We start from the raw sequence: 115,343 nt of genomic DNA on the forward strand, positions 1-115,343 counted from the left end.
CGGCCAACCCGACGATGGACTTGCCGGCCGAGCGGGATCAGAACAGCGTCGAAGACGGCAAGTCCATGGATCATGGCTGCTGCAAGCACTGATTCGGCGATGCACGTGCGCCGCGCGAGCACCACAGGCCTGGCGTGTGCACTGCTCGCAGGCGGCGCCGCGACGCTGGTGGTGCTAGCCGGCTTCGGTCAACCCACCAGCGCACTCTGGCTGAGCGCGTTGACGCTCGCGACGATGATCGGCGTGCCTTTGCTGATGGCACGTCCAGCAGGTACGCACAACGCGCTGGCGACGGCGGCGACACTGATCGTGACGATGACCGCAATGAGCGCGGTGCCGCCGTATCTGCGCGGATTGGCGCACGGTACGCTGGTTGCGACCCTCGTGCTGATGGTGGGTGCGGGAGCGTGTGTCTATCGGTTGCGTCTTGCCGCCGTGGGTGCCGATGCCGAGCCGCATCACGGCGACGCAGGCGGCGTGACCAACGCATACCGGACCACCGCCTCGACCTCACGCATCGCATCGCTGAACACGGACGGGGCAGTCAACACCGGCCGTCAAACCACGGCGCGCCTTGCCTCGCTCGCCTTGTTTGCCGGCCTGTCGAGCGGCAGCCTCGCCCGCTTCCAGCTATCCGCGCTCTGCGGCGCTAGCGGGGCGCAATCGTTCTGGCAGATCGCCCTCACCCTGACAGCCGTCTGCGCACTGGCCTACCTCGCGGACCGATCGCGCGGCAATGCCACGTTAACCGCGTTATACCTGGCCCGCGCGGCGCTGGTCGGCACGCTCGCGCTGACCGACAGCCCCGCACTCGCTCCGCTCGCAGCCAGGATTTTCCTGGTGCTCGATTGCCTGACGATCCCCGCACTGCTGAACCTGCGCGGCAACGCGTCCAATGCAGCCAACGCGTCCAGCGCGCCCGCCATCTTGAGCACCACCTGCCCCGGCATCGCGCATCACGTCGGCATGGTGGTGGGCGCTGCGCTATCGACCACCTCGTATTTTTTCGGCGACGGTTTCGTCGTGCTGTACGCATTCAGTGCCGTAGCGAACGTGATTTGCGCCGCGTCGCTGGTGAGCCATCAGCGCGATAGAAGCACACGTCACCGCCATTCAACGGCCTACCACCCGACCACCCCTTCCGCCTGACGCAACAACACATTCACGGAGACGACCCATCATGATCGAACAACACCTCGCAGCCGGTCTGCCATGCACCATGTTCATCAACGGCGAAAAGACCCGCAGCGCAGCAGGCAACACCTTTCCCGTGTTCAACCCGGCCACGGCGGAAGAACTTGCGCAGATTCCGGACGCGTCGGACGCGGATATCGATCACGCGGTGCGAACCTCGAAAGCCGCCTTCGAATCCGACGCGTGGCGCAACATGCCGCCCGCCGCGCGCGAACGTCTGCTGCTGAAGCTCGCCGACCTCGTCGAACAGCACACCGACGAACTCGCCACACTGGAAACCCTGAACCAGGGCAAGCTGATCGGCTTCTCGAAGATGCTGGAAGTGTCGGGCAGCGTGCAATGGTTGCGCTACATGGCCGGCTGGGCCACCAAGATCGAAGGCACGACGTTCGATCTGTCGATTCCTTTCCCGCCCGGCACGCGCTACAACGGGTCGACGAAACGCGTACCGGCCGGCGTCGTCGCCGCGATCGTGCCGTGGAATTTCCCGCTGCTGATGGCGGTCTGGAAGATCGCACCGGCGCTCGCCTGCGGCTGCACGGTGGTGCTGAAACCCGCCGAAGAAACGCCGCTGACGGCCATTCGCCTCGCCGAACTCGCGTATGAAGCGGGTTTCCCGGCCGGCGTGTTCAACGTCGTCACCGGCCGTGGCGAAACCGCCGGCGCGGCGCTGGTCCGGCATCCGCTGGTGAACAAGGTCACGTTCACGGGCTCGACGGAGGTGGGCCGCATCATCGGGCGTCAATGCGCGGGCGATCTGAAGCGGGCATCGCTCGAGTTGGGCGGCAAGAGCCCGGTGATCGTGCTCGACGACTGCGATCCGCGCAAAGCGATCGAAGGCGCCGCCGGTGCGATCTTCTTCAACCACGGCCAGGTGTGTACGGCGGGTTCGCGTCTGTATGTTGCCCGCTCGATTTACGACGAGGTCGTGCAAGGTATCGCCGCAGTGGCCGACGGCATCGCGCTAGGTTCGGGCTTCGACGCCGCGACGCAGATGGGACCGATGGTTTCCGCGCGTCATCGCGACAAGGTGGTCGGCATGATCGCGCAAGGCCACGAGGAAGGCGGCGAAATCCTCTCGCGCGATGCGCGGGTGGTCGGCAATGGCTACTTTGTCCGCCCGACGGTGATCGCCAATCGCGCGAGCAAACCGCTCACCGTCATGAAGGAAGAAGTGTTCGGCCCCGTGCTGGTCGCCATGCCCTACGACGATCTCGACGAAGTGCTCGCCGCCGCGAACGCGTCCGAGTACGGGCTCGGCGCGAGCGTGTGGACCAATCAGCTCGACAAGGCGCTGCGCCTCGTTGATGGCATCGAGGCCGGCACCGTGTGGGTCAACACGCACAATATGGTCGATCCCGCCATGCCGTTCGGCGGGTTCAAGGCATCCGGCATCGGCCGTGAGCATGGCAAGGCGATCATCGATTCCTATACGGAGAGCAAGTCCGTCTGTATCGCCTATTGACGGTGCGTCGCCTGCGCAACGCTTTCTTCGCGCCAACCGAAGTGCGATGCAGGTAAGCAGCTAAAATACCGGGGCACCGCGCCGTCGCGCGTCACGTCCCCGGTCGAATACCTTGAAACGCAAAATGCCCGCGCTCAACGCGCTCAAAGCCTTCGAAGTCGCCGGCCGGACGGGCAGCTTCACCCGCGCCGCGGAATTGCTCAACGTAACGCAAAGCGCAGTCAGCCGGCAGGTCCGGCAACTGGAGACGCAACTGGGCGAGACGTTATTGCAACGTCACCATCACCATCTGGAACTCTCCGCCGCCGGCCGTATCTTGCTGCAAGCCCTGCAACACTCGTTCGACCGCATCGAACTCACGGTGCGCAGCCTGCAGGATAAAACCCACCGCAACCGTCTGCGCATCAATGCCCCACCCACTTTCACGAGCCGCTGGCTGATGCCGCGCCTGGGTCGCCTGCGCGACGCCTATCCGCATCTCGAACTCAGCCTGTCGACCCGCGTCGACGACAACCTCGCGGAGTCCGGCGTGCTCGACTGCGCAATCCGCTTCGGCAACGGCGAATGGGAAGGTTTCGACAATCGTCTGCTGATGAACGAGCGGCACATCGCCGTCTGTGCACCAGGTTTGCTCGCGCGTCAGGCGGGCCGCGCGGCGCTCGACCTGAATCAGTTCACCCTGCTGCATGTGCTCGCCAGCGCCGATCAGCGCTACCTCACGTGGCAGCATTGGCTGAAGGCGGCGGGCATCGACAACGTCGACACCAGCGGTGGCTATGAATTCGATCTGCTCGACCACGCGATTCGCGCAGCGATCGACGGGCTCGGCGTAACGATCGCCGATCGTCACATGATTGGCCGCGAACTCGCGGAAGGCCTGCTCGTCCCCGTGCTGAACGTGCATGTGGATGGCCACCAGTCCTACTGGTTCGTCACGCGCGAGGGACAAGACGATCTGCCCCACGTGGCGCTGTTTCGCGACTGGCTGCAACAGGAAATCTGGCTGAGCGGCATGACGCTCGATTCGTCGGAGTCGGCGCCGCTGGGCGACACGCTTTGATCCGCTCGATAGTGCCGCGCGAGCGGACATAGAAAAACCGCGCCGATACACGCGTATCGGCGCGGTTTTTTATTGCATTGAAGAACTCAAACCATCAACGATCAAGCCGCCGCGGCCAACTCCGCTGCCTTCGGTTGATGCGCGGCTTCGCGCGCGGCATCTTCGAGAATCATCTCGGCGCCCTTTTCCGCGACCATCATGGTCGGCGCATTGATATTGCCGGACGTGATATTCGGAAAGATCGACGCATCCACCACCCGCAAGCCGGCCATGCCATGCACACGCAAACGCGCATCGACCACCGAGGTGCGCGGATCGTCGCCCATCGCGCAAGAACCGCACAGGTGATAGATCGAACCCGACTGCTCGCGGAAGTACTGCAGGAAGCCTTCGCGGGTATTCACCTGCGGCCCCGGCGAGATTTCCTCGACCGTGATCGCCTTCAGTGCCGGCGCCGCCATCACCTGACGAACCAGCTCGCAGCCCTGGATCACCTCGTCGATATCCTTCTCCGTGGTCAGTGCGTTGATGCGAATCTTCGCGGCGTCTTCAGCGCGGTTCGACGCGATCTCAATCGAACCACGGCTGGTCGGACGGCACGGATTGAAGGCCAGCAGGAAACCCGAATACGGTTCCGGTTCGAGACTCGCCTTGCTGCTCTTCGGAATGCGATACGACAACGGATTGAAATAGAGCTGCAGATTCGGCTGCGTCTCGTGCTCGTTGCCTTTGAAGAAGCCGCCCGACTGGTTCACGCTCATCGCAAGCGGCCCCTTACGCGTCAGCAGATACTGCAAGCCGAGCTTCAGCTTGCCGAGCAGCGGCCGCATCTCGTCGTTCAGCGTCTTCATATTCGCGCGGTAGTAGAAGCTCACGCACAGATGATCCTGCAGGTTCTGACCCACGGCGGGCAGTTCCTTGACCATCGCGATGCGATGCTGCGCGAGCAACGCGCTGTCGCCCACGCCCGAGAGTTGCAGCAGCTTCGGCGAATCGACCGCGCCCGCCGACAGAATCACTTCACGGTTCGCCGTGAATTGCCGCGCCGCGCCGTTCTGCGTGACGCTCACGCCGATCGCGCGCTGATTGCCGTCGAATAGCACGCGGCTCACGAGCACCTCGCGCTCGACCGTCAGGTTCTTGCGCGACAGCACCGGATGCAGATACTCGAAACTGCTCGACGAACGCTGACCGTTACGCGTATTCACGTCGTAAATGCCCGCGCCTTCGAAGTTCGCGCCATTGAAGTCGTCGCTGCGCTGATAACCGGCCTGGTCGCATCCTTTGAGGAACACGTGGCAAATCGGGTGCACGTCGTCTTTCATCGGCGAAATACGGATCGGGCCGTCCGCGCCGTGATAGTCCGTGTTGCCGAGCGGATGCGATTCGAGCTTGCGAAAATACGGCAGCACGTCGCGAAACGCCCAACCTGGGTTGCCCGCCGCGGCCCAATCGTCGAAATCATGCGGCTGGCCGCGCACATAGATCATCGCGTTGATCGAACCCGAGCCGCCCTGCACCTTGCCGCGCGGACAATAGATCGGCCGGTTGTCGAGTTCCTTTTCGGGCTCGCTGTAGTACATCCAGTTGTAGGTTTCGTTGTAATACGTCTTGGTGAAACCCACCGGAATCTTGAACCAGAACGAGCTGTCCTTGCCGCCCGCTTCCAGCAGCAGCACCGAATATTGGCCCGACGCCGACAGGCGATTAGCGAGAATGCAGCCCGCCGAACCCGCGCCGACGATGATGTAATCGTAGTTCATGCTCTATGTCGCCAGACGGCGCCCAATCCATTGAATACTGATGCCACGTTCAACCGAGGCCGATCTACTTCAACCGCTTCAACCCTTGGCCGGCGCGAGGTCTTTCACGTCGACCGGTTGTGCGGCCATTTGCAGATGCAGACGCTCGCCGGTGTACGGCGTGTGCTGCCTGACGACGTCCATGTTCAACTCGACGCCCAAGCCCGGTTCCTGCGACGGAATGATGTAGCCGTCTTCCCATTGAATCGGCTTCTTCAGCACTGCCGCATGGAAACCGTCCCACGTGCCGATGCTTTCCTGAATCAGGAAATTCGGCGTGCAGGTCGCGAGCTGAATACTGGCCGCCGCGCCGATCGGCCCGTTGTACAGATGCGGTGCGATCTGCGCGTAATACACCTCGGCCAGCGTCGCGACTTTCTTCGCTTCGAGCAGACCGCCCACGCGCGCCACGTTCAATTGCAGAATCGACGCGGCGCCCGCTTCGAGCAGCTTGAAGAACTCGTACTTGGTGGTCAGACGTTCGCCCGCCGCGATCGGAATGCTGGTGTGTCGCGCGACTTGCGCCATTGCGCCTTCCTGGCCCGGCGGCACCGGTTCTTCGAACCACAACGGGTCGTATTTTTCGAGCCGCCTGGCAAGACGAATCGCCGACGACGGCACCATCTGCCCATGCGTGCCGAACAGCAGATCGGCCTTGCTGCCCACGGCTTCGCGCACGCGCCGGCAGAAAGTCTCACAACGGTCCAGCACTTCCATCGACAGTTGATGGCCCGAATACGCGGTGTACGGACCGGCGGGGTCGAACTTGACCGCGGTGAAGCCGCGCTTCACGTTCTCGAGCGCGCATTCGGCCGCGAGATCGGGATCGTCGTAGTCGTACTCGCCACGGCTGTTCTTCGGATACAGATACGTGTACGAGCGCAGACGCTGGTTGACCATGCCGCCCATCAGCTCATACACCGGCTTGTTGGCCGCCTTGCCGATAATGTCCCAACACGCCATTTCGAGGCCGCTGACCACACCCATCATCGTCAGATCGGGGCGTTGCGTGAAACCGCTCGAATACGCTTCGCGCCAGAGCCGCTCGATATGATGCGGGTCCTTATCGAGCAGATAACGGCCGAATACATCGTCGATGATGGCGGTCATCGCCTTCGGATGAAACGTCGCCGAATAGATTTCGCCGACGCCTTCAATACCGCAATCGGTCTTGAGCTTGACGAAGATCCAGTACATGCCGCCCACATGCGGCGGCGGGACGGCGACGATATGCGTTTCGAGCGAGACAACTTTCATTTACGCACCCTCTTTTCTGTTAAGCATGTTTCTCAGCGCGAGCCCGGCAAACCCACCGAGCGCCGCCATGGCGGCCACATAGCCGAAATACAGTTGATAGCCGAAGACGCCCGGGAAGTTCTGCGTCAGATAGCCGTTGATCAGCGGCAGGAACACGTCCGGCGAATAACCGAGCACGGAGATCAGGCCGATTGCGAGACCCATCGTGGTGACCGGAATATTGCAGCGGTCCAGCAGCGACCAGTAAAGGCCGCGAATCGCGTACGTCAGAATGCCGATAAACAGCACGAGGAACACCAGCAGCACGTGGCTCGAAATACGCGGCGCCGCCATCAGACCGAGCAGCGACAAGGCGGCGAGAAACAGCGCGATCACCAGCACCGACACCTTCGAATAACGGTCGCCGAGAAAGCCGCCGCCAATGCCGCCGATCGGCCGCATCCACAGCTTGAGCGTGGTGATCGTGCCGGCCATCACCACGGTCAAACCGATCTCGCCTTCGTGCAGATAAGCGGAGAAACTGTACGTGGCCCAGAACACCTGATAGCCGCAAAACACGATCGCGGCGACCAGCCACAGCTCGGGAATCTTCGCGAGCGTTTTCAGATCGACCAGCACGTTGCTGCGTTGACGCGATGCGCGATTGGCCGCGGCATCTTCCGCGCCTCGCGGATCTTTGACCAACGCCAGAATCACACCGAGCGCGATACACAGAATCGCGTACATATAAACAACCAGCTTGAAACCGGCTGCAACCGTTTCGCCCTTGGTCTGCGTCACCCACGCGAACAGCGAGATCGCGATGGTCGCGAGCATCGCTTCGATCAGGCCGCGGCCACCGTCGAGCAAACCGAAGAAGCGGCCCTGCTCCTGCGCGCCGGCAATCATCGTCACGCGTTTAATGACGGCGGCCCAGAACGTCAACCCGGTCGACAGGCCCCAGCCGCCGAAGATCAGCATCAGCATCGGGAACGACGGCGCGGTCGAATACCACAAGCCCAGCACGCCGGTTGCGATCAGCGAAAAGCAGATCAACAGACGCGGTGCGATACGGTCTGCCAGCCAGCCGCTCGGCAGATAGCTCAGCAGAAAAATCGTGCCCAGCGACGAATACAGATAGCCCAGTTGGCTATCGGTGATGTGGAACACTTCGAGCATCGTCGGCTGATACACCTGCCGCAGATAGAGAATCGGATAGATCGCGCCGGCGGCGATCACCAGCAGCATGAGCTGGATATAGCGTTGAGCCTTGTTGGCTTGCAGTGCGGCTTCGGCGTCGCTTAAAGCGACCGAGGCGGCGTGACGAACGGGTTGCGATGACACGTGAGCGCTCCTCAGAGACACCGTGCCGGCGTGAACGGCCGCCGGGTCTCCAATATGTTTTGTTATGGATTTAACTGCGGATGAATAAAACGCGCGCCGTGCCTTGAAGCGTGCGGCGCGCGCCGGTTCTGCTTCAGTACTTCATGACCACGAGGCGGGTCTGCGTGAATTCGAGCATGCCGTGCTTGCCGTCGTCGCCGCCGAGGCCCGAGCGTTTCCAGCCCGCGTGGAAGCCTTGATACGGATCGGCCGGCGTGCGGTTCACATACAGCTCGCCCGCTTCGATGTCGTTGGCGATCTTCATCGCGGCGCGATAGTTCTCCGTGTACAGCACCGACGACAAACCGAACTGGTGGTCGTTGGCCATCTCCAGCGCTTCGTCGAGCGTGCGGTATTTGACGACCGGCATGATCGGACCAAAGGTCTCTTCCTGGATGATTTCCATGTCCTGACGGCAGTTCGTCAGCAATGTGGCCGGATAGAAGAAGCCTTGCCCTTGCGGCAGCTTGCCGCCGGTTTCGAGCGTGGCGCCCGCCGCGACCGCACGTTCCACCATGGCGTGAATCGACTGGCGCGAGGCCTCGTTGACGAGCGGACCCATCAGCGCAGGCTGTTCGCTGCGGTCGCCGCTTTCCACCGCGCTCATATGCTTCTTCAGCAGCGCGACGAAGCGGTCATGCACGCTTTCCTGCACGTAGACACGTTCGATCGCCGTGCACAACTGACCGCAGTGCGTGGTCTTGGACGCCACCAGATCGCGGGCGGCTTTCTCCAGATCGGCGTCAGCTTCGATGATGGCCGGCGTCTTGCCGCCCAGTTCGAGCGACGGCTTGGCGATGTTCGCCTTGCAGTACTCGAGTACCTTGCGACCCGCGCCGACGCTGCCGGTCAGCGTGATCATGCCGACCTTCGGATGCGTGCAGAGCGCTTCGGCGGTCGCGTGATTCATCGCGAGAATGTTCACGACGCCGGCGGGCAAGCCGGCCTTCTCGACCGCTCGCGCGATTTCGAACGCGGACGTCGGCGTGTTGTTGCTCGGGCGCACCACCACCGTGTTACCGGCGATCAACGCGGGCGCCACCTTGCGCATGAACGTGTAGACCGGGTAGTTGAACGGAATCAGGCAGGCCACCACGCCGATCGGCTCGCGATGCAGCACGAGGTTTTCGTCGGGCGTATCGCTCGGAATCACTTCGCCTTCGATACGGCGTGCCCATTCCGCGTGATAGCGGGTGATCTGGCCGGCGTAGATGGCTTCGTTGGTGGCGTCGGCGACACTCTTGCCCGACTCCAGCGCGAGCGCCGCGCCAATGGCGGGCGCGCATTCGGTCAGCGCGTCGGCGAGCTTGTGCAGATAAGCGCCGCGTTCGGCGGAAGGCAGCTTGCGCCAGCCCTTCTGCGCGGCAGCGGCGGCGTCGACCGCGGCAAGGGTCTCGGCCGGCGTGGCGGCCGTGACATGGGCGATCACGGCGCCGGTGGCCGGGTTGTGGACGGCGATGAGTTCGTCGCTCGCGGATCCGATGGCAGGCTCGTTAAACCGGCCGTTAGAAAAATTCCGCTCGATTCGCATGGTCGTCTCCTGAATGGCGTGGTGCAAAACGCATGGCTTCCGGCTATCGCCTTCATGCCTAAGTTGCATGAACGGAATTTTTCTCCTCGTCAGGGCGACCCACAAGCGAATAATTTGCGGGACAAACATTCGAAAAAATCATGTTTATCCAGGGATCGACCTTATACGCCGATCCCCATTCCGAATTGCAGAATCCGGGCTTCGCCAAAAAAAGCAGCGGCCTCGCGGGCGGCGTTCCAGCCGTCCCGAACCGAAGACCGCTCATTACCAACGTCTGGAGCTCGACCATGAAAAAGAACCGCCTCACCGCCACTCTCGCCGGCTTCGCGGCGCTCGCCTCGCTGGCGGTGACGCCTGCTTTCGCGCAAAGCAGCGTGACCCTGTACGGCGTACTCGACGAGGGGATCGACTACACCAACAACGCCGGCCGCGGCGCGGTCTGGGAAATGGCGAGCGGTTATGCGCAAGGCAGCCGCTGGGGCATGAAGGGTTCGGAAGACCTGGGCGGCGGCATGAAGGCGGTTTTCCAGCTGGAAAACGGCTTCGACGTGAGCTCCGGGCGTCTGGGCCAGGGTGGCCGCATGTTCGGCCGCCAGGCCTATGTGGGGCTGAGCGACGACCGTTTCGGCACGGTCACGCTGGGGCGCCAGTACGATTCGGTGGTCGATTACCTCGCGCAGACCACGGCCAACGGCAACTGGGCCGGCTATCTGTTCGCGCATCCGTACGACAACGACAACACCGACAACTCGTTCCGGCTCGGCAATAGCGTGAAATACGCGAGCCCGAACATCGCGGGCTTCCAGTTCGGCGGCGTGTATAGCTTCAGCAACGACACCAACTTCGCCAACAACCGCGCGTACAGCTTCGGCGGCCAGTACGCGAACGGCGGGCTCCTGATCGCAGCGGCCTACCTGCAGGCGGACAATCCTGGCGTGGGCGCCACCGGCGCGATCACCGCGAACGACGCAAGCTTTATCGCCGGCCGCATGCGGGTGTTCGGCGGCGGCATCAACTACACGTTCGGCTCCGCGACTGCGGGGTTTGCATACACCAACTCGAACTATCAGAACCCGACCGGCAACGGCTATATCGGCATTCCGCTGGCCGCGGCCGGCGTCACGTTGAATACGCTGAAGTACCAGAACTTCGAAGTGAACGGCAAATACCAGTTCACGCCGGCGTTCTTCGTCGGTGCACAGTATGTCTACACGATGGAGAACTACGATGCGTCGTCGGGCAGCGTGAAGCCGAAGATTCACTCGGTCGGTCTGATGGCGGACTACAACATCTCCAAACGCACGGACGTCTACGTGCAGGGCGAATATCAGAAGGTGGCCGGCAGTTCGACCCAATCGATTCTCGACGACGCATTCATTCCGGGCGTGCAGGCGCCGTCGTCGACGGGCACGCAGGTGGCCGTGCGGGTCGCGTTGCGGCATAAGTTCTAAACGATTGAAGCCGGCGGGGCGCATTGCCCCGCTGTGTTCAACTTTTTCCGATGTTCACGTTCCGTATACATCGAATTTTTTTGAACACGACGGCGGCACGCAGTCCGCGTTCAACTTTTGCAAGCTGTTCACGTTACGTATACACTCGAAAAAAATTGAACAGAGGTGGACCATGCCACGCGCACCCGCGCAGCCGTTCGTGCCCGACCCGACAGTCCAGGCCGCCGCCGAGGCCTTCACCGCCGCGACCGGCGTGTCCACCAGAATCCTCCGGCCGCCGGCTCGCACGCATTACACGGCAAAAATCGAATTCCGCGCCGCACCGGGCAAGAGCTGGTCCCGGCCGGTGCTGCTGGTCGACAACGTCGACCGTTTCGCCACGCTGGCCGCCATCAAGGCCACCGCGCGCATTCGCGACGACCAGCCATTCGTGGTGATCGCCCCGCATCTGTCGTCGAACATGCTTCGGCATTGCCGGGAATTGGGACTGGATGCGCTGGACACGTCCGGCAACGCCATCCTGCACGCCGACGGCAACCTGATCATGATTTCCGGCGAAAAGCGCACCGGACTCGCGAGCCGCACCAAAGACCGCGCGTGGACAGCCAAAGGCATGAAGGTCGTCCTCGCGCTGCTGTGCGAGCGCGAACTCGTCAATGCGGGTCAACGCCTCATCGCGCAACGGGCAGGTGTCAGCCTCGGCACCGCGCAGTCCACGTTTCGCGACCTGTTCGAGCGAGGCGATATCGTCCAGCGCAAAGGGAGTTATGTGCTGGCCGATACCGACCGCCTGCTCGACGAATGGGCGGCCCTGTACCCGTCCAGACTGCGCAATCAATTGCTCGTCAACCGCTACCGGGCCGCGGATCCGGCATGGTGGCGCGACATCGATCCGCAAAGCGGGCAATGCCAGTTCGGCGGCGAAGTAGCCGCCGCGCTGCTCACCGGCTACCTCAAACCGGCCACCGTGACGCTGTACTGTCAGCACGACATGCCGCGCAAATGGCTGATCGACGCCCGTCTGCGCGTCGATCAGCACGGCGACGTGGAACTGCTGAGCGCCCCGCTGCCCCTGACCGGCACGGTTGCTTCATTGCAAGTGGCCGCCATGCCGAAAGTGCCGGCATCGGTCGTGCATCCCGCGCTGATTTACGCCGATCTGGTCGCCACCGGCGACTCCCGCAACCTCGAAACCGCCCGGATGCTCCGTGAGCAATACCTTGCCGCTTGATCTGCGCGACGACCGCCCGCTACCGGCGATCGTCGTCGAGCTGCTGCGGCATGTCGCGGCGACGGCGCACGCGGCGAAGCTCGACTGGTTCGTGGGCGGCGCGAGCGCTCGCGACATCGTGCTGACCCACGTGCATGGCATTGTCGCGACGCGCGCCACCGCCGACGTCGATATCGGCGTCAACGTGGAAAGCTGGACGGGGCCATGCCGAGCTCAAGGCCGCGTTGATCGCCGGTGGCGCATTCGAGCAATATGATGGCCCTCAGCGCCAGGCTCTTCGAACCCACGCCCGAGCTGACCGAGTTGGTATTCAACGCGTTCCGGGACGGTTTTCACGGCGCAGAGTAAGCAGCGGAGACCGCGCGGAACGACGCGGCCCAGCCGCTTTCAACAGCGGCCCGGCCGCCCTGCCTCAACCACCCACGCTCACCACCACTTTCCCGAACGCGCCCCGCTCCAGATGCGCGAGCGCGGCCGGCAGTTGGTCGAACGCATAGACCGTATCGACCACCGGTTTGAGTTCGAGCGTATCGACCGCGCGCACCAGGTCTTCAAGCGCGCGCCGATGGCCGACGCCGATGCCCTGGATCGTCGGCCGTCCGAGGAAACTCGGAATGCTCGGCAGCGACATGCTGTAGCCGTCCAGCGTGCCGATCAGCGAAATACGGCCGCCTTGCCGCAACGCGCGCAACGAAGCGCCGAGATTCTCACCACCCGCCAGTTCGAACACATGATCGACGCCGCGGCCGCCGGTCAGCTCACGCGCGACGCGCTCCCAGTCAGGCGTGGCGTGACGGTCGATGCCATGCGTCGCGCCCAGTTCCAGCACGCGCTGCAACTTGGCGGCGCTACTCGTGGTGGCAATCACCTGCGCACCATGCGCACGCGCCAGTTGCACACCGAACAACGCGACGCCGCCGGTGCCTTGCATCACCACCGTTTGCCCCGCATGGACCGCGCCCTTTTCCACCAGCGCGAACCACGCGGTCAGGCCGGCGCACGGCAGCGTGCTCGCTTCGACCGCGCTCAGCGTGCGGGGCGCGCGCACGGCCCACGATTCGTGCAGCACCACGTAGTGCGCCAGCACGCCCGGCAACGAGCCGCCGAGCACGCCCGCATCAGGCGGACATTCACCGTCGACCCAACCCGCCCAGAACGTGCCGAGCACGTCGTCGCCCTCGCTAAAACGCGTCACACCCGCGCCGGTCGCGACCACCGTGCCGGCCATGTCCGAACCAGGAGTAGCCGGCAGCGTCGCCGACGTGTCCGTCTGCTCGTCGGCGATAAACCACAAGTCGCGATAGTTCAGCGACACCGCCGCGACCCGCACCACGATTTCACCCGCGCCGGGCGTCGGCATTGGCTTTTCTTCCAGCCGCAGATTGTGCGCACCGGCTTCCCGTAAGACCCATTGACCCATCGTTTGCATATCGGCTCCCGCCTGATCGTTTTCGATGAAAAGAGTCTACGGTTTCTATAAACGCTACAGTGGCGGTATCTGATCGTCAGTTTGTAGCGTTTTTGGCACCAGTTAGTCCGCTATCGTCGCGTATCGGCCAAGGGAGCGTGTTCCATGAGAGACCGTCTGAGCGGCATCGCCGCGTTCGTCAACGCCGCCGAAGCCGGCAGTTTCGCGCTGGCCGCCGAGCGCATGCATCTGTCGCGCTCGGCGGTGGGCAAGACCATCGCGCGTCTGGAAGAGCAACTCGGCACGCGGCTGTTTCATCGCACCACGCGCAGTCAGAGCCTCACCGAAGACGGTCACGCGTTTTACGAACGCTGCGTGCGCGCGCTCGCCGAACTCGACGCGGGCGAAGCGACCTTGACCGCAGGCCGCCAGGATCCGCAAGGAAGGCTGCATGTCAGCATGCCGGTGCTGTTCGGGCGACGTTGCGTCGCGCCGATCCTGCTGGAACTGGCGCAGCGTTATCCGAAGCTGGAGTTACAGATCAGTTTCACCGATCGTGTGATGGACCTGGTCGAAGAAGGTATCGACCTGGTGGTGCGCGGCGGGCCATTGAATCGCGCGCCGGCGGGACTGGTTGCGCGCAGGCTCGGCGAACAGATCATGGCGCTCTGCGCGGCGCCCACCTATCTGGCCAAAAACGGCACGCCAGGCACGGTGGCGGATTTGCAGCGCCATCAAGGCATTTTCTATGCGCGTGGACGGCGTGAAGCAGCATGGCAGTTGCCGGATGAACAGGATGTCTTGCAGAACATCGTGATTCCGCACCGGCTACGTTTCGACGATCTCGAAACCATTCTTGCCGCGACGGTGGCGGGCGCGGGCATCGCCTGCCTGCCGTGCTGGCTGATCGCCGACGCCATGGCGAGCGGCGTGCTGGCGAAGGTGCTGCCAGCGTTGCCCGGGCAACGTATCGATCTGCATCTCGCCTGGCAGCAGACGCGCCATTTGCCATCGCGAATGCGCGTCGTGATCGACGAACTCGCGGCACGCGTGCCCGCTGTGCTCGCTGAGGGCATCGTCGATAAGAGTTGAAGGTTCGCACGGGACGTCATGCGCCAACCGGTCAAAGCGGCGCGCACGCGATGACTCTCACGCGCTGCAGCGAGGACCTCAACCGCCCGAGGTCTTCTTCACGAACGCGCTGACCACCGCCTCCAGTTCCTTCGTAATCGACGTCATCACACCGGCCACGACCGCGAATTCGCGACCCGTCACATCCGTGCGGCTCGCGACGATCTGACCGTTGAAGGAGACGATATGCGCCTCTTTCGCGATCGCCTTGATCCGTTCGATCAGATTCTGCTGCTCTTTCTTCTGCGCTCGCGCAATCCGCCGGCTCTCCTCTTCGTACACCGCCGTGACGCCATGCAGTTGCGCGAGCAACGGATCGACCGAACCGATCAAGGCGGCGAGTGCGTCCGCCGACTGCGGCGCGGCGCGCCCAATCGCATCGAGCGCCGTTGTGGCCAGCGCGATAAAGCCGGCGATCCTCTGCGCCACCTGGCCGTTGCCATGAAACGCGTCGCGCAGCGCCGGCGAAAATAGTCCGGGTAAGCCGTCGCGACCTTGCACCAGCGCCGCGTGACTGTCGGCGAATGTGCGCAAGGTGTCGCGCGCAATCGCGAGCGCGCCGTCGAATTGCTGGAATGCCAGCATCGCCTTCAACGCAATGCGCTGCGACAGCATCCGTTGACGTCCGGCCATGTTGATCAACGAGCTCATCACCTCGCTAGAGACGTCCGTGTCGACCGGGATGGCGTGTATGGCGTGAAGCCTTTGTGCGGGAATGCTCATGTTCACTTCTTAACGATGTCGAGAGTCCCCGCCGCACGCGCGCTCGTTGCGTGAAACCGCCGCAACGAACGCGCCGCTATGGCCGAGTTGATGCGTCACTCCGTGGCGTGCGCGTGCAATCCGCCGGTTTGCATCGACCACGCCATCCACGGACGGCGCAGCGCGACGATCGCCACGAACGCGCAGGCGGCCAGCGCGCCGAAGGTCGCGAAGCCCATCTGATAGCTGCCGGTGCTTTCTTTCGCGATGCCCATCACGACCGGCAGATAGAAGCCGCCGATGCCGCCCGCCGCGCCGACAATGCCCGACATCAAACCGGTACGCCCCGCCCAGCGATGCGGCACCAGCTGGAAGGTCGCGCCGTTGCCGAGACCGAAGGCCACGTACAGGCACAACAGCAACGCGATGCCGCCCGCCATCGAAGGCATCGCGGCAGCGAACACGAAGTCGCACAGCGAGATGATCGCCAGCAGGAAGGTCAGCGCGCGCACGCCGGACACCTTGTCGGCGATCAGACCGCCGAGCGGGCGCACCATCGCGCCGGTCGCGGCGAGCAGCGCCATGAACAGGCCGGCATCGATCTTCGACAGTTGATAGAGATTGGTCAGCAGCAGCGACACATACGAGGACATGCCGACGAAACCGCCGAACGTGATGCTGTACACCAGCATGATCGCCCACGTATCGCGCTCACCGAGCACCGCGCGATAACGCTTCGGCAACACAGCGATAGCCAGCAGCGCGCCGATCACCGGCAACAGCAGCACGCCGGTCTTACCCGAGCCGAACAGACCGGCTTCGACGAGCAGCACCAGCACGATCAACCCCACCAGCGTCACCGCAAAACTGCTGAATGCGCGCAGCACGCTGCCCGACTTGATGCCCGCGTCATTGGCCCAGAAATACAGCGTGATCGCGGCAATCGCGAGCAAGGGCAGCGCGCCGCCGGCGGCCATCTGCCAGCCGTAGTGCGTGGCCAGTTGCGGGAACAGGAAACCGTCGAGCACCGCGCCGATATTGCCGGCCGCGGCCAGACCCAGCACCAGCCCCTGCACCTTCGGCGGATAGTTGCTGCCCGCCATCGGCAGCGCCACTGCGAAACTCGCACCGCCGACCCCGAGGAACACGCCGAGCACCAGCAGCTCCGTGTACGACGGCACCGACGCCATGAGCGGCAGCACGATCGTCGGCACCGCCGACAACAGCACACCCATCAAGGCAATGCGTTTGCCGTGCGCGGACTGATACAGATTGCCCAGCGTCACGCGCAGAATCGCCGCCGACAACACCGGCACCGCCACCAGAAAACCTTGCTGCGCGGGAGTCATCGCAATGCTTTTGCTGATGAACGGCGCGAGCGGCCCGTACAGCACCCAGACCGTGAAACCGGTGTCGAAATAGAGGAAGCACGCCACCAGCGCGCGCCAGTCCCCGCTCTTGAGGGAGCTCATCACGTTTTTCATCAGACATCCTCATAAAACTGATTGTTCGTCTATCCGGCCGCAACGTATGACGCTGCGAGGTGCGGTGCTTTCTGTCATGCACCGGAATGGTCGACAAGGTTGAAAACCGGCCTGAACATGCAACCTCCATGCCATCCGGGTCCGTCGTTTGAAGCTCGCTTGCGTACTCTTTGAAACCTGAAACCGTGACCTCGGCGGGCCGCTTTTCACACCGTCTCGATCTTCAGTAGACGTCGCGTGCATAGCGCTTTTCTCGCGCGAGGCGGCTCACGTAGTCGAGCGCTTTTTCGTCGCTCATGCCGCCGTGTCGCGCGACGATGTCCTTCAACGCCGCGTCGACGTCTTTCGCCATGCGATTGGCGTCGCCGCAGACGTAGAAATACGCACCGTCTTCGAGCCATGACCACAGTTGCGCACCCTGCTCGCGCATGCGGTCCTGCACATAGATCTTGTCCGCCTGATCGCGCGAGAACGCGACGTCGAGCCGGTTGAGCAGACCGTCGTCGCGCATGGCTTCGAGTTCGTCGCGATAGTAGAAATCGGACGACGCATGTTGCTCGCCGAAGAAGAGCCAGTTGCGCCCGGTGTCGCCACGTGCACGCCGCTCGTGCAGAAAGCCGCGGAACGGTGCGACGCCGGTGCCGGGGCCGACCATGATCATCGGCGTGTCCCCGCCGTGCGGCGGCCGGAAGTGCGCGGACTTCTGCACGAACACCGGCACGTCGACGTCGCCGGCGCGATCGGCGAGAAACGTCGACGACACGCCTTTGCGATGACGCCGGCCGTTGCTGTAACGCACGGCGGAAACCGTCAGATGCACTTCACCGGAATGCGCTTTTGGACTTGACGCGATCGAATACAGGCGCGGTTGCAGACGTTTGAGCATGCCGGTCAATTCGGTGGCGGTGAGCTTCACCGGAAACTCGTGCAGTACGTCGGCCAGTTGTTGGCCCCACAACCATTGCTTTAGATCGGCCTTGCGCTCGGGCGTCAGCAGATCGCGCAGCGCGCCTTTACCGTTGCCCTTGCCGTTATCGCTGCGCGCGGCGATCAACGCGAGCGCATCCGGATTCGGCCGTGCGATCTCGTAGTGCCGGTGCAGCGCATCGGCCAGACGCATCTCGCCCACGCCCGCCACCTGCACCAACGCGTCGGCGTTGGTGCAGGTGAGGCCGACCAATTCATCGACCAGCTCCGGGCAATTGCTCGGCCAGACGCCCAGCGCGTCGCCCGTTTCGTATTCGAGGCCGGATTCGTTTGTGCTGAGTGAAAAGTAGCGCGTGTCTTTCGCCGCGCCCTGCTTGTTCAGACGCAGATTCGCGACGAGCCGCGACGCGGCCGGCTGCGCTTTGCTCGGCACGGCGCCGGGGATCACCGCGTTGATCATGCCGCCGGGCGGCACCGCGTGCAGCGCGGCATCTTCTTCTTTAATGCGCACGATGATGCGTTCGAGCCACGCGTCGGCGCTCTGCTGATAGTCGCTGTCGCAATCGACACGCTCCATCAGTCGCCGTGCGCCTTTGGCCGCGAGTCGTTCGTCGAGGCGGCGGCCGTGGCCGCAGAATTGATCGTAGTTGCGGTCGCCGAGCGCGAGGACAGCGAAGCGCACGCCGTCGAAGCGGGGCGCGGCGGCTGCGTCCTTCATTGCGTCCGTGCTCAATTCCGTCCAGAGACTTTGCGCGTTGTCGGGGGGATCGCCATCGCCGAACGTGCTGGTCATCAGCAACACGTATTGCGCCTTGGCCAGCGCCGACACGTCGTAGTCCGCCATGCACGAGGTGCGGATTTCAAAACCCGACTCCATCAGACGCGTGGCGTAGCGTTCGGTGAGCGATTCGGTATTGCCGGTTTGCGAGGCCCACAGCAGCGTGACCTTGGGCCGTGCGCGTGCGATCCGCACGCCGGATGTTTGCGCGGTGTCTTGCAGCGTATGAGCGAGCGAGGTGGGCATGGCCACTGACGCGGCGAGCGGCGCGCTGCGGCTAAATAGCCCCCCGAGCAAACCGTCCACGTAGAGGCGTTTCGTTGCATCGAACGGCGCGCTGATCGGCAGAACCGGCACAGCGCTGCTGTCTCCACTAACACCCTGCTCCCGCGCCGAGCGCAAGCCACTGACGAAACCCGCGAGATAAGTCCGCTCGGCATCGGAGAACGAGGGCGCGGGCGTTGGTGGCAACTGCAACAAACGGGTGAGTGCTTCGATATGCGGCATAGACAGATCCTCGGCACTGGCCGTTGCAACACTCACTGACGTGGCGGTCACGCCCACCGCCAACGCGGATGCAGATGCAGATGCATCGGCAAACTTAACCGTGTCATCGTTCGAAATCGGCTCGGCAATGTCGACGCGCACCGCACTCAGCGCGACCGCGCAAAACTTGAGTTCGGGTTGCTGCGAGACCGGATCGATTGCATCGCTCGTCACGGCGTTGATGCACAGGTCGTCGCCGAACACGTCGTTCCAGTGCATCGGCGCGAAGCAGTTGCCCGCGCTCACGCGTTCGGTCACGACTGCCGGCAACACAGCCCGGCCGCGGCGCGAACGAATCTCCACCGGGTCTTTGGCCTTGATACCGAGCGCGGCCGCGTCTTCGGGATGAATCTCGACGAACGGCCCCGGGTTCAGCTTGTTGAGCATCGCGACCTTGCCGGTCTTGGTCATGGTGTGCCATTGATGCTGCAACCGGCCGGTGTTCAGCACGATCGGAAATTCGCGATCGGGCAATTCGGCCGGCGCCGCATAAGCGCGCGCGAAAAACATCGCGCGCCCGCTGGCGGTCGGAAACACGAGCCGCGGATGGCTGCCGTCCGGCAACGCTTTCAGCGTCTGGCTAACGCCGTCGTTGAGGTAGCGCACAGGATTGCGTCCGCTCGAATCGTCCGCCGCCAGCGGCCATTGCAACGGCGTTTCCTTCAAACGCCGATGGCTCGCGCCACGCAGGTCGTAGCCGGTTTTTGGATTCGATGCCCGCGTGATTTCCGCGAAAACTTCGTCGGCGCTCTCATAGCTGAAGGCTTCGGCAAAGCCCATTTCACACGCCACGCGCGCGATGATCTGCCAGTCCGGCAACGCCGCGCCCGGCGGTTCGATGCCCTTTTGCATCAGCGTAAGATTGCGCTCCGAGTTGATCATCACGCCTTCCGCTTCGGCCCATAACGCGCCGGGCAGCAGCACGTCGGCGTAGCGATTCGTCTCGGTGTCGAGAAACGCGTCCTGCGAAATCACCAGCTCCGCGGCGCGCAAACCGGCAATCGCGCTCTGCCGGTTCGCGACGCTCGCCACCGGATTCGTGCAGATGATCCAGCAGGCCTTGATCTCGCCCGCGGCCATGCGCGTGAACATATCGATCGTGCCGTTGCCGACTTCGGCCTTCAACGTGCCCGGCGGAATCGCCCAAAGCGCCTCGATAAACGCGCGGTCTTCCTCCGCCAGCACCGACCGCTGCCCCGGCAATCCCGGACCCATGTAGCCCATTTCGCGGCCGCCCATCGCATTCGGCTGGCCGGTCAGCGAAAACGGCCCGCTGCCGCGGCGGCAGATCTTGCCGGTCGCCAGATGCAGGTTGCAGATCGCGTTGGTGTGCCACGTACCGTGCGTGCTCTGATTCAGGCCCATGGTCCAGCAACTGATCCACTCTTTTGCGGTGCCGATCATCTGAGCCGCGCGGCGAATCGCTTCGGCAGGCAAGCCCGTGATCCGCGCAACGTTCTCGGGTGTGTAGTCCGCCAGAAACGCGGGCATCGCGTCCCAGCCTTCGGTGGCCTCGGCGATAAAAGCGGCATCCGTCTGGCCGTTTTCGTGCAAAAGGTGCAGCAGGCCGTTGAGCAGCGCGAGATCGGTGCCCGGTTTGATCTGCATGAACAGATCGGCTTTCTCGGCGGTCGTGTTGCGGCGCGGATCGACGACGATCAGCTTCGCGCCGGCCTTCACGCGATCCATCATCCGCAGGAACAGAATCGGATGACAGTCGGCCATGTTCGCGCCGATCACGAAGAACACGTCGGCGTGATCGAGGTCGTCATACGAGCCCGGCGGGCCGTCCGCGCCGAGCGACAGCTTGTAGCCGCTGCCCGCGCTCGCCATGCACAGACGCGAGTTCGATTCGATATTGTTGGTGCCGACGAAACCCTTGGCGAGCTTGTTGACGAGGTACTGCGCTTCGATCGACATCTGCCCGGACACGTAGAACGACAGCGCGTCCGGTCCATGTTCGTCGAGCAAACCGCGCAATCGCGCTGCCGTGCTGCTGATCGCCTGCGCCATCGGCAGCGGCGCCGGGTCCTGGTCGCGCGCGTGACGCACGAACGCGCCTTCCAGACGCCCCGATTTGCGCAACGCGACGTGTGCCGATTGCCCCTTCGTGCAGAGCCGTCCGAAGTTGGCCGGATGTTCCTTGTCGCCGGAAATCTTCACGACCTGCCCGTCCTCGACGTGCAGCACCATGCCGCAGCCGACGCCGCAGTAGGGGCACACCGTTTTGACGTTAGAGGAAGACATGGCGGGCAATGTGGCTCAGCAAAGTTAGCGGGCGATCAAACCGCGACCCACACCTGACCGTTTTCCACGCGCGTATCGAACGCGCTGACGGAATACGCGGGCGTTTCCAGACACTCGCCGGTACGCAGATCGAAGTGATGCTTGTAGATCGGCGATGCGACCACGACGCGTTCGCCGAGACTGCCGATCAGGCCACGCGACAGCACCGCCGCCTGCGAGCCCGGATCGAAGTTCTCGATCGCATAGACGGCGGCGTGTGCGTGACCGTCGTTCACGTGAAATACGGCTACCTGTTCGCCGTCGACGAGCGCGCAGACGCCCGTGTTGGGGACGATTTCATCGAGCGGGCAAACGGCCTGCCAGGCGCGCGGCACGCGGTCTTGGTTCATGGCGAAGTCCTCGGTAAATAGCGCAATGCGCGTGGATCAGATCAGACGGTTTCGACGACGACCGGAATCGCCGCCAGCCGGGTTTGCCGTTCGGTGGGCGTGGCCGGTCGGATCTGGCCGCGCTCTTCGACGAACGTCACGTTGCGGTCCGGCTCGCTGCTGTTGACGAAGTGACGGAAGCGCTTGCGCGTTTCCGGATCGGTCACGGCCTTCTTCCACTCGCATTCGTACGTATCGACCACGTGCTGCAGATCAGCTTCGAGTTCTGCGGCTACGCCGAGACGATCGTTGACGACCACGTCGATCAGATATGCGAGTCCGCCTTCGAGGTTCTCGCGCCACACGCTGGTGCGTTGCAGACGATCGGCCGTGCGCACGTAGAACATCAGAAAGCGGTCGATGTAACGCACCAACGTGTCTTTATCCAGATCCGACGCGAGCAGTTCGGCATGGCGAGGCTTCATGCCGCCGTTGCCGCACACGTAGAGATTCCAGCCCTTTTCGGTGGCGATGATGCCGACGTCCTTACCCTGCGCTTCCGCGCATTCGCGCGTGCAGCCCGACACGCCGAACTTGATCTTGTGCGGCGTGCGCAGACCCTTGTAGCGGTTCTCGATTTCGACCGCGAGCCCGACCGAATCGCCGACACCGTAGCGGCACCACGTCGAACCGACGCACGACTTCACCGTGCGCAGCGACTTGCCGTACGCATGACCGGATTCGAAACCGGCGGCGATCAGTTCTTCCCAGATGAACGGCAGTTGCTCGACGCGCGCGCCGAACAGATCGACCCGCTGACCGCCGGTGATCTTCGTGTACAGCCCGTATTTCTTCGCGACCTGACCAACGGCGATCAAACCGTCGGGCGTCACTTCGCCGCCCGCCATGCGCGGCACGACCGAGTACGTGCCGTCGCGCTGGATATTGGCGAGGTAGTAGTCGTTGGTGTCCTGCAGCGACGCGTGTTCTTTCTTCAGCACGAACTCGTTCCAGCACGACGCGAGAATGCTCGCCACCGCCGGTTTGCAGATATCGCAGCCGAGGCCATGACCGTGCCTCGCGAGCAATTCGCCGAAGCTGCGCACTTCACCCACCCGCACGAGGTGATACAACTCCTGGCGGGAAAACGGAAAGTGTTCGCAGAGATGGTTGTTGACCGCGAGCCCCTGCTTTTTCATTTCGGCCTTCATCACCTGCGTGACGAGCGGCACGCAGCCGCCGCACGAGGTGCCCGCGCCGGTCGCGCACTTGAGCGCGCCGATATCGGTTGCGCCCGCACCCACCGCCGCGCACAACGCTCCCTTCGACACGTTGTTGCACGAGCAGATCTGCGCGGCGTCGGGCAGCGCGTCGACGCCGAGCGCCGGTTTCGCGTTGCCGTCGGCTTGCGGCAGGATCAGGAATTCAGGCGCTTCCGGCAGCTCGATGCGGTTCAACATCATCTGCAACAGCGTGCCGTATTCGCTCGCGTCGCCGACCATCACGCCGCCCAGCAGATACTTGCCGCATTCGGAGACCACCAGCTTCTTGTAGACCTGCTTGCGTTCGTCGCTGAACTGATAGGCACGGCTGCCCGGCGTGTTGCCGTGCGCGTCGCCGATACTCGCCACGTCGACGCCCATTAGCTTCAGCTTGGTGCTCATGTCGGCGCCGGCGAATTCGGCGCCGGTCGTTTCACCCAGCAACTGCTTTGCCACCGCGCGCGCCATCTCGTAGCCGGGCGCAACAAGGCCGAACAACTGGCCGTTCCATAGCGCGCACTCGCCGATCGCGTAGATGTGCGGGTCGCTGGTGCGGCACGCGTTGTCGATCACGATGCCACCGCGTGGGCCGAGCGTCAGGCCGCTTTCGCGCGCCAGGTCGTCGCGCGGACGGATGCCCGCGGAGAACACGATCATGTCGGTGTCGAGATGGCTGCCGTCCGCGAACTGCATGCGGTGCGTGCCGGTTTCGCCGTCCACGATCGCCGTGGTGCTCTTTTGTGTGTGCACCGTCACGCCGAGTTCTTCGATTTTGGTGCGCAGCAGGCGGCCGCCGCCGTCGTCGACCTGCACCGCCATCAGACGCGGCGCGAATTCGACCACATGGGTTTGCAGGCCCATATCGCGCAGCGCTTTCGCGCATTCGAGACCGAGCAGCCCGCCGCCCACCACGGTACCGGTGGTCGAGCGCGTGCCGCATTCCTGCATCGCTTCGAGATCGTCGATGGTGCGGTACACGAAGCAATCGACGCGCTCGCGGCCCGACACCGGCGGCACGAACGGATAGGAGCCGGTGGCGAACACGAGCTTGTCGTAGGGCAAGGTCTCGCCCGTCGAGACCGTCACGCTGCGTGCGTCGCGATCGATCGCGACCGCTTTCGCATTCAGCTTGAGCAGCACGTTCTGTCGTTCGAAGAAGCCCGGTTCGACCAGCGACAAATCGTCCGCGCTCTTGCCCGCGAAGAACGCCGACAGATGCACGCGGTCGTAGGCCGGCCGCGACTCTTCGCACAGCACGGTGATGTCGAGACCGTGCGCGGCATCTTGCGCCAGGCATTCAACCAGTTTGTGGCCGACCATCCCGTGACCGATAACGATGATTTTCATGACCGCGGTGTCCTCAATGTGCTGGGCTTGCTGGATCTCATGCGCCGCCGCGCGACAGCAGCGAAAACGCTTCCGGAAACGAAAACGGCGTCCCGCGAATCCAGTCGATGACTGAATCCGGGGGACGCCGTTGTCCTGATCTGTGCTGCGGCGGGCGCTTTGTATTGCGCTCGCGACGGATCCACGTTGATCCGATGGCACGGCTTTACGCAAAGGCCGTGCCAATGCGATGAAATGGGCGTGGCGAGGCCATGGCGCGGGGCTTGAACGGGAATGGCACGCGCGTGCGGCAAATCATCGGCGCGATGCGTTTTGATGCAGCAAAGCACAGGGATGGTGCGACGCAGCACTGTGCGCGTGCGGCGTCCGGCTAACGGAGTGGAACGTCAACGCTGCCCGATACGCTTAAACGCCGGTCGGCAAGCGCGCCACGAAACACGTGCCCTCTTGCGCCGACGACCGGACTTCCAGCGTGCCACCGTGTGCGGAGACGATCTGCTTGCAGATATACAAGCCCAGCCCCAAGCCGCCGCCGGGCTTGCTGGTGGGTGGCCGCCAATAAGGCTCGAACACTTTGCTCAACACGTCCGCGGCGATTTCGTTGCCGCCGTTGATCACCGTCAGCACCAGCTCGGCGCGCTCGATACGCGCCTGCACCCGCACCGGAAACTCCGCGTCGCCATGTGTCACCGCATTGCCGAGCAGATTCGACAGCAACTGCTGCACGCGCGTGCGGTCGCAGCGCACCGGCGTGGTAATCGCGATGTCGTCGGCGAGCAGGCGCTGCGGATTGGCCTCGCGCACTTCCGCGACCACCGCCCGCAGCGCGCCGGCCAGATCGTCGACTTCGTCGATCGACACGCCGATACCCGAACCGAGCCGGCCACGCGCGAAGTCCATCACGTCGTCAATCAAACGCGCCATGCGCAAGGTGGAGGACTTCAGGCGCTGGCCAATTTTCACGAGATCGGGCTCGTTCTTGCGCAGCGACAGCAGTTCGGCGGTCGCGCTGACCGCCGACAGTGGATTGCGCAGATCGTGGCCGAGCACGGCGATGAACTGCTCACGCAGGCTGGCGGTTTCCCGCTCGCGAATCAGGGCCGTTTGAGCGGCTTCGTGACGCCCTTCGGTCACGAGCTGCATCGCGATCAGGTCCGCAAATCCTTCGAACATGCTCAGCGTGCGCGGGTTCGAGACCTCGGCCGGATTCGGGTCGATCGCGCAGAGATTACCGAAATAGCTGCCGTCGGGAAGAATGATCGGCACGGAAATATAACTGCCCAGCTTGTAGATTCGCGCCGTGTGGTGGCCGTGATAAACCGGGTCCTTGCCGAAATTGTCGATCACGATGGTGGCCCGCGCCGCGCGCGACTCGAAGCACAGCGTGGTCTGCAGTTCGAGCTGACCGCCCGCCATCAGGCCGAAGTTCACTTCGTCCTGCACCGCGCAGGCGGTCCAGCTGCGCTCAGAGACCCGGGCCACGGCGGCGAAGCCCATCCCCGTGTTTTTGCAGATCAGGCGCAGGATCGCCGGCACAGCGCCGATACGCTGGACCGCCTCGATATCGCGCGCGATCTGCGCGTCTTCGCTATTGCCGAGCGGTAGATTCGTCATAGAGAAACAGTGCTGGAAGTTTTGCGCGGAGGGCCTGAGAGCGGGCCGGAAAACGAAAAAGCGTCGAGTAACAATTCTATTGGGACTTCAAATTGCTCACTACCAGGAATACACATACCAGGAATACTCATAGGGGAAGCCGATGTTTACTCAGGAAACGGCTCGCCTGCTGATCGCCGACGACGACCCCGATCTGCTGGCTGCCTACACGCTCTATTTCAGCGCCCAGGGGTTCGACATCCGCACTGCCCGCAACGGGCTCGACGCGCTGGCGCAGTATTGCGCCTGGCATCCGGGCGCCGCGCTGCTCGACGTCGAGATGCCACGCCTCGACGGGCGCGCGGTGGCGCGCCGGATCCGCTCCGTCGGCGATGTGCCGGCGCCGACGCTGGTCGCGGTCAGCGGACTCCAGCGCGCCGAGGAACGCAGCGAATCGCTGCGCTCGGGCTTCAATCATCATTTCGTGAAACCCGTGCCGATGCCGGTGATTCTCGCCGCGTTGAACGGATCGAGGCGGCATTGAGCGGGGGTTAGGCGCGGATCAAGCGGCGTTTCAATCGCCGAAGCCCAACTCCGCTTCGACCGTCTGCCCCACCCGCAACCACGCCCCGGCGCCGCTGGCCACAAGCGCGTTATTGCCGAACGTCAGCGCGCCGTTGCGCTGCGAATTCGCCCGGTACGTGCTCATCGTGTCGGTCGGCTCGTCCGGCCAGTCCGGATCGGGTGCGCCCGTCGCCTGGTCGACGGTCGGCATTGGACAGCGCGCGCAGGTCTTGACGAGCTGCAGTTGCACCGCGGTTATCCCATCAGCCGTGTCGCCGGCATCGACGCTCAACGTCTCCACGTAGTCTTCTTCGTACGCGTCGAGCCCCGTCAGCACGACGTTCGGGCGGAACCGGTCGATCGGAATCGACGGCGCGCCCTTGCGTTGCAGCCGCGTGTTCAGATCGTCGAGCGACGCCTGACCTACAACCAGCAACGGAAAACCGTCGGCGAAATACGTGGTGGCGCCACCGGTGCTCGCGGTGTAATCCGGATCGACAATGCGCTCGTGCTCGGGATCGAAACGCAGCAGCCGCGCCGGCACGCCGAGAAACGTGGAGAACCAGGCCGCGCTGGCGTCGCCGGTGTCGAGACCATAGGCCGCGTCCCGCCAGACCTGGGTCTGCACTTTACGCGGCGCATCGAGCCGCGCGGCGTCGAGCGGCGTGCGAAATTCGCTCATGCCGGGCGCGCGAATTACGAGCTCCGTGTCGCCGAGTTCGACCTTGATCAGCGCCATGCGCGGATACGCACGCTGCGTGAGCATCGCGCCGGCCGGGTCGGTGACGATCCAGCACCGATCGTATTCGAGCCCGGTGGCAAGCAGGCGTGCTTCGCTCAATGCGATGCCCGCGCAGGATTTGATCGGATAGACGAAAAGCTCGCTGATGGTCGGCATGGTGTGGGTCGGCGCGTGGGGCGGCGCTCAGGTGGTTGGTGTTTGAAGCCCGGCTTTGAAGCTCGGCTTTGAAGCTCGGCTTTGAAGCTCCGCTTTGAAGCTCGATTGTAAGGCCCGGCAGGACGATGAGTCCGCTTCGAACCGCGTCCGCCGGATCGCCGATAGCCGGCATGCGTCATGCAACGGTTTGTTCGAGCCGCGCTTGGACGTAAAATCACCGGGCTGCGCGACGGCCCTCGCTTAGCGTCAAAGCGTCACTGGATTGAATTTATAGAAGCATCCTTACCATAACCCGAGACAGGAAATTCATTATGCTGAGCAAACCCGTGTTGACCGTCGCCGAAACGACCCGAATCCTCGAGGCCGCTCGCGCCGAGGCCGAGAAGCACCAGTGGGCCGTCGCTATCGTGGTGGTCGACGATGGTGGCCACCAGTTGGGCATGCTGCGGCTGGACGGCAGCGCGCCGGCCAGTTCGTACATCGCGACGGAAAAGGCCCGCACTTCGGCGATCGGCCGCCGTGAAACCAAGGTATACGAAGACATGATCAACAACGGCCGCACCGCGTTCCTCAGCGCGCCGTTGCTGGGCACGCTGGAAGGCGGCGTGCCGGTGATCGTCGAAGGCCACGTGATCGGCGCGGTCGGCGTGTCGGGCGTCAAGTCGGATCAGGATGCACAGATCGCCAAAGCCGGCATTCAGGCGCTGGCCGTTTAAACCGCAGTTGTAGCTCAACGCGGGCCGATGCCCCCTCATCGGCCCCATTCAGACAGATGGAGCAGTCGATGACTCAGATGAACCCGCGCGGCGGACTGCAGGTCGCCGCCAACCTCGACCAGTTCGTCGAAACCGAAGCCCTGCCCGGCACCGGAATCGACAGCGCAGCTTTCTGGTCGGGTTTCGACGCCCTCGTGCACGAGCTGGCGCCCAAAAACCGTGCGCTGCTGGCCGAGCGCGACCGCCTGCAAACCGAACTCGACGGCTGGCATCGCGCCAATCCGGGCCCGGTGCGCGATCTGCGTGCGTATCGCGCGTTTCTCGAGGGCATCGGCTATATCGTGCCCGTGCCCGCCAGCGTCAAAGCCACGACCGACCACGTGGACACCGAAATCGCCGAACAGGCCGGCCCGCAACTGGTCGTGCCGCTGTCGAATCAGCGCTACGCGCTGAACGCGGCGAACGCGCGCTGGGGCAGCCTGTACGACGCGCTGTACGGCACCGACGCGATTCCCGAGACCGGCGGCGCCGAAAAACAGAAAGCCTTCAACCCGGTGCGTGGCGCCGCGGTGATCGCCTACGCTCGCCAATTCCTCGACCAGGCCGCGCCGCTCGCGAACGGCTCGCATGTCGACGCGACGCGCTATAGCGTCGAAGGCGGCAAGCTGGTCGTCGCGCTGAAGAACGGCACGAGCGAGCTGAAAACGCCGGCGCAGTTCATCGGCTATCAGGGCGAAGAGAGCGCGCCGTCGGCGGTGCTGCTCAAGCACAACGGCCTGCACTTCGAAATCCAGATCGACGCGAACGACTCGATCGGCAAAACCGATGCCGCGCATGTGAAGGACGTGGTGGTCGAAGCGGCGGTGAGCACGATCATCGACTGCGAAGACTCGGTCGCGGCGGTGGATGCGGACGACAAGGTCCTGCTTTATCGCAACTGGCTCGGCCTGATGAACGGCGAGCTGACCGAAGAGGTCACGAAGAACGGCAAGACCTTCATTCGCCGTCTGAACGCGGATCGCGTGTACGTTGCCGCGAATGGTACGGCGCCGGTGGTGCTGCATGGCCGCTCGCTGCTGTTCATCCGCAACGTCGGTCATTTGATGACCAATCCCGCGGTGCTCACGCAAGACGGCGCGGAGATTCCGGAAGGCATTCTCGACGCCGTGATCACCACGTTGTGCGCGTTGCACGACCGCAAGCATCAACTGAATTCGCGCACCGGTTCGATTTATATCGTCAAGCCGAAGATGCACGGGCCGGCCGAAGTCGCGTTCGCGAGCGAGCTGTTCGCGCGCGTGGAAGACCTGCTGAAGCTGCCGCGCAATACGATCAAGATGGGCATTATGGACGAGGAGCGCCGCACCAGCGTCAACCTGCTCGCCTGTATCGCCGAAGCGTCGGAGCGTGTCGCGTTCATCAACACGGGCTTCCTCGACCGTACCGGCGACGAGATGCATAGCGCGATGGAAGCGGGTCCGATGATGCGCAAGGGCGACATGAAGTCGAGCGCATGGATCGCCGCGTATGAGCGCAGCAACGTGCTGGTCGGTTTGAGCGCGGGCCTGCGTGGCCGCTCGCAGATCGGCAAGGGCATGTGGGCCATGCCCGATCTGATGCACGCCATGCTCGAACAGAAGATCGCGCATCCGAAGGCCGGCGCCAACACCGCCTGGGTGCCCTCGCCGACCGCCGCCACGCTGCATGCGTTGCACTATCACCAGGTCGACGTGCAAGCGGTCCAGCAGCAACTGGAACGCACGGAATACGCACAGGTGCGCGACGAACTGCTTGACGGCCTGCTGACGGTTCCGGTCGTCGCAACGGCGCAATGGAGCGACGACGAAATCCGCAGCGAGATCGACAACAACGCGCAAGGCATTCTCGGTTACGTGGTGCGCTGGATCGATCAGGGCGTGGGCTGCTCGAAGGTGCCGGATATTCACAACGTCGGCCTGATGGAAGACCGCGCGACGCTGCGCATTTCCAGCCAGCATATCGCCAACTGGCTGTATCACGGCGTGGTGAAGCGTGAGCTGGTCGAAGAGACGTTCAGGCGCATGGCGAAGGTGGTCGACGAGCAGAATGCCGGCGACCCGCATTACCAGCCGATGGCGCCGGGCTTCGACACGATCGCGTTCAAGGCCGCGCAAGCGCTGGTGTTCGAAGGACGTCAGCAGCCGAGCGGCTATACGGAACCGTTGCTGCATAAGTTCCGGCTGGAAGTGAAGAAGCTGGGGTGAGTTTTTGCGGCAACCCACGTCTGAATTGAGGCGAGGGACGGCTGAAGAGAAGAAGGGGCGCCGCATGGTTTGCGGCGCCTTTTTTCCTGGTGCCTGTATAGATCAATCTTCAAGAGGATCGGACAGCCAGGTCCCATCGCCTTTGAGCGTATGGACCCGCTTCGTCCCATAGTCGTAGAGTAGCCACTGCTCCTCGCGTCGATCTCGCTCTTCCTGGTATGGCCAGGTCACAAGTTCTCCGCCAGGATCAAATCGAAAGATCGTCCTGAAGTCATCTGGCGAGACCTCGACCGACAGCAATATTTGTCCATCGAGGTATTGTGTTGCTTCATTGATCGTGTCGCTCGAAGCGTCGTTGTCAGCGAGTCTCGCCAGGTCCGAACTGATCGTCCAATTGCACATATATATCCAGAGATGCCATCGACCAGACACGACTACTTGACGGCGATCAGCGGATCTACGTGCTTCCAGCGACTTTGATCGAGACAAACGCGGTTCCCGAATCATCAGAAAGGGGTGACCGTACTCCAGCGTAAGGAACGACCCGACGCCCTTTCGCACATGCCAGGCAGGTAGGCCACAGATGTCCGAAAAGGCGTCTTTGACGTCATCGTGCAACATACTTTCGCCTGGTTATTGGTTGGGCAAAACATATCTATCGCTATCGCTTTGATCTCGTGGTAACCAAAGTCTTGACCAGTTATCGCGTCATGCAATGAACGACGTTGGCCTTTGGTCAAGCGAAGCTCCCTGACGATATCGCTAACCTGTTTATTTTGAGCCTGATTGTTGCCCGGCGTACCTGTCGATCCGAGACCAGTAAGCGGTGCCGCCGCCGGCTGTCGCCGAAACAAGCCGGCCGAGCGCGTCGTAGCCGTATGCGATTTCTTCAGCGCGGGCGGACGTCGTGGACATCATCACCGCCAGCAGACAAATCGCCGCACAACAACTCACGCCATGTCCCACAGTCGCACGTCCACGTACGCGAATCAAACCGGTACCGTAGCGGCTGCATTCAGAGTCCCCGATCATCGACATCTTCTTCCAATAACCTGTAGGTTGACTAACCATTTACAAGTTACTGAAAAAAGGATCCGATTCATATCAGACGGGTCTGCTTTTGCGTAGTAATTCCCCTACACGTCGACCGCTATGCTCTGGAACCCGTCGCACCCATAGTCCCCGACGGCGAACACGGCGCGCACAAAAAAAGACGGGCGCCACGTAAAGCGGTGCCCGTTTTAATGTGCGCGGTGCTGCTGCGCGTTGCTTCTGCGTGATGCGTTTGCAGCGGCCGCCGTATCCCAATCGACACGAGTCGCGCCTGGTTCAGCTCGCGTCGACCGCCGGCACCGCCTTGGGGCTCATCGAAGCCCTCAACCGTTCAAATCCTCAGGCCGCCTCAGCCGTGTATTGCGTCGCCGTGCCGGCCGCGCCATTGACCTGCCCTTTCCCCTGCATATAAGCCTGCAGATACGCCTCGAATTCCGCTTTCACTTCCGGATGGCGCAGCGCGAATTCCACCGTCGCCTTCAGATAACCCAGCTTGCTGCCGCAATCGAAACGCGTGCCGAAGTAACGATACGCAAGCACCTGCTCTTCGGTCAGCAGCGACTGCACCGCATCGGTCAATTGCAGCTCACCGCCCGCGCCCGGCTTCAGCGCGCGGATATGCTTGAAGATGGTCGGCATCAGCACGTAGCGTCCCACCACGCCGAGGTTCGACGGCGCCTTGTCCGGCGCCGGCTTTTCGACGATGCCCGACATCTTGATCACGTTGTCTTCCCACTCGCGGCCATCCACCACGCCATACGAGCGGCTGTCTTCGCGCGCGATGGTTTCGACGCCGATCACCGAGCTGTGATAGTGATTGAAGGTGTCGACCAGTTGGCTCATCACCGGCTTCGAGCTGTGCAGCAGGTCGTCGGCCAGAATCACGGCGAACGGGCTCTCGCCCACCAGCTTCTCGGCGCACAGCACCGCGTGGCCCAGCCCGAGCGCCTCGGCCTGACGCACATAGAAACAGTCGACGTTGGCCGGCTTGATGCTGCGCACGAGATCCAGCAGCTTCTGCTTGTTGCGCGCTTCGAGTTCGGCTTCGATCTCGTACGACTTGTCGAAATGGTCTTCGATAGCGCGCTTGCTGCGGCCGGTCACGAAAATCATCTCGGTGATGCCGGCGGCAACCGCTTCTTCCACCGCGTACTGAATCAGCGGCTTGTCGACGACCGGCAGCATTTCTTTAGGACTTGCCTTGGTAGCCGGCAGGAATCGTGTCCCGAGGCCCGCTACGGGAAACACGGCTTTGGTGACTTTCAGCATGGTAGGCATTCCATCGGTTAGAAATTAGAGTGTTCGCGGGCCTGGCGGCCAATCGATGTCGCCGGCAAGACTAGCAAAAAAATCAAACGGGTTCATACGTGAAAATTTTCTCGCCTCGAATAAATAATTGGATTGGATTTCGATATGTCGCATCGTGATAAACGGCCAGCAACAATTACGTATAACAATCGAATTATTTTTCAGAAATTCTGAAAATCTTACTTGTCAGGCTCAGTTGCGTGGCGCAGCGGCATGCGTAGGGTCACGCGACGCCCGGCGCCGCGGATGCCCGCCAGATCGGGTGGCTCATTCGTTCTCGTCGTGCTGGGGCAGCTTGCCCGAATTCACCCGATAACGGCGGATCGGCTCGTTGCGCAACGCTTCCCGGTAAGCGGAGGCGGCGACAAGGAGCAACAGCACGGCAATGCCGGCGAGTAAATGCAGGTTCATGACTTCACCTCGGGTCAAGAGAATCCGTCACTTAAATTAGCATGACAAAAGCAGTAAATAATTCAGTGCCGCATCTGCTTATGCTCAATTACAATTCGTCACAAAATAGCCGCCTGATTCAATTCATTCCGCAATTTTTTAGCGATTTTTTTGCCGCCGCACTGCAATAGGATGTAACGCACCGCAGGCGTGCACGGCATGCGTCCATCCGTCCGCATTCACCCGTCTATGCCTTTTACCTCTCACCTCCTTCAGACCAAGGACCGCGCATGAGCGACCCAGCACTGGATGCCGCCGGCTCATCCCTGCCGCATCTGCCGCCTTCTTCGCCACGAGCCGCCCGCGTGCCGCGCGCGCAGGACGAAGCACGCGCCGCGAGCGCCGGCAAGGAGCATGTGATCGACGCAATGCGGGGTTTCGCCGCGTTGCTGGTCGCTTATTTTCATTGCCGGCAGATCGAGTGGGTCGGCATGCAGGCGTTTCATCAGAGCGTGGGCCATTCGTTCAGCCTGAACAAGCTGGCCGCGTATCTGACCTTCCCGATTGCATGGGGCTCGGCGGGTGTGCCGATTTTCTTCGTGATTAGCGGTTACTGCATTCATCGCAGCGGCGCGTTGCGGCTCGCCGCCAATCCCGCTTACCGGCTCGACGTGGGCAACTTCTGGGTGCGCCGGTTCGCGCGTATTTATCCGGTGCTGCTCGCCGCGCTACTGCTGACCTTCGCGCTCGACTGGGTCAGCCTGCAGTTGCCGCCCGTCAGCCACAAGATCCGCGAGATCGGCCTGCAGGCATTCCTCGTCAATCTGTTCTCGCTGCAAGGCGTGGCCGGCAAGACGTATGGCTCGAACGGCGCACTGTGGACGCTGTCGCTCGAAGTGCAGTTCTACGCGATCTATCCGCTGCTGTTCGCGCTGCGCCGCCGGATCGGCATGACCAACGTGCTGGCGCTGGTCGCGGTCGTCAATGTGGTGTCGGCCTATGTGCTCGAACGGCACGATATCCAGTTCTTCACGTCGTACTGGTTTTCGTGGACACTCGGCGCGTGGATCGCCGACGCCAAAGCGTCCGGCGCGCAGCAGAACAAGCGCTCGCCGGTGTGGCTCTACGCGCTGGCCGCCGGCTTTATCGCCTTGGGCTGCGCGGCGTTCCATTTCGGTCAATACGGCGCGTTCCAGTTCTGGGCGATCGGCTTCGCGTTCTATCTGTACCGGGCGTTGGACCGCGGCAACGCAACCCAGGGCAATGCGTGGGGCACGCGCGTGCTGTCGCGCTTAGGCGATTTCAGCTTCTCGCTGTATCTGATTCATCTGCCGATCTTCGTGCTGCTGTCGTCGCTGCTGTTCCGCTCGTCGCTGCAAATGACGATCTGGCCGTCGTTCGGCTACATGCTGGTGGCCATTCCGGTTGCGTACGTGTTCTACCGGCTGGTCGAGTTGCCGGCCATGAAATGGTCGGCGAGTTTCAAACCCAAAAAAGCCACTGGGAAGCCGGCCTGAATCCCACGCGATCCCACGCGAAAAAAACGGAGCGAAAGTCCCGAGACTTTCGCTCCGCTGCGCCAACGACAGGAACCGGCCAAGCCCCTGCCTACACCCCCGCGTCAAAACCGCTTTAAAGCCCGCTTCACAGACTTGCTCCCGGAACCGTCACTGCCGGCGGCGGCATGAAAGTCCCAAGCCCCAGGAAACACTGAGGCCAGAACTTAAAGCCGCCGCCGGACCGCTTTACCGCCCCGCCACGCCCTTCAGAATCCGCGCGACACCATCCACATAGGTTGTCGTGCCGAAGCGGCTCAGCGCCGTTTGATAGCCGTTTCTGACCAGCCGGTTGCGCAGTTCGTCGTTCGAGCGCAGTTCGGCGAGCGTATCGGCGAGACCGTGCGCGTCGCCGGGCGTGCATAGCACGCCGTTCTCGTAGTCGTCGACGATCTCCAGCACGCCGCCCGCGCGCGCCGCCACCACCGGCCGCTGCGCGAGCATGCCTTCGACGATCACGCGGCCGAACGGCTCCGGCGTGATCGACGTATGAACGACAGCGTCGACCGCGCACATGCAGGCCGCGATATCGTGCTGGAAGCCGAGAAAATGCACCCGCTCGCCCAGATTGTGGGCAGCGACGAAAGCGTGCAATTCGATCTCGTACTGGTCTTCGCCGAACAGCGGTGCGCCGACCAGCACCGCGTGCATCTGCGGATTCAAGACCATCGCTTCGAGCAGCACGTGCTGCCCTTTCCAGCGCGCGAGGCGGCTGAACGAGCCGACCAGAAACGCGTCCTGCGGCAGATTCAGGCGCTGGCGCAGCGTGGCCTGCGGCACCGTGCGCAGCGCGTCGAACGGTGCGGCCGAGATGCCGTTGAACACCACGTCGACACGCTTTTCGTCGAACTGCGTGAGTTCGGTGAACGCGCGCGCCGACGCCGCCGAATTGGCGATCACATGCGCGAGACCGAACCGCGCGCACCACTTGATGATGGCCAGTTGCTTGCCGCCGAAATGCTCGGGGCTGACGATATCGCGCAGATGCCACACCACCGGGCGTCGCGCGAGCTTGCCGGCGAACGCGCCGATCACCATCGCGCGCTGGGTGTTCGCGTAGATCACGTCGGCCTTACGCGCGCGTTTCGCGGTAGCACGCACGAGCGAGACCAGGCCCTTCAGCGCCTGGCCCTTCGGTAGCGAACCGCCCTGTTTGCGCACGTGGCGCAACGCGCCCGCCTCCAGCACCTCGACGCTCGCGCCGGCTTTGGCGAGCGCCGTGCGGAACGGGCCGTCATCGAACAGTACGACCTCGATCCGCGAACGCAGCGCCTTGACGATTTCCAGCAGCGATAACTCGGCGCCGCCGAGCACGCCGCTTTGATCGACGGCCAGAATGCGCGGCGCGCCGGCCGCGGCTTCCGCCTTGTACGGCACATAGGGCGGCAGCGTCGCGGTGCGCAACGCCGGCACCGCAGCGCGTACGTGCGAGAAGAAGCGCTCGCGGAAATGCGCCGCCGAGAATTGCTCGGCGTTATGACGGCAGTCCACCGGCGAAAAACGCTTCACGTGTTCGTCGAAACGCTCCAGCGCTGCAATGATCGACTCGGCGTTCTGCTCGTCGAAGAACAGGCCGGTAGGCCGCGACTCGGACACGTCGCGCACGGTTTCGAGCGCACCGCCCTTGCCGTAGGCGATCACCGGCGTGCCGCACGCTTGCGCTTCGACCACGGAGATACCGAAGTCCTCCTCGGCGGCGAACACGAACGCCTTGGCGCGGCTCATGCGGTCCTTCAGCACCTTGAACGGCTGGTAGCCCATGATCTCCACGTTCGGCCCCGCTTTCGCACGGATTTTCTGCATGTCGGGGCCGTCGCCGATCACGACCAGCTTGCGCTCGGGCATGCGCGCGAACGCTTCGACGATCAGGTCGATCTTCTTGTACGGCACCATTCGCGAGGCAGTCAGATAGAAATCTTCCTTGTCGGTGCAGAGCGAAAAAGCCTCTACGTCCACCGGCGGAAAGATCACCTGCGCGTCGCGCTGATAAAGCTTCTTGATGCGTCGCGCGATGAATTCCGAGTTGGCGACAAAGCCATCCACCGAATTCGACGTGCGGATATCCCAGTTACGGATGTAATGCAGAATCAGCCGCGCCATGGCCGACTTCGGCCCGTTGGTCAGCTTCGACTGCTGCAGATACTGATGCTGCAAATCCCACGCGTAACGGATTGGCGAATGCACGTAACTGATATGCACCTGGTCGGGCCCGGTCAGAATGCCCTTGGCCACCGCGTGGCTGCTCGAAATCACCACGTCGTACGCGGACACGTCGAGCTGTTCGATCGCGAGCGGCATCAGCGGCAGATAGGTGCGGTATTTGGTGCGCGCGAGCGGCAGTTTCTGGATGAACGAGGTCGTGACCCGCTTGCCGCGCAGAAAGCTGCGGTCGTCGAGAAAATCGACCAGGCTGAACAGATCCGCATCCGGAAAGCACGCGACGATCTGCTCCAGCACCTTCTCGGCGCCGGCATAAGTCACGAGCCAGTCGTGCACGATCGCCACGCGTACGGTTTTATCGGCGCGCAACGCGGCGCGACGCGGCGGCGCCTGCACACCGGGTACGCTGGTGAGTTCGGCCAGTGCGCTACGCGTCGCGGGTCGCAGCACGGCTTCTTCTTCAAGGACTTCGTGGTTCATGCGCTTTTCCTCGGATTCAGTCGCAACAGCAGTGAACGCGCAAGATCGCGCAAAGCGGGGGTCATCGTGAACGACCAGGCGAGATTCGCGCCGACCATCAGCAGGCCGGCCACGATCGCCAGCGCGAGACCCGGCAGAAAACTGGCGAGCCACAGGCTGGCCAGCAGAAACGCGAGGTGGGCGAGCATGTCGAGCGCGATCTGGCGCGCGCGAATCGCGGCGAAATGCAGCAGCACCGCGTAGTCGAACAGCGCGCGGCCGGCTACCGCAACCGCCGCGCCGGTCAGACCGAAGTGCGAGATGCCGAACCACAATGCCGCCGCAAACAAGGGCAATTCGAACAAACCGACTCGCGCGGCAGTCGCCGGATGAATCTGCGACTGGATCAGAATCCGCGTCACGTTCGCCTGCCCCACGAGCCACACGGCAATGATCATGATCCGGCCCACCGGCGCGGCGACGTTAGCGATCTCATTGCCGACCCACAGATGCAGGAACGGATCGAGCACCAGCATCGCGACCAGCGCGACCGGCGTGAACACGCCGTTGAGAAATTCGAGCGACTGCTGCGTGATGGTGTCGGCGTCGGCGCGACCCACGGCGGACAAACGCGGAAACAGCGTGCGCACCAGCGCGGTCGGCACGATATTGAGCCGCGTCACGAGGTTCTGCGGCACCGTGTAATACGTGACGAAGCGCGCGCCGAGACTCGTGCCGAGCATCACGCGGTCGAGCGAGTCGGCGACCATCGTGGTGACGCTCGCAATCAGCATCCAGCCGCCGAAGTTGAACAGCCCCTTCGCGACACCGAATTGCGGCGCCCGAATACTGCGGATCTCCAGCACCTTCAGCGCGGAACGACCCAGCATCAGCGCCGCCAGAATCCGCGCGAAAACGGCGGCTGCCAGCACGTTCTGCAAGGTCGCACCGAGCCACAGCGCGGCGCCCAGCGGCAGCAACTGAAACAGGAACGTGCCGATAGTCTGATTGGTGTTGTACACACCGAAGCGCTCCGCGCCGTTGATCGCGCCGGCAAACACCCACGAGACATTGGCAATTGGAATCGCCACCGCGAGCCACGGCAGCGCCATATACACCTCGTGCTGCAACTCGGGCGACACCTTGGTGAAATACGCGGTGTACAGAAACGCGCCGAAATAGATGATCAAGCCGCCGATCACGCCGGTCGCCAGATTGAGCCACGTCGCGCTCCAGAACACGCGCACGCACTCGTCCTTGTCGCCGGACGCCCGCGCCTTCGAGATGTGATTCTGCGCGGCCATGCTCATGCCGAGATCGAGAATCCCGAAATAGCCGATCAGCGTCCACACGAGACTGATCACGCCGTAGCGCTCGACGCCGAGCAGCTTGATATACGACGGCACGGTCACGAGCGAGACGAAAGTCGGCAGCACCAGCCCGAAGAAATTGATCGCTACGTTCTTGAGAATGCCTTTGTCCATCGGATGCCCTGGTTTTGACTGCGGTTGCTGAAGCGCGCCTGAAACGGCGTGTGTTTCAAGGTTTCCACCGATACATCATGACTTTGCCGCGCGCGTCTTCTTCGACGAACACGAGGTATTCGCCATCGGCGCGCTTCGCGGCGCTGATGCCGTTGGGCACGTCGACCCAGCCGGACGCGCGGCCCACTTCGGGACCCGGCCGGATCACGCCGACTTCCTTGCCGCTGTCCTTGTCCCACACGTGCACCGCGCCGACCGGTTCGACGCCGAACAGGTATTGCCCTTCGACGGTCAGCCCGATGATCGTGGCGATGGGTTTGCTCTGCGTCTGCCACGGCAGCGTGATCGAATAACGCTGCACCGGATTGCCGCTCGACCATTTGTCGTAGCGCACCAGCACGCGGCCCACTTCCTTCCAGAAGCCGCGATCGACCGGCGTGTCCGGCGTGTAACCGGTCACGTACATGGTGTCGGTGGCCGGTTCGTAAATCGCGCGATGCAGTTCCGTGAACGGCGGCGGCACCGGGTACTGCGTCAGGTTCGAATACGAGTAGACCGGGTTGCCCTTCGCATCGAGACCGCCGAAACGGAAGCGATAAATGCCCTTGCTGTCGCGCGTGCGCCAGATATCGCCGGCGCTATCCACCCACCAACCCCAACCGCCCGCGAGCTTCGTGCCGCTCGTGTTGAGCGTGAATTCGTCGGTGTTGAACTTGCCGTCGCCGTTCGCATCGCGCCAGATCCAGTCGCCGCCCGGCGGCGCATTCGGCACCTTCGCGACCGCGCGTTCACGTCCGGCGATGAAGCCCGACGGAATCGCCGTCTCGCCGTCGTGCTGCGGATCGAAGCGATAGATCTTCAGATGGTCCGCGTACATGTCCGTCAGATACAGGAACGTGCGGCCCTTCAACTGACGGGCGATCGGCAGGCCCGGATACTGATCGGTGTGAAACACCGGATCGTCTGGATACTTGAAACGGTTCGACAGAAAGCCTGCATATTTCCAGTCCTGCCCGGCGGGCTTCGACAGATCGAGTTCGAAACGCTTGTTGCCGGTATAGACGCTGTCGGGGCGCGCCGGATCGATCCACGCACCGTCGACGAACAGTAGCCCTTGCACCTGCCAGTTGCGCTTGCCGTCCGCTGCGTAGCTTTCGAGCGTCGCGCCGAGGCCGGCCCCGATCGGGTCGTAGCGCGGCCCGATGCCGTTGGTCGATACATAGACGTTGCCGCGCGCATCCACGCCCACGCCGGTCAGTCCGTTGAAGCGCTGCGGCCCGGGTTTGCCGGCGACGCCGCTGAAGATCCCGCCGCGCTCGCCGAGCGAGCCCGACTCCGCATAGCGGCCATTGCTTTTGCTGAAGAACAGCACCTGCTGACGCGGGCCGTTGTCGGCGATCAGCAGGCGGCCTTGCGCGTCGACGGCAATGTCGACGGCCACCGTGTCGGCCGGCAACGTCAGCGTCTCGTCGATGCGCTTGCCCGCGGACGTGTAGTGCTCGACGTGCGGCGCGCGATCGTTGCGCGTGCCGCTCAAGACCCACAGCGTGCCGTCGGGCGCGAGTGCAATGCGGCCCGGTTCGTGCACGCTCCAGGTGGTTTTCTGTTGCATCGATTCGGCGTCGTACACCTCGATGCGATCGCGCGCGGTGTTGGCCGCGTAGAGCGTGCTGTCGTTCGCCGCCAGGCCGCCGATCTCCGCGCTCGTGCCGGTCGGCACTTCGTTCATCATCAGGAAACCGGCCGCCAGTTGCGCGTGCGGATCCGCGGCCTTCGCGGCGGGCTGGAACGGCGCGGCGAGCTTCGGGTCGGCAATCTGCCGCCGCGAAATGCCGAACCACTGCTTGCCCTTCTCCGGCCAGACGCCCTGCTCGACCAGCCGCCCTTTTTCATTGCCGACGCCGATCGCGACGAACGCATACTTGCGGTTCACCGCGATCGCGCTGCCGCCGCTATTGCCCCAGCCGTGCGTGCCGCCCGCGAAGCCGAGCATCTTGCCGTTCTGATAAACGCTCGCTTCAGCGCCGCTTTCGTCCCACGGTGCGTTCGTATAGACCTTGCCGTCGGGCGCGACCGCGATCGCGGTGATGTTGATCTGCGCCCAGGTGCCGTCGCCGAAACCGAAGGTATTGCCGATCCATGAGGTCTTCGCGTTCAACGCGGTTTCCGCGCCGGCCGTGACGCTGAGCGATGCCGCGGCGAATCCGGTGGCACAGGCGAGCACAGCGAACCAGCTTTTGAACGTGAAACGGCGCAAGGTATTTCCTCCAGTCAGCGCGGCGCCGCGCGCGGACCTACGCCCGCGCGGGCAACGAAAGAAGCAGAACAAGAACGTGAGACCGGGTCGTGCCATCCGGCACGCAAGCGAAACAGCAGGACAACGTGAGCAGAGCAACGCGGTGGATTGCCGTGAACGGTCTGCGCGTGCGGCGCACGCGTCTTCCTTCGCCACCCAATCCGCACGGCTCACATTACGCGGAAAAAACCTCGCGACGAAAATCGAAAATAATTCAAAAATATTCGACGCTTCAAGCATCCTGAAAGAAATCGATTTAAAAATCGATTAACCGGAAATTAACCGCACCGCACCTCTTCATCCGCACGTTGCGATTCATCTTTACCGATGCCATGGCACGGCAGGCTGCACTTATTACGCGCTGCTTCATCGGCGCGACAAGCCTGAACACAAGCATAAAAATCCATTGCGAATGGATAACGAAACACCCTGTTGCAAACTGATTCATTTATCCAATTCATTCCCGTTTTTTCGCGATTTTCTTTTCCCTAGAATCAATTGCACTTTCGTTGCGACGCGAAGCGGGCGTGCCTGCGCTGTGCCGACCCTCGCGCGGCTTCCCCGCTTCACACCATGGACGGTTCATGACTGCTAGCGCACTGCCCTCAGCACCCTCTCACTCTCGCCGCATCGTGCAGCTCGATGGCCTGCGCGCCATCGCGGTGCTCGCCGTGTTCGCGCAGCACGCCTTAAAAGCGCCGCTGTGGATGGGCGTCGATCTGTTTTTCGTTCTAAGCGGTTTTCTGATCACCGGCATCCTGCTCGAGCGCAAGGCGCGCCAGCAGTCGTATTTCGGCTATTTCTACGCACGCCGGGCGCGCCGCATCCTGCCGCCTTATGTGCTGCTGATGGTGGTGTCGTCGGTCCTGTTCGGCTTCGGCTGGGCGCAGCACTGGCAGTGGTATGCATTCTTCGCGACCAATATCGGCGACGCGCTCAATCAGAGCGGTCACGACAGCCTGAATGTGCTGTGGTCGCTGGCGGTCGAAGAGCAGTTCTATATCTTCTGGCCGTTCGTGATCCTGCTGCTGCCCGAGCGTGTGCTCGGCTACGTGGCGGCCGCACTGATCGTGCTGGTGCCGCTGCTGCGCGGGTTCGCCACGCCGTGGTTCGATTCGTTCTGGCCGATCTATTACCTGACGCCGTTCCGCATGGACCTGCTCGCGGCCGGCGCGTTGCTGGCGGTCGCCGTGCGACGCGATCGCGATGCGCTCGAACCGTACAAGGGTCTCGCCGTGCTTGGGTTTTTCGCGGCGCTCGCCGTGCTGGCCTGGCTGCACTTGCACTACCCGCGGTTTCGCGCGGCGAATACGCCGCTGTCGAACGCCGGGCTCTATAGCGTTTCGCTGGTGCTGTGCACGTCGGTCGTGGTGATCGCGTTGCAGAGCAAGGGCATCGTCAAGCGGCTGTTGTGTAATCCCGTGCTGGTCTATATCGGCACGATCAGCTACACGATCTATCTGATTCATCTGAGCGTGCTGTACATGCTGTGGCCGCTGCAGCTCAACCGTTTTCTGACCGCCGCACTGGCGCTCGCGATCACGCTCGTCTACGCCAGCATCACGTGGTTCGCGTTCGAGAAGCGGCTGATTTTCGGCGCGGCGAACGGCCACGCGCCGGCGCCGGCAGGTGGCGCGTCCGGTGTCGGTTCCGGCGTGACCGGGGCCGCGCCGGGTGCGCCGCAAAGCCGCGCATGAGTCGCCGCGCAGGGTTTGCCGCGATCGCGTGGACGTGGATGCGGATGCAGCCGTGGTCCGCTGTGGCGACGCTGGCCTGCGTGACCTTGATGGCTCACGCTAACCGCGCCGATGCAGCGCAAGCCTCATCCGCGACGCTGCCCGCCAAGGCCGCGCAGACGCAGGTACTGATCGAAGCCTACGGCGATTCGACCACGCTCGGCATCACCTGCAGCGACGGCCACTGCGGTCCGCAGTCGCGCAACGCCGTCTCGTATCTGCAGGACGATTTGCAGGCGCGCGTCGGCGAGCGGGTCCTCGTCACGAACTACGGCGTGGGCGGCACGATGGCCACCCAGTTGCGCGACGGCACCGGCAATCGCCGCGCCGGTCCGACTGCCGGTCTGCCGTGGCAGACGCGTTTGGCCACGTCGCCCGCGCAGATCGTGCTGATCAATTACGGCATCAACGAAGTCATGCAGAACCAGACGCCCGAGCAGTTCTACGCGGCCGAAACGGCGCTCGTGACAAGCGCCCGCGCGCTCGGCAAGCAACCGGTTCTGCAGACCTCGAACCCGATGCCCGACAACCGTCTCAATGCACGGCTCGCCGCGATGGTCGCGATGACGCGCCGGGTGGCCGCCGAACAGCAGGTGCCGCTGGTCGACCAGTTCGCGTACGTGAGCAGCTTGCCGGACTGGAAGACGCTGATGTCCGACGGCGCGCACCCGAAGCCGGACCTGTACCGCCTGAAGGCGGAACAGGATTGCCGCGTCGTCGAACCGATGGTGCGGCGACTGCTGGACGGCACACGTTGAGGCATTTTTTCAGGTCGATGCGCCTTACCGGGCGCGAGTGTTGATTGTTTTTTCTCTTTTACCAATATTGAAGGCGAGCTATGAGCCAACCACGCAAAGCGATCATCACGGGCGTATCCGGACAGGACGGCGCCTATCTCACCAAGCTGCTGCTCGACAAGGGCTACCAGGTGACCGGCACCTACCGGCGCACGAGCTCGGTCAACTTCTGGCGCATTCGTGAGCTCGGCGTGCTTGCTCATCCGAATCTGCGTCTGGTCGAACACGATCTGACGGACCTGGGTTCGACGCTGCGCCTGCTCGAAGGCGCGCAGGCCGACGAGTTGTATAACCTCGCGGCACAGAGCTTCGTGGGCGTGTCGTTCGATCAGCCGGTGACCACCGCGGAAGTGACGGGCGTCGGCGCGCTGAATCTGCTGGAAGGCATCCGCATTCTGAATCCGAAGACCCGCTTCTACCAGGCGTCGACATCGGAAATGTTCGGCCTCGTGCAAGCCGTGCCGCAACGCGAGGACACGCCGTTCTATCCGCGTAGCCCGTATGGCGTCGCCAAGCTGTTCGCGCACTGGTCGACCATTAATTATCGCGAGTCGTACGGTCTGTTCGCGAGCAGCGGGATTCTGTTCAATCACGAATCGCCGCTGCGTGGCCGCGAATTCGTCACGCGCAAGATCACCGACACCGTCGCCAAGATCAAGCTCGGCAAGCAGGACGTGCTGGAACTCGGCAACCTGAGCGCGAAGCGCGACTGGGGTTTCGCGCTCGAATACGTGGAAGGCATGTGGCGCATGCTGCAGGCCGATCAGCCGGATACCTTCGTGCTCGCCACCGGCCGCACCGAGACGGTTCGCGATTTCGTGCGGATGGCCTTCGCCGGGGCGGGCTATCAGTTGGAATGGTCGGGCAAGGATGAGCGCGAAACCGGTATCGATGTCGCCACCGGCAAGACGCTGGTGCGCGTGAATCCGAAGTTCTATCGTCCGGCCGAAGTGGATCTGCTGATCGGCTGCGCCGACAAGGCCCGCGACACGCTCGGCTGGAAGCCGGAAACGACGCTGGAACAGTTGTGCCACATGATGGTTCATGCGGACCTGACGCGTAACGAACAGCACGAGACGTTCTGAGTTGATGCGAAGGCGGGCTCACTGCATCAGCAGGGAGCCCGCCTGGATGCGGCAGCCGGGCCGCCTAAGCGCCCCGCCATCGCTTCACGTCCCCCTCAATGCACCCCACCCGCCGCGATCGCTTCGGCATACACCGCGGCGACCCGCTTCGCGATCACCGAGTTATCGAAGTTCTCCCGCGCATAACGGCGGCAAGCATCCGCATCCGGCAGCTTCAACGTGCCGTTCAACGCGCCAGTCAGTCCCGCCGCGATCGCCTTCGCGCCGGTCTCCGGCAGCACCAGATCCGGCGACAAACCCGCCACGGCTTCAGGTAAGCCGCCCACCGGCGTCACCAGCACCGGCGTGCCCGACGCCAGCGACTCGACCGTGATCAGCCCGAAGCCTTCCAGCGCCACGGTCGGCACCACGCTGATATTCGCCGCGCGGTACAACGCCGCCAGATGCTGATCGGGCACGAAGCCCAGCAGCTTGACGTTATCTTCCAACCCCGCCGCGCTGATCCGCGCCTGCAATTCGCCTTCGAGCCGCCCCTTGCCCGCGATCAGCAACAGCACGTCCGGCGCGCTCTGCTTGAGCAACTGGATCGCGTCGATCAGATCTTCGAGACCCATGCGCCGCACCAGCCGTCGCACCGCCAGCACGATCGGCCGGTCTTGCGGCAATTGCAGTTTCAAACGCGCTTCGGCGGGCGTGATCGGCAGATTGAACTGCTCGACGTCGACGCAACCCGGCACCACGCGCACACGCTCCGGCGCGATGCCGTAGCGCGACGTGAGGATCTTGCCGAACGCCTCGGACAACACGATCAGCCGCGACGAGCGCGCATACACCGACTGCTCCAGGTAACGCTTGGCGCGCTGGCCGAGCGAGTCGGCGCCTTCCACGTGGCTCTCGTCGGCCCACGGTCCCTGAAAATGCGAGACCTGCGGAATCCCGCGCGTCACGTCGAGCCCCGGAAAGGTATACAGCGCGAAGTGCGACGAGATCACGTCGGGCCGCGACCGGCCGATTTCCTCGCGCAATGCGCGGCGCGCCGCCATCAAGCGGAACGGCAACGATTGCGCGGCGGAGCCGAACCCGTTGATCGCGCCGCCGGTGTCTGCGGCGACTTTCGCCGAGCCGGCCACCACGCCGCGCACCGCGACGCCCGCACCCGGCAGCGCACCGACCAGCGAGTAATACATGCGGTCGAGGCCGCCCGCGCGCTCGGGAAACCAGTGCATCCCGATTTGCAGCGATTTGATTGAACTCGTCGTCATGATTGATGCCCCTGTGCGTTCTGTGAGTTGTGATGGTCAAGCGACGCCTTCTGTCCCGCCAGCGTGTTCAGCGTCAGCGCATCGGTCTTCGCGACCGCCGCCGCTTCCGCCTCGCTGCGCCGGCGATTCTGCTGCTGCCCCGCGAGTTGCCGGTACAGCGCGATGTACTGCTCGGCCATCCGCGCCCAGCCGAAGCCGGTGGCGAGTTCGTTGGCGGCGACACCCATCGCGCGACGCGCGTCATGATGCTCGGCGAGACGCGCGACCGCGCGCGCCAACGCCGTGGGATCGTCCGGGTCGTCGAGCACGATCCCGCATTCCGGCGTGATGATTTCGGCGCCGCCCGCAGTGCGTGCCGTGACCACCGGCAAGCCCGCCGCCATCGCCTCGAGCAGCGACAGGCTCATCGCTTCATAGCGCGACGGAAACACGAACGCGTCGACCGAATGCATCAGCACCGGCATGTCCTTCACCAGCCCGAGAAAATGCACGCGATGCGCAATACCCAGCGCCTTCGCCTCGTCCGGATACGGGCTGCCCGGCAGAAAACCGGCCACCGCGATCTGCACGTAGTCGGGCAGATGCTTGAGCGCGGCGAGCACGGTGCCGAGATTCTTGCGCGGCGTGCGCAGATCGCCGACGAACAGCAGCAGGAACGCGTCCTTCGGCAAACCGAACTTCTCGCGGTCGCCGGTCGCAGCGGCGAAGCTTTGCGTGTCCACGCCGTTGTAGATCACATCGACGCGGTTGTCGGGCGTCAGGCCGATCGCGCGGATTTCGTCGGCGACTTTCTGCGACACCGCGGTGATCACTTTCGAGCGCCGGTACGCCCAGCGTTCGAGCAGCGCGTTGCAGCGCGTGTAGACCGACTGATACGCGGACCACACGCCCTTGGTCAGCCCGAACGGGTAGTACTTGCTGCCGAACCAGCCGCTATGCACGAAGTGCGAGGTATTGACGTCGGCGGGCACCCACGTGATGAAGCCGTTCACGTGCAGCACGTCGTATTCGCGGCGATGCGCGCGCAGCCACAGCGTGCTTTTGAGGGCGAACACCTGCTGGCGCAGCAGATTGGTGGGCCACCAGCGGCCCACTTTGATCTGCGCCCAGCGAACGTTCGGATGCGCGAGCAGATCCGGCGCGACGTGCGAGGCCACCAGCGTGACGCCGATGTTCTCGTCGAGTGCGGCCCGCGCAATCTCGTGGTTGACGCGCCCCTGGCCGTCGTTATGGCGCACGACGTGCGTGACAATGGCAACTCTCAATCAGTGCCTCCATGGAAAAGTAGCGTGCGTCTGCGGTTGATTTTTTCGTAGTGCACCGCGGATAGGATCGAAAAAACACTCATGAACAGCAGCAGCCCGCCCGTACCGACCAGCGAATTGGTGAACACCAGCATCGCGAAGGTCGCGAGACTCAGGCTCAGGCAGGCCGAGACGAACTTGTCGTTGCGCAGCTTGAACGAGGCCAGCACCGCACGCACCACCAGCCAGACGATGCCGGACATGTAGAGCAGCGTGCCGGGCCAGCCGAGCACGAACGGGATATTCATCACGCCGCTGTCGAAGTTGCCGTACTGGCCGAGCTGGCCGCCGTCGTTCGAGAGCTTGGTCGAGGTGCCGGTCGCGCCCATGCCTTCGCCGGAGACGTCGGTAAACGCGGTTTTCGCGAAGGTCGCGTAGAACTCGTTACGCGCGGCGTAGCTCTGGTCGTCGTTCAGATTGACGATGGTGGTGAGCCGCGCCTGCATCCGCTCGGCAACCGGGCCGACCGCCAGCAGCGGCACGCACAGTCCCGCCAGCAACACCGCGCTCGCAACGATACGCACCCGCACCTTGTTGTTCGACTTGACGAGTTGGACCAGCAGCGCGATCACCCAGCCGCCCCACGTGGAGCGCACGAGGCTCAGCGCGAACGCGAAGAAGCCGAGCGCCGCGGCGATCCAGCGCACCCGGTGGTTTGCCGCCATCACGTAGACCATCGCGCCCATCATCGCGAACGCGAACGGGCCCGACGAATTCATCGTGCTGAACACGCGCACGCCCATCGGCACCGGGTCGCCTTGCGAGTTCATCTGCGAGCCGAGCATCCACAGTGCGTCCCACGGCGGCATGATGAAAAACTGCACGAGGCCGTAGCCGCCCATCACCAGCATGCCCCAGATGAACGTGTTGACGATGGTGTCGCGGTACTGCGGATACTGACGCGTGTGCGCCATGATGTGAAAGCCGATCAGGATCGGATACAGCCAGTTCGCGAGGTCGTAGGTGGCCGCCAGCGGCCCGCTCGACATCACGCCGACCATGAACGCGTAGATCAGGCCGAGCAGGATCAGCAGCACCGGCAGGCCGCGCCGTTGCGCGAGCAGCCGGTAGTAGCGCAGCAGGGAAAGCGCGCTGATCATCGTCACCGCGAGCGGCGCGACCTGGATCAGGCTGGTAGGCGTGAATGCGCCTTTGGACCAGTCGGCGAGACGCCGTACTTCGGGGCTCAGAAACCACAGCCACCACATGAAGCCGATGTAGCGCGCCGGGCTCTTGAAATACAGCCACAAGCCGGTGAGGATCGCCAGCACCGGAAACGCGAGCGTCAGCACCGTGCCCTGATGCGCGATGATCAGCACCGCCGTGATCAGCCACAGCAAGGCCGGCGGACCCCACTCCTGCGCCCCGCCGGACCTGCTGCGTCCCGCGCGGTTCGCGCCGGCCGGGGCGGTGTGCGTGATGGTCGACATCGCTTAGAGACCTCCGCGTGATTCGCGCGCGGCGGGACGCGAGGTTTGCGCCCTCGCCTGCGGCTGCGTGCGAGCGGCGCGCGCGCGCAGCATCTCCTGCGTGATCCGCACGTGCTGCATCGCGTAGTGCTGAGTGGTCAGGTCGCGCGCCAGCAAACCGGCCGCCGCCGCTTGCGCCTGACGCAAGCCGTCTAGCGGCGATGCGGCGAGCTGGTCGACCGCTTCGCGCAGCGCCTGCGGATTGAACGGCGGAATATAAAGCGCCTCGCCGGCCGGAAAATAATCCTGCAACGCGCCAACGTTGGTGACCACCATCGGCTTGCCGACGGCCGCCGCTTCGAGCATCACCGTGATCCCCGAGGCGTGCGAATTCGGCCGCAGCGGCACCACGATCAGATCGGCCCAGTCGTACAACTCGTGCTGCTTTTTAATGCCCGAAAACAGCGCGATCTCGACGTTCGGCGCGCGCAGCGACGCGGGAATCCGCCGCCGCGTCGCGAGCTTGACGGTGTAGCGCGGATCGTTGCCGAAGGCCTTGATCAGCGTTTCCCAATCGCGGTCGCGATCGTTGCCGATGGCGGCAATGCGGATCGGCGCATGCGGCAGCCACTCGGTCGGCGTCTTCACCGGGAAGTCCTGCGTGTTCAGCCCGTACAGCAGTGGGGTCGCGTCCCGATCGAAATAACGCTGGCACAGCGCGGCGTTTTCAGTGGCGAGCGTGGTTAGTTGATCGGCGCGGCCCATCAGCTTGCGATACAGCCAGCTACGCAGAATCCCGTACGAAGGCCATTTATCGAGCAGCCACACGCTTTGCGCGAGCAGCAAGGGGGAAGCCTCGGCCCCGGCCTTGCGGCCGCTCAGCAGCAGCATCAGCGCGGCGGACAGCCATTCCTGCTCGGTATGCGTCCAGATCACGTCCGAGCGCAGCATCTCGGCGCGGTTGCGCCACGTATGGATGAAATCGAACCCCAGCACCGCCTTCAACGCACGCCGCAACAGCCGCACCGGCTTACTCTCGGGCGCGTCCTGCGAATAGCTCAGCGCGAAGCCGTCTGACTGCGCGTGGTGATAACCGTACAGACAGCCGATGTTGTCGCCCGGCCGGTAAAAGCGCGGGTCGGCGCCGTAAAACAGGTGAACGTGAACGTTTGTACTCATGCGGCCACTCCGCTTCGCGCCCGGCGCGCCTCGTGCGCGCCGCCGCGCACCGCGCGCCAGCGCGACAGCTTCACCCCGGCCTGGTTCGACAGCAGCGCAAGCGCCGCATGCGTGAGTCCCGGATAGGCCCGCGTGCCGACCAGCGTCCACCACCACCACGCGGTTTCGCGGTGCAGCGGCGGCAACTGGTCGCGCAGGATCAGATGGAAGTTGAACGCGGCATTGCGCAACGCCGCCATGGTTTGCGCGTTGCGCCCGTCTTCGTCGAAACGCTCGGCGGGAAAGTGGTCGACCGCGACGCGCGGGTCGTACACCAGCTTCCAGCCGGCGCGCTTCACCGCGAGGCTGAAGCCCATGTCGTTGTGAGCCTGCGCGCCCGCGCCGCGCAAGCGCGCGTCGAAGCGGATCGTGCGGATCGCGTCGCGGCGGTAGCTCATGTTGGCGCCCTTCAGAATGTCCACTTCGCGCGCACCGCCGGCGCCGAGATGATGATTGCCGATGATCTTGCCGGACGCCGTGACCTTGCCCACCCGTTGCCGCTCGCCATCCAGCACGCGGCCTCTTTCGTGCACCCAGTCGCGCCCGCCGAGCGCGCCGAGGCGCGCATCGCTTTCGAACGCGGCGGCGATCCGGGCGACCCAGTCGACGTGCGGAGCGGCATCGTCGTCGGTGATCGCGATCACGTCGCCGCTGGCCGCGTCGAGTCCGCGGTTGAGCGCCGCGACCTGGCCGGGCGCCTCGACCAGCGCCACCGACAGCGGCAGCGCACCCGGCACCGCCGGATCGCGCAGACAGGTGTGGGTCGCCTCGTCGTCGGCGCGCGCCACCACGACCACCTGGTCGGGCGCGCGCGACTGCCGTTGCAGCGCCGCGAGGCAGCGCGCCAGATCGGCCGGGCGGCGATAAGTCGGAACCAGTACCGTCACTTTCATCGTGATGTCCTTTTGTATCGTCATTGCGCGAGGGTCGGAAAAACCCGGGAAACGCGTTCCGCTCAGGCGCTCAGGTATTCCTGCACCGCCGCGTAGCCACGGTCGTAGCCGCCGCGCGAACGCGGCATGCCGTTGAAAATGCCGCCCTGCACATGCACGCCGGCCGCGCGCAGACGCTTCAGCGCGTCCTGGATCTCGCCTTCGCTGTGCACGCCCGAGCGCATCACGAAGAAGGTCGAACCGGCATACGCGCCGATAATCGACGCATCGGTCACCGCCAGCACCGGCGGCGTGTCGATCAGGATCACGTCGTAGCGTTTGGCGAGACCGTCGAGGTATTGCGGCAGCCGCGGCGACATCAGCAGTTCCGACGGATTCGGCGGACGGCGGCCGCACGAGATGAAGCTCAAGCCTTCCACGTTCGAACTGCGGATCGCTTCTTCCAGCGAGATCTGGCCGCTCAGCAACTCGGACAAACCGTTGTCCTGCACGCCGCCCAGATAACGTTCGAGCGCGCCGCGCCGCATATCGCCGTCGATCATCAGCACGCGCTTACCCGAATGCGCGAGCAGCACCGCGAGGTTGACCGTCAGGAAACTCTTGCCGACGCCGGCCATCGGGCCGGTCAGCATGATGATGCGATTGCGCGCGTCCATCATCGTGAACTGCATGGAGGTGCGCAGGCTGCGCAGACTTTCGACCGTGATGTCCTTGGGCCGCGCATTCGCCAGCACCGAACGCAGACGTTCGCCGCCGCGTTCGAACGCGCTTTCCAGCACCGCCTGTTCGGCGCTCAACGGCACGAGGCCGAACACCGGCAGATGGAACGCACGCTCGATATGATCCGGATCGTCGATCCCCTTGAACATATTGCGGCGCAGGAACACGAAGCCGGTGCCCGCGATCAGGCCGAGAATCACCGCCGCCGACAGAATCAGCACCTTCTTCGGCTTGACCGGCGCGCCGGGGCGCAACGCGGCGTCGACGATATGCACGTTGCCGCCCGTGCCCGCTTTCTGCACCGACAATTCCTGCACGCGGTTCAGCAGCAGCACGTAGATGTCTTCCGCCACTTTCGCATCGCGCTGCAACTGCACGGCCTTCACTTCGGTGGCCGGCAGATCGCGGAAACGGTCCGCGTATTTGGCGCGCTGCGCTTCCAGTTCGGCCATCTGTTGACGCGCGGCCACCAGCATCGGATGGTCGTCGCCGTAACGCTCGCTGAGCTGCGTCATCTGCAGACGCAAACCGGCGATCTGCTGCTCGTACTGCACGCTGCCTTCCAGGTACACCTTGGCTTCGTCGCTCGCGTTGATCGAGCCGGACTGGCGCTGATACGCGGTCAAGGCGGCTTCCGCGCGCTCCAGATCGGCCTTCAGACGCGGCTCTTCGCTTTGCAGGAAGTCGAGCATCTTGATCGCGTCGGCCTGCTTGTTCGATACGTGCTGGCGCACATACGACTGCGCCAGCGCATTGGCGACCAGCGCCGCGTGTTCCGGGCTCTTGTCTTCGAGCGAGATCTGGATCACGCCGGTCTGCTTGCCCTGCTCCTGCACGGTGATCGCCGACTGGAACGCGGTGATCGCGTCGAGGTCGTTGGCGCGCACCACGGTGAACTGCTCGCCCGGACGCGCGACCAGTTTATTGACCTGCATCGTCACGCCGCCGCCCTGCGCCTGCTGGCCGACCTGGCCGCGCAGCAGCAGCGCGCCGTTCCCGGCGAACAGCTCATAGTGCTGGTCGTCGACCACCTTCAGCGCGAGCTTCTGGCCTTCGAGCGCGGGCACAACGTCGATCGAATCGACGTCGGCCACATCGCCGCCCCATCCATACGACGACAGACCCAGCCACGGCTTCGCCAGTTGACCCGGCGCGGCCAGCTTGGCCGAAATACTGCCGAGCAGCGGAAACGTCTTCGGCGTGACGCTGAAGTTCAGCTTCAGGTCCTGCACGACCGGGCCGACCACGCCACGGCTCTTGATGATTTCGATTTCGGCGTCGGTCGGCAGCGAGGTCGAGCCGGTGGTGATCGCCGCGCCCGTTTGCGTCTGCGTGAGCGCCTGCGACGTGTTGTCGGATTGCTCGACGCGCACGTGCGCGTCGGCCGAATAGATCGGCTTGGCGAGCAGGCAGTAAGCACCGGCAATCGCGACGATCACCGCGGCGATCGCGATCAGCCACCAGATGTCGTCGAGGATCACCTGGATCAGTTGCCCGAGGACGATGTCCTCTTCTTCGGTCCGGACCGGACCGCCCATGTGTGGAGAGAGTTGATTGCTCACAATTCGCTTCCCGTATCGGTTACATCCACGTTTGCTTCGGTCCCGCGTCACCCCGCCGGTTGACGGGGTGACGCGGGCCTGGCGACGGCGCTTAGCGCGTCAGTTGTTTCAGGTAGAACAAGGTCTGCACGCTCGGCAGGACCTGCTGCAACACACGGTTAAAGGTGGTCGAAGCGGCGGTGCCCACGTACACGACGTCCAGCGGCTGCAACTGGAACTGCGAGGACAGCATGATCGAGTCCGGCTGCGTCATGTCGAGGCGGTAGACGTCCGGCGTGGTCGGATGGTCTTTCATGCCGCGCATCACGTAGATCTGACGCGGATTGGCGTCCGTGTCGAGAATCCCGCCCGACTGCGTAAGCGCATCGGCGATCGTCATGCGGCCGCGAATGATCGGCACCTGAATCGGCGTCTTCACTTCGCCCATCACGAAGATGCGGCTGTCGGTGCGGTCCGGCACGTTGATCACGTCGCCGTTCTGCAGCATCACGTTCTGCGTGGTGTCGCCTTTGTCGAGCATGCGATCGGCGTCGAGCACGTAGAGCTTGTTGTTGCGCGTGAGGCGCACGCGCTGAATGTCGGCGTCCGAATTCGTGCCGCCCGAACGCGTGATCGCGTCGACCAGCGTGAGCGGCACGTCGCTGACCGCGAGCGGGCCTGGCGTCTTCACTTCGCCGGTCACCTGCACCTTCTGGCCGCGATACGACAGCACGCGCACGTCGACCTGCGGATTGCGGATATAGCGCACGAGGCCGCTGCTCAACTGGTCGCGCAATTCGCCGACGGTTTTACCCGCGGCGCGAATCCGGCCGACGAACGGGAAGAAGATCGTGCCGTCGGCGGCGATGGTCTGGCCGTACGGATCGGCCTGGCCCGGCAGCGCGGCCGTGTACGGCTGCTGCAACGCGCCGCCCACCGACTGCGTGGTGTTGCCGCCCGCCGACAGCGTGCTGCCCTGCGGCGTGGTCAATTCCGGGTGATCCCACACGGTGATGCCGAGAATGTCCTGCGGCGAGAGCCGGTACACGTACTGCGACGGATCGCTGATGGTCGAGGTCGGCAGCACCTGAGTCTTCGCGGCGGCCTGTTGCGCCTGAGTGGCGACGAGCTGCGAATCGATCAGATGCACCGGATAGGTTTCGGCGGGCTGCGACTGATGCTGGCCGTCGTCTTTCAGACGCGACGTGTCGAGATAATTGCCCGGTGCGGTGGCGCAGGCCGACAGAAAGGACGTCAGCAAAAGTGAGGCGGCGAGTTTCGACTTGAAGTTCGCCGCTGAATGCGGTGCGAGTTTTTTCATCAGCATATTTTTTTCAGCCATCCCATGACCAGATGTTCGATGAGCACGAGACTCTCCCTATAAGCGGTTTCCGCGCAGCCGTGCGGGTCGGCGACGTCGGAGTCGGCTTCCCACTTGCCGAGCGGATAGACCTTGCCGCGCGCGGCCGGGTCGAGCGCTTCGACCGCGCCCACCTGGGCGCGCTCGGTGACCAGCACGAGGTCCGCTGAGCGCACCAGGTTGCGGTTCAGACGCCGCGAGTAATGGATCCCGGAGGCCACGCCCTGCTCGGCGAGCAGGCGGCGCATGACCGGGTCCATGCCGTGGCCGTCCATTGCGCGCAGGCCCGCCGAATGAAACGCGATCGGCGCCGAAGACGGCCGCGACACCGCGCGTTGCCGGGACTTGAACAGCATCTCGGCGGCCGGTGAACGGCACACGTTGGCATGGCAGACGATCAGTACATTGGCGAACATGGCAGGCTCCTTGAAGCGCGAGGTGATTCGGTGGGCCGCTTGCGGGGCGGCTGCATGCAGCCCGGGTGCGGCCCGCTTACGGCCCGCATGCAGCCCGCTTGCGCGTTAAGCGACGGCGCGGCGGACTGACTCGGCCACGTCCGCCGACGTGAGCGGCAAGCCGTTCGCGCCGACCTTGCCCGGCGCATTGCGCAGCGCGTGCTGACGGCCGATCGCGTGATACTCGATGCCGAGTTCGAGCAGCGCGTCCGGTTCGTACAGATTGCGGCCGTCGAAAATCAGCGGCGTCTTGAGGATCCGTTTCAGCGAATCGAAGTCCGGGCTCTTGAAGACCTTCCATTCGGTGAGGATCACCAGCGCGTCGGCGCCCTCCGCCGCTTCCATCTCTTCCTTCACGAACTCGAGGCGCGCATGCTGCTGCGGCACGTCTTTCAGATCGAGCGCGAACACGCGTTTCGATTCGTCGATCGCGACCGGGTCGTACGCTTTCACGCGCGCGCCACGGCGCAGCAGTTCGGCGATCAGCGGACGGCTCGGCGCTTCGCGCATGTCGTCGGTATTCGGCTTGAACGCGAGGCCCCAGACGCCGAACGTGCGGTCCGACAGGTCTTCGCCGAGACGCGCGACGATCTTGTGCGCCAGCACCTGCTTCTGCGTGTCGTTGACGGCTTCCACCGCTTCGAGAATGCGTAGATTCGCCTTATGGTCAGCGGCGATGCGGATCAGCGCCTGCACGTCTTTCGGGAAGCACGAACCGCCGTAGCCGCAACCGGCGTACAGGAAGTCGTAGCCGATGCGCGGATCGGAGCCGATCCCACGGCGCACCGCTTCGATATCCGCACCTACGCGGTCGGCCAGATTGGCCAGCTCGTTCATGTACGAAATGCGCGTGGCGAGCATCGCGTTGGCCGCGTACTTGGTGAATTCGGCGGAACGTACATCCATGTACAGCGTGCGTTCGCGATTGCGGTTGAACGGCGCGTAGAGGCGCTTCATCAGCTCGCGGGCTTTTTCGCCGGGCACGTCTTCGTCGCAACCGAGCACGATGCGGTCGGGCCGCGTGAAGTCGTCTACGGCCGCGCCTTCCTTCAGGAACTCGGGGTTCGACACCACCGAGAACATGTGATTGAGGTTGCGTGCGGCCAGCTCGGCGGCGATCACGTCGCGCACGCGCGAAGCCGTGCCGACCGGCACCGTCGATTTGTCGACGATCACCTTGAAGCCCGTCATATGGCGGCCGATGTTGCGTGCGGCGGCCAGCACGTATTGCAGGTCGGCGGAACCGTCTTCGTCCGACGGCGTGCCCACCGCGATGAACTGGATGTCGCCGTGCGCGACCGCCGCTTCGACGTTGGTCGAGAACGTCAGACGGCCGGCCTTGCGATTGCGCGCGATGATTTCCTGCAGACCCGGTTCATGGATCGGCACGCCGCCGTTGTTGAGCACGTCGATCTTGCGCTGATCGACGTCGAGACAGAACACGTCGTGGCCGATGTCGGCCAGACAGGCGCCCGTCACGAGGCCTACGTAGCCACTACCGATGATCGTCAGGTTCATGTATTACACCTCGCGAAATAAGGTTGATTCAGGAATGCGGTGAAGGACTCAGTACGCGTTGCTGCCTGCGAATCCTTTCCACAGTGTCAGCACGACGATCTTGATGTCGAGCCAGAAGGTCCAGTGCTGCATGTAGTACAGATCGAGCTTGACGCGACCCATCATCTTTTCGATGCGGTCGGTCTCGCCGCGATAGCCGTTGATCTGCGCCCAGCCGGTAATGCCCGGCTTGATCCGGTAGCGGTGCATGTAGCCCTTCACCAGATCCTTGTAGATGTCGTCGTGTTCGAGCGCGTGCGGACGCGGACCGACCACCGACATCTCGCCGCGCAGCACGTTGATGAACTGCGGCAGCTCGTCGAGACTGGTGCGCCGCAGGAACGCGCCGACCGCCGTGATGCGCGGATCGCGCCGCGTGGCCTGGGTGATCTTGCCGGCCTCTTCCTGGTGCAGCTTCATCGAGCGGAACTTGTAGATCTCGAACTGATTGCCGTCGATGCCCTTGCGCTTCTGGCGGAAGAACACCGGTCCCGGCGAACTCACCTTCACCATCACCGCGATCACGAGCATGACCGGCGCGAGCGCGGTCAACGCCGTGAGCGCGAACAGGCGATCGAACACGCGCTTGGGCAGCACCCGCAGATCGGTGATCGGCGACGCGGCCAGGTTGATCGCGGGCACGCCGAGCAGGTCGACCATCGGCTGATTGAACAGCGTCAGGCTGCGCACGTCCGGAATGAAGCGGATGTTCACGAAGTCGTTCTTCAGGTCCATCACGAAGCGGTGAATCGCCTTTTCCTTCGAGATCGGCAAGGCCAGCCACAGCTCGCGGATCGCACGCTGACGCACCAGTTGCAACATGCGCTGATAGTCGCGTTCCACCGGCACACCGTCGATCGCATTGACCGCGTCCGGGTCTTCGTACGGATTGATCGAGCCTTCCTCGTCGAACACCACGATCGGCGTGAAGCCCGCTTCCGGACGGCCGCGCATCTGTTCGATCAGAAAGCGCCCATACGGCGCGCCGCCGACGATCGCCACCGCGCGCTGATTGAAGCCTTCGCGGCGCAGACTGCGCAGCACCGAATAGACGATCACCTTGGTGACCCCCAGCAGCACGATCGTGGCCACCGCCCAGTAGACGAGCCACAAGCGCGACAGACTGTCCGAACGGTGCAGGCTGAAGCTGATCAGCACGCCGGTGACCTCCACCATCACCCAGCCGCCGGCAACCCGGCACAGCAGGTCGTAGAGCGGCTTGCCGCGCCAGGACTGATAGATGCCCAGCGCGGGGAAAAACACCACCACCAGCAGACAGTCGAACGCGAGCGACACGCGCTGCATGTCGTCCAGCCACACGAATTTCCCGCTGTGCACGGCCGTCGCCAGCGTCGCGCCGAGCACGACCATGGCGATGTCGATGATTCTCGATAGAACGCTCAGCATGCGCTGCCCCTCAGTTCGTCAGTCAAGTGCCATCCGTTGGTTAATTGAAAATCCGTCGCGCGTTTTTTTCTTCAGCGTGCTCCGGCGCCCGAACACGACGCCGGTCTCCGCGTTCGGCGGATCGATGCGCGACGCAGTAAAAAATTGAAGCCCTGCTAATTGCCCCGCCATTCCCAATTCAGAAAACCGGCTGAACAGCCGAACCGGGAAAGGCGAGTCGAAATGAGTGAATACCCTCGTACAGGTATAGATAAAGCTTTATTAAAATTCGCGCTGCAAGACAGCAAAATATCTCAAATTGTATCGGTCAAAGTTTCAGCATTTTTTTTGACTTTTGCTCGGCAATTGTTACCGGATTGCCGGTTCGATAGGCAACCTGAAGGCCTTTATGCAGGCCATTTCGATGCTTTCTGGTCGTTCGGAGACGGAAGCTTACGGGACGCCTGTTGCGTCACGTTTGTGCAAGGATCGCGCTAAAAAAATCGCCGGTTATTTTTTTCGGGTAATTTTTCTTTTTAAAAAATCCATCGGACATTTTTCCTTCACGAAATTCGCTATTTTTATCGGCCGTTTTATATAGTTTTCTATTTAACGCGCTTTTATTGATTCCGCTCTTCATGATAAAACTCGACGCATTCACCCAGCCTCGAGGAGTCCATCATGACAGCTCCGGTTACGGCCACGCCCGCCGACACCCGGTCCACGCAAGCTACGCCCCTGAACGTCAAGCTCAAGGTTCATCCCGTGATTCTGGCGGGGGGATCCGGCACGCGTCTGTGGCCGATGTCGCGCGAACAACACCCCAAACAGTTGATCGGCCTGCTCGGCGACGATTCGCTGCTGCAGTCCACCACGCGGCGGCTCGAAGGACTCGAAGCCGGCTATCCGCTCACCGATCAACTGGTCGTGGTCGCGAACGAAGAGCAGCGCTTCACCACTGCCGAGCAATTGCGCACGAGCGGCAAACCGACCCGTCTGATTCTCGAACCCACCGGCCGCGATACCGCACCGGCGCTGACCGTGGCCGCGCTGTCGATCGCCGCGCAGGACGACGACGGCATCATGGTCGTGATGCCCGCCGATCATGCGGTCACCGACCTCGACGGCTTCCACGCGGCCGTGACGGCCGGCGTGGAGCAGGCGGTCGCCGGTCATATCGTGACGATGGGTATCGTGCCGACACGGGCGGAAACCGGTTTTGGTTATATCCGGATCGGCGCGGCGCTGGGTGAACCGGAGGCAACGGGACCATCGCCTGGCATCCCTGACGATGGTGAAAACCCCGTCAGAGAAGGCACAATCCGCGCGCGCAAGCTCGATCGCTTCGTCGAGAAACCGCATCTCGAACTGGCGCAGCGCTATATCGAGTCGAAAGAATACTGGTGGAACAGCGGCATTTTCATCATGCGCGCGTCGACATGGTTGAAGGCGATTCGCCACTTCCAGCCGGCCATCTACGAAGCCTGCCACGCGGCCTACGCGGGCGGCAAAGCGGACGGCGACTTCTTCCGCCTGCAGCGCGACGCGTTCAGCGCGTCGCCGTCGAACTCGATCGATTACGCGGTGATGGAACAGCTCGGTAGCGATCAAAGCGCCGCCTCGGGCGTGGTCGTGCCGTTGCAGGCGGGCTGGTCGGACGTGGGCTCGTGGGACGCAATCTGGGACATCTCCGAGAAAGACGCCGATCAGAACGTGGGGCGCGGTCGCGTGATGTTCGAAGGCGCGACGTCGACCTTCGCGCATTCGGAAGGACGGCTGATTGCCTGCGTGGGCACGCAGGATCTGGTGGTGGTCGAAACGGCCGACGCAATTCTCGTGGCCGATAAATCGCGCGTGCAGGACGTCAAGAAGATCGTCGGGCGGATTCGCAGCGACGGCGGCCTCGAAGCGGCCAACCATCGCAAGGTGCATCGCCCGTGGGGCAATTACGATTCCGTCGACACCGGCGAGCGCTTCCAGGTTAAACGCATTGTCGTGAAACCGGGTGCGCGGCTCTCGCTGCAAATGCATCATCACCGCGCCGAACACTGGATCGTGGTGCGCGGCACGGCGCTCGTCACGCGCGGCGAGGAACGCTTTATCGTCTCCGAAAACGAGTCGGCTTATATTCCGCTCGGCGTCACGCATCGACTCGAGAATCCGGGCAAGATGCCGCTCGAAATGATCGAGGTGCAGTCCGGCTCGTATCTCGGCGAAGACGATATCGTGCGGTTCGACGATACGTACGGCCGACAGTAACGCCATCAGGCATCTGCAAACCAACCATCAAGCCAACCTGACCTGGGCCGTCGCCGAACGGCGGTCCGCCTCGGGTCGATCTGGGGTGCGTCTGGGTGCGTCAGGGGTCCATCAGGGACTGCGAATACAAGGCTTGAATCACACAGAATGAAGCGGGAACCTGCGGCGGTTGCTCCTACCGGCCGCGGGGTAATGCCAGACTTTTTTCTGTCGCCGCGCTTATCAACGCGCCAGTCGCCAAACTTGCCAATCCGTGTTTCAACCGCGTTCTAACTGCCAGCCGCCGCGCTCATCCTGCGTGAGAGATGAACTCCGGATAGGACGGATACCGTTCCGCCGACGTGCTTTCCGTCGTCGCGCTGACGACCGTGGTCACGACCTGCTCGCTGGGATAACGGCGCAACGGTCCGCGAAACGCGTGCAGCGGACCGTGCAACGGTGCGCCGTGATTGATCGTGACGGGCTCCGGCACATGACGCCTGGCGGGCAGTGGACGCGCCGGCGCAACAGCGTGCGATGGCGTATGCGAATGCACCGGCGAGGCCGCGCGTTCTTCCAGCAGCACGACTTCCTCAGCCGAAGGCGCAGCTTCCGCGGCGGCCAATGTCAGGCATTCGCGATCGATCCATTGCAACGCCCAGTCGAGCGCGTACTGCTGCGCTTCGTCTGCATCGGCGAAGCGCGGGCCGACCAGACCGGAACGCTCGACGCGTCGGCCGTCTTTCATGATCTCCGCCCACGCGCGATACATCACGTTGGGCACCTGCTCCGCCGCGACGAAAATCGTATAGCCACGCGGATCGTCGATCTGCGTGCCGCGCGGCGCGAGGCTCATCGACAGCGGACTGCGCAGGTCGTCGTCCGGCGGACTCGTGCGGCGAGCCGACGCGATCGCGGCATCCAGCAGGTCCATGGCTTGACCCACGGCGGACGCTTCGTCGATGCGGGGCAACACGGCGCGCATCGGCGGGCGCATGGCGGGCGCGAATGTTGACGCCCCCGCAGACACACCATTAGATACACCATTAGATACGCCGGCAGCCGCAAACGATCGACCCGGCGCCATCGGCGCACGCGTGACGGGTTGATGCGCCTGCTGCAGTGTCTGCGGCGGTTGCGCATTTGCGAGACCCGACAACTGACGCGTGATATCGGCGATCGGGTCGGCCGAACGCCAGTTGCTCAGGCTGCTCGACACGCCGGGCGCCTGCCACGACTCGGGACTCTTCCAGGACACGCCACGCAGACTCTCGTCGCGTACGCTCGGTGCGACGACCACCGGCGCGGACGGCTTGGCCGCGGCGGGCGGCACCGGTTGCGGAACGTACGCGAAGGTACGCCCGGTTTGCGATAACAGCCGAACCATCTCGAGCAGCGTGCCGTTCAACTGCCACTCTTCGAAACGGCGCCGGCAGGTCGGACCCGACGGATAACGGCCTGGCAGTTTCGACCAGGGCTCACCGGTTGTCAGAATCCAGAGGACCGCATTCGCGACGATGCGTGGTTCGGCGCGGGGCCGACCGCGTCGGTTTAGACGGACGGCCGGCTCATCGGAGACAAGCGCTGCTAGCAGCGCCCATTCGTCATTGCTTAGCTCATCGAAAAACATTGGGTTTTCTCCACGCAGCCTGGCCCGGCCGCGGCTTTGGACTCGCCACGGATTCAACTTTCACGATCCGTGTGCAGCCCTCGGTTGCACAAAAATGTTCTGTACGTTCTGTTGGCTGGTCAATACCGCCCTGACATGGTGCGGTTTGTCCCTATTGCGAAGCACAAAACGTGGTCTCACTCGTGCATGGGAGAATTTGTGCACGAAGCATACCATTCCCAGGGTTTGCGTGAATATCGTTGAGACAAGTGTTACGGATAGAAACAATCTTGTCCTTTTCGCTGCGTCATTTCACGTATTGCCGTCACAGAGATGCGGGTCGCCTCGGCCCCAACCCTCACTATTGCACAGCACAACGCAAGGGTAAATGTGGCGAATAGCCTTTACGAATCCAGCCTTTATGCGGTATCGCATTTCCATGCATTTTGGCACTCGCGCCGACGCGTGAACGGGTCGCCACGCGCGCCGCGAGGAGAGTGCGTATGCGTCATTACGCGCAGCGCCGCCATGACAGATCGGTCCGCTTGAACGCATGCACGTTGCATCGCATGTGACGCGTTTCGAGTGAAATCGATCTGTGGTTTCTAGCGCACAGGATGAGTCGCACCCTCGCCCACCACGGTCGTCCACGGGCGGACTCGCCATTGAGTTACGAGGCCAGCGATCACATACGGATCGGCTCTGGCAAAGGCTTCCGCGGCAGCCGGCGAATCACTCTGAAACAGCAGGACCGCGCCGTCGGTAGGCTCGGCCAGCGCGCCGGCGAGCAGCAGTTCGCCGCGGGCCACCGCCGCCCAAGCGCATTGCAGATGCGCGTCGCGATATGCGCTGCGTCGTTCGAGGTAGTCGGGCACGAGGTCATACATCAACAGGTAATGCATGGAGAGCCTCCTGAGACAAGATGGACGCCCGCTCAAGCCGACGCCTGCGAGCTGAGCTTTCTGGTCAATATTACCAATGCGGTCGGCAACGGAATTTCATGCCGATTTACTATTCAGTTGCATTCGCAGCAATATTCATGCTTCGCGTTAATTTTCTTTGATCAATCAGGAATTGCTAGCAGTTAATTCATTTTAAATAGCTATCGCAATTGATCTGGAATGCATAGCATAATTTCTCAATGCCGCCATTCGCCGAATCCCCTCCCCGGCGTCGCCTGAGCGCCGTCGCGTACGGGAAAACCAGCGCCCGAGTCTGTCAACCGGAATGCCCTTTTGTCCGTTCTGGCAGACAGCATTTGCCATAATGGTTATGCCGAGGGGCCCTGGATGCCGTTGACGCCCGCGCGCATGAACGACCAAAACGTTTTCACCACCGATGGAGTGTCACATGAAAATCCAATCCGCTATCGCTACGCTGGTACTGGGCGCCGTTCTCGTTTCGCCGGCGTTCGCGCAGAACAGCCAGCAAACCAAAATGGCCGACTGCAACAAGCAGGCCGCCGACAAGAAAGGCGACGACCGCAAGGCGTTCATGAAGACCTGCCTGTCCGCGAAACCGGCCGCCGCCGCGCCGATGAGCCAGCAGGACAAGATGAAGGCCTGCAACACGCAAGCCACCGGCAAGAAAGGCGACGACCGCAAGGCGTTCATGAAGACCTGCCTGTCCTCCGCGCCGGCTAACTAAGCCGCGCGGATCGGCGCCGCATCGCGGCGCCGTCCACACAGCGCCGCGCGTTCAAGCGCGGCGCATCACCCTTCCATCGAGCCGACATCCCGGTCGCGCGAACGCCCCGTTTTTCTTCTATGATGGCTGCGGAGACGGCCCACCCTCACACACAACATTAGACGGGCCGCCATCTTGTCGTTGATGCTGAAGAGCATCGATCGGAGGCAAGGATGGTAACGAAGCATAAAAACCGCTGGTTGAGGCGGTGGCTGGTCGTCATCATATTCTGGGCGGTGCCCGTGGCGATCGTGGCGGTCAGCGAGATCCGCGAGGAAATGGCGTACAACGCCGTCGACCTCGACCGCGCGCTGACCAGTTGGACCTTCACCGACGCACAACGCGCCGCCGGCGCCCCCGCGCGCTGCCACGGCAAGCCCGACGAGGCGCAGGCCGCCGGCTGCCCGGCCGACGTGCTGGCCGCCAATGCGCCGCGCCAGCAGGACGCGCGCAACGAATACAGCGTGCGTCGCACCACCTTGATGGCTTATCTGTGGCATGCATTCGTCGGCTACTGGATCGTGCCGGCCGTGACGCTGTTCCTGATCGGCGTGCTGATCGGCATGGTGCGGCGTGCGTTGCGCCGGCCGCCGCCGCCGGTCAAGAGTCCAGCGAACCATGGCTGACGAGCGCTGACGACGCCCACCCGCAACGCCGATCTGAGGCGTCGCGGCAACACTTTCAGTTCTATTGCAGCGCCGCCTGACGAGCCCGGAATCGGTAAAAAGAGACGTTTCGAACCGCGCTGACCGGGCGCCGCCGAAGTCGATCCACGTCTCCGGCGATTCGCCAACAACCCGTTCGAACGCGCCGCCGGGTCCGATCCGGCAGTCTTTTGCACCAGGTCAAATTTACTGCACGGCGTCTTACGATTACCCGCAAAGCCCCGCCACACAAGGCTTCACGCCTGGCAGCGAGGTACGCCTTTTCCGTTTGCGTGTGATATAACTCATAGGCAACCCGCCAAATCATCCGGCGTTGCGACCCGGAACCATCACGGAGAAAAACGATGCAAAGACGAAACTTCATGTTGAAGACGACCGCTGCGCTCGCTTTCGGAGGCCTTGCACTCGCTGGTTGTACGACTACGTCCAACAGCGACAATAAAAACACCTCGTCCACCGACGCATCGAAGCGTCAGTCGATCGACGCGAGCGTCGACGGCACCATGTCGCGCCTGTACACCACCGTGCAGGGTTCGCGCGAACTCGTCTCGAAGGCGCGCGGCGTGCTGGTGTTCCCGTCGGTGCTGCAAGCGGGCTTCATCGTGGGCGGTCAGTACGGCGAAGGGTCGCTGCGCGTCGGCGGCGGCACGGTCGGCTACTACAGCACGATTTCCGGCTCGTTCGGCCTGCAGGCGGGCGCACAGTCGAAGGCCATCATCTTCCTGTTCATGACGCAAGACGCGCTGGACAAATTCCGCAATGCGGACGGCTGGTCGGTGGGCGGCGACGCCTCCGTTGCGCTGGTGAAAATGGGCGCGAACGGCGCCGTCGACACGACCACGGCCACTGCGCCGGTCGAGGTATTCGTGCTGACGAATGCCGGCCTGATGGGCGATCTGTCGCTGCAGGGCACCAAGGTTTCGCGCCTGAAGATCTAAGGCGCGCAATCAGCGTGCTGGTCTGGCGGGCCTGACTCTGATCCGCCCGGTTCCGTGCGCGGCGGTGTGAGGCGGCGTGAATCGACATCAAGCGACCATGAGAAAACGGCGATGCGTTATAAACGCATCGCCGTTTTTTTTTGCCGTGCCGTACCGCGCGAAGCAGGCAGCAAGCGAGCCCGCTCGCTCCGCCTCAGCTTCCCGACTTGTCGATCACCTTGAAACGCGACCGCTTCTGCGCGCGAATCACCGACTGATACGCGTCCACGTACTGCTGCGCCATCCGGTGCGACGTGAAGCGCTCCTCGAAGCGTTGGCGCACGCCCGCGCGCGGCATCTTGTGCAGGCGATTCACCGCCGCCACCGCGCCGATCTCGTCCTCGACGATAAAGCCCGTCACGCCGTCTTCGAGCACCTCCGGCACCGAGCCGCGATTGAACGCGATCACCGGCGTGCCGCACGCCATCGCCTCGATCATCACGAGGCCGAACGGCTCCGGCCAGTCGATCGGAAACAGCAATGCATGCGCGCCCGACAAAAATTCGGCCTTCTGATGATCCGCGATCTCGCCGATAAACTCGACATGCGGCAGATCCAGCAACGGCCGAATGTCGCGCTCGAAGTACTCGCGGTCGGCGGAATCGACCTTGGCGGCGATGCGGATCGGCATACCGCAGCGGCCGGCAATGCGGATCGCGGTGTCGACCCGCTTTTCCGGTGAAATCCGGCCGAGAAACGCGAGGTATTTCTGCTCGACCGGCTGCGGCGTGTAGAGCTGCTCCGGCAAGCCGTGATAGACGGTGGTCAGCCACCTGGCCTGCGGCAACGGATGACGCTGCGCGTTCGAAATCGAGATCACCGGCGCGGTGTTGAACGTGTCGAACACCGGCTGCTGTTCGGGCAGGTCGAGGCGGCCGTGCATCGTCGTGACGAACGGCGTGTCCTGACGCTTGAAGACCGAGAACGAGTAATAGTCGAGGTGAAAATGCAGGACGTCGAACTGGTCTGCCTGGCGGCGCACCAGTTCCATCAACAGCATGTGCGGCGCCACGCGGTCGCGAATGCCCGGATCGAGACGCAGCGCGCGCGGCCACACCGGCTCGAGCTTCGCGCTGGTCACCGAGTCGCCGCTCGCGAACAACGTCACGTCATGGCCAAGCTCGACCAGCGCCTCGGTGATGTACGACACGACGCGCTCCGTGCCGCCGTACAGCTTGGGCGGCACCGATTCGGTCAAAGGGGCGATCTGGGCAATCTTCATAGCAGGTTTGTCTCCGTAAACTGACGGCTTGCGCGTTGCGGCGGGGCGCGTCAGCGACGCTCTCCGCGCAGGGCGACGCCGATTGCGCCGGTCGATGCAAAGCGCATCTGCATGACCGGCATCGAATCATTATTCACCACAGGACAACAAAAAGCGCCACGTCTTGCATTTCCCTGGCGCTGTTACATTCAGCTTACATTGCACGGGGCGTTGGGCACAGTCGGGCAAACACCGCACGGGGTTGCCTGTTCAGTCTCGGGCCCGCGTCAAGGCCGCTTCGAGGCCGCCTGAGGCCGCGTCAGGCGCTTATCGGGCCGAACAATCGCAAGGCCGCAATTATCGCGCCGGCCATTTCCACGCGGGCAGGTCGCGATCGTCCGCATCGGCGATCCGGGTGGCGCCGAAATGCTTCTCCAGCACGATGGATTGACTCTCCTCCTCGCGTTCGAGCGCCGCGATCAAGCGCGCGGCATGCGACACCACCAGCACCTGCGAATGCAACGCCGCCCGCGCGATCAGGCGGGCCAGCGCCGGCAGCAGATCCGGATGCAGGCTCGTCTCCGGTTCGTTCAGCACCAGCAACGCGGGCGGACGCGGCGTCAGCAACGCGGCGACCAGCAGCAGATAGCGCAAGGTACCGTCGGACAACTCCGCGCCCTTCAGTGGCCGCAGCAGGCCGTGCTGACGCATCATCACTTCGAAGCGGCCGTCCTGTGTCGAGATGTCGAGTTGCGAGCCGGGAAAAGCGTCGTCGATGGCCGCCGCGAGCGCCGTGGGGTCGCCGATCTCGCGGATGGTCTGCAAGGCCGCGGCGAGGTCCGCGCCGTCGTTGGACAGCACCGGCGTATGCGTGCCGATCTGCGGCAGGCGCGCGGCGGCGTCGGCGTCGGTGCGGAAATGGTCGTAGAAGCGCCACGAGCGGATCTGCTCGCGCACCGTGATCATTTCTGGCGCGGTCCGTGGGTCGGAGAACTCCGTCATCATGCTGTCGAAACTGGCGACCGGTTGCGGGATGGTCTGCCAGTCGCCCTGCTCGTCGCGCGTGCGCAGCGCCGGGCCCTGCCGGTCGACCAGCAACGCCGACGGCCGCAATACCGGCCCGCTCCAGATGCACTCGCGCTTGATGGTGGGGTCGAGCGGGAACAGCGTGTCCTTGTTGAGCGGCGGCAGACCGAGATCGATCGCGTAGCCGAACTGATCGCCGGCAAAGCCGAGCCGCAGGCTCACCGGATCCTTGCGGCGCAGCGGCTCGATCGGCAATTCGCCCGCCAGCATGCCGCGCGAGAAGCGCTCCGGACCGGCCCATAGCGTGGACGGCAAACCGCCTTCGCGCGCCAGCGACGTAATCACACCGCCGCGCGCCGTTTCCGCCAGCAGACGCAGCGAGCGATACACGCTCGACTTGCCGCTGCCGTTCGCGCCGGTGATCACGTTCAGGCGGCCGAGCGGCACGACCAGTTCGCGCAACGACCGGTAACCGGCAATGGCCAACGTCGTCAGCATGCGGACGACGCCCGGTCGAATGCGCCGCGCAAAGCGAGCCACAGCCCGCGCGATAAAACCCTCCGTTCAACACGCCTCATCACCGGTGCCCGCCGCCCTTGCCCGGCTTCTGCACCGGCACGCTACGCAAATCCGCCAGGAACGTATCGCGCCACACGCCGAGATCATTCTTGCGCAACGCCGCCATGTTGATCTCGTGACGCCGCTGACGCGCGTCGAGCGGCATCTGCAACGCGCGCTGCAAGGCTTCGCACATGCCGATTGCGTCATGCGGATTGACCAGCAACGCGCCGCTCAACTCGGCCGCCGCGCCCGCGAAAATCGACAGCACCAGCACGCCGGGGTCGTCCGGATTCTGCGCGGCCACATATTCCTTCGCGACCAGATTCATGCCGTCATGCAGCGGCGTCACGAAACCGATCTGCGACTCGCGAAACAGCGACATCAGTTTCCATCGATCGTATTGCTGGTTCAGATAACGGATCGGCGTGTAGTCGAGCCCCGAGTAGCGACCGTTGATGCGCCCTGCTTCGTACTCCAGATCCTGGCGGATCTTCTGATACGTGACGACGTCCGAACGGGTGGGCGGCGCGATCTGCACCAGCGTGACGTTGCCGCGCCATTCGGGCGAGCGTTCCAGCAATTGCTCGAAGGCCCGGAAGCGTTCGACCAGCCCCTTCGAATAATCGAGCCGGTCGACGCTCATGATCAGCTTGCGCCCTTCGAGACTCTGCTTGAGGTCGAGCACATGCTGGCGGCTTTCGTAGCGCTGCGCCTGCTCGGCGATTTCGTCCGGGAACACGCCGATCCGGTAAACGCCGGTGCGCAGCTTGCGGCCGAACGCTTCGACGCGGCCGTCCGCGCTCACCGAGCCGCGCGCGTGGCGTGTTGCGTAGTCGTGGAAGGCGAGCTCGTCGGTGGCGGTCTGAAAGCCCAGCAGGTCGTAGCACGACAGCGACTTCACCAGCTCTTCGTGCGGCGGAATGTTGAGCAGAATCTGCGGCGCGGGAAACGGAATGTGCAGGAAGAAACCGATGCGGTTCGTGATGCCCTCGTTGCGCAACGCTTCGGCGAACGGGATCAGATGGTAGTCGTGAACCCAGATCACGTCGTCGGGTTCGAGCAGCTTGATCAGCTTGTGCGCGAGCCATGCGTTGACGCGCCGGTAGCCCGCGTATTCTTCGCGCTCGTAGCGCGCGAGGTCGTTGCGGTAGTGGAATACCGGCCACAGCGTCGCGTTCGAAAAACCGCGGTAATACTGGTCGTAATCCTTGCGTGTGAGGCCGACGGTCGCGAAGGTCACCGCGCCGTCCTGCTCCAGCGTCGGACCGGCATTGGCGACGGTCTCGCTGACCACGTCGCCACTCCAGCCGAACCACACGCCGCCCGCGTCTTTCAGCGCGCCGAATACGCCGACCGCGAGACCGCCGGCCGAGCCCTTGGTTTCCGTCGGCGTGGCGACGCGATTCGACACGACGATAAGTCGGCCCATGATGTGCCCTCCTTGGTTCGTGCGGCGCGAAGCACGCCCCTGCCGCGCCGGATTCGTGAGTCAGTGGACCATTCGACCGCTTTAGTGCCCGATCAGTTGCATCGATCTGCAAGCGGATGAATGCGGTTGGCGGTGGTAAGCCGCGTCGCGTCGCGTCGCGCCGCTCCGTCAGACTTTTTCCTGCGCCTTGGTCTTCACCTGCGCCGCGGCATCCGCCACCGGCCCCCTCCCACTACGGCTCGCCACCGGATCGGCCTCGGTATGCGCAACCGTGCTACCGGCCGGCGTATGCAAGCCGCGCGGCACCCAGTCGAGCGGTTCGCCCTTACCGTTCTCGAGTTCGGCCGACACGTCGGCGCGCGCCCGCGGCAGGTACTGCGGATAGTACTTCTGGATAAATTCGAGCAACCCCTCGCGCACGCGGCAGCGCAAGTCCCAGTTCAGCCCCGAATCGAGCGAACTGACCAGCGCGCGCAACTGCATCGACCGTTCGGTGCCGTCGGTGACCTGCAGCACCTGCACGCGGCGATCCCACTCGGGCGCGGCCTCGACGATGCGCGCCAGTTCCTCTCGCAACGGCGCGAGCGGCATCCGGTAATCGACGTACAGAAACACCGTGCCGATTATCTGCGAACTGCTGCGCGTCCAGTTGGCGAACGGATTTTCGATGAACCACTGCAACGGCACGATCAGCCGCCGTTGATCCCACAAACGCACCGACACGTACGTGCCGGTGATTTCCTCGATGCGCCCCCACTCGCCCTGAATCACGACGACGTCGTCGAGCCGGATCGGCTGCGACAGCGCGATCTGCAGGCCGGCGATCAGATTGCCGAGCACCGGCCGCGCCGCGATACCGGCGACCAGCCCCGCCACGCCCGCCGACGCCAGCAGGCTTGCGCCGATCTGCCGGACGTTCGGGAAGGTCATCAGCGCGCCGCCCACCCCGATAATCACGATCACCAGCATCACCGAACGCGCCAGCACGCGTGCCTGCGTATGGATGCGGCGAGCCTGCAGGTTGTCGGCGGTATCCAGCGGATGAGCCTGGATGATCGCTTCGCCGATCGCGGCCGCCGAGCGCACCGACAGCCACGTAATGGCGCCGATCATTGCGATGCCGGCGGCGTCGCGCAGCGGCGTGATAAACGTGAGCGTGTCCGGCGCCTCCCACCACACCGCCTCCAGCGCGAGGATCACGAGGAACAGGCGCGACGGTTTGTCGATATAGCGCAGCACCACGCTGGTCAGCGGATAAGGCCGCGCGATGCGCGTGACGATGCGCGCGCCGACCCGCTGGATGCCGAGCGCCAGCAGCGCCGCGACGACCGACACGATCAGCGCGCCGAGCCAGGTATGCAGCGGCGCTTCGGCGATACGGGCGAAGTCGTCGAGAGTGGGCACGGGGGGCATGGTCCTCCTGACTTGAGGGATGGGGATGGACGGGCCATACGACGGCGGGTCGAACACAAACCCGGGGCGGGTTTCAGACCGATTCAGCCCATATCGTGCCAGGCCGAAGGAGAAAGCGCGATCCATGCCGAGCGCCCGGTGCGCGCTCGTCGAGCGTGCACCGGGCGTCGAGCCTATTCAGATCAATTACCGCTCTTGCAAGGAAATGCCTTACCGAGCCCAAGCGAGATCGCCGTACTGGCGTTATAGCCCGCGACGATCGGATTTTCCGCGATGTACTTGCGCACCGCGTCGGTCAACTGCGCCGAGCGCGCGTCCTGCGGCAAGCAGAAATACTGGCCGACTCGCGGCCCGGTCGTGCCGCCGATTGCGTCGATGGTATTGAAGATGCCGTCGGCGGCGCCTTCGATATAAGCCGCGCATGCGCTGCGCGATGCCACGTCAGTCTTGGTGCACAGCTTGTTGAGGTCGCCCCCCGTGAACGCGGCTGCCGATAGCGGTACGGCAAGCGCGCTGGCGAAAATCAAAGCCCGCAGCATGGTGTTCCTTTCCAGGGTCGTTTATCAGGCGGTCTTTCGCCGCATCCGGACGGCGCGCCCAGGCGGCGCGCCAAAGTCGTCATTCTGCACTGTTTTGCGAAGCGCAAGCGCGTCAACTGGCGCTATCTGCAGGCAAAACTGCGGGGAACGGGTGAACGGTGCTGTGCCGCGTTCACGCTTCGGCACTTCGGTACCTCGGTGCTTTGCCATTCCGGCACCTCGGCGTTTCTACCCGTCAGTGCGCTGTACGCGCCCGCTCACCATTCCCGCGCCGTTTACTTCTGCTGCATCTGCTGCAGCCGCGCGGTCAGCCCTTCAACCACGTCCGGCTCTTTATAAGTCTTCGCGAAATCGAGCGCCGTCAGGCCGATCTGGTTCTTCACCGTCAGATCCGCGCCGTTGTCGAGCAGCAGCTTCACCGTCGACACATGGCCGCCGCGCGCCGCCATCATCAGCGGCGTGGTGCCGTTCGGCGAGCCTGCGTCGACGTAGGCCGAATGGTCGAGCAGCACCTTGACGATGTCGTCGTGGCCGTTCGCGGCCGCGTAATGCAGCGGCGCCCAGCCCTTCTTGTTCACTTCGGCGTCTTTCGCGATCAACTGGTTGACGAAATCGAGGTCGCCGTTCAGCGCGGCCATCATCATCGCGTTCTCACCGGCCTTGTCCTGAATCTCGATATTGGTCTTCGGATTCGCGAGCAGCGCGGCGCCCACCTTGTCCGATTTTTCGCGCGCGGCGATCACCAGCAGCGGAATGCCCTGGTTATCGACGCTGTTCGGATCCATACCCTTGGCGAGCAACTTGTTGACGCCGTCGACGTCGTCGAACTTGACCGATTTGATCAGCGAGTCGATCGGCGCGGCCTGAGCCGGCGACGCGATCAGCGTGCTCAAGGTGACGCAAGCCAGCGTCGCCGCGAACACCGAGCGCAGCGCGCGCGACGCGCGCAACACGCTGCGGCGCGCCGGAACCCGCGCGCTGCGCGCGGCGGAAGTCTTTTGAATAGCAACGATCGACATCGGAATATTTCTCATATTGTGCTTTAGGAACCTTCCCTATCCTTTTGAATTTTATCGACTTTGTAAGGTCACGCACCAGTCGGCACGGGAATTTTAAAGAGCCGGAAGAAGTTTTGCGTCGTCGCGGCGGCCAGCGCCGTGTCCGGCATCTCGCGTTGCTGCGCGATGTAGCGTCCGACATAACTCACGTACGCAGGTTCATTGGGCTTGCCGCGATACGGCACGGGCGCGAGGTACGGCGAATCGGTTTCGATCAGCAAACGCTCGAGCGGCACGCGGCGCGCGACGTCCTGCACGTCGGTCGCGCTCTTGAAGGTGACGATGCCCGACAGCGAAATGTAAAAATTCTGCGCCAGCGCCTGTTCGGCAACAGCCCACGGCTCGGTGAAACAATGCATCACGCCGCCCGGCTCGCTCGCGCGCTCCTCGGCCATGATGCGCAGCGTGTCTTCCGACGACGAGCGCGTGTGGATGATCAACGGCTTGCCCGTGGCGTGCGCCGCGCGGATATGCGTGCGAAAGCGCTCGCGCTGCCACTCCATGTCGGCGATCGTTCGGCCTTCCAGACGGTAGTAGTCGAGCCCGGTCTCGCCGATCGCCACCACCTTCGGATGCGCGGCCAGTTCGATCAGCTCGGCCAGACTCGGCTCGCGCATGTCCTCGTGATCCGGATGCACGCCCACCGACGCGTAGACGTTATCGTGCTGGCTGGCGATCTCCAGCACCGACGGCAGCGTCTCCAGATCGACCGACACGCACAGCGCATGCGTGACCGAATGGCTGCGCATATTCTCGAGCACCTGCGGCAGGCGGTCGGCGAGTCCTTCGAAGTTGATGTGGCAGTGCGAATCGACAAACATGGTGAGGTCCTGCGTAAAAATGGCGTGAGGTGAATCGGGCGGCTTCGGGCGGCCTTAGTCGGGTTTAGTCGACTTCGGCGGCTTCCGTCGGCGCGTCGAGGCGCTTGCCGAGAATCACCAGATCGCGCTCCACGTCGTCCAGCACGGCGACTCGCGGCAGCGAACCCCACGTGTCGAAGCCGAAGCCGCGGAACAGCCGCAAGCTCGCATCATTGTGGCCGAAGATGAAACCCAGCACCGTGTCGATGCCGAGCGCCGGCGCGGCCGCCAGCGACGCCGCCAGCAGTTGCTTGCCGAGGCCGTGGCCACGGGCGCTTTCGTCGAGATAGATGCTGACTTCCGCCGTGCGCAGATAGGCCGGCCGGCCGTAGAAATCCGAAAAGCTCAACCAGGCGATCACGCGGCCGGGCTGCTGCGAATCTTCCACCACCCACAACGGACGCTTATGCGGGCCGTGCGCGTGAAACCACGCCAGACGGCTTTCGACGCTGACCGGTTCGAGGTCGGCGGTGACTTGCCGCGACGGCACGGTCGAGTTGTAAATAGCGACGATGGCGGGCAGATCGTCGAGCGTGGCATCGCGGTAGGCAAGGCTCATGGTGCGTTGAAGGTGAGGTAGAAGGTCAGGGAGAAGACCCGAACGGACCCGGATGGGGCTTAAAAACCGCAGCGGCCCTACGCGAACAACTCGCGGTAGCCGAGAAACAGTTCTTCGAACACCAGCCGCGCATTCAGCGGATGGTTCTCGACCGCGCGTTGACGCGTCACCGTCCGCATGAAACGCGCGAACGCGCTGGCGTCCGCCTGCGACGCGCAGCGCGTCAACGCCGCCGAAGCCTGCGGAAAATAGCGTGGCGCGCCTGCAGTGCGCTGTGCCAGCAAATCGTACATCCAGCGTTGCAGCCAGCCGAGCACCAGCGGCACCGGCAGCTTTTGCAGCGCCTCGCCGCAGGCGAACGCGTCGCACGCGGCGCCGGCTGCCAGTTGCTTCAGGGTCCAGTCGCGCAGCGCACGATTCTCGTCGCTGGCGAGCGCAAGTGCCGCGAGCGGCGCGCCGCCGGCTTCGGCGAGCAGCGCGGGCGCGTCGGCCACGCCCTGCGCGGCCAGCCATTTCGCGGCCAGTTCCGGCGCGGGCACGCTCATCGGCCACTGGCGGCAACGGCTGATGATGGTGGGCAGCAGACGGTCGACGCGCGCCGATACCATCAGGAACACGACGCCCGCCGGCGGTTCTTCGAGCGTTTTCAGCAGCGCGTTGGCCGCGGCGATGTTCAGCGCTTCGGCCGGATACAGCACCACCACGCGCGCGCCGCCGCGGTGCGATCCCACGCCGACGAAGTCGAGCAAGCCGCGAATCTGCTCGATCTTGATTTCCTTGCTGGGCGCGCGGGTCTTTTTGCCTTCGTCGGCGTCGGCCTTGTCCGCTTTTTCGTCCGCGGCGCTGTTCAGGCCGGCTTCGGCGGCCAGCGCCTCGGGCACGACGATCCGGTAGTCCGGATGATTGCCCTGGGTGAACCAGTTGCAGGCCACGCAGGCGCCGCACGGTTCGCCGTTGGGCTGCTGCGCCTCGCACAGGAGCCCTTGCGCGAGATGCTGCGCGAAGCGCAGCTTGCCGATGCCGCCTTGTCCATGCAGCAACAACGCATGCGGCCAGTGGCCGCGCAATTGTTGCAGGCGGTTCCAGTCATCGGCTTGCCACGGATAAATCATCGTTTCTCTTTGAAATCAATCGGCTAGCGAAGCAAAGCGAGACACCGCTCGAACTTTGCTAACCGTTATAAACCAGGGTTATATTCTTTTAAAATCAAAGAACTGCAATCAACTCTTCAAGCTGTTTCTGAATACGCGTGATGGTCTGCGAAGAGTCAATGATAGCGAACCGGTACGGCGCTTCTTCCGCGCGGCGCAGATATTCGCTGCGGGTGCGGTTGAAGAACGCCGTCGATTCGCTCTCGAAACGGTCCGGGTCGCGCACCGCGCTGCGCCGTTCGTCGGCGACTTCCGGGTCGAGGTCGAACAGCACCGTCATATCCGGCTGAAAACCACCCTGCACCCAGCGCTCCAGCGTTTCCAGCTTGTCGCGCGGCAGCCCGCGGCCACCGCCTTGATAGGCAAAGGTCGCGTCGGTGAAACGGTCCGACAGCACCCAGTCGCCGCGCGCGAGCGCCGGCTCGATCACCTCGGCCAGATGCTGGCGACGCAGCGCGAACATCAGCAGCGCCTCGGTTTCGAGGTCCATCTTCTGATGCAGCACGATCTCGCGAATCTGCTCGCCGAGCGGCGTGCCGCCCGGTTCGCGCGTCATGACCACCGCGCGGCCCGTGCTCGCCACCTTGTGCTCGAGGCGCTCGCGGAACCAGCTCAGATGCGTGGTCTTGCCGGCGCCGTCTATGCCTTCAAACGTAATGAATTTGCCCCGCGCCATCATTGCCCTCGAATGTATTTGTCCACGGCCTTGTTGTGATCGCCGAGGTTGTCGGAAAAGATGCTGCTGCCGTCGCCGCGCGACACGAAATACAGCGCGGTGCTTTGCGCCGGGTTCATCGCCGCCTGCAGCGACGCGACACCGGGCAGCGAGATGGGCGTAGGCGGCAAACCCATCCGGGTGTAGGTATTGTAGGGAGTGTCCGTCTGCAGGTCTTTCTTGCGGATGTGCCCCGTGTAACTGTCGCCCATGCCGTAGATCACGGTCGGGTCGGTCTGCAACGGCATGCCCACCCGCAGACGGTTGGCGAACACCGCCGCCACCATCGGCCGGTCGGACGGCTTGCCGGTCTCCTTCTCAATGATCGACGCCATGGTCAGCGCGTCGTACGGCGTCTTGTACGGCAGATTCGGCGAGCGCGCGAGCCACGCTTCGTCGAGACGCTGGCGCATCAGGTGATACGCGCGACGGTACACGTCGAGGTCGCTGGTGTTCTTGTCGAACAGATAGGTGTCGGGGAAAAACAGCCCCTCGCCGTTACCGATCGACGCTTCCGGCGCACCGATCGCCGTCATCAGATCGGCGTCGCTCATGCCGGCCGTGTCGTGCTTGAGCGCCGGATTGGCGTCCAGTTCGGCGCGCATGCGCTTGAAGGTCCAGCCTTCGATAATGGTCGCCACGTATTCGTTGACGTCGCCGCGAGCGATCTTTTGCAGCACCTCGTACGGGCTCACGCCGGTCTTGAACTCGTAGTTGCCCGATTTCAGCTCGCTTTGCAGCCCCAGCAGCCGCGTCATGATGACGAACAGCTCCGGCTCGACCGGCACGCCGCCGCGATTCAGTTGCAAGGTGACGCTGCGCAGGCTGCTATGCGGTTTGACGGTGACGTCGAGTTGCGCGGGGTTCAGATCGAGCGGGCTGGTGGCCCAGTGATAGCCGGCTGCAACGGCGGCTACGGCCAGCACAACGACGATTGAGCCGGCGACGAAACATTTCTTCAGGAGGGACATGCCGAACGGGACAGGAGTGGACTGCATATAATACTTGTTTGCCTTAGCTAAAGTCAGAATTGACTGTTCTCCGAATCCATGAACACACCGCTCGCTACCGCTTCAGGCACTACCTCAGTCAACCCTTCCGCTGCTGCCGCCGCGCCGGCTTCGCCCGTCGCGCTGCCCATGCTGCCGCGTCCGTCCGCCGCTGAATTCGACGCCGTCGTCCAGCACGGCGCCTACATGCCGCTCACGCAGTTCGGCGTGATCGACACGATCGGCGACGACGCGGCGAGCTTCCTGCACGGCCAGCTCACCAACGACACCCAGCATCTCGACGCCGCCAACGCGCGGCTGGCCGGCTATTGCTCGGCCAAGGGCCGGCTGCTGGCGTCGTTCCTGACGTGGCGCAGCGGCGAGGCGATCCGCCTGCTGGTGTCGAAAGACGTGCAGGCGGCGGTGCAAAAACGGCTGTCGATGTTCGTACTGCGCGCCAAGGCCAAACTGGTGGACGCGAGCGGCGAAGTCGCGGTGGTCGGCCTCGCCGGCGACGTGCGCCACGCGCTGTCGGGCGTGTTCGACGCGCTGCCGGACGGCGTGCATGTGAAGGTGGACGGCCCGGCGGGCTCGCTGATCCGCGTGCCGGACGCGCTCGACCGGCTGCGTTATCTGTGGATCGGCCCGAAGGCGCAGATCGAAGCGCATCTGCCGGCATTGGACGACACGCTCAAACGCGTGTCGCCAGCGGTGTGGGACTGGCTCGACATTCGCGCCGGCGAGCCGCGCATCACCCAGCCGGTGGTTGAACAGTTCGTGCCGCAAATGGTCAATTTCGACGTGCTCGGCGCGGTGAACTTCCGCAAAGGCTGCTATCCGGGTCAGGAAGTGGTGGCGCGCAGCCAGTATCGCGGCACGATCAAGCGGCGCACGTCGCTGGCAAATGTGGCCGGTGAACTGGACACGGTCAAGGCGGGCACGGAGCTGTTTCATTCGGACGATCCCGGTCAGCCGTGTGGGATGGTGGTGAACGCGGCGTCGGCGCCGGAAGGCGGGGTCGATCTGCTGGTGGAAATTAAGCTCGCCGCGCTGGAAAACGGCTCGGTACATCTGGGCGCGGCGGAGGGTGCGGGGTTGCGGTTTCTTGCGCTGCCGTATGGGTTGCCGACTGAAGTTTGAGCGGCAAAGGAGACCCTCCCCCGATGTGCCTGATCGTCTTCGACTGGCGACCCGATGCGGTCGACGGCCCGCTCTTCACGCTCGCCGCGAACCGCGACGAATTCTTTCGCCGCACCGCCGAACCGGTCGGTTGGTGGCACGACGCGCCGGCCGTGCTGGCCGGCCGCGATCTGGTAGGCGGCGGCACGTGGCTCGGCGTGTCGCGCGACGGCCGTTTCGCCGCGCTGACCAATTACCGCGCGCCGCATGAAATGCGCGCCGACGCGCCGACCCGCGGCACGCTCGTCAGCGACTGGCTGAGCGGCGCCGCGCGCGACGCGCAGGGTCAGCCGCACACAACGCCGCTCGCCTATCTGCGCCACGTCGCACAAACCGGCGACATCTATAACGGCTTCAATCTGCTGGTGGGCGACTGGACGCGCCGGGAACTCGGCTGGTACTGCAACCGTTCGTCGCTCGCGCCCGCGCTGCTCGCAGCGGGCACGCACGGCATTTCGAACGCGGTGCTCGATACCGCGTGGCCGAAGCTCGTCAACAAGCGCGCCGAACTGGGCGCCCTGCTCGCACGCCCGACCCTGCCGCCGCTCGAACGGCTGATCGATCTGATGCGCGACCCGCGCCTCGCACGCGACGACGAATTGCCGTCCACCGGCATTCCGCTGGAACGCGAACGGGCGTTGTCGGCGGCGTTTATCGAAACGCCGGAATACGGCACGCGCGGCACGACTGCGTTGCGCGTGGCCGCGCATGGCGACGTGATCAGCGTGGCCGTGGCCGAGCGCAGCGACGATAACGGCTCGCACCGGATCGTGCGGCCCGGCGACTTCGAGCGCAGCTTCGCGTTCAATATCGAACGTGAGATTGCTGGATAAGCGGTCTGACGGCTCGCTTGTTGCAAGCAGAGCAGTCGAGCAGTCGAGCGAACTGCAATCTGATTGGCGACACTGCTAGTCCACATCGCCGAACCAGGCCACACCCCGCAGCCACACCCCACCGCTACTCGATGCCGAACGCCCCGCGCAATGCCGCCGCGGCGTCCGCATGCGCTTGCGCCACATCCGGCACGAAACCGCCCATCTTAAAGAACTCGTGGATCATGCCCGGGTAGCGTCGCAACATGACCAGGTTGTCCGCTGCGCGTAACTTTTCCGCGTAGGCGTCGCCCTCATCGCTCAACGGATCGTATTCGGCGGTCGCGATCCAGGCCGGCGCGAGGCCGCTGAAAGCGGGCGCGCCGCGTTGGCCGTCGAGCGGTGCGAAACGCCAGTCGTCGCGATCGCTTGCATCGCGCACGTAGTGATCGAAAAACCATTGAATCGTCTCGCCCGACAGCAGGAACCCGTCGGCCAGACGCGCATGCGATTCCGTTTGCTGATGGCCGCTCGTGCCGGGGTAGATCAGCAATTGCAGCGCGAGCTCGATATCCGCGTCGCACGCGAGCACCGCGCAAACCGTCGCCAGCGTGCCGCCCGCGCTATCGCCGCCCACCGCCAGGCGGTTTTCGTCGATGCCGTATTCCGCCGCGTGCGTGTGCAGCCAGCGCAACGCGTCGAACGCGTCATCGACCGCGGTAGGAAATTTGTGCTCGGGCGCGAGACGGTAATCCACCGACAACACCGCGCAGTGGCCGTCGCGCGCAAACATCCGGCATAGCGCGTCGTGCGTGTCGACGCTGCCCACCGTGAAACCGCCGCCGTGGTAATACACCAGCGCCGGAACCGGCTCAGCCCAGCCCGGTTCGACCGGAAAATAAAGACGCGCGCGAATCGTCGCGCCGTCGCGCGTGGGCACGCGCAGATCGTCGACGGAGAACATCGGCGCGCTGGCGACCTCCAGGATCGGCGCGCTTTTTTCGTACGACGCGCGCGCCTGTTGCGCAGTCATTTCATGAAACTGCGGACGTTTGGCCCGCGAGATCATGTCGAGCACCTGCTCGATCTTCGGATTCAGCGGCATGGTGCGTCTAAAGGCGCAAACGCGCCAAAAAAGTAGAAAAGAACCGGCGAACCTCGCATCGCAACACGTCACAACGCAGTAACTCGCCGGTCGTGCTGGCGAACCCCTAACCCGCGTTCTTCACTTCGGGCTTCAACGACATCGGATCGGTCGGATTGCGCAAGTGCTCGATATCCTCATGACGCAGTTCCACCGTCGCCATGATGCCCGGGTGCGTGATGATGTAGAAACGCCGTGCGGCGATCGCTTCGAAGGTGATATCGGCGACGTCGGCGGCGCTCAGCTTGCCCGACTGCACCGCGCGATGCAGTTGCTTGCCGGCGGCGATCTGCGAGCGGGTCGGGCCGCTGTCGTTGCGCAGCGTTGCGGGGCGCGCGCGTTCGGCGTTGGCGATACCGGTCGGCACGAAGGCCGGGCACAACAGCGAACAGCCCACCAGAGCACCGGCCGCACCGGCACCTTGCCCCGCTTCTGCCGCTTGCGTCACCTGAGCCGCCTGCGCCAGTTGCAGGTCGTGATACAGCGTCTCGGTGAGCGACACCACCGCATGCTTCGACGCGTTGTAGATGCCCATTGCGGGCGGCGACAGCAAGCCCGCCACGGACGCCGTATTGACGATATGCGCCGGCTCGTTCTGCGCCAGCATGATCGGCGTAAAGACGCGCACGCCGTGCGCGACGCCCATCACGTTGACGCCGAACACCCACGACCAGTCGTTCACCGAGCTTTCCCACAGGAAGCCGCCCGAGCCCACGCCCGCGTTGTTGAACAGCAGATGCACCTTGCCGAACGCGTCGAGCGCCGCCTGCGCGAGCGCTTCGATCTGGGCCGCGCTGGCGACGTCGGTCGGTACGCCGATCGCGTCGGCGCCGCCGGCGCGCAACGCGTCGACGGTCAGCGCGAGCGCCTCGGGATTCACGTCGGCTAGCACGAGATTCATGCCGAGCGCCGCGCCCTTGTCGGCGAACGCACGGCCGAAGCCGCTCGCCGCGCCGGTGATCACCGCCACCTTGCCTGTGAATTCGAACATCGTGCGACTCCCTGGTTGGCACAGATCAGCTTGACGAGCTGCTTGCCGAAATTCTTGCCCTTGAGCAGCCCCATGAATGCCTCGGGCGCCGCGTCCAGACCTTGAGCGATGGTCTCGCGATATTGCAGCTTGTTCTGCGCGACCAGCGTGCCGAGTTGCTTCAGCGCTTCCGGCCACACTTCCATATGCTCGCTGACGATAAAGCCTTGCACCAGCAAACGCTGCGTGAGCATCAGCGAAGGATGCTTGAGCGGCAGCGGCTGGCCGTCGTAGCCCGCGATAAACCCACACAGCGCGATCCGGCCGAACGCGTTCATGCGCGCCAGCGTCACGTCAAGCACTTCACCGCCGACGTTCTCGAAGTAGCCGTCCACGCCATCCGGCGTCACCGCCTTGAGGTCCTTGTACAGATTGCCGGCCTTGTAGTCGACGCAGGCATCGAAGCCGAGCGTCTCGACCACATAGCGGCACTTGTCCGCGCCGCCCGCAATGCCGACCGCGCGCGCGCCGGCCAGCTTCGCCAGTTGCCCGACCACGCTGCCCACCGCGCCGCTCGCCGCGCTGACCACCACGGTCTCGCCCGCCTTCGGCGCGATGATGCGGTTCAGCCCGTACCACGCGGTGACGCCGGGCATACCGACCGGTCCGAGATAGGCCGACAGCGGCACATGCGTGTCGTCCACTTTCTGCACGCCCGCGCCGTTCGAGACGCCGTATTCCTGCCAGCCGAACATTGCGACGACCTTGTCGCCTACCGCGAATTTCGGGTTCTTCGATTCCACCACTTCACCGACCGTGCCGCCGATCATCACTTCGTCCAGCGGCTGCGGCGCCGCGTACGACTTGCTGTCGTTCATGCGGCCGCGCATGTACGGATCGAGCGACAGAAAGTGATTGCGCACGCGCAATTCGCCATCGGCGAGCGGTGCGAGCGGCGTTTCGACGAGCCTGAAATTGTCCGGCGTGACAGCGCCTTGCGGGCGCGAAGCCAGCACGAGTTGACGGTTGATCTGGGGCATGACGTTCGTCTCCATGAGTTGCCGGTTTGATCGGCGAGTAATCTGAAACGGGGTGCAGTCGTGAGAAGCAAAAGCGGCGCGCACGGTGTTGGGACAGCACACGCGCACACGCAGGCACGCACGCACGCTCGCGGCCAGCGCGCCGCAGCAGGCCATCAACCGTCGCTCGGACCGGGTTTCGCCGACGGGTCGCTGCGCAAACGCTGCTGCGTCACATCGCGGCCCACCGCGAGGCGCCGCATGTATTTGAATGTGCCGAGCGCCTTGGCGACGAAGTGGCCTTCGCTGTCGCGAATCTCGCCTTCGCAAAAGGCCATGGTAGTCGAGCGGTGCAGCACGCGACCGGTCGCGCGCAACTCGCCGCGGCCCGGTTGCATGAAGTTGACTTTCATTTCGACGGTAACCACGCCGACGCCGTCGCCGGCGAGACTGCGCGCGGCCATGGCTAGCGCCACATCGGCGAGCGTCATCGTGACGCCGCCGTGCGCGACGTCCCAGGTGTTCATGTGATCGGGCTGCAGCGGCAGCACGACTTCGCTGGCGCCGTCCGCCGCGGACACGAGCTGCGCGCCGAGCCGGTCGACGAACGGGCTCTCGGGCAAAGTCGCGCTATTGGCTTGGGATGAAGATGAATCGGTCATTGCGGTTATCTGAATTCGTGCTCGACGCGTGATGAATAACGACGCGATACGGGTCAAGCGGGTTGTGCGGGTTCGGCGCCTGGCAGCAGGAAATGATACCCGCTATGGCGTTTTCGCATGCGCGGCCATCCGCGTGGCGAGTCGGCCGAGCTTGCGCACCGCCTCGTCGGCCAGTTCGATATCCGTGCTCGGACAACTCAGGCGAATGAAATGATCGAAGCGTCCCGCGTTCGAATACACCGTGCCGGGCATCACGCGAATGCCATCGAGCAATGCGGCCTCGAAGAACGCCGACGACGACACCTCGCGCGGCAGCTCGATCCAGAAAAACATCCCGCCGCCCGGCGGCGTGAAACGCGTGCCGTCCGGAAACGACGCGGCAATCGCCGCCGCCATCCGCTCGCGCTGAATCCGCAGCCGGTCACGCAAGCGCCGCAAATGCCGCTCATACGCGCTGGTTTCCAGAAATTCGGCGAGCACGACCTGCGCCAACGGCTCGTTATGGCGCGACTGCGCGAACTTCAGCATGCCGACGCGCGCATGCCAGCGGCCGCCGTTGATCCAGCCGACCCGCAGGCCGGGCGCCAGCGTCTTGTTGAACGACGTGCAGTGGATCACGGTGCCATCGGTGTCCCAGGCCTTGAGCGAGCGAGGCGACGACGCCGCGTCGACGAGTTCGCGATACGGATCGTCCTCGATCAGCGCAATGCCGGCCTGCGAGCACAGTTCGACCAGCCTGGCCTTGTGCGCGTCGGGCATCACGCTGCCGAGCGGGTTCTGCAGGTGCGGCACGACCACCACGGCCTTGATGTCGGGATGCGTTTGCAGCGCGAACGCCAGCGCTTCGACGGCAAGACCGGTGCTCGGACTGGCGGGAATTTCGAGCGCGCGCAAACCGAGGCTTTCCAGTGCCTGCAGCAGGCCGAAAAAACACGGCGACTCGACCGCGACGGTGTCTCCCGGTTGAGTCACGGCGCGCAACGCGAGGTTCATGGCTTCGATACCGCCGTGGGTCATGATGACGTCGTCCGCGCCGATCTGGATACCGGCCTCGAGCACGCGCCGCGCGATCACCGCGCGCAACGCCGGGTCGCCATGATCGTGGCCGGCGGCGGTCAGCAAGGTGGGCTGCCGGCGCAACGCGCGCAGCGCGGTTTTCTGCAACGCCGCGGTCGGATAGAGATCGGGCGACGCGGTCGAGCCGCCCAGATTCAGCGCGTCCGGATAGCGCCGGTAGGTCGACACGATCGCCGAAATCGTCGAGTGAATCCCGACGAATTGCGCGGCGCCCGGCTGCAAGGCGAGATCCGCCGCGTCCGGTTCGGCGGCGGCCGGCAACGCGGCGGCTGGCGGGACCCGCACGAAATAACCGGCGCGCGGCCGGGCGTCGATCAGCGCGGCGCGTTCGAGCACGCGGTAGCTTTCGGTCGCCGTCGCGAGACTCACGCTGTGGCGCTGCATGAATGCGCGCATCGACGGCATGCGGTCGCCCGGGCGCAGCACGCCGTTGCCGATAGCACGGCGGTATTGATCGGCCAGTTGCCGGTAAAGCGGCCGGCTGTCCGCGGCGCGCTCCGCCGACCGCGGGCTGTCTTGCAGGGAAGTGGTCTGTGTCATGCGACGATGGTGCGGACTGTTCGCGTGCTGCAACAGATACACATCGGCGCCATTCGGACCGATACAGCACGCTGAAAGGCTGCACTGTACCGGTTCAGATAGTCGGGCATTGCGGCTGTTTTCACGTCGACGGACTCCCTAAGCTGTGTGGCATGAAAACGGTTTAAAGGAATCGCTCATGTCGCTCCGTCAACCCCACGCCTTCCCTTCTCGCGACGCCGCGCCCTCGCGCCTGCCTGCCGGTCAACTGGCCCTGCACGACCTGCGTGCGCACACCGCGATCGTGGCGGTGGAAGGCGCGCTGCAACTGCAGTTGCGCGACCACTCGCTGGCCTGGCTCGGCAACGCCGTGCCCGTCACCACGATCACCTTGCAGGAAGGCGAATGTTTCGTGACGCCGCAACGCGGCGTCGTGTCGATCAGCGCGGTTCAGGGACAAGCTGCAGCGTTCGTGTTGCAGCGCGCCCCTTTGCAAAACGACCTGTACGGCCTGATTCGCCAGGCTCAGCAATCGCTGGCCGGGCTCGTCAAAACCTGGTGGCGACGCGCCGCCTGACCCGCGCCGGCCGGCTCATCGTTGCCCAGTACAATGCATGATCCAACCCGCTTCCTTCGAGGTGCCGGTCATGTCCTTTCTTCGCGCGTTGCTGTCCAGCCGTCTCGTTCGTCTGACCGCCCTCGGCGCCGTCGTCACGCTGACGCTCAACGGTTGCGCCAGCCTGTTCGGCGGCGACCCGTTGCGCGTGAACGTGGCCGGCATCGAGCCGATCGACAGCCAGGGACTCGAATTGCGCTTCAACGTCAAACTGCGGGTGCAGAACCCCAATGAATCGGCGGTGAGCTTCGACGGCGTCTCGCTCGCGCTCGAACTGAACGGCAAGCCGTTCGCCAGCGGCGTCAGCGATCAGGGCGGCACCGTGCCGCGCTACGGCGAAACGGTCGTCAATGTGCCGCTGACCGTGCCGGCCTTCGCCGCCGTGCGCCAGGCCTTCGCGTTCGCGGGCGTCGCGCAGTCGGGGCAGATTCCCTACCTGCTGCGCGGCAAGCTCGCGGGCGGCTTGATGAGCACGACACGTTTCGTCGATCAAGGGACCTTGAGCCTGCCGGCGCTCGGCATGGCGATGCCTTAAGGCTGACAGACAGGGCTGAAAAACAGGACTGAAAGACAGCCTCACACCACTTCGAACAACCCCGCCGCGCCCTGGCCGCCGCCGATACACATCGTCACGACCACCAGCTTCGCGCCGCGCCGCTTGCCTTCGATCAGCGCATGGCCAGTCAGCCGCGCGCCCGACACACCGTACGGATGGCCGACCGCGATCGCGCCGCCGTTCACGTTCAGGCGGTCGTGCGGAATGCCGAGCTTGTCGGCGCAATACAGCACCTGCACCGCGAACGCCTCGTTCAGCTCCCACAGGTCGATGTCCTCGACCTTCAGGCCAGCCTGCTTGAGCAGCTTCGGCACCGCGAACACCGGTCCGATGCCCATCTCGTCCGGCTCGCAACCGGCCACCGCGAAGCCGCGGAAAATCCCCAGCGGCTGCAGGCCTTCACGCTCCGCGACCTTCGCGTTCATCACCACGCAGGCCGACGCGCCGTCCGAAAACTGGCTCGCGTTGCCCGCCGTCACGACGCCACCCGGCATCGCGGTACGGATCTTCGACACGCCTTCGAGCGTGGTGTCGGCGCGAATGCCTTCGTCGCTGCTGACGGTGACTTCTTTCGTGAACAGCCGGCCGCTCGCTTTATCGGCGACACCGGCCAGCACCGTCAACGGCACGATCTCGTCCTTGAACTTGCCGGCTTCGAGCGCGGCCGCGGCGCGTTGCTGCGAGCGCACGCCGTATTCGTCCTGACGTTCCTTCGAAATCGAATAGCGCTTGGCGACGTTTTCCGCGGTCTGCAGCATCGACCAGTAGATTTCCGGCTTGTGCTGGCTGAGCCAGCCTTCGGTCATCATGTGGCGGTTCATCTCGTTCTGCACGCACGAGATCGATTCCACCCCGCCCGCGACGAACACATCGCCTTCACCGGCGATCACGCGTTGCGCGGCAAGCGCGATGGTCTGCAAGCCCGACGAGCAGAAGCGGTTCACCGTCATGCCCGGCACGCTGACCGGCAGGCCGCCGCGCAGTGCGATCTGCCGCGCGATGTTCATGCCCGTCGCGCCTTCCGGATTGGCGCAGCCCATGATCACGTCTTCGACGCGTGCCGGATCGAGCTTCGCGCGCTCGACCGCGGCCTGCGTCACGTGGCCGCCGAGCGTCGCGCCGTGCGTCATGTTGAAACCGCCGCGCCAGGATTTGGCGAGGCCCGTGCGGGCGGTCGATACGATTACGGCGTCAGTCATGTATGTCTCCTTCCAGATGTCGAGGGTGGCGCGCCGGCGTTTCGCCGTGCGGCGGATTGGCCGGCACGCGCCACCTGAGGCGTTTCAGTCGAGTGTTCAGCCGTTGAACCCGCGACCCTTGGCCGCCAGTTCCGCGATGCTCGGCGCGAGTTGCCACGCGTCGCCGTTCGGCCGCGCCGCATAGCGGCGAATCGCGCGCTCGACGTTGTAGAGCCCGACGGTATCCGCGTACAGCATCGGACCGCCGCGATACAGCGGAAAGCCGTAGCCGGTCAGATAGACCATGTCGATATCCGACGCCTTCGACGCAATGCCTTCCTCGAGAATCTTCGCGCCTTCATTAACGAGCGCGAACACGAGACGTTCGACGATTTCCTCGTCGCTGATCTTGCGGCGCTCGGCGTTGGCTTCCTTCGAGAACGCGCCGATCATCTCGTCGACCACCTTCGACGGGTACGCCGTGCGGTCGCCCGCCTTGTAGTCGTACCAGCCGCCGCCGGTCTTCTGGCCGAAGCGCCCGGTCTCGCACAGACGATCGGCGATCTTCGAATAGTGCATGTCAGGATGCTCCTGATAGCGGCGCTTGCGGATCGCCCAGCCGATGTCGTTGCCGGCCAGATCGCTCATGCGGAACGGGCCCATCGCGAAGCCGAACTTCTCGATGGCTTTGTCGACTTGCGCGGGCAGCGCGCCTTCTTCGAGCATGAAGAGCGCCTGACGGATGTACTGCTCAATCATCCGGTTGCCGATAAAGCCGTCGCAGACGCCCGAGACCACTGCGGTCTTTTTGATCTTCTTCGCGAGCTTCATGACGGTGGCGAGCACGTCTTTCGCCGTGTCCTTGCCGCGCACCACTTCGAGCAGCTTCATCACGTTGGCCGGGCTGAAGAAGTGCATGCCGACCACGTCCTGCGGACGCTTCGTGAAGGCGGCGATCTTGTCGACGTCCAGCGTCGACGTGTTCGACGCCAGAATCGCACCGGGCTTCGCGACTTCGTCGAGACGCTTGAATACCTGCTCTTTCACGCCGAGTTCTTCGAACACGGCTTCGACGATCAGATCGGCGTGTTTGAGGTCGTCGTAGGACAGCGTGGGGGTGATCAACGCCATGCGCTGTTCAAGCGCCTCGGGCTTGAGCTTGCCCTTCTTGACGGTGGCTTCGTAGTTCTTGCGGATCGTCGCGACGCCGCGATCGAGCGCTTCCTGTTTGGTTTCCAGCAGCGTGACCGGAATGCCCGCGTTGATGAAGTTCATCGCGATGCCGCCGCCCATCGTGCCCGCGCCGATCACCGCCACCTGGGCGATGTCGCGCACCGGCGTATCGGCCGGCACATCGGGAATCTTGCTGGCTGCGCGTTCGCCGAAGAACGCATGACGCAGCGCGTGACTCTCGGGTGTCTGCACCAGCGCGACGAAGCATTCGCGTTCGAACGCGAGGCCCTTGTCGAAACCGTTCTGCACGCCCGCTTCCACCGCGTCGATGCATTTCAGCGGCGCGGGGAAATGCTTCGCCATCGCCGAGACGGTGTTGCGCGTGAACTGGATGAAACCGGCCGCGTTCGGATGCTCGATCTTGCGATCGCGCACGCGCGGATGCGGGCCTTCTTTCGCGCCGACCTTGCGGGCGAACGCGAGCGCCGCTTCGGCCAGATCGCCTTGCACGACTTCGTCGAACAGACCCGACTCGGCCAGCTTCTCGGACAGGACCGGCGCGCCGGACACGATCATGTTGAGTGACGCTTCGAGGCCGATGGCACGCGGCAGACGCTGCGTGCCGCCCGCGCCCGGCAGAATGCCGAGCTTCACTTCCGGCAGCGCGATCTGCGCGCCGGGCGCCGCGATGCGGTAATGCGCGCCGAGCGCCAATTCCAGACCGCCGCCCATTGCAACGCTGTGAATCGCCGCGATCACCGGCTTCGCGCTGCTTTCGACCACCTTGATGACGGTGGCGAGCGTCGGCTCCTGGGTCGCTTTCGGCGTGTTGAATTCGGTGATGTCGGCGCCGCCCGAAAAGGCTTTGCCCGCGCCCGTCAGCACGATGGCCTTGATGGCCGGATCGCTCTGCGCGCGCTCGATTCCTTCGACGATGCCGGCTCGCGTCGACAGGCCGAGGCCGTTCACGGGAGGATTGTTCAGCGTGATGACGGCCACGCCGTCATGAGTTGTGTAGTCCACTGCCATCTCTGCCTGCCTCCATGCGATTCATGCCATGTTGCGGTTGAGGCGGCGCATGATGCGCCGCCCGTCCGGTTCATCGAGTCGGATCATTGTCCGCTTGTTGCCAGCGAGTGGGCGACTCGCTGCTCGACTCGCTGATCGATTAACCGGGGTCAGCAGGCAGAATACACAAAAAAGCACGCTCGTTCAATTTACTGTTAGGCGGGGTTTCCCCTAACCAGTGGACAATCCTTCTGGTCTTCCAATGCCGACGGCAGCACGTGATCGCGGAACAGATCGCGCAGCTTCAGCTTCTGCAGTTTGCCGGTGGCCGTGTGCGGCAGTTCGTCGACGAAGGCGACGTCGTCGGGAATCCACCATTTGGCGACCTTGCCGTCGTAAAACGCGAGCAGCTCCTCGCGCGTCACGTCGAAGCCCGCGCGCTTGACGACCACCAGCAGCGGCCGCTCGGTCCACTTCGGATGCGCGCAGGCGATGCAGGCCGCTTCCGCGACCGCCGGATGCGCGATCGCGACGTTCTCGACGTCGATCGAACTGATCCATTCGCCGCCGGACTTGATCACGTCTTTCGAACGATCGGTGATGTTCAGAAAACTGTCCGGGTCGATGGTGGCGACGTCGCCGGTGGGAAACCAGCCGTCCACCAGCGGCGAATCGTCCTTGCGGAAATACCGGTCGATCACCCACGGCCCACGTACATGCAGATCGCCGAACGCGACGCCGTCCCAAGGCAGTTCCTGACCGTCTTCGCCGACGATCTTCATATCGACGCCGTACAGCACATGGCCCTGCTTTTCCAGCAGTTTTCGCTGTTCGGCGAGCGGACGTTGCGATTGCTCCCACGTCAGTTTCGCTAGCGTGCCGAGCGGCGACATTTCGGTCATTCCCCATGCGTGAATCACCTGCACGCCGTAGTCGTCCTCGAAGGCGCGCAGCATGGCAGGCGGACACGCCGAGCCGCCGATTACCGTGCGATTCAACGACGAAAACCGCACGCCCGCCTCGCGCAGGTAGTTCAGCAAACCGAGCCATACGGTCGGCACGCCGGCGGAATACGTGACGCGTTCGCTTTCCATCAACTCGTAAAGCGACTTGCCGTCGAGGTCCTTGCCGGGGAACACCAGCTTCGCGCCGGTCAACGGCGCGCTGTGCGGAATGCCCCATGCGTTCACATGGAACATCGGCACGACCGGCAGCACGGCGTCGCGCGCGGACAGGCTCATGGCATCGGGCAAGGCCGCGCCGAACGCATGCAGCACCGTCGAGCGATGCGAGTACAGCGCGCCCTTCGGATTGCCCGTCGTGCCGGACGTATAGCAAAGGTACGAAGCCTGGCGCTCGTCGAGCGCCGGCCACGCGAAGTTGCCGTCTTGCGCATCGACCAGCGTTTCGTAACTGAGCACCGGCGTTTGCATGGCCGGCAGATGCGCTTCGTCGGCGAGCGCGATCCAGCCGCGCACTTTCGGGCACTGCGGCGCGAGTGCGTCGACCAGCGGCGCGAACGTGGTGTCGAACATCACGTAGGCGTCGTCGGCATGATTGACGATGTAGGCGATCTGGTCGGGAAAGAGACGCGGATTGATCGTGTGGCACACCGCGCCGAAGCCGGTCGTGCCGTAATACGCTTCGAGATGCCGGTAGCCGTTCCATGCCAGCGTTGCCACCCGTTCGCCCGGTTCGACGCCCAGCGCGATCAGCGCCTGCGCGAGCTGCCTGGCGCGTTTTTCGCAATCGCGGTAGGTGTAGCGATGCAGGTCGCCTTCGATACGCCGCGACACGATTTCGGTGCCACCGAAATGCCGCGCGGCATGCGCGAGCAACGAGGATACGGTGAGCGGCACGTCCATCATCTGTCCAAGCAGCGGCGTCGTCATAAAGAGAAGTTTCCTCGTCCTGGTTTCTGGTTGCTTCAACACCCTCCGGCATGCCGGCCGACTATCCGCGACGAAGCGGCTGGAAGCCAGCCTGCAGCGCCGCGGGCGCGGACTTACAATATCGGTTAATCCAGAGGCGCTCAACATGTCGTTTTCCCCAAGCTTTGCAGGGTTATCCGGGCCGTTAGCGGCTCTTTCCAATGCCCTTGTCACCTCGCCTGAAAACGCGTTCGCGCGGCTCGGCAGCGTCTTCCTGACCCGTCTGCCGGCGGCGCCGCTCAATGCGCCGTACATGGTCGGCTTCTCCGCGGAGACCGCCGCGCTGCTCGGTTTAGAGCCGGGGCTCCAGAGAGACCCCGGTTTCGCCGAACTGTTCTCCGGCAACGCCACGCGCGAATGGCCCGCCGAGGCGCTGCCGTATGCCTCGGTGTATTCGGGGCATCAGTTCGGCGTATGGGCCGGCCAGCTCGGCGACGGCCGCGCGCTCGGTCTCGGTGAAGTCGCGCATCACGGTCAACGCTTCGAGCTGCAACTCAAAGGCGCGGGGCGCACGCCCTATTCGCGCATGGGCGACGGCCGCGCAGTGCTGCGCTCGTCGATCCGCGAGTTTCTGTGTTCGGAAGCCATGCATCACCTCGGCATTCCGACCACTCGCGCGCTGTGCGTGGTCGGCTCCGATCAGCCGGTGCGGCGCGAAGAGATCGAAACCGCCGCGGTGGTCACGCGGGTCGCACCGAGTTTCGTGCGCTTCGGCCACTTCGAGCATTTCTATTCGAACGATCGCACCGACGCGCTGCGCGCGCTCGCCGATCACGTGATCGAGCGTTTCTATCCGCATTGCCGCGACGCCGACGACCCCTATCTCGCGCTGCTCGACGAAGCCGTGAAATCCACCGCCGATCTGATGGTCGAATGGCAGGCGGTCGGCTTCTGCCATGGCGTGATGAATACCGACAACATGTCGATTCTCGGCCTGACGATCGACTACGGTCCGTTCGGTTTCATGGACGGATTCGACGCCGGCTACATCTGCAATCACTCCGATTCGCAAGGCCGTTACGCGTACAAGATGCAGCCGCAGATCGGCTACTGGAATCTGTTCTGTCTGGCGCAAGGGCTGTTGCCGCTGCTCGGCGAACAGCACGAAGAAAGCGTGCGCGGCGACAAAGCGATCGAAGACGCGCAGCGCGTGCTCGCCGGTTTCAAGGAGCGTTTCGCGCCAGCGCTGGAACGGCGCATGCGCGCGAAGCTCGGCCTCGAGACCGAACGAGACGGCGACGACACATTAGTGAATCGTCTGTTCGAGGTGATGCACGCCAACCGCGCCGATTTCACGCTGACGTTCCGCCATCTCGCGCGCGTGTCGAAACACGACGCGAGCGGCGACACGGCGGTGCGCGACCTGTTCCTCGACCGCGCCGCGTTCGACGCGTGGGCGAACGACTACCGCGCGCGCCTGTCCCATGAAACACGCGACGACGCCGCGCGCGCCATTGCAATGAACCGGGTCAACCCCAAATTCATTCTTCGCAATCATCTGGCGGAAACGGCGATTCGCCGCGCGAAAGAGAAAGATTTCTCCGAAGTGGAGCGTCTGGCGGCGGTGCTGCGCCGCCCGTTCGACGAACAGCCCGAGCATGAAGCGTATGCGGGGCTGCCGCCCGACTGGGCAAGTTCGCTGGAAGTGAGCTGCTCGTCGTAGTGCAGTCCCCAAAACAAGCCCCGAGACAGGAACCCCGACCATGAACAAGCCCGACGACCTCAACCCCAACACCCCCGACGTCCCCGCCGTGCAGAAAGACGACGCCGAGTGGCGCAAGCAGCTCTCCGACATCGAATACCAGGTGACGCGCCACGCGGCCACCGAGCGCCCGTTCACGGGCCAATATAACGACCACTGGGACCGTGGCATTTACGACTGCGTGTGCTGCGGCACGCCGCTCTTCGAATCCGACACCAAGTTCGACGCCGGCTGCGGCTGGCCGAGCTACTTCAAGCCGATCAACGGCGAAGTGATCGCCGAGAAAACCGACCGCGCGCACGGCATGCTGCGCATCGAAGTGCAATGCAAGAACTGCGGCGCGCATCTGGGCCACGTGTTCGAAGACGGCCCGGCGCCCACGGGTCTGCGTTACTGCATCAATTCGGCTGCGTTACAATTCGAGCCCAAGTAACGCAGCGCGGAGTCCGGCGCATTGCCGGTGGGGCCTGCGTTGCAGGCGCCCGCCGGCCGTTTCGCGCCGCGTCCCTCATTCCTCGACTCCTTCTGCGAATTCCCGACCAGATAATGAAATTCCTGTTCGATCTGTTCCCGATCATCCTGTTCTTCGTCGCCTTCAAGATCTGGGGCATTTTCACGGCGACGGCAGTGGCGATCGTCGCCACGCTGGTGCAGATCGCGTGGGTGGCGTTCCGTCACCGCAAGGTCGATCCGATGCTGTGGGTGAGCCTCGGCGTCGTCACCGTATTTGGCGGCGCGACGCTCGTGCTGCACAACGACACCTTCATCAAGTGGAAGCCGACCGTGCTGTACTGGGCGTTTTCCGTTGCGCTGATCGTCTCGCAACTGGCCTTCAACAAGAACCTGATCGAAGCGATGATGGGCAAGCAGATCACGCTGCCGCACGCGATCTGGGGCAAGCTGAGCGTGGTCTGGGCGATCTTTTTCGTGCTGCTCGGGCTCGTCAACCTGTTCGTCGCGTACCACTACACCACCGACCAGTGGGTCAATTTCAAGCTGTTCGGCGCGACCGGCTGCCTCGTGGTGTTTATCGTCGGACAGAGCTTGTGGCTGTCGAAGTACATGAAGGAAGAATGACATGACCGAAGCCAATGTTTTCATGCACGCCACCACCGCCGAACGCGCCGCGCTGATCGAAGCGCGCCTCACCGCCGCGCTCGCGCCGGTCGCGTCGATCCAGATTAGCGACGACAGCGCGCAGCACGCGGGCCATGCCGGCGCCTCGGCCGGCGGTCATTTCAGTGTCACGATCGTGGCCGCCGCATTCGCCGGCAAGGCCCGCGTGGCGCGGCATCGCATGGTGTATGATGCGCTGGCCGATGCCATGCAGCGCGGCATTCATGCCCTTGCAATCACGGCGTATACGCCCGAAGAATTCGCTTTGTTGCCCCGCTAGGAACCTTCCGATGACCTTGAAGAAAACCCACCTTTGGGTATTGCTGGCTGCGTTCGCGGCCGCACCTGCATTTGCACAGAACATCGCTGTCGTGAACGGCACGCCGATTCCGAAAGCACGCGCCGACGCGCTGATCGAACAACTGGTGCATCAAGGCCAGCAAAACACGCCGCAACTGCAAACGGCCGTGCGCGAAGAGCTGGTGAACCGCGAAATCCTGATGCAGGAAGCCCTGCGTCGCGGCCTGCCGAATCGTCCGGACATCAAGGCGCAAATCGCCGTCGCGCAACAAACCGTGGTGCTGCGCGCGCTGATCGAAGACTTCGTGAAGAACAACACGCCGAGCGACGCCGAAGTCACCGCGCGTTACAACGCGCTGATCAAAGATGCGGGCGGCAAGGAATATCACCTGCACCATATCCTGGTGGACAACGAACAGCAGGCAAAGGACCTGATCGCGAAGATCAAGGCCGGCGCAAGCTTCGAAGATCTGGCCAAGCAATACTCGAAGGACCCGGGATCGGGCAAGAACGGTGGCGACCTGGACTGGTCGGACCCGAAGGCTTATGTGCCTGAATTCGCAGACGCGGCCACGCATCTGCAGAAAGGCCAGATGACCGACACGCCGGTGCATACGCAATTCGGCTGGCACATCATTCGTCTCGACGATACGCGCGCCATCACGCCGCCGCCGTTGGAGCAGGTGCGCCCGCAGATCGTGCAGCAGATCCAGCAGGAAAAGCTGCAAGCGTTCGAAGAAGGTTTGCGTAAGAACGCGAAGATTCAGTAAGCGGGTTACTTGCCCACTGGCTAAAACGAACAAGCCGCCCTCGGGCGGCTTGTTTGCTTTGATGGCCTGGTTGTTTTACGTTTTGCCCAGTGTGAAAAAAAACCGCCCGAGGGCGGTTTTTTTGTTTCTGCTCAACCTCAACCCAACCAGCGGCGTGCGTTCTGGAACACGCGCAGCCACGGGCTTGCGTCCGTGCTGCCTTCACCCCAGCCTTCCGGATGCCAGCTCATCTGCACCGCGCGATGCACGCGCTCGGTGTGCGGCATCAGCACCGTGAAGCGGCCGTCCGGCGTGGTGACCGACGTGATGCCGTCAGGCGAGCCGTTCGGGTTGAACGGATACTGCTCGGTCGCCTGACCACGGTGATCGACAAAGCGCATGGCCACCGCCGCCTTCGACGCGTCGCCCTGCTGCGAGAAGTCCGCATAGCCTTCGCCGTGAGCGATTGCCACCGGAATGCGCGAGCCTTCCATGCCGTTGAAGAAGATCGACGGCGAAGCCTGCACTTCGACCAGCGAGAAGCGCGCTTCGAATTTCTCCGACTTGTTGCGCGTGAACTTCGGCCACGCTTCTGCGCCCGGAATCATCGACGCGAGGCTGCTCATCATCTGGCAACCGTTGCAGATGCCCAGCGCGAACGTGTCTTCGCGACCGAAGAACGCGGCGAACATATCGGCCAGTTGCGCGTTGAAACGGATCGCCTTCGCCCAGCCTTCGCCGGCACCCAGCGTGTCGCCGTATGAGAAGCCGCCACAGGCCACCGCCCCGGCGAAATCCGCCAGATTGGCACGGCCTGCCAGCAGATCGCTCATGTGCACGTCGTGCGCGTCGAAGCCGGCGCGGTCGAATGCGTACGCGGTTTCGAGGTGCGAGTTCACGCCTTGCTCACGGAGGATCGCGACACGCGGACGAGCGCTCTTGCCGACGAAGGGTGCGGCCACGTCTTCCGAAGGATCGAAGCTCAATACCGGCGTGATGCCCGGATCGGCCGCGTCCGACAGCATGTCGTATTCGGCGTCGGCGCAAGCCGGGTTGTCGCGCAGACGCGAGATACGCCAGCTCACTTCGCTCCACGTGCGATGCAGATCGGTGCGCGGCGCTTCGTAGATCTTCTTCGCGTCGCGATAGATTTCGATCGTGTCGCGCTCGTTGAGCTTGCCGATCACATGCGAGCACGCCGACAGGCCGTGTTCGCGCAATGCGGCCAGAACCGAATCGCGGTCCGTTGCACGCACCTGGATCACCGCGCCGAGTTCTTCGTTGAACAGCGCACGGATCGTGCGGTCTTCGCGGCGGCCGCTGGTCTGCTTGGCCCAGTCTTTCGCGTCGCCGTAGTCGGATTCGTGGCTCGGATCGAGCACCAGCATGTCGACGTTCAGCGACACACCCACGTGACCCGCGAACGCCATTTCGCACACCGTCGCCCACAGGCCGCCGTCCGAGCGGTCGTGGTACGCGAGCAGCTTGCCTTGTTGATTCAGCGCCTGGATCGCGGCGAAGAAACGCTTCAGATCTTCCGGATCGTCGACGTCCGGCACCGTGTCGCCGACCTGCTGCGTGACCTGCGCGAGAATACTGCCGCCCAGACGATGCTGGCCACGGCCCAGGTCGATCGCGATCAGCACCGAGTCGCCCACGCCGTCCGTACCGTTCGCACGACGCAGTTGCGGCGTGAGGTGCTTGCGTACGTCTTCAACCGGTGCGAACGCCGAGATGATCAGCGAGACCGGCGCGACCACTTCTTTCGCGACACCGTGGTCTTCCCACTTGGTGCGCATGGACAGCGAATCTTTACCGACCGGAATGCTGATGCCGAGCGCCGGGCACAGTTCCATGCCGATCGCCTTGACCGTGTCGTACAGCGCGGCGTCTTCGCCGGCTGCGCCGCACGCGGCCATCCAGTTCGCCGACAGCTTGAGCTTGTCGAGCGATGCGATCGGCGCGGCCGCGATGTTCGTGACCGCTTCGCCAACCGCCATGCGGCCCGACGCCGGCGCGTTGATCACGGCGAGCGGCGTGCGCTCGGCCATGGTCATCGCTTCGCCGGTAAAGCCCGCGTAGTCCATCGTGGTAATCGCGACATCGGCCACCGGCACTTGCCACGGGCCGACCATCTGGTCGCGCGCCGTCGTGCCGCCCACCGAACGATCGCCGATGGTAATCAGGAACGACTTGCTCGCAACCGTGGGGTGACGCAGCACGCTGACCGCGACGTCCGGCAACGCAATCCCGGTGACGTCCACCGGTTCCAGCTTCTGCTCGACCCGCTTGACGTCGCGATGCATGCGCGGCGCTTTGCCGAGCAGCACTTCCATCGGCATATCGACCGGCTGATGCGCGCTGTCCGCGTTCTGCTCGGAGTCGATCACCTTCAGTTGACGCTCGGCGGTTGCCGTGCCGATCACCGCGAACGGGCAACGCTCGCGTTGGCACATGGCTTCGAACGCCGGCAGATCGGCCGGCGCGATGGCCAGCACGTAACGTTCTTGCGCTTCGTTCGACCAGATTTCGCGAGGCGACAAGCCGCTCTCTTCGAGCTGGATCTTGCGCAGATCGAACAACGCGCCCTTGCTCGCGCCGTCGACCACTTCCGGGAACGCGTTCGACAAGCCGCCCGCGCCGACGTCGTGAATACTCAGAATCGGGTTCTTGTCGCCAAGCTGCCAGCACGCGTTGATGACTTCCTGCGCACGGCGTTCGATTTCGGGGTTGCCGCGCTGCACCGAGTCGAAGTCGAGCTCGGCGGTATTCGTGCCGGTCGCCATGGAACTCGCCGCGCCGCCGCCCATGCCGATCCGCATGCCCGGGCCGCCGATCTGGATCAGCAGCGAGCCTTCCGGCAGATCGTGCTTATGCGTGTGCTGGTCGGAAATATTGCCGATCCCGCCGGCGATCATGATCGGCTTGTGATAACCGCGCACCAGACCCGCGACGTTCTGCTCGTAAGCGCGGAAATAGCCGCCCAGATTCGGCCGGCCGAATTCGTTGTTGAACGCGGCGCCGCCGAGCGGACCGTCGATCATGATTTGCAGCGGCGACGCGATGCGGTCAGGACGGCCATACGCTTCGTGCTGCTCGGCCGGATTGCGGTGTGTGAGGGGCTGCGCAACGTCGCGCGCGTTTTCCCATGCCTCGACGCCGTCCGGCAACGCCAGATTCGACACCGTGAAGCCGGCGAGACCCGCCTTCGGACGCGCGCCGCGACCGGTCGCGCCTTCGTCGCGGATTTCACCGCCGGAGCCGGTGGAGGCGCCCGGGAACGGCGAGATCGCGGTCGGGTGGTTATGCGTTTCCACCTTCATCAGCGTGTGCGTGAGTTCGACGCCACGGCGGTAGTGTTCCGGCAATTCGCTCGCGCCGAGGTCGGCCGGCGTGCGCGGGAACCAGCGCTCGGCCATGCCGCCCGCCATGATCGCCGAGTTGTCCGAATACGCGACGATCGTGCCTTGCGGGTTCAGCTTCTCGGTATTGCGGATCATGTTGAACAGCGAGATGTCCTGCTTCTCGCCGTCGATGGTCCAGTCCGCGTTGAAAATCTTGTGACGGCAGTGTTCGCTGTTGGCCTGCGCGAACATCATCAGTTCGACGTCGGTCGGGTTGCGGCCGAGCTTCGTGAACGCGTCGACGAGGTAGTCGATTTCGTCGTCGGCGAGCGCCAGGCCCAGTTCCGTGTTCGCCGCTTCCAGCGCGCCGCGGCTGTGGCCGAGCACGTCGACGGTTTGCAGCGGCTTGGCCGGCAGTTCGTCGAACAGATGCAGCGCGTGCTCGCGCGAACTCGACACGCTTTCGGTCATGCGGTCGTGCAGCGCGGCGACGACGGCCGCGCGGGCTTCGTCGGAGAGCGCCTTCTTGCCGCCCAGCAGGCCGCTCTTCAGCGTGACCGTGTACTCGACGCCGCGCTCGATCCGGCGCACCTGCGTGAGACCGCACAGATGCGCGATATCGGTGGCCTTGCTGGCCCACGGCGACACCGTGCCGAAGCGCGGCACCACGAGGAAGGTTTCGGCCGTGCCGCGCTCTTTGCTTTCTTCGAGCGGATCGCCGTAGTGCATCAGCGCTTCGATCTTCGCCGTGTCTTCAGCGGACAGCTCGCTCTGGGCGTTGACGAAGTGCAGATACTGCCCGCGCACGCCGATGATGTTCGGGTCGATGCGCGTGAGCGTGTCGAGCAGGCGGGTTTGACGGAAATCGGAAAGGGCCGAAGCGCCGGGGAAACACGAGAAGTGGGCCATGGACTTGACTTTGCGTCGCTCAGTGATGCCGAGAAGTCGCGCGTGCAGGCGACGTGAGGCGGAAAGGAAGTCCGAGATTATACCCCGGGAAAGGGCTTCCGGCGGCCTTGCCGGTGCGCTTTCGGCCTGCTCGCGGCGCGCCGCGCGACGCTTTCCGGCGTGCCGCCCGCGTGGCCGCGCGAGCGCTTTGACTGCTATCATTCGGCCTTTCACCAGATCGGCGCGAGCGGCCTGAGGCAATGAGTCAGACCGGGCAACGCGCGCCGCATGTCACGCTCAACGGGAGCGCGCCGCTTCGGCGTCCCGTCGGCCATTCGAATCAGAACATGGATGTCATCGTCATCGGCGGCGGGATTGCGGGCGTCGCCACCGCTTATCAATTGCGCGCGGCCGGTCACCGGGTCTGCGTCGTCGAGCGTCACGCCACGGTGGCGCAGGGCGCGACCTATGGCCACGGCGGCACCGTGCTGCCCACGCCGCTCGACGTCTGGTTCGGTCCGACTTTCATGGCCAGCCGGCAAAACGCCAGAAACGGCGTAATCAGCAAGACCGGCTTCACCGGCCCGGCGCGCCAGTTCGTCAAACAACTCGCCACCTTGCAGGACCCCGAGGCCTTCAGCCGCCAATATGGCCGGCTACGTCCGCTGATCGAGCTGTCGCGCGAAGCCATGGCCGACGTCGAAGCGCGCTTCGGCCTCGAATTCGAACAGACCAGCGGGTTGCTGTACCTCGTGCGCTCCGCGCAGGAGTGGGAGCAGACCCAGCCGGCGCTCGAACTGCTGCGCCAGAACGAAGTGCCGCATCACGTGCTGACACCCGCCGAATGCAGCGCGTTCGAGCACTCGGTGCGCGCCGAGCCGGAGTTCGCCGGCGGCGTGCTGTTCGATCAGGAACGCACGGCCAACTCGCCGCTGTTCGCCAAGCTGATCAAGCAGACGCTCGATAACCAGGGCGGCGTGCAATTCATGCTCGGCTGCGAAGTCTCCGCGATCCGTCTCGAAGGTCAGCGGGCGTCGGTAGAACTGGCGCCACGGCCGGGCGCGTCGTCGCGTTCGCGCGAGGTCGACGTGATCCATGCGGACGCGGTCGTCGTGGCCGCCGGGTACGGCAGCCTCGCGCTGCTCGAACCGCTCGGCTTGCGCTTGCCGCTGCATCCGCTGCGCCTGCATACGCTGGTCGCGCCGATCGCGCATGAAGAATGCGCGCCGCATGTGGCGATCGTCGACGCGGTCAAGCGGATTGCGATCAGCCGGATGAATCATCGGCTGCGAATTGCGGGTGGCGCGGTGCTGCAGAGCGCCGCCCAGATCGACAAGCCGCTCGGCGAAGCGTTGACCAAAGAAGCGCTGGCGCTGCTCGGCCAGGCCACGCACGACTGGATTCCGGGCGCGGCGCGGATCTCGGCGGCGCTGCCGTGGGAAGGCGTCAAACTGCTGTCGCCCGATGGTTTGCCGGTGATCGGCAACGCGCTGCATCCGCGCCTGTTCGTCAATGTCGGTCATGGCCCGGCGGGCTGGGGGCTGGCCTGCGGCGCGGGCAAACTGATCGCCGATCTGATGTCCGGTCAGACGTCGGATGTGCCGGCGGATACGCTAGCGGCGCTGCGCGCGGACCGTTTCTAGTCGCAGCCGGCCGATGGGTTCGCGCGGCGCGCTCATCGGCACTACCATAGCGGCTTCTCCAGCTTCCTCGCCTTGGGCCTAGCCCCAAGGCGAATCGCCCGCCGCCATGACCGAAGCCGACCTCACCCCGCCCACCCTCACCCGCCCTCGCAACAAGGCGCTGCCTTTACTGACGCTGACCGATCTGCGGCTCGCCGAATCGCAGGCCGCGGCCGGCTTGCCCGAGCACACGCTGATGGCGCGCGCCGGCAAGTCCGCGGCGAGTTTCCTGCAAGAGCTGATCACACGCGACACGTCGATCGAACGGGCAAAGCAGAAGGTGTGGCTGATCGCCGGCCCCGGCAATAACGGCGGCGACGCGCTGGTCCTCGCGACGGAACTGCACAAAGGTGGCATTGCCGTGGAACTGTGCATGCCGGTCGACGTGAAGCCGGACGACGCCCGCTGGGCCCTCGATCTGGCGCGTGCTGCCGGCGTGGCGATCAGCACGGCGCCGCCCGCGTCGCTGGACGGCTACACCTGGCTCGTCGACGGCATGTTCGGCATCGGCCTGACACGCGCCCTCGACGGCGTCTTCGCGACGGTCGCACGCCAACTTTCGCAGCGCGCCAAAGCGCGGCCGCGTAAAGGCGGCGTGCTGGCGCTCGACGTCCCCAGCGGCCTCGACAGCGACACCGGCACGGTGGTCGGCGAAAGCGACGGCGCGGCCGTGCACGCCACACACACGATCAGCTTCATCGCCGCCAAACCGGGGCTGTTCACCGCGCAAGGCCGCGACCTCGCCGGCTCGGTCACCGTTGCACCGATCGGCATCGACTCCAGCAAACGCACGGCCGTGCAACTCAACGCGCCCGACCTGTTCGCAGGCTTCCTGCCGCCACGCGATTTCGCCACCAACAAGGGCACCTTCGGCAGCCTCGCCGTGGTCGGCGGCGACACCGGCATGTGCGGCGCGCCGATCCTCGCGTCGCGCGCGGCGCTGTACACCGGCGCGGGCAAAGTGCACGTCGCGCTGCTGGGCGACGGCGCGCCGCCCTACGATCCGCCGCATCCCGAACTGATGCTGCACGCGATCGACGCTCTCCCGCTCGACAAGATGGACGCGCTCGCGATCGGCTGCGGCATGGGCGAGCGCGAGCGCGCCACCCAGGTACTGCATGACGTGCTGCAACTCGACATGCCGAAACTGTTCGACGCGGACGCGCTGAATCTGATCGCGAAAGATCCGTCGCTCGCGGCCGAACTCACCGCGCGCGGCGTGCAAGGCGATCCGTGCCTTCTCACGCCCCATCCGCTCGAAGCCGCGCGCCTGCTCGGCACCGACGCGCCCGGCGTGCAGCGCGACCGGCTCGGCGCGGCGCGCGCGCTGGCCGCGCGCTTTGCCAGCGTGGTGGTGCTGAAAGGCACCGGCACGATCATCGCCGCGCCCGACGGCCGCCTCGCGATCAATCCGACCGGCAACGCCGCGCTCGCGACGGGCGGCACCGGCGACGTGCTCGGCGGCATCATCGGCGCGCTGCTCGCGCAGCATCTGCCGCGCTACGAAGCGGCGTTGGCGGGCGTCTATCTGCACGGCCTCGCCGCCGACACGCTGACGGCGCAAGGGCATGGTCCCGCTGGCTTGACGGCGGGCGAACTGGCGCCGATGGTGCGGAGTTTGCTGAACCGGCTGTTTTATCCGGCGACGGAAGGGTGAGACGTGGGACGCGGCGCCCGCATCCCAAACTCTGCGCCGCGCCGCCAAAGCGCGCCTGCCTGTCACCCTTCACACAAGGCCGCTATACTGAACGACTGCGCCGCGCGTCGGATTCGAAGCGGGTGGCGGCGAAGCTTCAGCGCACTCGCACTCGCGCGGCGAACGCTTAAAGCCTCCCCACCGCCCAGCACATCACCGGCCGCGCGGCATCGCTCTAACAGCATCGTTGCCTCATCCTCGGCAGCGCTTCACGCGCTCGCCTTCCTTCGTGCCCTTGGTTAGACGGACGCTATGACGCAGAACTCGCTCCCCTCCTGGTCCTCGCTGCAAACGCATTACGACAAGATTCGCGATGCGCACCTGCGCGACTGGTTCGCCCCCGAGAACGATCCCGCCCCCACCCGCGCCGAGCGCTTCGCGTTCGCCGGCGGCGGTCTCGCGGCCGATTTCTCGAAGAACCGCATCACCGACGAAACCCTCAAGCTGCTCGTGCAACTCGCGCGTGAAGCCGGCGTCGAAAAGCGCCGCGACGCAATGTTCGCCGGCGAGGTCGTCAACCCGACCGAAGGCCGCGCCGCCTTGCACACCGCCTTGCGCGCCACCGATCCGAAAGCGCCGTTCTTCGACCAGGTCCAGGCCGAGCGCGCGAAGATGGCCGCGTTCGCCGACCAGGTGCGCAGCGGCGCATGGACCGGCTACACCGGCAAGCGGATCCGCTATGTGGTGAACATCGGCATCGGCGGCTCGGACCTCGGGCCGAAAATGGTCGTGCATGCGCTGCATCACCTGGCCACGCCCGAGATCACCACGCACTTCGTGTCGAATGTAGACGGCGCCGATCTGTACAACGTGATGCAGCAGATCGATCCCGAGGAAACGCTCGCGATCATCGTCTCCAAGACGTTCACCACGCTCGAAACCATGACCAACGCGCGCTCGCTGCGCGACTGGTTCATCGAGAAGGGTTGCCCGGAAAGCGCGCTGGCGAAACACTTCGTCGGCGTGTCGGCGAATCCGTCGGAAGTGGTCAAATTCGGCATCGCGAAAGAGAACGTGTTCGAGATGTGGGACTGGGTAGGCGGCCGCTATTCGCTGTGGTCGGCGGTGGGTTTGTCGATCATGATCGCGATCGGTCCGCAGCAGTTCGGCGAGCTGCTCGCCGGCGCCAACGAGATGGACCAGCATTTCCGCGACGCACCGCTCGAAAAGAATCTGCCGGTGCTGCTCGGCATGATCGGCATCTGGTATCGCAACTTCTTCGGCTCGCAAAGCTATCTGGTCGCGCCGTATTCGAATGCGCTGCATTTCCTGCCGTCGTATCTGCAACAGCTCGAAATGGAAAGCAACGGCAAGTCCGCGCGACTCGATGGCGCGATGGTCGATTACCCGACCGCCGCCGTGACGTGGGGCGAGCCGGGCACGAACGGCCAGCACGCGTTCTTCCAGATGCTGCATCAGGGTCCGACGATTGTGCCGATCGACTTCATCGCTGTGATGACGCCGGAACATCCGCTCGTCAGCCATCATCCGAAACTGCTGGCCAATTGCTTCGCGCAAAGTGAAGCGCTGATGCTCGGCCGCACGCTGGAAGAAGCGAAGAAAGTGGCCGGTCCGGACAAGCCGGAACTCGCGCCGCATCTGGTGTTTCCGGGCAACCGGCCGACCAGCACGCTGCTGGTCGACGCGCTGACCGCGCGCACGCTGGGCGCGTTGATCGCGTTGTACGAGCACAAGGTGCTGGTGCAGGCGTCGGTGTGGAACATCAATCCGTTCGATCAATGGGGCGTCGAGCTCGGCAAGATTCTCGGCAAGGTGGTCGAGGCCGATCTGACCTCGGCGAGCGTGGACGAGAAGAAGCATGACTCGTCGACGTCGGCGTTGATCGCGCGCGCGCGGGCGGCGTTGAAGAAGTGAGTTGAGTCGCGCGGGTGATCGCGCTGACTGAGCTACGAAAATGAGCAATAAAAGTAAGCAATAAAAAAGCGGGCCATTCGTGGCCCGCTTTGCTTTTGGTGCGACGGTTTTTTGTGACGCTGATTTGCCTGGCCGCCTCGGGCTAGTCGGGTCGCTTCAAGCCAGCCGTCCCGCCTCGATCGTCACGGTCGTGTCGCAGCGACGCGCCAGCTCGATATCATGCGTAACCAGAATCAGCGTGGCGCCGTTCGCGCGATTCATCTCGAACATCAGGTCGATCACGGCGTGGCCGGTGGCGGCATCGAGACTGCCGGTCGGCTCATCCGCAAACAGGATCGCCGGATGCGTGACGAACGCGCGCGCCAATGCCACACGCTGCTGCTCGCCACCCGACAACAGCTTCGGATAGTGGCCCGTGCGCTGCCCTAACCCCACCTGCTCCAGCAAACCACGCGCACGCGTTGCGGCTTCGCGTGTGCCCACACCGCCCTGCAACTCGAGCGGCAACGTGACGTTTTCGAGCGCTGTCAAATGCGGCATCAGTTGAAACGACTGGAACACGAAACCGACCGAGCCGCTGCGCAATGCGGCCCGCTCGTCTTCGCTCAATTCGGTAAGCTCGCGACCGAGCAGCCGAACCGAGCCCGAACTCGCACTGTCCAATCCTGCGAGCAAGCCGAGCAGCGTAGACTTGCCCGACCCGGATGCGCCGACGATCGCCACACTGCTGCCGGCATCGATAGCAAGATCGATGTTGTCGAGAATCGTCAGTTCGCCCGTCGCATCCTTAACCTTCTTGCACAAACCCCGCACTTCAATGACTGGATCAGTTTTGTTTAGCATGGTGAAGCGTAGGTTGAAAGTGCTCGCCATTGCGCCGCGCGCCGCAGCGCCGACTTCGGCATTCGGCTTGGGCCTCGTGGCCGCCACCCTGTTTTCGCTGCCCTTCGCGGCACGCGCCGCCAACGCGCCGGAACCGGCCAGGCCGGTGATCGTCGTGCTCGGCGACAGCATCTCCGCCGAATACGGCCTGCCTCGCGACACGGGCTGGGTCGCCTTGATGCGCCAGCGCCTCGCCACCGAGCGAATCGATTATAGCGTCGCCAATGCAAGCATTAGCGGCGACACCACCAGCGGCGGACGCGCCCGTTTGCCGGCCTTACTGGAGCGCTTGAAGCCGAGCATCGTGATCGTCGAACTCGGCGCTAACGACGCGTTACGCGGCGTGCCACTCTCCACCACCGACGACAACCTGCGCACGATCGTCGAACAGGCTCAACAGGGTCACGCGAAGGTTGTGCTGGTGGGCATGTACGTACCGCCTAATTACGGCCCGGACTACACCCAAAAGTTCCACGCCATGTACGGCCAACTGTCGCAGCAATTGCATGTGTCGTTGGTGCCGTTCCTGCTCGCCGGCATCGCCGACAAACCGGACATGTTCCAGGCAGATCAGATGCATCCGACCCAGCAGGCACAGCCAGTGCTACTCAATAACGTGTGGCCTGTGGTTAAGCCGCTCCTTCGACCAAGTTCGCCGCGCTGAACAGCGCGCTAACAACTTGTTTCCAGAACTTTGGGAACACGGATCGGTAAGGTCTATCTGACACTTTCGTAATCCCGTGTAACCCGGCTCGATTTTTGAGCGTCTCTTGAGGAGATAACGTGAAATACCTACCGTTAATCGCTTTGACCGTGGCAATTTCTGCCTGCGCCGCTCAACCGCCTGCAGGCGTCCAATCTGTCGGTGAAAGCCAGCAACCGGTGAAGGCCGTCGCCACCTGCATCGCGCAGAAATGGGCAGACGGCTCGCAACAGCAGGTCGTGTCGCAAGACACGATGGCTAACGATCAGGCCATGGACGTTTATGTCCCGGGCCAGCAACCGCCTAACGGCGCGGCCGCGGTGGTGCGTCCGTCGTATTCCGGCAAGGGGACGTGGGTCGGTTTCCGCGCGAACGGCGGTGCGGGTAGCGACGCTACCGGCGCCATCAGCGGTTGCCTGTGATTCTCTCTGTGAAGCACTGCAGCAAACCATTTGGCGATCTTTATCGATAACGCGTCTAAAACTTTGGAACGCTCGCCAAATGAAAAGCCCCGCAATTGCGGGGCTTTTTTGCATCGAAGCTTGTATCGACAAGCGCGAACGCTGAGGCTTATTCGCCGCTCGCCGGTGCATTGCTGCTGTCGAGCGCGCCGAAGAACTTGACCTTCGAACGCGCACGCACAGCCTGCAGATACGCTTCCGATTCGGATTGCGCGTCGACTTGCGCAATCTGTTGCTGCGCTGCGGCCAGACGCTGCGGATCGATGGGTGCGCCCGCAACCACCGCGTTCACACGATAGATCGCGTAACCATCGGCACCGAGGTCCACACCAACGTAAGCCGGCAATTTTTGCGCGTCTGCTTTGTAGATTGCACTCAGTGCTGCCGGCGGCACGCCTTGCGCGTCATTGCGCGACACCTTCAGCGGCGACGAAAAGCCCGCGGTCGACTTGGACTTGTCAAAGTCGGCCAGCTTCGCGATACCGTCTTTGTGCGCCGCTTCGTCCGACTGAACCGCGATCACCTTCTGACGCACCGCGTCTTTCACCGCGTCGAGCGCCGGTACGGCGGCCGCTTTGTAATCCGTAACGTGCGCCGCGATCAGCGTGTTGCCGCCGACATCGATGGCCTGCGTGTTGTTGCGCGCGGTCACTGCGTCGCTCGCGAACACGGCGGCCAGGAACTTCGGATTGCCGAGCGGGCTGCCCGGCGGCAGCTTCGGATCCGGCTGCGGCGTCACCGTAGCGGTTTGCATTTGCAGCTTGTACTTGTCCGCGGCCGGTTGCAGGCTCTTCGCTTTTTCGTAGACGATCGACGTGAAGCCTTCCGAATCGTCGCTGAATGCCTTGGTCGCGAGTTGCGTCTTCAGGTCCTTCGAGATCTGGTCCTTCACTTCGTCGAACGGCTTGGTTACGGCCGGCTTCACGTCCGTCACCTTGACGATGTGATAGCCGAAGTCCGTTTGCACGATGCCGCTGACTTCGTCTTTCTTCAACGCGAACACTGCGTCGTCGAACGCCTTACCGCCGGCGATCATGCCGGGACCGAAGTAACCCAGATCGCCGCCCTTCGACGCCGAACCTGGGTCCTGCGAATTCTGCTGCGCGATCTGTGCGAATTGATCCGGATGTGCCTTGATCTGTGCGAGCAACTCTTCAGCCTTCTGCTTGGCCTTCGCCTTGTCGGCGGCGCTCGCGTCTTTCGGCGCCGCGATCAGGATGTGGCTGGCTCGCACCTGGCCGTCCGTGCGGAAGTGCGCGATGTTGTCGTCGTAGTACTTTTTCAGATCCGCGTCGCTCGGCTGCGCCGACGCCGCCAGCGTGGCCGGCGACATCACCAGATACTGGATCGTGGCGGTAGCGGGCGTGGCGAAGTCGTTCTTGTGCGCGTCGTAATACGCCTGCAGTTGCGCGTCGGTCGGCTGCACTTTCGCCGCGTAGTCGCGCGGATGGAACGCGATGCCCTGCACTTCACGCTGCTGCTCCGCGAGGTCGGTCAGATGCTGCGCGAGCGTCTTCGACGTGAATGCGCTGCTCTGGATCGAGACGGGCAATTGCTGCGTGGCGATGCTGTAGCGCACGCGCTCGTCGTATTGATCGGGCGTCATGCCTTGCATCGCGAGCAACTGCTTGTAACGCTCGACGTCGATCGAACCGTCGGGATTCTTCAGCGACGAGATCACCGGGTCGTTCAGCAGCACGCGGCGCACCGCGTCGTCCGACGCAGTCAGATGCAGGCGCTGTGTTTCGTCGGCCAACACGCGCTGCTCTATCAGACCGTCGAGCATTTCGCTGCGGCGCTCAGGCGTGTCGAACGACTTCATGTCGAACTGCGCACCGAGCATCTGACGGGCACGGTCGAGCTGCTGACGCATCGCGTCGTCGTATTCGGCGCGCGTGATCTTGTGACCGTTGACGCTCGCGACATTCGCACTTTCGTCAAAGAAGCCGCGGAAGCCTTGAATACCCACAAAACCCAACCCCGGCACAATGACGAGGATGAGCATGACCATCATCAGGCGTTTGTGATTACGGAAAAAATCGAGCATGCGTGAGGGGTGCCAAAAACAGAACGCCCGATCTTACAACAGCGGGCAATAAAAAAGGCGAACCGTAGTTCGCCTTTCGAGGATACTGGCGGAGTGGACGGGACTCGAACCCGCGACCCCCGGCGTGACAGGCCGGTATTCTAACCGACTGAACTACCACTCCTTGTACTGCACTGATACTGCGCTGACTGAGACACTCGACTAAACCGGAAACTGGTGGGTGCTGAGAGGCTCGAACTCCCGACCTACGCCTTGTAAGGGCGCCGCTCTACCAACTGAGCTAAGCACCCGTTTCACGATCTAATACCGCTATAGTGAATCAGCTTGCTTATTTTCTACCGCCTGATTTCCCAAGCGGCAAGCCCATTAGTATAGCGCATCCTTCAGGGCTTTGCCAGGCCTAAATTTGGGCACCTTTGCCGCCTTGATTTTGATCGCGGCGCCGGTGCGCGGATTGCGGCCCGTGCGTGCGGTGCGCTTGCCGACCGCGAACGTTCCAAAGCCGACCAGGGTCACTGAACCACCCTGCTTCAACGTTCCTTTGACACCACCGATCACGGCATCCAACGCGCGACCCGCCGCAGCCTTCGAAATGTCGGCTTGCAGTGCAATGTGATCGATCAATTCCGTCTTGTTCATTCCAACCCCCGAGAATGTTTATGGCAATCGTGATGGCGCTCTGCAGCGCCTGGTTTCACGCGGCCGGCGGGCTACGCCGAGCCGAGTCATTAGAATTGGCCGAAACCCTTGTGTCAAGCGGGGTTGAGCCTGATTCAGGGGGTTTTGCAAAGGCCGGCTTATCACCCGATCTTGCCGCTAATCGATGCATGCGCAACCAGTCGGCGCGCAGGTCGCGCGATTGCCCAAAGGTTGGGAAACGGGGCAGTGAAGAGATGCGGCGGAGGCGCTGCGAAACGCGTCGCGAGGCGTGACGGTGATGGAGCGATAACCGAGCGGGCAATAAAAAACCCGCGGCATGACCGCGGGTTTTTTGTCCGGCAAACAGCTTTCGCTGTGTGCCGCTTTAGCGCTTGAAGATTAGTGCTTCACGACGTCCGTCGCACCGACCTCTTTACCTGACTCAGCCGCGACCGGCGTGGCGGGTTTCGGCTCTTCATCCGGCAACGCCTGCGGCACACGTTCGAGCGCCAGTTCGAGCACCTTGTCGATCCAGCGGACCGGCACGATTTCGATTGCGTTCTTCACGTTGTCCGGGATCTCCGTCAAGTCCTTGACGTTTTCTTCCGGAACCAGCACCAACTTGATGCCGCCGCGATGCGCCGCCAGCAGTTTCTCTTTCAGGCCGCCGATCGGCAGAACTTCGCCACGCAACGTGATTTCGCCCGTCATCGCGACATTGGCACGCACCGGAATACCGGTCAACACCGACACCAGCGCGGTCGTCATCGCGATGCCGGCCGAAGGGCCGTCCTTCGGCGTGGCGCCTTCCGGCACGTGGATGTGAATGTCCTGCTTCTCAAACGCCTCGTCCTTAATACCGAGACGACGCGAGCGCGAACGAACCACCGAACGTGCTGCCTCGACGGATTCCTTCATCACGTCGCCGAGCGAACCCGTGCGGATCACGTTGCCCTTACCCGGCATCACCGCGGCTTCAATGGTCAGCAGATCGCCGCCCACTTCCGTCCACGCGAGACCCGTGACCTGGCCAACCTGATTTTCCTTCGCCGCCAGACCGAAGTCATACTTGCGCACGCCAAGGAACGTGTCGAGGTTGCTGCCGTCGACCTTCACCGCGCCTTCCGCCTTCTTCAGCAGAAGCATCTTCACGACCTTGCGGCAGATCTTCGAAATTTCACGCTCGAGCGAACGCACGCCCGCTTCACGCGTGTAGTAACGAATGATGTCGCGGATCGCCGTTTCCGTCACATCGACCTCACCTTCCTTGAGGCCGTTGTTCTTCTTCTGCTTCGGCAAAAGATAACGTTGCGCGATGCTGACCTTCTCGTCTTCCGTGTAACCCGACAGACGGATCACTTCCATCCGGTCGAGCAACGGCGGCGGAATGTTTAGCGAGTTCGACGTCGCCACGAACATCACGTCCGACAGATCGAAGTCGACTTCGACGTAGTGATCGGCGAACGTATGGTTCTGTTCCGGATCGAGCACTTCGAGCAAGGCCGACGACGGATCGCCGCGGAAATCCTGACCCATCTTGTCGACTTCGTCGAGCAGGAAGAGCGGATTACGCACGCCGACCTTGGTCAGGCTTTGCAGAATCTTGCCGGGCATCGAACCGATGTACGTACGACGGTGACCGCGAATCTCAGCCTCGTCCCGCACACCGCCGAGCGCCATACGCACGAACTTGCGGTTCGTGGCACGAGCGATCGACTGACCCAGCGACGTCTTACCGACACCCGGAGGCCCAACGAGGCACAGGATCGGCGCTTTCACCTTGTCGACACGTTGCTGAACCGCGAGATATTCGAGAATGCGTTCCTTCACTTTCTCGAGACCGAAGTGGTCTTCGTCGAGCACGCGTTCCGCATTCGTGAGGTCGTTGTTGACCTTGCTCTTCTTGCGCCACGGCAAGCCGATCAGCGTATCGATGTAGTTACGCACGACCGTCGCTTCAGCCGACATCGGCGACATCAGCTTGAGTTTTTTCAGCTCGGCGTCGGCCTTCTTCTTGGCTTCCTTCGGCATGCGGGCAGCCGTGATGCGCTTCTCGAGTTCCTCGAGATCCGCACCTTCTTCGCCTTCGCCGAGTTCCTTCTGGATCGCCTTGACCTGCTCGTTCAGGTAGTACTCGCGCTGGCTCTTCTCCATCTGGCGTTTGACACGCCCACGAATGCGCTTTTCGACCTGCAGGATGTCGATCTCGGCTTCGAGTTGCGCGAGCAGATGCTCGAGACGCTCGATCACCGGGAACATTTCGAGGATGTGCTGCTTCTGGTCGAGCTTTAACGGCAGATGCGCCGCGATCGTGTCGGCCAGGCGGCCAGCCTCGTCGATACCCGACAACGACGTCAGGATCTCCGGCGGGATCTTCTTGTTCAGCTTCACATACTGGTCGAACTGCGACACGATCGCGCGGCGCAGCGCTTCAGTTTCAGCGCTGTCGGCGTGGTCGGGTTCGAGCGGCATGACTTCGCACGAGAACTGCGTTTCCTGTTCTTCGATGGAAAGCGTCTTCGCGCGCTGCAAGCCTTCGACGAGCACCTTCACAGTACCGTCAGGCAGCTTCAGCATTTGCAGGATGTTGGCAATACACCCTACTTCGTACATGTCCTTTTCGGTCGGCTCATCTTTCGCAGCCGTTTTCTGGGCGACGAGCATGATGTGCTTGCCGCCTTCCATCGCTGCTTCGAGAGCCTTGATCGACTTCGGGCGGCCTACGAAGAGCGGAATCACCATGTGCGGGAAGACGACTACGTCACGCAGCGGGAGCAGCGGGAGCGTAATGCGTTCCGGCGGGAGGAGTTGGGTTCCTGACATTTCATTTCCCCATGAGTGGAATCAGTTCGTTCGATAGGTGAGGCCAGCAGAAAATATTGCAAGCCTCCGCGTGTGGGAAAAGTTCAGTGACTCCGAAGGTTCAGTGACTCCATAGTGAAAACAAGCATCCTTAACCACACGATAAACGAAAAAAGCCGTTCACGTCGCCATGAACGGCTTTTTTTGCAGAACCCGAAAGCCGATCAGTTCGAACCCGCCACTTTTGGCGCGTCTTCATAGATCAGCAGCGGTTTGCCGTCGCCTTCAATCACGTTATCGTCGATGATGACCTTGCTAACGCCTTTCATTGCCGGCAGATCGTACATCACGTCAAGCAACGCCTGTTCCAGAATGGAGCGCAGACCCCGTGCGCCCGTCTTGCGACGAATCGCCTTACGCGCGACGGCCTGCAACGCAGCCGGGCGAATTTCGAGCTCGACGCGCTCCATATTGAACAGCTTGTGATATTGCTTCACCAGCGCGTTCTTCGGTTCGACGAGGATCTTCATCAACGCGACTTCATCGAGCTTGCCGAGCGTGGCCACTACCGGCAGACGACCGATCAGTTCTGGAATCAGACCGAACTTGATCAGATCTTCCGGCTCCACTTCGCGCAGCACTTCGCCGGCGTCGCGGTCCTGCTTGCTCTTCACACTTGCGCCGAAGCCGATGCCGGTCTTCTCGGTACGGTCGACGATGACTTTTTCGAGTCCGTCGAACGCGCCGCCGCAAATGAACAGGATGTTGGTCGTGTCGACCTGGATGAAATCCTGATTCGGATGCTTACGACCGCCCTGCGGCGGCACCGACGCCATCGTGCCTTCGACCAGCTTCAACAGAGCCTGCTGCACGCCTTCACCCGACACGTCACGGGTGATCGACGGGTTGTCGGACTTGCGGCTGATCTTGTCGATTTCGTCGATGTAGACAATGCCGCGCTGGGCTTTGTCGACTTCGTAATTGCAGTTCTGCAGCAGCTTCTGGATGATGTTCTCGACGTCTTCACCGACGTAGCCGGCTTCCGTCAGCGTGGTCGCATCGGCAATCACGAACGGGACGTTCAGAAGACGCGCCAGCGTCTGCGCGAGCAAGGTCTTGCCGGAACCCGTCGGGCCGATCAGCAGGATGTTGCTCTTGGACAGCTCGATCTCGTCTTTCTTGTCGAGGTGCTTGAGGCGCTTGTAGTGGTTGTACACCGCCACCGCGAGAATCTTCTTCGCGCGTTCCTGACCGATCACGTACTGGTCGAGGATTTCACGAATTTCCTGCGGGCTCGGCAGATCGGACTTGGACAAGCCCGCCTCGATGCCCGCGCCTGCAGCTTCGTCACGGATGATTTCGTTGCACAGATCAATACATTCATCGCAGATGAACACAGACGGGCCGGCAATCAGTTTTTTGACTTCATGCTGGCTCTTGCCGCAAAACGAGCAATACAACAGCTTTTCGCTGTTAGAACTTTTCTTGTCCGCCATAGATGTGTGAGCCTCCGGACACTCGATTACATGATACGCCGTTTGCCCCGGCCACACAGTTGGGGCGCGGCGGGGGCTGAGCCAAGGTGACGGCGTTTGCCGCAGGCGCTCGGACGAGTTTTGATTATTTCACAAACCGATCGGACGACGGCTTTGCCTCATTTCGGGGCAAGGCCGCAACCGATCAAGGACGCTTGTGCGCGACCTGGTCGACCAGACCGTAAGCTTGCGCGTCATCGCCGGACATGAAATTGTCGCGGTCGGTGTCGCGTGCAATACGCTCGACCGGTTGGCCGGTATGGTGCGCCAGCAGGTGATTCAGACGCTCCTTCAAATACAGGATTTCGCGCGCCTGAATTTCGATGTCCGACGCCTGACCACGTGCGCCACCCAACGGCTGGTGAATCATCACGCGCGAGTTCGGCAACGCGAAACGCTTGCCCTTCGCGCCGGCCGCCAGCAGGAATGCGCCCATGCTGGCCGCGAGTCCCATACACAGCGTGGAAACGTCGGGCTTGATGAACTGCATCGTGTCGTAGATCGCCATGCCAGCCGACACCGAGCCACCCGGGCTATTGATGTAGAAGCTGATGTCCTTGTCCGGATTTTCGCTTTCAAGGAACAGCATCTGCGCGACGACCAGATTGGCCGTCTGATCGTTCACCTCACCGACCAGGAACACAATGCGTTCCTTCAGCAGACGCGAATAAATGTCATACGAGCGCTCGCCCCGGCCGCTCGTTTCCACGACGATCGGCACCAGTCCGAGCGCCTGCGCTTCGAGATCCCGGGACGACTGGGAGGTCAACGTGTCCAGCATTTGGGCGCGAAAGGTCATGCAATGGATCCTTGTCTGGAAATATTCTAACTATTAGATGCTAGACAGGTGTGGTCGACGAGCCCGTATTCAAGTGCGCGATCAGTGCGAGCGCCGGATGCAACGTGGCGCAAAACGCCATGCAGAATGCAATGCGTGCTCACTACCCATTCGCCGCACAAAAAAACGGCGTGCGGGCCGTCACTCCGACAGCCGGCACGCCGTTGCAGCGACGCTTACGCTTGCGCCGTTGCGCTTGCCAGTTCTTCGAAGCTTACTTCCTTGTCCGTCACCTTGGCCTTGCTGAGGACGAAATCGACGACGTTAGCTTCAACGACGTACGCTTCCATTTCAGCAAGACGTTGCTGGTTGGAATAATACCAGCGGACGACTTCCTTCGGGTCTTCGTAGCTTTTCGCGAATTCGTCGACTTCGGCACGAATCTGCTCCGGCTTGGCTTGCAGCTCGTTAGCCTTGACCAGCTCGGCCAGCACGAGGCCCAGCTTGACGCGGCGCTCGGCCTGGTCCTTGAACATGGCAGCCGGGATCGGTGCGTCTTTGGCGTTCGGCACGCCGCGTTGCTCCAGATCCTGACGGGCCATGCCGACGAGGCGTTCCTGATCCTGTTCGATCAGCGCGTTCGGCACGTCCAGTTCCGAAATCTTCAACAGCGCGTCCATTACCTGGTTCTTGACGATGGCTTGCGTGCGGCGCTTCGCTTCGCGTTCGAGATTGTCTTTGATCTCGGCGCGCATCTTGGTCAGATCGCCGTCTTCGATACCGAGCGACTTGGCAAATTCAGCGTCGATTTCCGGCAGATGCGGCCACTCGATCTTCTTCATCGTGATCGTGAATTGCGCGGTCTTACCGGCGACGTCCTTGCCGTGGTAGTCCTCAGGGAACGCCAGGTCGAATTCCTTCGACTCGCCGACCTTCAGGCCCGTGGCAGCCGTTTCGAATTCCGGCAGCATGCGGCCTTCGCCCAGCACGAAAGCGAAGTCGTCAGCGCTACCGCCCTGGAACACTTCACCGTCGATCTTGCCGACGAAGTCGACCGACACGCGATCGCCTTCTTTCGCTGCCGTGTCCGCACCGCCGTCACCATGGTCGCCGGCTTCGCCGCGAGCGTGGAAATGCACGCGCTGCTTGCGCAGGATTTCCAGCGTGCGATCGATTTCCGCTTCGCTGATGGTGGTCGTGGTGCGCTCGATTTCAGCCGTAGCGACATCGCCCAGCTTCACTTCCGGATACACCTCGAACGTCGCGTCGAAAGCGTAGTCGCCTTCAACTGCGTCGGATTTCGGCGCGAAGCTCGGCTGACCGGCAACGCGCAGGTTTTCGGCGCGGCTGATGTCGAAGAATTCCTTGCCGACCTTGTCGCTCAGGACTTCGGCTTCCACCTGACCCGAATACTGTTGCGTCACCATCTTGAGCGGCACCTTGCCCGGGCGGAAACCCGGCATGCGCACGTTCTTCGCGAGTTGACGGATACGCGAGTCCACTTCCTTCTGCACGGCGTCCTTCGGCAAGGAAATCGTGACGCGGCGTTCGAGCTTGCCGAGGTTCTCAACAACGTTAGCCATGGCTTCAATCGTCCTAAAATTATTCGAGCGAATCAGTTATCTTCT

Annotated in this window: 93 protein-coding genes and 2 tRNA genes (2 of these 95 cut by a window edge); 35 read left to right on the forward strand and 60 right to left on the reverse strand. The window is 63.6% G+C overall.

Features of this window, described 5'->3' with window-relative positions; translation table 11 throughout:
- From GGD40_RS02990 to GGD40_RS03005, 4 genes are all read left to right on the forward strand, one after another.
- A protein-coding gene (locus GGD40_RS02990; RefSeq protein WP_179742751.1) for a primary-amine oxidase crosses the window boundary here: on the forward strand, positions 1–92 show its end. The gene continues 1,894 nt to the left of window position 1, outside the view; 92 of the gene's 1,986 nt are visible here — the last part of the coding sequence; the start codon falls outside the window, past its left edge; its stop codon occupies positions 90–92.
- On the forward strand, positions 73–1,149 hold the full coding sequence (locus GGD40_RS02995; RefSeq protein WP_179742752.1) for a hypothetical protein: 1,077 nt from the start codon (positions 73–75) through the stop codon (positions 1,147–1,149). The genes GGD40_RS02990 and GGD40_RS02995 overlap by 20 nt, the downstream gene beginning before the upstream one ends.
- 31 nt (positions 1,150–1,180) lie before the next feature.
- On the forward strand, positions 1,181–2,659 hold the full coding sequence (gene styD / locus GGD40_RS03000) for a phenylacetaldehyde dehydrogenase StyD (protein ID WP_179742753.1): 1,479 nt from the start codon (positions 1,181–1,183) through the stop codon (positions 2,657–2,659).
- A 124-nt stretch (positions 2,660–2,783) separates the two neighbouring features.
- Entirely contained in the window at positions 2,784–3,719 is a 936-nt protein-coding gene (locus GGD40_RS03005) for a LysR substrate-binding domain-containing protein (protein ID WP_179704775.1), read from the forward strand.
- 101 nt (positions 3,720–3,820) lie between these two features.
- Here the strand turns inward: GGD40_RS03005 and GGD40_RS03010 are convergent, their stop codons facing one another.
- From GGD40_RS03010 to aldA, 4 genes are all read right to left on the reverse strand, one after another.
- On the reverse strand, positions 3,821–5,482 hold the full coding sequence (locus GGD40_RS03010; protein ID WP_179742754.1) for a GMC family oxidoreductase: 1,662 nt from the start codon (positions 5,480–5,482) through the stop codon (positions 3,821–3,823).
- A gap of 78 nt (positions 5,483–5,560) precedes the next feature.
- Positions 5,561–6,778 (reverse strand): mandelate racemase/muconate lactonizing enzyme family protein, encoded by a 1,218-nt coding sequence (locus GGD40_RS03015; protein WP_179704783.1) that lies wholly within the window; start codon positions 6,776–6,778, stop codon positions 5,561–5,563.
- Positions 6,779–8,101 carry an MFS transporter gene (locus GGD40_RS03020; protein WP_179704785.1) on the reverse strand — a complete coding sequence of 441 codons (1,323 nt, stop codon included), beginning with the start codon at positions 8,099–8,101 and terminating at the stop codon, positions 6,779–6,781.
- Positions 8,102–8,234: 133 nt separating this feature from the next.
- On the reverse strand, positions 8,235–9,671 hold the full coding sequence (gene aldA, locus GGD40_RS03025; RefSeq protein ID WP_179704787.1) for an aldehyde dehydrogenase: 1,437 nt from the start codon (positions 9,669–9,671) through the stop codon (positions 8,235–8,237).
- A 287-nt stretch (positions 9,672–9,958) separates the two neighbouring features.
- Here aldA and GGD40_RS03030 point away from each other — a divergent pair, with 287 nt between their 5' ends.
- The 3 genes from GGD40_RS03030 (at position 9,959) to GGD40_RS03040 (ending at position 12,609) form a co-directional block, all read left to right on the forward strand.
- Positions 9,959–11,122 (forward strand): porin, encoded by a 1,164-nt coding sequence (locus GGD40_RS03030; RefSeq protein ID WP_257030328.1) that lies wholly within the window; start codon positions 9,959–9,961, stop codon positions 11,120–11,122.
- A 172-nt stretch (positions 11,123–11,294) separates the two neighbouring features.
- Entirely contained in the window at positions 11,295–12,353 is a 1,059-nt protein-coding gene (locus GGD40_RS03035) for a type IV toxin-antitoxin system AbiEi family antitoxin (protein ID WP_179704791.1), read from the forward strand.
- Positions 12,343–12,609: a hypothetical protein gene (locus tag GGD40_RS03040; protein WP_179742755.1), complete on the forward strand. Its 267-nt coding sequence runs from the start codon at positions 12,343–12,345 to the stop codon at positions 12,607–12,609. Before GGD40_RS03035 ends, GGD40_RS03040 begins: the two co-directional genes overlap by 11 nt.
- 156 nt (positions 12,610–12,765) lie before the next feature.
- Here the strand turns inward: GGD40_RS03040 and GGD40_RS03045 are convergent, their stop codons facing one another.
- Positions 12,766–13,773 carry a zinc-dependent alcohol dehydrogenase family protein gene (locus GGD40_RS03045; RefSeq protein WP_373565313.1) on the reverse strand — a complete coding sequence of 336 codons (1,008 nt, stop codon included), beginning with the start codon at positions 13,771–13,773 and terminating at the stop codon, positions 12,766–12,768.
- 153 nt (positions 13,774–13,926) lie between these two features.
- Between GGD40_RS03045 and GGD40_RS03050 the strand changes: the two genes are divergently transcribed.
- Positions 13,927–14,853, forward strand: a complete 927-nt coding sequence (locus GGD40_RS03050; protein WP_179704795.1) for a LysR family transcriptional regulator — start codon at positions 13,927–13,929, stop codon at positions 14,851–14,853.
- Positions 14,854–14,931: 78 nt separating this feature from the next.
- On the opposite strand, the gene GGD40_RS03055 is transcribed toward GGD40_RS03050, so the two are convergent.
- The 6 genes from GGD40_RS03055 to GGD40_RS03080 all read right to left on the reverse strand — a co-directional run bounded on the left by GGD40_RS03055 (position 14,932) and on the right by GGD40_RS03080 (position 26,167).
- The gene (locus GGD40_RS03055; protein ID WP_179742756.1) at positions 14,932–15,615 is read right to left on the reverse strand and encodes a type IV pili methyl-accepting chemotaxis transducer N-terminal domain-containing protein; all 684 of its coding nucleotides are present in this window, start codon (positions 15,613–15,615) and stop codon (positions 14,932–14,934) included.
- 95 nt (positions 15,616–15,710) lie between these two features.
- The gene (locus GGD40_RS03060) at positions 15,711–17,078 is read right to left on the reverse strand and encodes an MFS transporter (protein ID WP_179742757.1); all 1,368 of its coding nucleotides are present in this window, start codon (positions 17,076–17,078) and stop codon (positions 15,711–15,713) included.
- A gap of 223 nt (positions 17,079–17,301) precedes the next feature.
- A complete protein-coding gene (locus GGD40_RS03065; protein WP_179742758.1) occupies positions 17,302–21,576 on the reverse strand; it encodes a bifunctional nitrate reductase/sulfite reductase flavoprotein subunit alpha in 4,275 nt (1,424 codons plus the stop codon).
- 35 nt (positions 21,577–21,611) lie between these two features.
- Positions 21,612–21,965: a nitrite reductase small subunit NirD gene (gene nirD, locus GGD40_RS03070; protein ID WP_179704803.1), complete on the reverse strand. Its 354-nt coding sequence runs from the start codon at positions 21,963–21,965 to the stop codon at positions 21,612–21,614.
- 41 nt (positions 21,966–22,006) lie between these two features.
- A complete protein-coding gene (gene nirB, locus GGD40_RS03075) occupies positions 22,007–24,553 on the reverse strand; it encodes a nitrite reductase large subunit NirB (protein WP_179742759.1) in 2,547 nt (848 codons plus the stop codon).
- A gap of 405 nt (positions 24,554–24,958) precedes the next feature.
- Complete coding sequence (locus GGD40_RS03080; RefSeq protein ID WP_257030329.1) at positions 24,959–26,167, reverse strand: sensor histidine kinase; 1,209 nt, start codon at positions 26,165–26,167, stop codon at positions 24,959–24,961.
- Between the two features lie 142 nt (positions 26,168–26,309).
- On the opposite strand from GGD40_RS03080, the gene GGD40_RS03085 reads away from it, so the two are divergent.
- Positions 26,310–26,690: a response regulator gene (locus GGD40_RS03085; protein WP_179704809.1), complete on the forward strand. Its 381-nt coding sequence runs from the start codon at positions 26,310–26,312 to the stop codon at positions 26,688–26,690.
- A 30-nt stretch (positions 26,691–26,720) separates the two neighbouring features.
- Here GGD40_RS03085 and GGD40_RS03090 read toward each other — a convergent pair whose 3' ends face one another.
- Complete coding sequence (locus GGD40_RS03090) at positions 26,721–27,608, reverse strand: MOSC domain-containing protein (protein WP_179704811.1); 888 nt, start codon at positions 27,606–27,608, stop codon at positions 26,721–26,723.
- A 311-nt stretch (positions 27,609–27,919) separates the two neighbouring features.
- Here GGD40_RS03090 and GGD40_RS03095 point away from each other — a divergent pair, with 311 nt between their 5' ends.
- Together GGD40_RS03095 and GGD40_RS03100 are read left to right on the forward strand one after the other, a co-directional pair.
- A complete protein-coding gene (locus tag GGD40_RS03095) occupies positions 27,920–28,324 on the forward strand; it encodes a GlcG/HbpS family heme-binding protein (protein WP_035550161.1) in 405 nt (134 codons plus the stop codon).
- A gap of 68 nt (positions 28,325–28,392) precedes the next feature.
- Positions 28,393–30,567: a malate synthase G gene (locus GGD40_RS03100; RefSeq protein ID WP_179742760.1), complete on the forward strand. Its 2,175-nt coding sequence runs from the start codon at positions 28,393–28,395 to the stop codon at positions 30,565–30,567.
- Positions 30,568–30,669: 102 nt separating this feature from the next.
- On the opposite strand, the gene GGD40_RS36625 is transcribed toward GGD40_RS03100, so the two are convergent.
- The 3 genes from GGD40_RS36625 to GGD40_RS03120 form a co-directional block, all read right to left on the reverse strand.
- Positions 30,670–31,188 (reverse strand): hypothetical protein, encoded by a 519-nt coding sequence (locus GGD40_RS36625; protein WP_184000867.1) that lies wholly within the window; start codon positions 31,186–31,188, stop codon positions 30,670–30,672.
- A gap of 771 nt (positions 31,189–31,959) precedes the next feature.
- Positions 31,960–32,889, reverse strand: coding sequence for a UTP--glucose-1-phosphate uridylyltransferase GalU (gene galU, locus GGD40_RS03115; protein WP_179704819.1), 930 nt, complete (start codon positions 32,887–32,889; stop codon positions 31,960–31,962).
- A gap of 306 nt (positions 32,890–33,195) precedes the next feature.
- Entirely contained in the window at positions 33,196–33,339 is a 144-nt protein-coding gene (locus tag GGD40_RS03120; RefSeq protein WP_179704820.1) for a hypothetical protein, read from the reverse strand.
- 269 nt (positions 33,340–33,608) lie between these two features.
- On the opposite strand from GGD40_RS03120, the gene GGD40_RS03125 reads away from it, so the two are divergent.
- Entirely contained in the window at positions 33,609–34,835 is a 1,227-nt protein-coding gene (locus tag GGD40_RS03125; protein WP_179742763.1) for an acyltransferase family protein, read from the forward strand.
- Between the two features lie 228 nt (positions 34,836–35,063).
- Here the strand turns inward: GGD40_RS03125 and GGD40_RS03130 are convergent, their stop codons facing one another.
- From GGD40_RS03130 to GGD40_RS03140, 3 genes are read right to left on the reverse strand one after another with little or no spacing between them, the layout of a single operon-like run.
- Positions 35,064–37,514, reverse strand: a complete 2,451-nt coding sequence (locus GGD40_RS03130) for a glycosyltransferase family 4 protein (protein ID WP_179742764.1) — start codon at positions 37,512–37,514, stop codon at positions 35,064–35,066.
- Entirely contained in the window at positions 37,511–38,977 is a 1,467-nt protein-coding gene (locus tag GGD40_RS03135) for a flippase (protein ID WP_179742765.1), read from the reverse strand. The genes GGD40_RS03130 and GGD40_RS03135 overlap by 4 nt, the downstream gene beginning before the upstream one ends.
- A gap of 55 nt (positions 38,978–39,032) precedes the next feature.
- Complete coding sequence (locus GGD40_RS03140) at positions 39,033–41,135, reverse strand: hypothetical protein (protein ID WP_257030330.1); 2,103 nt, start codon at positions 41,133–41,135, stop codon at positions 39,033–39,035.
- Between GGD40_RS03140 and GGD40_RS03145 the strand changes: the two genes are divergently transcribed.
- The 4 genes from GGD40_RS03145 (at position 41,107) to gmd (ending at position 44,891) form a co-directional block, all read left to right on the forward strand.
- Entirely contained in the window at positions 41,107–41,544 is a 438-nt protein-coding gene (locus GGD40_RS03145) for a hypothetical protein (RefSeq protein WP_257030331.1), read from the forward strand. The genes GGD40_RS03140 and GGD40_RS03145 overlap by 29 nt on opposite strands.
- A 313-nt stretch (positions 41,545–41,857) precedes the next feature.
- The gene (locus tag GGD40_RS03150) at positions 41,858–42,970 is read left to right on the forward strand and encodes an acyltransferase family protein (RefSeq protein WP_179742767.1); all 1,113 of its coding nucleotides are present in this window, start codon (positions 41,858–41,860) and stop codon (positions 42,968–42,970) included.
- Positions 42,967–43,767 carry an SGNH/GDSL hydrolase family protein gene (locus GGD40_RS03155; RefSeq protein WP_373565253.1) on the forward strand — a complete coding sequence of 267 codons (801 nt, stop codon included), beginning with the start codon at positions 42,967–42,969 and terminating at the stop codon, positions 43,765–43,767. Before GGD40_RS03150 ends, GGD40_RS03155 begins: the two co-directional genes overlap by 4 nt.
- 80 nt (positions 43,768–43,847) lie before the next feature.
- Positions 43,848–44,891, forward strand: coding sequence for a GDP-mannose 4,6-dehydratase (gene gmd, locus GGD40_RS03160; protein ID WP_179704833.1), 1,044 nt, complete (start codon positions 43,848–43,850; stop codon positions 44,889–44,891).
- A 95-nt stretch (positions 44,892–44,986) separates the two neighbouring features.
- Here gmd and GGD40_RS03165 read toward each other — a convergent pair whose 3' ends face one another.
- The 11 genes from GGD40_RS03165 to GGD40_RS03215 form a co-directional block, all read right to left on the reverse strand.
- Positions 44,987–46,153, reverse strand: coding sequence for a glycosyltransferase family 4 protein (locus GGD40_RS03165; protein WP_179742768.1), 1,167 nt, complete (start codon positions 46,151–46,153; stop codon positions 44,987–44,989).
- Positions 46,150–47,418 carry a glycosyltransferase family 4 protein gene (locus GGD40_RS03170; RefSeq protein ID WP_179742769.1) on the reverse strand — a complete coding sequence of 423 codons (1,269 nt, stop codon included), beginning with the start codon at positions 47,416–47,418 and terminating at the stop codon, positions 46,150–46,152. Before GGD40_RS03170 ends, GGD40_RS03165 begins: the two co-directional genes overlap by 4 nt.
- A complete protein-coding gene (locus GGD40_RS03175) occupies positions 47,415–48,887 on the reverse strand; it encodes a glucose-6-phosphate isomerase (RefSeq protein WP_179742770.1) in 1,473 nt (490 codons plus the stop codon). Before GGD40_RS03175 ends, GGD40_RS03170 begins: the two co-directional genes overlap by 4 nt.
- A 3-nt stretch (positions 48,888–48,890) precedes the next feature.
- On the reverse strand, positions 48,891–50,045 hold the full coding sequence (locus GGD40_RS03180) for a glycosyltransferase (protein WP_179742771.1): 1,155 nt from the start codon (positions 50,043–50,045) through the stop codon (positions 48,891–48,893).
- On the reverse strand, positions 50,042–50,977 hold the full coding sequence (locus tag GGD40_RS03185; protein ID WP_035561804.1) for a glycosyltransferase family 2 protein: 936 nt from the start codon (positions 50,975–50,977) through the stop codon (positions 50,042–50,044). Before GGD40_RS03185 ends, GGD40_RS03180 begins: the two co-directional genes overlap by 4 nt.
- A gap of 62 nt (positions 50,978–51,039) precedes the next feature.
- Positions 51,040–53,235, reverse strand: a complete 2,196-nt coding sequence (locus GGD40_RS03190) for a polysaccharide biosynthesis tyrosine autokinase (RefSeq protein ID WP_179744863.1) — start codon at positions 53,233–53,235, stop codon at positions 51,040–51,042.
- A gap of 115 nt (positions 53,236–53,350) precedes the next feature.
- Positions 53,351–54,565, reverse strand: coding sequence for a polysaccharide biosynthesis/export family protein (locus tag GGD40_RS03195; RefSeq protein ID WP_179744864.1), 1,215 nt, complete (start codon positions 54,563–54,565; stop codon positions 53,351–53,353).
- On the reverse strand, positions 54,559–55,014 hold the full coding sequence (locus tag GGD40_RS03200) for an arsenate reductase/protein-tyrosine-phosphatase family protein (RefSeq protein WP_035550193.1): 456 nt from the start codon (positions 55,012–55,014) through the stop codon (positions 54,559–54,561). Before GGD40_RS03200 ends, GGD40_RS03195 begins: the two co-directional genes overlap by 7 nt.
- Positions 55,015–55,119: 105 nt before the next feature.
- Entirely contained in the window at positions 55,120–56,571 is a 1,452-nt protein-coding gene (locus GGD40_RS03205) for a UDP-glucose dehydrogenase family protein (RefSeq protein ID WP_179704854.1), read from the reverse strand.
- A gap of 48 nt (positions 56,572–56,619) precedes the next feature.
- The gene (locus tag GGD40_RS03210; RefSeq protein WP_179742772.1) at positions 56,620–58,017 is read right to left on the reverse strand and encodes an undecaprenyl-phosphate glucose phosphotransferase; all 1,398 of its coding nucleotides are present in this window, start codon (positions 58,015–58,017) and stop codon (positions 56,620–56,622) included.
- Between the two features lie 451 nt (positions 58,018–58,468).
- Positions 58,469–58,636, reverse strand: coding sequence for a hypothetical protein (locus tag GGD40_RS03215; RefSeq protein WP_179704867.1), 168 nt, complete (start codon positions 58,634–58,636; stop codon positions 58,469–58,471).
- A 41-nt stretch (positions 58,637–58,677) separates the two neighbouring features.
- Between GGD40_RS03215 and GGD40_RS03220 the strand changes: the two genes are divergently transcribed.
- Positions 58,678–60,255, forward strand: coding sequence for a mannose-1-phosphate guanylyltransferase/mannose-6-phosphate isomerase (locus GGD40_RS03220; protein WP_179704869.1), 1,578 nt, complete (start codon positions 58,678–58,680; stop codon positions 60,253–60,255).
- A gap of 289 nt (positions 60,256–60,544) precedes the next feature.
- Here GGD40_RS03220 and GGD40_RS03225 read toward each other — a convergent pair whose 3' ends face one another.
- Together GGD40_RS03225 and GGD40_RS03230 are read right to left on the reverse strand one after the other, a co-directional pair.
- The gene (locus tag GGD40_RS03225; protein ID WP_179742773.1) at positions 60,545–61,864 is read right to left on the reverse strand and encodes a transposase; all 1,320 of its coding nucleotides are present in this window, start codon (positions 61,862–61,864) and stop codon (positions 60,545–60,547) included.
- 584 nt (positions 61,865–62,448) lie between these two features.
- On the reverse strand, positions 62,449–62,745 hold the full coding sequence (locus GGD40_RS03230) for a YciI-like protein (RefSeq protein WP_179704871.1): 297 nt from the start codon (positions 62,743–62,745) through the stop codon (positions 62,449–62,451).
- A gap of 448 nt (positions 62,746–63,193) precedes the next feature.
- Between GGD40_RS03230 and GGD40_RS03235 the strand changes: the two genes are divergently transcribed.
- The 3 genes from GGD40_RS03235 to GGD40_RS03245 all read left to right on the forward strand — a co-directional run bounded on the left by GGD40_RS03235 (position 63,194) and on the right by GGD40_RS03245 (position 65,132).
- On the forward strand, positions 63,194–63,490 hold the full coding sequence (locus GGD40_RS03235) for a PsiF family protein (RefSeq protein WP_035550208.1): 297 nt from the start codon (positions 63,194–63,196) through the stop codon (positions 63,488–63,490).
- Between the two features lie 212 nt (positions 63,491–63,702).
- Entirely contained in the window at positions 63,703–64,155 is a 453-nt protein-coding gene (locus GGD40_RS03240) for a hypothetical protein (RefSeq protein ID WP_179742774.1), read from the forward strand.
- A gap of 383 nt (positions 64,156–64,538) precedes the next feature.
- Entirely contained in the window at positions 64,539–65,132 is a 594-nt protein-coding gene (locus GGD40_RS03245; protein WP_035550213.1) for a BPSL1445 family SYLF domain-containing lipoprotein, read from the forward strand.
- Between the two features lie 193 nt (positions 65,133–65,325).
- On the opposite strand, the gene GGD40_RS03250 is transcribed toward GGD40_RS03245, so the two are convergent.
- The 11 genes from GGD40_RS03250 to mltG form a co-directional block, all read right to left on the reverse strand.
- Positions 65,326–66,393, reverse strand: coding sequence for a glycosyltransferase family 4 protein (locus GGD40_RS03250; protein ID WP_179704875.1), 1,068 nt, complete (start codon positions 66,391–66,393; stop codon positions 65,326–65,328).
- Positions 66,394–66,729: 336 nt separating this feature from the next.
- Positions 66,730–67,896, reverse strand: a complete 1,167-nt coding sequence (locus GGD40_RS03255) for an AAA family ATPase (RefSeq protein WP_179704878.1) — start codon at positions 67,894–67,896, stop codon at positions 66,730–66,732.
- A gap of 79 nt (positions 67,897–67,975) precedes the next feature.
- Positions 67,976–69,388 (reverse strand): alpha,alpha-trehalose-phosphate synthase (UDP-forming), encoded by a 1,413-nt coding sequence (otsA, locus tag GGD40_RS03260; RefSeq protein ID WP_179742775.1) that lies wholly within the window; start codon positions 69,386–69,388, stop codon positions 67,976–67,978.
- Between the two features lie 168 nt (positions 69,389–69,556).
- Positions 69,557–70,792, reverse strand: coding sequence for a mechanosensitive ion channel family protein (locus tag GGD40_RS03265; RefSeq protein ID WP_179744865.1), 1,236 nt, complete (start codon positions 70,790–70,792; stop codon positions 69,557–69,559).
- Positions 70,793–70,983: 191 nt separating this feature from the next.
- Positions 70,984–71,340, reverse strand: coding sequence for a Rap1a/Tai family immunity protein (locus GGD40_RS03270; protein ID WP_035550226.1), 357 nt, complete (start codon positions 71,338–71,340; stop codon positions 70,984–70,986).
- A gap of 275 nt (positions 71,341–71,615) precedes the next feature.
- Positions 71,616–72,374 carry an ankyrin repeat domain-containing protein gene (locus GGD40_RS03275; protein ID WP_179704883.1) on the reverse strand — a complete coding sequence of 253 codons (759 nt, stop codon included), beginning with the start codon at positions 72,372–72,374 and terminating at the stop codon, positions 71,616–71,618.
- Positions 72,375–72,427: 53 nt separating this feature from the next.
- The gene (locus GGD40_RS03280; protein ID WP_179742776.1) at positions 72,428–73,219 is read right to left on the reverse strand and encodes a TatD family hydrolase; all 792 of its coding nucleotides are present in this window, start codon (positions 73,217–73,219) and stop codon (positions 72,428–72,430) included.
- Positions 73,220–73,283: 64 nt separating this feature from the next.
- Positions 73,284–73,817: a GNAT family N-acetyltransferase gene (locus tag GGD40_RS03285; protein ID WP_179704888.1), complete on the reverse strand. Its 534-nt coding sequence runs from the start codon at positions 73,815–73,817 to the stop codon at positions 73,284–73,286.
- A gap of 77 nt (positions 73,818–73,894) precedes the next feature.
- Positions 73,895–74,929: a DNA polymerase III subunit delta' gene (locus GGD40_RS03290; protein ID WP_179742777.1), complete on the reverse strand. Its 1,035-nt coding sequence runs from the start codon at positions 74,927–74,929 to the stop codon at positions 73,895–73,897.
- A 94-nt stretch (positions 74,930–75,023) separates the two neighbouring features.
- Positions 75,024–75,644 (reverse strand): dTMP kinase, encoded by a 621-nt coding sequence (gene tmk / locus GGD40_RS03295; RefSeq protein ID WP_179744866.1) that lies wholly within the window; start codon positions 75,642–75,644, stop codon positions 75,024–75,026.
- Complete coding sequence (mltG, locus tag GGD40_RS03300) at positions 75,644–76,654, reverse strand: endolytic transglycosylase MltG (protein ID WP_179744867.1); 1,011 nt, start codon at positions 76,652–76,654, stop codon at positions 75,644–75,646. Before mltG ends, tmk begins: the two co-directional genes overlap by 1 nt.
- Before the next feature lie 78 nt (positions 76,655–76,732).
- Between mltG and ygfZ the strand changes: the two genes are divergently transcribed.
- Complete coding sequence (ygfZ, locus tag GGD40_RS03305) at positions 76,733–77,812, forward strand: CAF17-like 4Fe-4S cluster assembly/insertion protein YgfZ (RefSeq protein WP_179742778.1); 1,080 nt, start codon at positions 76,733–76,735, stop codon at positions 77,810–77,812.
- Between the two features lie 23 nt (positions 77,813–77,835).
- The gene (locus GGD40_RS03310) at positions 77,836–78,684 is read left to right on the forward strand and encodes an NRDE family protein (protein ID WP_179742779.1); all 849 of its coding nucleotides are present in this window, start codon (positions 77,836–77,838) and stop codon (positions 78,682–78,684) included.
- Between the two features lie 124 nt (positions 78,685–78,808).
- On the opposite strand, the gene GGD40_RS03315 is transcribed toward GGD40_RS03310, so the two are convergent.
- From GGD40_RS03315 to GGD40_RS03335, 5 genes are all read right to left on the reverse strand, one after another.
- The gene (locus GGD40_RS03315; protein WP_179742780.1) at positions 78,809–79,768 is read right to left on the reverse strand and encodes an alpha/beta hydrolase; all 960 of its coding nucleotides are present in this window, start codon (positions 79,766–79,768) and stop codon (positions 78,809–78,811) included.
- Between the two features lie 106 nt (positions 79,769–79,874).
- A complete protein-coding gene (locus tag GGD40_RS03320) occupies positions 79,875–80,798 on the reverse strand; it encodes an SDR family oxidoreductase (RefSeq protein WP_179742781.1) in 924 nt (307 codons plus the stop codon).
- Positions 80,768–81,817 carry an NADP-dependent oxidoreductase gene (locus GGD40_RS03325; RefSeq protein WP_179742782.1) on the reverse strand — a complete coding sequence of 350 codons (1,050 nt, stop codon included), beginning with the start codon at positions 81,815–81,817 and terminating at the stop codon, positions 80,768–80,770. Before GGD40_RS03325 ends, GGD40_RS03320 begins: the two co-directional genes overlap by 31 nt.
- 155 nt (positions 81,818–81,972) lie before the next feature.
- Positions 81,973–82,458 (reverse strand): PaaI family thioesterase, encoded by a 486-nt coding sequence (locus tag GGD40_RS03330; RefSeq protein WP_179704907.1) that lies wholly within the window; start codon positions 82,456–82,458, stop codon positions 81,973–81,975.
- 102 nt (positions 82,459–82,560) lie between these two features.
- Entirely contained in the window at positions 82,561–84,075 is a 1,515-nt protein-coding gene (locus tag GGD40_RS03335; protein WP_179742783.1) for an aminotransferase-like domain-containing protein, read from the reverse strand.
- A 178-nt stretch (positions 84,076–84,253) separates the two neighbouring features.
- On the opposite strand from GGD40_RS03335, the gene GGD40_RS03340 reads away from it, so the two are divergent.
- Together GGD40_RS03340 and GGD40_RS03345 are read left to right on the forward strand one after the other, a co-directional pair.
- Positions 84,254–84,631, forward strand: coding sequence for a hypothetical protein (locus GGD40_RS03340; protein WP_179742784.1), 378 nt, complete (start codon positions 84,254–84,256; stop codon positions 84,629–84,631).
- Between the two features lie 70 nt (positions 84,632–84,701).
- Entirely contained in the window at positions 84,702–85,205 is a 504-nt protein-coding gene (locus tag GGD40_RS03345; protein ID WP_179742785.1) for an LEA type 2 family protein, read from the forward strand.
- Between the two features lie 41 nt (positions 85,206–85,246).
- Here GGD40_RS03345 and GGD40_RS03350 read toward each other — a convergent pair whose 3' ends face one another.
- From GGD40_RS03350 to GGD40_RS03360, 3 genes are all read right to left on the reverse strand, one after another.
- Positions 85,247–86,425, reverse strand: coding sequence for an acetyl-CoA C-acyltransferase (locus GGD40_RS03350; RefSeq protein ID WP_179704919.1), 1,179 nt, complete (start codon positions 86,423–86,425; stop codon positions 85,247–85,249).
- A gap of 96 nt (positions 86,426–86,521) precedes the next feature.
- The gene (locus GGD40_RS03355) at positions 86,522–88,606 is read right to left on the reverse strand and encodes a 3-hydroxyacyl-CoA dehydrogenase NAD-binding domain-containing protein (protein ID WP_179704922.1); all 2,085 of its coding nucleotides are present in this window, start codon (positions 88,604–88,606) and stop codon (positions 86,522–86,524) included.
- 194 nt (positions 88,607–88,800) lie between these two features.
- Positions 88,801–90,477: a 3-(methylthio)propionyl-CoA ligase gene (locus GGD40_RS03360; RefSeq protein WP_179742786.1), complete on the reverse strand. Its 1,677-nt coding sequence runs from the start codon at positions 90,475–90,477 to the stop codon at positions 88,801–88,803.
- 145 nt (positions 90,478–90,622) lie between these two features.
- Between GGD40_RS03360 and GGD40_RS03365 the strand changes: the two genes are divergently transcribed.
- The 5 genes from GGD40_RS03365 (at position 90,623) to GGD40_RS03385 (ending at position 94,404) form a co-directional block, all read left to right on the forward strand.
- On the forward strand, positions 90,623–92,179 hold the full coding sequence (locus tag GGD40_RS03365; RefSeq protein ID WP_179742787.1) for a protein adenylyltransferase SelO: 1,557 nt from the start codon (positions 90,623–90,625) through the stop codon (positions 92,177–92,179).
- Between the two features lie 40 nt (positions 92,180–92,219).
- A complete protein-coding gene (gene msrB / locus GGD40_RS03370; RefSeq protein ID WP_179704931.1) occupies positions 92,220–92,651 on the forward strand; it encodes a peptide-methionine (R)-S-oxide reductase MsrB in 432 nt (143 codons plus the stop codon).
- A gap of 113 nt (positions 92,652–92,764) precedes the next feature.
- Entirely contained in the window at positions 92,765–93,295 is a 531-nt protein-coding gene (locus GGD40_RS03375; RefSeq protein WP_105508273.1) for a septation protein A, read from the forward strand.
- A 1-nt stretch (position 93,296) separates the two neighbouring features.
- Positions 93,297–93,614: a BolA family protein gene (locus tag GGD40_RS03380; protein WP_179704934.1), complete on the forward strand. Its 318-nt coding sequence runs from the start codon at positions 93,297–93,299 to the stop codon at positions 93,612–93,614.
- Positions 93,615–93,624: 10 nt separating this feature from the next.
- On the forward strand, positions 93,625–94,404 hold the full coding sequence (locus GGD40_RS03385; RefSeq protein WP_035550281.1) for a peptidylprolyl isomerase: 780 nt from the start codon (positions 93,625–93,627) through the stop codon (positions 94,402–94,404).
- A gap of 137 nt (positions 94,405–94,541) precedes the next feature.
- Here the strand turns inward: GGD40_RS03385 and purL are convergent, their stop codons facing one another.
- On the reverse strand, positions 94,542–98,636 hold the full coding sequence (purL, locus tag GGD40_RS03390; protein WP_179742788.1) for a phosphoribosylformylglycinamidine synthase: 4,095 nt from the start codon (positions 98,634–98,636) through the stop codon (positions 94,542–94,544).
- Positions 98,637–98,962: 326 nt separating this feature from the next.
- Between purL and GGD40_RS03395 the strand changes: the two genes are divergently transcribed.
- From GGD40_RS03395 to pgi, 3 genes are all read left to right on the forward strand, one after another.
- The gene (locus GGD40_RS03395) at positions 98,963–100,258 is read left to right on the forward strand and encodes an FAD-dependent oxidoreductase (protein ID WP_179742789.1); all 1,296 of its coding nucleotides are present in this window, start codon (positions 98,963–98,965) and stop codon (positions 100,256–100,258) included.
- A gap of 106 nt (positions 100,259–100,364) precedes the next feature.
- Positions 100,365–101,954, forward strand: coding sequence for an NAD(P)H-hydrate dehydratase (locus GGD40_RS03400; protein ID WP_179742790.1), 1,590 nt, complete (start codon positions 100,365–100,367; stop codon positions 101,952–101,954).
- 291 nt (positions 101,955–102,245) lie between these two features.
- Positions 102,246–103,868 carry a glucose-6-phosphate isomerase gene (gene pgi, locus GGD40_RS03405; RefSeq protein ID WP_179742791.1) on the forward strand — a complete coding sequence of 541 codons (1,623 nt, stop codon included), beginning with the start codon at positions 102,246–102,248 and terminating at the stop codon, positions 103,866–103,868.
- Between the two features lie 156 nt (positions 103,869–104,024).
- On the opposite strand, the gene GGD40_RS03410 is transcribed toward pgi, so the two are convergent.
- A complete protein-coding gene (locus GGD40_RS03410) occupies positions 104,025–104,711 on the reverse strand; it encodes an ABC transporter ATP-binding protein (protein WP_051980518.1) in 687 nt (228 codons plus the stop codon).
- Between GGD40_RS03410 and GGD40_RS03415 the strand changes: the two genes are divergently transcribed.
- Positions 104,710–105,414, forward strand: a complete 705-nt coding sequence (locus GGD40_RS03415) for an arylesterase (protein ID WP_179704947.1) — start codon at positions 104,710–104,712, stop codon at positions 105,412–105,414. The genes GGD40_RS03410 and GGD40_RS03415 overlap by 2 nt on opposite strands.
- Before the next feature lie 119 nt (positions 105,415–105,533).
- A complete protein-coding gene (locus GGD40_RS03420) occupies positions 105,534–105,875 on the forward strand; it encodes a hypothetical protein (protein ID WP_105508281.1) in 342 nt (113 codons plus the stop codon).
- Between the two features lie 148 nt (positions 105,876–106,023).
- Here GGD40_RS03420 and GGD40_RS03425 read toward each other — a convergent pair whose 3' ends face one another.
- The 8 genes from GGD40_RS03425 to tig all read right to left on the reverse strand — a co-directional run bounded on the left by GGD40_RS03425 (position 106,024) and on the right by tig (position 115,298).
- Positions 106,024–107,961, reverse strand: a complete 1,938-nt coding sequence (locus tag GGD40_RS03425) for a SurA N-terminal domain-containing protein (protein ID WP_179742792.1) — start codon at positions 107,959–107,961, stop codon at positions 106,024–106,026.
- 86 nt (positions 107,962–108,047) lie between these two features.
- Positions 108,048–108,124, reverse strand: a tRNA-Asp gene (locus GGD40_RS03430).
- A 51-nt stretch (positions 108,125–108,175) separates the two neighbouring features.
- Positions 108,176–108,251: transfer RNA gene (locus GGD40_RS03435), tRNA-Val, on the reverse strand.
- 76 nt (positions 108,252–108,327) lie between these two features.
- On the reverse strand, positions 108,328–108,600 hold the full coding sequence (locus GGD40_RS03440) for an HU family DNA-binding protein (protein ID WP_179742793.1): 273 nt from the start codon (positions 108,598–108,600) through the stop codon (positions 108,328–108,330).
- Between the two features lie 399 nt (positions 108,601–108,999).
- Positions 109,000–111,423: an endopeptidase La gene (gene lon, locus GGD40_RS03445; RefSeq protein WP_179704953.1), complete on the reverse strand. Its 2,424-nt coding sequence runs from the start codon at positions 111,421–111,423 to the stop codon at positions 109,000–109,002.
- Between the two features lie 203 nt (positions 111,424–111,626).
- Positions 111,627–112,898 (reverse strand): ATP-dependent Clp protease ATP-binding subunit ClpX, encoded by a 1,272-nt coding sequence (gene clpX / locus GGD40_RS03450; protein ID WP_179704955.1) that lies wholly within the window; start codon positions 112,896–112,898, stop codon positions 111,627–111,629.
- Between the two features lie 184 nt (positions 112,899–113,082).
- The gene (gene clpP, locus GGD40_RS03455) at positions 113,083–113,736 is read right to left on the reverse strand and encodes an ATP-dependent Clp endopeptidase proteolytic subunit ClpP (protein ID WP_007182010.1); all 654 of its coding nucleotides are present in this window, start codon (positions 113,734–113,736) and stop codon (positions 113,083–113,085) included.
- Between the two features lie 215 nt (positions 113,737–113,951).
- The gene (gene tig / locus GGD40_RS03460; RefSeq protein WP_179704957.1) at positions 113,952–115,298 is read right to left on the reverse strand and encodes a trigger factor; all 1,347 of its coding nucleotides are present in this window, start codon (positions 115,296–115,298) and stop codon (positions 113,952–113,954) included.
- Between tig and GGD40_RS03465 the strand changes: the two genes are divergently transcribed.
- A protein-coding gene (locus GGD40_RS03465; protein WP_179742794.1) for a hypothetical protein crosses the window boundary here: on the forward strand, positions 115,297–115,343 show its start. Its footprint extends 277 nt past the window's final position; the window shows 47 of its 324 coding nt (coding positions 1–47); its start codon is at positions 115,297–115,299; the stop codon falls past the right edge of the window. The two genes, tig and GGD40_RS03465, sit on opposite strands and share 2 nt — an antisense overlap.

Origin of the sequence: Paraburkholderia bryophila (assembly GCF_013409255.1) — a bacterium.
Classification (GTDB): domain Bacteria; phylum Pseudomonadota; class Gammaproteobacteria; order Burkholderiales; family Burkholderiaceae; genus Paraburkholderia.

Bases quoted from the DNA above. Each gene is read 5' to 3' on its own strand.
- GGD40_RS03005 (WP_179704775.1), top strand. From the start codon at position 2,784: ATGCCCGCGCTCAACGCGCTCAAAGCCTTCGAAGTCGCCGGCCGGACG.
- GGD40_RS03335 (WP_179742783.1), bottom strand. From the start codon at position 84,075: ATGACACAGACCACTTCCCTGCAAGACAGCCCGCGGTCGGCGGAGCGC.
- otsA (WP_179742775.1), bottom strand. From the start codon at position 69,388: ATGGGCCGACTTATCGTCGTGTCGAATCGCGTCGCCACGCCGACGGAA.
- GGD40_RS03015 (WP_179704783.1), bottom strand. From the start codon at position 6,778: ATGAAAGTTGTCTCGCTCGAAACGCATATCGTCGCCGTCCCGCCGCCG.
- GGD40_RS03410 (WP_051980518.1), bottom strand. From the start codon at position 104,711: ATGCTAAACAAAACTGATCCAGTCATTGAAGTGCGGGGTTTGTGCAAG.
- GGD40_RS03440 (WP_179742793.1), bottom strand. From the start codon at position 108,600: ATGAACAAGACGGAATTGATCGATCACATTGCACTGCAAGCCGACATT.
- GGD40_RS03400 (WP_179742790.1), top strand. From the start codon at position 100,365: ATGACCGAAGCCGACCTCACCCCGCCCACCCTCACCCGCCCTCGCAAC.
- GGD40_RS03415 (WP_179704947.1), top strand. From the start codon at position 104,710: ATGGTGAAGCGTAGGTTGAAAGTGCTCGCCATTGCGCCGCGCGCCGCA.
- GGD40_RS03310 (WP_179742779.1), top strand. From the start codon at position 77,836: ATGTGCCTGATCGTCTTCGACTGGCGACCCGATGCGGTCGACGGCCCG.
- GGD40_RS03210 (WP_179742772.1), bottom strand. From the start codon at position 58,017: ATGCTGAGCGTTCTATCGAGAATCATCGACATCGCCATGGTCGTGCTC.
- GGD40_RS03320 (WP_179742781.1), bottom strand. From the start codon at position 80,798: ATGTTCGAATTCACAGGCAAGGTGGCGGTGATCACCGGCGCGGCGAGC.
- GGD40_RS03235 (WP_035550208.1), top strand. From the start codon at position 63,194: ATGAAAATCCAATCCGCTATCGCTACGCTGGTACTGGGCGCCGTTCTC.
- GGD40_RS03245 (WP_035550213.1), top strand. From the start codon at position 64,539: ATGCAAAGACGAAACTTCATGTTGAAGACGACCGCTGCGCTCGCTTTC.
- GGD40_RS03230 (WP_179704871.1), bottom strand. From the start codon at position 62,745: ATGCATTACCTGTTGATGTATGACCTCGTGCCCGACTACCTCGAACGA.
- GGD40_RS03085 (WP_179704809.1), top strand. From the start codon at position 26,310: ATGTTTACTCAGGAAACGGCTCGCCTGCTGATCGCCGACGACGACCCC.
- GGD40_RS03270 (WP_035550226.1), bottom strand. From the start codon at position 71,340: ATGCTGCGGGCTTTGATTTTCGCCAGCGCGCTTGCCGTACCGCTATCG.
- nirD (WP_179704803.1), bottom strand. From the start codon at position 21,965: ATGAACCAAGACCGCGTGCCGCGCGCCTGGCAGGCCGTTTGCCCGCTC.
- GGD40_RS03255 (WP_179704878.1), bottom strand. From the start codon at position 67,896: ATGCTGACGACGTTGGCCATTGCCGGTTACCGGTCGTTGCGCGAACTG.
- GGD40_RS03155 (WP_373565253.1), top strand. From the start codon at position 42,967: ATGAGTCGCCGCGCAGGGTTTGCCGCGATCGCGTGGACGTGGATGCGG.
- GGD40_RS03205 (WP_179704854.1), bottom strand. From the start codon at position 56,571: ATGAACCTGACGATCATCGGTAGTGGCTACGTAGGCCTCGTGACGGGC.
- clpX (WP_179704955.1), bottom strand. From the start codon at position 112,898: ATGGCGGACAAGAAAAGTTCTAACAGCGAAAAGCTGTTGTATTGCTCG.
- GGD40_RS03100 (WP_179742760.1), top strand. From the start codon at position 28,393: ATGACTCAGATGAACCCGCGCGGCGGACTGCAGGTCGCCGCCAACCTC.
- gmd (WP_179704833.1), top strand. From the start codon at position 43,848: ATGAGCCAACCACGCAAAGCGATCATCACGGGCGTATCCGGACAGGAC.
- pgi (WP_179742791.1), top strand. From the start codon at position 102,246: ATGACGCAGAACTCGCTCCCCTCCTGGTCCTCGCTGCAAACGCATTAC.
- GGD40_RS03080 (WP_257030329.1), bottom strand. From the start codon at position 26,167: ATGACGAATCTACCGCTCGGCAATAGCGAAGACGCGCAGATCGCGCGC.
- GGD40_RS03315 (WP_179742780.1), bottom strand. From the start codon at position 79,768: ATGCCGCTGAATCCGAAGATCGAGCAGGTGCTCGACATGATCTCGCGG.
- GGD40_RS03330 (WP_179704907.1), bottom strand. From the start codon at position 82,458: ATGACCGATTCATCTTCATCCCAAGCCAATAGCGCGACTTTGCCCGAG.
- msrB (WP_179704931.1), top strand. From the start codon at position 92,220: ATGAACAAGCCCGACGACCTCAACCCCAACACCCCCGACGTCCCCGCC.
- tig (WP_179704957.1), bottom strand. From the start codon at position 115,298: ATGGCTAACGTTGTTGAGAACCTCGGCAAGCTCGAACGCCGCGTCACG.
- GGD40_RS03290 (WP_179742777.1), bottom strand. From the start codon at position 74,929: ATGATTTATCCGTGGCAAGCCGATGACTGGAACCGCCTGCAACAATTG.
- GGD40_RS03050 (WP_179704795.1), top strand. From the start codon at position 13,927: ATGAGAGACCGTCTGAGCGGCATCGCCGCGTTCGTCAACGCCGCCGAA.
- GGD40_RS03195 (WP_179744864.1), bottom strand. From the start codon at position 54,565: ATGCTGATGAAAAAACTCGCACCGCATTCAGCGGCGAACTTCAAGTCG.
- GGD40_RS03150 (WP_179742767.1), top strand. From the start codon at position 41,858: ATGACTGCTAGCGCACTGCCCTCAGCACCCTCTCACTCTCGCCGCATC.
- GGD40_RS03355 (WP_179704922.1), bottom strand. From the start codon at position 88,606: ATGGCAGTGGACTACACAACTCATGACGGCGTGGCCGTCATCACGCTG.
- GGD40_RS03425 (WP_179742792.1), bottom strand. From the start codon at position 107,961: ATGCTCGATTTTTTCCGTAATCACAAACGCCTGATGATGGTCATGCTC.
- GGD40_RS03055 (WP_179742756.1), bottom strand. From the start codon at position 15,615: ATGAGCATTCCCGCACAAAGGCTTCACGCCATACACGCCATCCCGGTC.
- GGD40_RS03095 (WP_035550161.1), top strand. From the start codon at position 27,920: ATGCTGAGCAAACCCGTGTTGACCGTCGCCGAAACGACCCGAATCCTC.
- GGD40_RS03130 (WP_179742764.1), bottom strand. From the start codon at position 37,514: ATGAACCACGAAGTCCTTGAAGAAGAAGCCGTGCTGCGACCCGCGACG.
- GGD40_RS03340 (WP_179742784.1), top strand. From the start codon at position 84,254: ATGTCGCTCCGTCAACCCCACGCCTTCCCTTCTCGCGACGCCGCGCCC.
- GGD40_RS03090 (WP_179704811.1), bottom strand. From the start codon at position 27,608: ATGCCGACCATCAGCGAGCTTTTCGTCTATCCGATCAAATCCTGCGCG.
- galU (WP_179704819.1), bottom strand. From the start codon at position 32,889: ATGCTGAAAGTCACCAAAGCCGTGTTTCCCGTAGCGGGCCTCGGGACA.
- GGD40_RS03175 (WP_179742770.1), bottom strand. From the start codon at position 48,887: ATGTCGACCATCACGCACACCGCCCCGGCCGGCGCGAACCGCGCGGGA.
- GGD40_RS03135 (WP_179742765.1), bottom strand. From the start codon at position 38,977: ATGGACAAAGGCATTCTCAAGAACGTAGCGATCAATTTCTTCGGGCTG.
- ygfZ (WP_179742778.1), top strand. From the start codon at position 76,733: ATGAACACACCGCTCGCTACCGCTTCAGGCACTACCTCAGTCAACCCT.
- GGD40_RS03060 (WP_179742757.1), bottom strand. From the start codon at position 17,078: ATGAAAAACGTGATGAGCTCCCTCAAGAGCGGGGACTGGCGCGCGCTG.
- GGD40_RS03030 (WP_257030328.1), top strand. From the start codon at position 9,959: ATGAAAAAGAACCGCCTCACCGCCACTCTCGCCGGCTTCGCGGCGCTC.
- aldA (WP_179704787.1), bottom strand. From the start codon at position 9,671: ATGCGAATCGAGCGGAATTTTTCTAACGGCCGGTTTAACGAGCCTGCC.
- GGD40_RS03225 (WP_179742773.1), bottom strand. From the start codon at position 61,864: ATGTTTTTCGATGAGCTAAGCAATGACGAATGGGCGCTGCTAGCAGCG.
- GGD40_RS03360 (WP_179742786.1), bottom strand. From the start codon at position 90,477: ATGACGACGCCGCTGCTTGGACAGATGATGGACGTGCCGCTCACCGTA.
- GGD40_RS03250 (WP_179704875.1), bottom strand. From the start codon at position 66,393: ATGAAGATTGCCCAGATCGCCCCTTTGACCGAATCGGTGCCGCCCAAG.
- GGD40_RS03185 (WP_035561804.1), bottom strand. From the start codon at position 50,977: ATGAAAGTGACGGTACTGGTTCCGACTTATCGCCGCCCGGCCGATCTG.
- nirB (WP_179742759.1), bottom strand. From the start codon at position 24,553: ATGAAAATCATCGTTATCGGTCACGGGATGGTCGGCCACAAACTGGTT.
- GGD40_RS03275 (WP_179704883.1), bottom strand. From the start codon at position 72,374: ATGAGAAATATTCCGATGTCGATCGTTGCTATTCAAAAGACTTCCGCC.
- GGD40_RS03325 (WP_179742782.1), bottom strand. From the start codon at position 81,817: ATGCCCCAGATCAACCGTCAACTCGTGCTGGCTTCGCGCCCGCAAGGC.
- GGD40_RS03065 (WP_179742758.1), bottom strand. From the start codon at position 21,576: ATGTCTTCCTCTAACGTCAAAACGGTGTGCCCCTACTGCGGCGTCGGC.
- GGD40_RS03220 (WP_179704869.1), top strand. From the start codon at position 58,678: ATGACAGCTCCGGTTACGGCCACGCCCGCCGACACCCGGTCCACGCAA.
- GGD40_RS03120 (WP_179704820.1), bottom strand. From the start codon at position 33,339: ATGAACCTGCATTTACTCGCCGGCATTGCCGTGCTGTTGCTCCTTGTC.
- GGD40_RS03215 (WP_179704867.1), bottom strand. From the start codon at position 58,636: ATGAAGAGCGGAATCAATAAAAGCGCGTTAAATAGAAAACTATATAAA.
- mltG (WP_179744867.1), bottom strand. From the start codon at position 76,654: ATGTCCCTCCTGAAGAAATGTTTCGTCGCCGGCTCAATCGTCGTTGTG.
- purL (WP_179742788.1), bottom strand. From the start codon at position 98,636: ATGGCCCACTTCTCGTGTTTCCCCGGCGCTTCGGCCCTTTCCGATTTC.
- GGD40_RS03180 (WP_179742771.1), bottom strand. From the start codon at position 50,045: ATGAGTACAAACGTTCACGTTCACCTGTTTTACGGCGCCGACCCGCGC.
- clpP (WP_007182010.1), bottom strand. From the start codon at position 113,736: ATGACCTTTCGCGCCCAAATGCTGGACACGTTGACCTCCCAGTCGTCC.
- GGD40_RS03240 (WP_179742774.1), top strand. From the start codon at position 63,703: ATGGTAACGAAGCATAAAAACCGCTGGTTGAGGCGGTGGCTGGTCGTC.
- tmk (WP_179744866.1), bottom strand. From the start codon at position 75,644: ATGGCGCGGGGCAAATTCATTACGTTTGAAGGCATAGACGGCGCCGGC.
- GGD40_RS03045 (WP_373565313.1), bottom strand. From the start codon at position 13,773: ATGGGTCAATGGGTCTTACGGGAAGCCGGTGCGCACAATCTGCGGCTG.
- GGD40_RS03345 (WP_179742785.1), top strand. From the start codon at position 84,702: ATGTCCTTTCTTCGCGCGTTGCTGTCCAGCCGTCTCGTTCGTCTGACC.
- GGD40_RS03280 (WP_179742776.1), bottom strand. From the start codon at position 73,219: ATGTTTGTCGATTCGCACTGCCACATCAACTTCGAAGGACTCGCCGAC.
- styD (WP_179742753.1), top strand. From the start codon at position 1,181: ATGATCGAACAACACCTCGCAGCCGGTCTGCCATGCACCATGTTCATC.
- GGD40_RS03385 (WP_035550281.1), top strand. From the start codon at position 93,625: ATGACCTTGAAGAAAACCCACCTTTGGGTATTGCTGGCTGCGTTCGCG.
- GGD40_RS03365 (WP_179742787.1), top strand. From the start codon at position 90,623: ATGTCGTTTTCCCCAAGCTTTGCAGGGTTATCCGGGCCGTTAGCGGCT.
- GGD40_RS03380 (WP_179704934.1), top strand. From the start codon at position 93,297: ATGACCGAAGCCAATGTTTTCATGCACGCCACCACCGCCGAACGCGCC.
- GGD40_RS03200 (WP_035550193.1), bottom strand. From the start codon at position 55,014: ATGTTCGCCAATGTACTGATCGTCTGCCATGCCAACGTGTGCCGTTCA.
- GGD40_RS03010 (WP_179742754.1), bottom strand. From the start codon at position 5,482: ATGAACTACGATTACATCATCGTCGGCGCGGGTTCGGCGGGCTGCATT.
- GGD40_RS02995 (WP_179742752.1), top strand. From the start codon at position 73: ATGGCTGCTGCAAGCACTGATTCGGCGATGCACGTGCGCCGCGCGAGC.
- GGD40_RS03190 (WP_179744863.1), bottom strand. From the start codon at position 53,235: ATGGGCGGTCCGGTCCGGACCGAAGAAGAGGACATCGTCCTCGGGCAA.
- GGD40_RS36625 (WP_184000867.1), bottom strand. From the start codon at position 31,188: ATGTTGCACGATGACGTCAAAGACGCCTTTTCGGACATCTGTGGCCTA.
- GGD40_RS03165 (WP_179742768.1), bottom strand. From the start codon at position 46,153: ATGACGACGAGTTCAATCAAATCGCTGCAAATCGGGATGCACTGGTTT.
- GGD40_RS03285 (WP_179704888.1), bottom strand. From the start codon at position 73,817: ATGAGCCTTGCCTACCGCGATGCCACGCTCGACGATCTGCCCGCCATC.
- GGD40_RS03375 (WP_105508273.1), top strand. From the start codon at position 92,765: ATGAAATTCCTGTTCGATCTGTTCCCGATCATCCTGTTCTTCGTCGCC.
- GGD40_RS03395 (WP_179742789.1), top strand. From the start codon at position 98,963: ATGGATGTCATCGTCATCGGCGGCGGGATTGCGGGCGTCGCCACCGCT.
- GGD40_RS03125 (WP_179742763.1), top strand. From the start codon at position 33,609: ATGAGCGACCCAGCACTGGATGCCGCCGGCTCATCCCTGCCGCATCTG.
- GGD40_RS03350 (WP_179704919.1), bottom strand. From the start codon at position 86,425: ATGACTGACGCCGTAATCGTATCGACCGCCCGCACGGGCCTCGCCAAA.
- GGD40_RS03035 (WP_179704791.1), top strand. From the start codon at position 11,295: ATGCCACGCGCACCCGCGCAGCCGTTCGTGCCCGACCCGACAGTCCAG.
- lon (WP_179704953.1), bottom strand. From the start codon at position 111,423: ATGTCAGGAACCCAACTCCTCCCGCCGGAACGCATTACGCTCCCGCTG.